77 protein-coding genes (2 of these 77 only partly in view) are annotated in these 115,343 nt (G+C 30.7%); 22 read left to right on the top strand and 55 right to left on the bottom strand.

The window, feature by feature from the left end:
* The 42 genes from JOP69_RS18065 to JOP69_RS17860 form a co-directional block, all read right to left on the bottom strand.
* On the bottom strand, positions 1-1,477 hold the beginning of the coding sequence (locus JOP69_RS18065) for a TonB-dependent receptor (protein WP_203393484.1). The gene continues 1,721 nt to the left of window position 1, outside the view; the window shows 1,477 of its 3,198 coding nt (coding positions 1-1,477); it begins with the start codon at positions 1,475-1,477; the stop codon falls past the left edge of the window.
* Between the two features lie 255 nt (positions 1,478-1,732).
* Complete coding sequence (locus JOP69_RS18060) at positions 1,733-4,681, bottom strand: sulfatase-like hydrolase/transferase (protein WP_203393485.1); 2,949 nt, start codon at positions 4,679-4,681, stop codon at positions 1,733-1,735.
* 5 nt (positions 4,682-4,686) lie between these two features.
* Positions 4,687-6,882, bottom strand: a complete 2,196-nt coding sequence (locus JOP69_RS18055) for a T9SS type A sorting domain-containing protein (RefSeq protein ID WP_203393486.1) — start codon at positions 6,880-6,882, stop codon at positions 4,687-4,689.
* A 218-nt stretch (positions 6,883-7,100) separates the two neighbouring features.
* Positions 7,101-7,967: an AraC family transcriptional regulator gene (locus JOP69_RS18050; RefSeq protein WP_203393487.1), complete on the bottom strand. Its 867-nt coding sequence runs from the start codon at positions 7,965-7,967 to the stop codon at positions 7,101-7,103.
* Between the two features lie 144 nt (positions 7,968-8,111).
* Complete coding sequence (locus JOP69_RS18045) at positions 8,112-8,615, bottom strand: AraC family transcriptional regulator (protein WP_203393488.1); 504 nt, start codon at positions 8,613-8,615, stop codon at positions 8,112-8,114.
* Positions 8,596-8,988 (bottom strand): cupin domain-containing protein, encoded by a 393-nt coding sequence (locus JOP69_RS18040; RefSeq protein WP_203393489.1) that lies wholly within the window; start codon positions 8,986-8,988, stop codon positions 8,596-8,598. Before JOP69_RS18040 ends, JOP69_RS18045 begins: the two co-directional genes overlap by 20 nt.
* Before the next feature lie 121 nt (positions 8,989-9,109).
* A complete protein-coding gene (locus tag JOP69_RS18035; RefSeq protein ID WP_203393490.1) occupies positions 9,110-9,976 on the bottom strand; it encodes an AraC family transcriptional regulator in 867 nt (288 codons plus the stop codon).
* 29 nt (positions 9,977-10,005) lie between these two features.
* Positions 10,006-11,622 carry a helix-turn-helix transcriptional regulator gene (locus JOP69_RS18030; protein ID WP_203393491.1) on the bottom strand — a complete coding sequence of 539 codons (1,617 nt, stop codon included), beginning with the start codon at positions 11,620-11,622 and terminating at the stop codon, positions 10,006-10,008.
* A 402-nt stretch (positions 11,623-12,024) separates the two neighbouring features.
* Positions 12,025-13,527, bottom strand: coding sequence for a sulfatase (locus tag JOP69_RS18025; RefSeq protein WP_203393492.1), 1,503 nt, complete (start codon positions 13,525-13,527; stop codon positions 12,025-12,027).
* A gap of 119 nt (positions 13,528-13,646) precedes the next feature.
* Entirely contained in the window at positions 13,647-14,003 is a 357-nt protein-coding gene (locus tag JOP69_RS18020) for a hypothetical protein (protein ID WP_203393493.1), read from the bottom strand.
* A gap of 44 nt (positions 14,004-14,047) precedes the next feature.
* Positions 14,048-15,064 (bottom strand): family 16 glycosylhydrolase, encoded by a 1,017-nt coding sequence (locus JOP69_RS18015; protein WP_203393494.1) that lies wholly within the window; start codon positions 15,062-15,064, stop codon positions 14,048-14,050.
* 267 nt (positions 15,065-15,331) lie between these two features.
* On the bottom strand, positions 15,332-17,671 hold the full coding sequence (locus JOP69_RS18010) for a glycoside hydrolase family 2 TIM barrel-domain containing protein (RefSeq protein WP_203393495.1): 2,340 nt from the start codon (positions 17,669-17,671) through the stop codon (positions 15,332-15,334).
* Positions 17,672-17,709: 38 nt separating this feature from the next.
* The gene (locus tag JOP69_RS18005; RefSeq protein ID WP_203393496.1) at positions 17,710-19,230 is read right to left on the bottom strand and encodes a sulfatase; all 1,521 of its coding nucleotides are present in this window, start codon (positions 19,228-19,230) and stop codon (positions 17,710-17,712) included.
* 112 nt (positions 19,231-19,342) lie between these two features.
* A complete protein-coding gene (locus tag JOP69_RS18000; RefSeq protein WP_203393497.1) occupies positions 19,343-20,764 on the bottom strand; it encodes a sulfatase-like hydrolase/transferase in 1,422 nt (473 codons plus the stop codon).
* A gap of 135 nt (positions 20,765-20,899) precedes the next feature.
* Positions 20,900-23,644: an outer membrane beta-barrel protein gene (locus tag JOP69_RS17995; RefSeq protein ID WP_203393498.1), complete on the bottom strand. Its 2,745-nt coding sequence runs from the start codon at positions 23,642-23,644 to the stop codon at positions 20,900-20,902.
* A 30-nt stretch (positions 23,645-23,674) separates the two neighbouring features.
* Complete coding sequence (locus JOP69_RS17990; protein ID WP_203393499.1) at positions 23,675-25,132, bottom strand: arylsulfatase; 1,458 nt, start codon at positions 25,130-25,132, stop codon at positions 23,675-23,677.
* Positions 25,133-25,274: 142 nt separating this feature from the next.
* Complete coding sequence (locus JOP69_RS17985) at positions 25,275-26,834, bottom strand: arylsulfatase (protein WP_203393500.1); 1,560 nt, start codon at positions 26,832-26,834, stop codon at positions 25,275-25,277.
* An 85-nt stretch (positions 26,835-26,919) separates the two neighbouring features.
* The gene (locus JOP69_RS17980) at positions 26,920-27,384 is read right to left on the bottom strand and encodes a hypothetical protein (protein WP_203393501.1); all 465 of its coding nucleotides are present in this window, start codon (positions 27,382-27,384) and stop codon (positions 26,920-26,922) included.
* A 13-nt stretch (positions 27,385-27,397) separates the two neighbouring features.
* Positions 27,398-29,116: a RagB/SusD family nutrient uptake outer membrane protein gene (locus JOP69_RS17975; protein WP_203393502.1), complete on the bottom strand. Its 1,719-nt coding sequence runs from the start codon at positions 29,114-29,116 to the stop codon at positions 27,398-27,400.
* 19 nt (positions 29,117-29,135) lie between these two features.
* On the bottom strand, positions 29,136-32,252 hold the full coding sequence (locus JOP69_RS17970; protein ID WP_252191148.1) for a TonB-dependent receptor: 3,117 nt from the start codon (positions 32,250-32,252) through the stop codon (positions 29,136-29,138).
* Between the two features lie 137 nt (positions 32,253-32,389).
* Positions 32,390-33,856 carry a RagB/SusD family nutrient uptake outer membrane protein gene (locus tag JOP69_RS17965; RefSeq protein WP_203393503.1) on the bottom strand — a complete coding sequence of 489 codons (1,467 nt, stop codon included), beginning with the start codon at positions 33,854-33,856 and terminating at the stop codon, positions 32,390-32,392.
* A 12-nt stretch (positions 33,857-33,868) separates the two neighbouring features.
* Positions 33,869-36,937: a TonB-dependent receptor gene (locus JOP69_RS17960; RefSeq protein ID WP_203393504.1), complete on the bottom strand. Its 3,069-nt coding sequence runs from the start codon at positions 36,935-36,937 to the stop codon at positions 33,869-33,871.
* A gap of 377 nt (positions 36,938-37,314) precedes the next feature.
* The gene (locus tag JOP69_RS17955) at positions 37,315-38,703 is read right to left on the bottom strand and encodes a sulfatase (protein ID WP_203393505.1); all 1,389 of its coding nucleotides are present in this window, start codon (positions 38,701-38,703) and stop codon (positions 37,315-37,317) included.
* A gap of 7 nt (positions 38,704-38,710) precedes the next feature.
* Positions 38,711-40,318 (bottom strand): T9SS type A sorting domain-containing protein, encoded by a 1,608-nt coding sequence (locus tag JOP69_RS17950; protein WP_203393506.1) that lies wholly within the window; start codon positions 40,316-40,318, stop codon positions 38,711-38,713.
* Positions 40,319-40,334: 16 nt separating this feature from the next.
* Positions 40,335-42,155, bottom strand: a complete 1,821-nt coding sequence (locus JOP69_RS17945) for a right-handed parallel beta-helix repeat-containing protein (protein ID WP_252191147.1) — start codon at positions 42,153-42,155, stop codon at positions 40,335-40,337.
* Between the two features lie 106 nt (positions 42,156-42,261).
* A complete protein-coding gene (locus JOP69_RS17940; protein WP_203393507.1) occupies positions 42,262-43,368 on the bottom strand; it encodes a TlpA disulfide reductase family protein in 1,107 nt (368 codons plus the stop codon).
* A 1-nt stretch (position 43,369) separates the two neighbouring features.
* Positions 43,370-46,612, bottom strand: a complete 3,243-nt coding sequence (locus tag JOP69_RS17935) for a glycoside hydrolase family 2 TIM barrel-domain containing protein (protein WP_252191146.1) — start codon at positions 46,610-46,612, stop codon at positions 43,370-43,372.
* A gap of 180 nt (positions 46,613-46,792) precedes the next feature.
* Positions 46,793-48,304, bottom strand: coding sequence for a sulfatase (locus JOP69_RS17930; protein ID WP_203393508.1), 1,512 nt, complete (start codon positions 48,302-48,304; stop codon positions 46,793-46,795).
* 73 nt (positions 48,305-48,377) lie between these two features.
* Positions 48,378-51,038 (bottom strand): PQQ-like beta-propeller repeat protein, encoded by a 2,661-nt coding sequence (locus JOP69_RS17925; RefSeq protein WP_203393509.1) that lies wholly within the window; start codon positions 51,036-51,038, stop codon positions 48,378-48,380.
* A gap of 151 nt (positions 51,039-51,189) precedes the next feature.
* Entirely contained in the window at positions 51,190-53,118 is a 1,929-nt protein-coding gene (locus JOP69_RS17920; protein ID WP_203393510.1) for an FAD-dependent oxidoreductase, read from the bottom strand.
* Between the two features lie 108 nt (positions 53,119-53,226).
* Positions 53,227-54,768 carry a sulfatase gene (locus tag JOP69_RS17915; RefSeq protein ID WP_203393511.1) on the bottom strand — a complete coding sequence of 514 codons (1,542 nt, stop codon included), beginning with the start codon at positions 54,766-54,768 and terminating at the stop codon, positions 53,227-53,229.
* A gap of 23 nt (positions 54,769-54,791) precedes the next feature.
* The gene (locus tag JOP69_RS17910) at positions 54,792-56,216 is read right to left on the bottom strand and encodes a sulfatase (protein WP_203393512.1); all 1,425 of its coding nucleotides are present in this window, start codon (positions 56,214-56,216) and stop codon (positions 54,792-54,794) included.
* A 209-nt stretch (positions 56,217-56,425) separates the two neighbouring features.
* Positions 56,426-57,973, bottom strand: a complete 1,548-nt coding sequence (locus JOP69_RS17905; protein WP_203393513.1) for a sulfatase — start codon at positions 57,971-57,973, stop codon at positions 56,426-56,428.
* A 4-nt stretch (positions 57,974-57,977) separates the two neighbouring features.
* On the bottom strand, positions 57,978-58,832 hold the full coding sequence (locus tag JOP69_RS17900) for a sialate O-acetylesterase (RefSeq protein ID WP_203393514.1): 855 nt from the start codon (positions 58,830-58,832) through the stop codon (positions 57,978-57,980).
* 4 nt (positions 58,833-58,836) lie between these two features.
* Positions 58,837-59,724: a sialate O-acetylesterase gene (locus JOP69_RS17895; protein ID WP_203393515.1), complete on the bottom strand. Its 888-nt coding sequence runs from the start codon at positions 59,722-59,724 to the stop codon at positions 58,837-58,839.
* Between the two features lie 200 nt (positions 59,725-59,924).
* Positions 59,925-62,207, bottom strand: a complete 2,283-nt coding sequence (locus tag JOP69_RS17890; protein ID WP_203393516.1) for an alpha-amylase family protein — start codon at positions 62,205-62,207, stop codon at positions 59,925-59,927.
* Positions 62,208-62,209: 2 nt separating this feature from the next.
* Positions 62,210-64,021, bottom strand: a complete 1,812-nt coding sequence (locus tag JOP69_RS17885) for a right-handed parallel beta-helix repeat-containing protein (RefSeq protein ID WP_203393517.1) — start codon at positions 64,019-64,021, stop codon at positions 62,210-62,212.
* 9 nt (positions 64,022-64,030) lie between these two features.
* Positions 64,031-65,497, bottom strand: a complete 1,467-nt coding sequence (locus JOP69_RS17880) for a sulfatase (protein ID WP_252191145.1) — start codon at positions 65,495-65,497, stop codon at positions 64,031-64,033.
* Between the two features lie 463 nt (positions 65,498-65,960).
* A complete protein-coding gene (locus JOP69_RS17875) occupies positions 65,961-68,792 on the bottom strand; it encodes a hypothetical protein (RefSeq protein ID WP_203393518.1) in 2,832 nt (943 codons plus the stop codon).
* Between the two features lie 164 nt (positions 68,793-68,956).
* Positions 68,957-69,133, bottom strand: coding sequence for a hypothetical protein (locus tag JOP69_RS17870; RefSeq protein WP_203393519.1), 177 nt, complete (start codon positions 69,131-69,133; stop codon positions 68,957-68,959).
* Positions 69,134-69,171: 38 nt separating this feature from the next.
* Complete coding sequence (locus JOP69_RS17865; RefSeq protein WP_203393520.1) at positions 69,172-71,412, bottom strand: T9SS type A sorting domain-containing protein; 2,241 nt, start codon at positions 71,410-71,412, stop codon at positions 69,172-69,174.
* Positions 71,413-71,762: 350 nt separating this feature from the next.
* Positions 71,763-75,920 carry a hybrid sensor histidine kinase/response regulator transcription factor gene (locus JOP69_RS17860; protein ID WP_203393521.1) on the bottom strand — a complete coding sequence of 1,386 codons (4,158 nt, stop codon included), beginning with the start codon at positions 75,918-75,920 and terminating at the stop codon, positions 71,763-71,765.
* 602 nt (positions 75,921-76,522) lie between these two features.
* Between JOP69_RS17860 and JOP69_RS17855 the strand changes: the two genes are divergently transcribed.
* The 5 genes from JOP69_RS17855 (at position 76,523) to JOP69_RS17835 (ending at position 80,032) form a co-directional block, all read left to right on the top strand.
* Positions 76,523-76,744, top strand: a complete 222-nt coding sequence (locus JOP69_RS17855) for a hypothetical protein (protein WP_203393522.1) — start codon at positions 76,523-76,525, stop codon at positions 76,742-76,744.
* Positions 76,745-76,748: 4 nt separating this feature from the next.
* Positions 76,749-77,114 carry an arsenate reductase family protein gene (locus JOP69_RS17850; protein ID WP_203393523.1) on the top strand — a complete coding sequence of 122 codons (366 nt, stop codon included), beginning with the start codon at positions 76,749-76,751 and terminating at the stop codon, positions 77,112-77,114.
* A gap of 347 nt (positions 77,115-77,461) precedes the next feature.
* On the top strand, positions 77,462-77,848 hold the full coding sequence (locus JOP69_RS17845) for a hypothetical protein (protein WP_203393524.1): 387 nt from the start codon (positions 77,462-77,464) through the stop codon (positions 77,846-77,848).
* Between the two features lie 345 nt (positions 77,849-78,193).
* Positions 78,194-78,904: a 2,3-diphosphoglycerate-dependent phosphoglycerate mutase gene (locus JOP69_RS17840; protein WP_203393525.1), complete on the top strand. Its 711-nt coding sequence runs from the start codon at positions 78,194-78,196 to the stop codon at positions 78,902-78,904.
* 231 nt (positions 78,905-79,135) lie between these two features.
* Positions 79,136-80,032: a 3-hydroxyacyl-CoA dehydrogenase gene (locus tag JOP69_RS17835; protein WP_203393526.1), complete on the top strand. Its 897-nt coding sequence runs from the start codon at positions 79,136-79,138 to the stop codon at positions 80,030-80,032.
* Positions 80,033-80,303: 271 nt separating this feature from the next.
* On the opposite strand, the gene JOP69_RS17830 is transcribed toward JOP69_RS17835, so the two are convergent.
* From JOP69_RS17830 to JOP69_RS17820, 3 genes are all read right to left on the bottom strand, one after another.
* Positions 80,304-80,585 (bottom strand): hypothetical protein, encoded by a 282-nt coding sequence (locus JOP69_RS17830; RefSeq protein ID WP_203393527.1) that lies wholly within the window; start codon positions 80,583-80,585, stop codon positions 80,304-80,306.
* Positions 80,586-80,901: 316 nt separating this feature from the next.
* Positions 80,902-81,669, bottom strand: coding sequence for a sigma-70 family RNA polymerase sigma factor (locus JOP69_RS17825; protein WP_203393528.1), 768 nt, complete (start codon positions 81,667-81,669; stop codon positions 80,902-80,904).
* A 264-nt stretch (positions 81,670-81,933) separates the two neighbouring features.
* Positions 81,934-82,410 carry a hypothetical protein gene (locus JOP69_RS17820; protein ID WP_203393529.1) on the bottom strand — a complete coding sequence of 159 codons (477 nt, stop codon included), beginning with the start codon at positions 82,408-82,410 and terminating at the stop codon, positions 81,934-81,936.
* Positions 82,411-82,713: 303 nt separating this feature from the next.
* Here JOP69_RS17820 and JOP69_RS17815 point away from each other — a divergent pair, with 303 nt between their 5' ends.
* On the top strand, positions 82,714-82,974 hold the full coding sequence (locus tag JOP69_RS17815; protein WP_252191144.1) for a YtxH domain-containing protein: 261 nt from the start codon (positions 82,714-82,716) through the stop codon (positions 82,972-82,974).
* Between the two features lie 209 nt (positions 82,975-83,183).
* Here the strand turns inward: JOP69_RS17815 and JOP69_RS17810 are convergent, their stop codons facing one another.
* The 4 genes from JOP69_RS17810 to cls form a co-directional block, all read right to left on the bottom strand.
* Entirely contained in the window at positions 83,184-84,254 is a 1,071-nt protein-coding gene (locus tag JOP69_RS17810) for a response regulator (protein WP_203393530.1), read from the bottom strand.
* A 1-nt stretch (position 84,255) separates the two neighbouring features.
* On the bottom strand, positions 84,256-86,988 hold the full coding sequence (locus JOP69_RS17805; protein WP_203393531.1) for a PAS domain-containing sensor histidine kinase: 2,733 nt from the start codon (positions 86,986-86,988) through the stop codon (positions 84,256-84,258).
* A gap of 93 nt (positions 86,989-87,081) precedes the next feature.
* Positions 87,082-87,849, bottom strand: coding sequence for a patatin-like phospholipase family protein (locus tag JOP69_RS17800; RefSeq protein WP_203393532.1), 768 nt, complete (start codon positions 87,847-87,849; stop codon positions 87,082-87,084).
* A 71-nt stretch (positions 87,850-87,920) separates the two neighbouring features.
* Positions 87,921-89,351 (bottom strand): cardiolipin synthase, encoded by a 1,431-nt coding sequence (gene cls, locus JOP69_RS17795; RefSeq protein WP_203393533.1) that lies wholly within the window; start codon positions 89,349-89,351, stop codon positions 87,921-87,923.
* A 408-nt stretch (positions 89,352-89,759) separates the two neighbouring features.
* Between cls and JOP69_RS17790 the strand changes: the two genes are divergently transcribed.
* The 4 genes from JOP69_RS17790 to JOP69_RS17775 all read left to right on the top strand — a co-directional run bounded on the left by JOP69_RS17790 (position 89,760) and on the right by JOP69_RS17775 (position 93,878).
* Positions 89,760-90,539, top strand: coding sequence for an ABC transporter permease (locus tag JOP69_RS17790; RefSeq protein ID WP_203393668.1), 780 nt, complete (start codon positions 89,760-89,762; stop codon positions 90,537-90,539).
* A complete protein-coding gene (locus JOP69_RS17785; protein WP_203393534.1) occupies positions 90,539-91,300 on the top strand; it encodes an ABC transporter ATP-binding protein in 762 nt (253 codons plus the stop codon). Before JOP69_RS17790 ends, JOP69_RS17785 begins: the two co-directional genes overlap by 1 nt.
* 5 nt (positions 91,301-91,305) lie before the next feature.
* Positions 91,306-92,301: an MlaD family protein gene (locus JOP69_RS17780; protein WP_203393535.1), complete on the top strand. Its 996-nt coding sequence runs from the start codon at positions 91,306-91,308 to the stop codon at positions 92,299-92,301.
* Between the two features lie 341 nt (positions 92,302-92,642).
* On the top strand, positions 92,643-93,878 hold the full coding sequence (locus tag JOP69_RS17775) for a DEAD/DEAH box helicase (protein ID WP_203393536.1): 1,236 nt from the start codon (positions 92,643-92,645) through the stop codon (positions 93,876-93,878).
* Between the two features lie 113 nt (positions 93,879-93,991).
* Here the strand turns inward: JOP69_RS17775 and JOP69_RS17770 are convergent, their stop codons facing one another.
* The 3 genes from JOP69_RS17770 to JOP69_RS17760 all read right to left on the bottom strand — a co-directional run bounded on the left by JOP69_RS17770 (position 93,992) and on the right by JOP69_RS17760 (position 95,993).
* Complete coding sequence (locus JOP69_RS17770) at positions 93,992-94,597, bottom strand: thioredoxin family protein (RefSeq protein ID WP_203393537.1); 606 nt, start codon at positions 94,595-94,597, stop codon at positions 93,992-93,994.
* A gap of 16 nt (positions 94,598-94,613) precedes the next feature.
* Positions 94,614-95,054, bottom strand: a complete 441-nt coding sequence (locus tag JOP69_RS17765; protein WP_249987278.1) for a TlpA disulfide reductase family protein — start codon at positions 95,052-95,054, stop codon at positions 94,614-94,616.
* Between the two features lie 177 nt (positions 95,055-95,231).
* The gene (locus JOP69_RS17760) at positions 95,232-95,993 is read right to left on the bottom strand and encodes a S1/P1 nuclease (protein ID WP_249987279.1); all 762 of its coding nucleotides are present in this window, start codon (positions 95,991-95,993) and stop codon (positions 95,232-95,234) included.
* Positions 95,994-96,137: 144 nt separating this feature from the next.
* Here JOP69_RS17760 and JOP69_RS17755 point away from each other — a divergent pair, with 144 nt between their 5' ends.
* The 5 genes from JOP69_RS17755 to JOP69_RS17735 all read left to right on the top strand — a co-directional run bounded on the left by JOP69_RS17755 (position 96,138) and on the right by JOP69_RS17735 (position 98,820).
* On the top strand, positions 96,138-96,998 hold the full coding sequence (locus JOP69_RS17755; protein WP_203393540.1) for an SPFH domain-containing protein: 861 nt from the start codon (positions 96,138-96,140) through the stop codon (positions 96,996-96,998).
* Between the two features lie 61 nt (positions 96,999-97,059).
* Positions 97,060-97,227 (top strand): DUF4177 domain-containing protein, encoded by a 168-nt coding sequence (locus JOP69_RS17750; RefSeq protein WP_203393541.1) that lies wholly within the window; start codon positions 97,060-97,062, stop codon positions 97,225-97,227.
* A gap of 1 nt (position 97,228) precedes the next feature.
* Positions 97,229-97,729 (top strand): hypothetical protein, encoded by a 501-nt coding sequence (locus tag JOP69_RS17745; protein WP_203393542.1) that lies wholly within the window; start codon positions 97,229-97,231, stop codon positions 97,727-97,729.
* Between the two features lies 1 nt (position 97,730).
* Positions 97,731-98,654, top strand: a complete 924-nt coding sequence (locus JOP69_RS17740) for an alpha/beta hydrolase (RefSeq protein ID WP_203393543.1) — start codon at positions 97,731-97,733, stop codon at positions 98,652-98,654.
* Between the two features lies 1 nt (position 98,655).
* Complete coding sequence (locus tag JOP69_RS17735; protein WP_158838091.1) at positions 98,656-98,820, top strand: Arc family DNA binding domain-containing protein; 165 nt, start codon at positions 98,656-98,658, stop codon at positions 98,818-98,820.
* A gap of 110 nt (positions 98,821-98,930) precedes the next feature.
* On the opposite strand, the gene JOP69_RS17730 is transcribed toward JOP69_RS17735, so the two are convergent.
* Entirely contained in the window at positions 98,931-99,332 is a 402-nt protein-coding gene (locus JOP69_RS17730; RefSeq protein WP_203393544.1) for a hypothetical protein, read from the bottom strand.
* Between the two features lie 17 nt (positions 99,333-99,349).
* On the bottom strand, positions 99,350-99,772 hold the full coding sequence (locus JOP69_RS17725; protein WP_203393545.1) for a hypothetical protein: 423 nt from the start codon (positions 99,770-99,772) through the stop codon (positions 99,350-99,352).
* A gap of 451 nt (positions 99,773-100,223) precedes the next feature.
* On the opposite strand from JOP69_RS17725, the gene JOP69_RS17720 reads away from it, so the two are divergent.
* Genes JOP69_RS17720 through JOP69_RS17710 form a run of 3 tightly spaced genes read left to right on the top strand, consistent with a single transcriptional unit; the run spans position 100,224 to position 102,943 of the window.
* The gene (locus JOP69_RS17720) at positions 100,224-100,898 is read left to right on the top strand and encodes a DUF2490 domain-containing protein (RefSeq protein WP_203393546.1); all 675 of its coding nucleotides are present in this window, start codon (positions 100,224-100,226) and stop codon (positions 100,896-100,898) included.
* Positions 100,899-100,900: 2 nt separating this feature from the next.
* On the top strand, positions 100,901-102,208 hold the full coding sequence (locus JOP69_RS17715; RefSeq protein WP_203393547.1) for a DUF819 domain-containing protein: 1,308 nt from the start codon (positions 100,901-100,903) through the stop codon (positions 102,206-102,208).
* Between the two features lie 39 nt (positions 102,209-102,247).
* A complete protein-coding gene (locus tag JOP69_RS17710) occupies positions 102,248-102,943 on the top strand; it encodes a DUF4369 domain-containing protein (RefSeq protein WP_203393548.1) in 696 nt (231 codons plus the stop codon).
* A 149-nt stretch (positions 102,944-103,092) separates the two neighbouring features.
* Here JOP69_RS17710 and JOP69_RS17705 read toward each other — a convergent pair whose 3' ends face one another.
* Entirely contained in the window at positions 103,093-105,627 is a 2,535-nt protein-coding gene (locus JOP69_RS17705; RefSeq protein WP_302850193.1) for a DUF559 domain-containing protein, read from the bottom strand.
* Positions 105,628-106,168: 541 nt separating this feature from the next.
* On the opposite strand from JOP69_RS17705, the gene JOP69_RS17700 reads away from it, so the two are divergent.
* The 4 genes from JOP69_RS17700 to purL all read left to right on the top strand — a co-directional run.
* Positions 106,169-107,380 carry an RsmB/NOP family class I SAM-dependent RNA methyltransferase gene (locus JOP69_RS17700; RefSeq protein ID WP_203393549.1) on the top strand — a complete coding sequence of 404 codons (1,212 nt, stop codon included), beginning with the start codon at positions 106,169-106,171 and terminating at the stop codon, positions 107,378-107,380.
* An 86-nt stretch (positions 107,381-107,466) separates the two neighbouring features.
* Positions 107,467-109,683 (top strand): endonuclease, encoded by a 2,217-nt coding sequence (locus JOP69_RS17695; RefSeq protein WP_203393550.1) that lies wholly within the window; start codon positions 107,467-107,469, stop codon positions 109,681-109,683.
* 63 nt (positions 109,684-109,746) lie between these two features.
* Positions 109,747-111,846: an endonuclease gene (locus JOP69_RS17690; RefSeq protein WP_203393551.1), complete on the top strand. Its 2,100-nt coding sequence runs from the start codon at positions 109,747-109,749 to the stop codon at positions 111,844-111,846.
* A gap of 158 nt (positions 111,847-112,004) precedes the next feature.
* Positions 112,005-115,343, top strand: partial view of a phosphoribosylformylglycinamidine synthase gene (purL, locus tag JOP69_RS17685; RefSeq protein WP_203393552.1) — the 5' portion only. It continues 354 nt past the right edge of the window; the window shows 3,339 of its 3,693 coding nt (coding positions 1-3,339); it begins with the start codon at positions 112,005-112,007; its stop codon lies off the right edge, out of view.

Raw genomic sequence — 115,343 nt, 5'->3', positions numbered from 1 at the left:
TCATTTTTCTAACCCCTACATAACTATTAAAGCTTAAGCCTTTTGTTATTTTATCTAATTTCCAATCGATAGCAAAACGACCTCTTAAATCGTTATTATTTTGTTTTGTAAAGCCAGACTGATTGCTAGACATTACTAATGGATTTGCACCATTTTCTCCTCCCCAAGCAGGTAAACCGTTTGGATAAACACCTACTTCTGTAGGTAAGTTTGCATATATGTGCTTGTAAATAAAACCTGCATTTACACCTGGTTGTTTGTTTTCTGAAAAACGACCAGATAGATCTACACTTAACTTTATATCATCTGTTAATTTAATATCTAAATTAGAACGCAATTGACTTTGGTTAAAATCTAAATCTCCAGAAGCAAACATTCCTTCTCTACTCATTAAATCTCCACTTACAAAGTATTTTACATTTTCACTTCCACCGGAAATAGAAATAGAATTTCTAGTTTCTGGAGCTGATTTTGCAAATGTTAAATCTGCCCAATTTGTGCTTGCGTAGTTAGCATCATTGCCTTCCGTATACTTATCAATATCTGTTTGCGTATAAGGAAGTGCTAGCCCTTTTCTTTCTGCAATTTCGTTTTCATAAACTGCATATTGTGCTGAAGACATTAAGTCTGGAAATGCAGAAAATGAAGAAACACTATAAGAGGTAGATAGCTTTACTTTTGGCTTACCAGACGTACCTCTTTTAGTAGTTACAATAATAACACCATTTGCTGCTCTATTACCATAGATTGCTGCGGCTCCATCTTTTAAAACACTTAAATTAGCAATATCTTGTGGCGCTAATTGATTAAATGTTCCAACACCTGTTTGCACACCATCTATTAAGATTAAAGGCGCATTATTATTAAGTGTAGATTGTCCTCTAATTAATAGAGAAACATCTCCATCAGAACCAGGATAACCTCCTCTATCTGAAACAATAATACCTGTTACCTTACCTGCTAGAGATTTAGCAACCTCTCTATTAGAAGTGTTTTCAATTTCTGCTGCTTTTAATGTACTTACAGAACCTGTTAATTCTCCTCGTTTTTTAGAAGTATAACCAACAATAACTATTTCATCTAAATTTGCTACATCAGCCACCATTGTTACATTAACCATAGCTTTACCATTTACAGGTACTTCTTGCGTTTTGTAACCTATGTAAGAAAATATTAAAATAGCATTTGCATCTTTTGCTGATAAAGAATAATTACCATCAAAATCTGTTACCGTACCTGTATTACTTCCTTTTACTTGAACACTAACCCCTGGGATTGGTCCACTTTCGTCTGAAACTGTTCCAGTAATATTTTGCTGAAACTTTACATCATTTACGTTGTTTTCAATTACCACCAAAGAGCTTGCATTAGCAAACATTGGAAAAGCAATTAAACAAATTTGTAATAGTCCAACTATCCTAAATTGTTTTATTAAGGATGCATAAGAACTATTATCAAAAAATAGTTTTTTTCTCATAATTGTTTGGGTTTTTTGAATTATTAAATAGTATGAATTTGATAATAAATTAATTCATAGTTCAAATTTCCAAAAAAAATGCACCCTATTTTTATGTTTTTTACCTCTTAATGATACTAATTTACCCTTATTGTACATTAAATTAACCTCTGCAGAAAACTTATTTTATGTTGATGAATTTAAATTAATGTAACAATTATTCATAAAAAAACTCGCAATAAAAATTGCGAGTTTTCAGATAAAAAAAGTAACTATTTATAATTTAATTATTTTTTTTATTAAAAAGTTTTCGTCCGTCTTAATCTTTAAGATATAAATTCCGGAAGCTAAATTAGAAATATCTATTCTTGGATTATTGACATTGGTTTCTGTTACTTTTTTAACTGATTTTCCTGACGCCGTATATACTTCTACTTCTAGTTTATTTAGAACTCCACTATAGTTTACGTAAAAATAATCTCCAGAAGGATTTGGAAAAACACTTAACTTCTTAAAAATTTGATCTGACGTACTTAAAGTACCTGCCGTACCAATGTTTCCTGAAATACTATTAGATGTTTTATCAAAACGCCATAAATTATATTCCGTATCTTCAGAGAAAGACCAATTACTAACATCATTAATACTTGCTCTTAATTGTGCAGCTGTACCAGATAAAGCACCTGTATAGACTCCGAAATCATGTTTTTCCCCAACATTATTTGCATTTGCACCATTAGTTAAAGCTGTTGGTAATTGACACGCAGAGTTACCACCACCAATACCCCATCCTAGAGCAGTATTTATCCCTGTTATCCACGCAGTTGAATTTGCATCCGCTGGAAGCGCAAAAGGATCTGCCTGAAAAATTAAGATTCCTTCTCCGTTTACAGAAAAATCAAAATCTCCATCACTTGCATCCGCAACTTTCCCCGTATAATCATGAGATGTTGTGCCTGCAACTTCTTCTGTATTATTTGTTACATGTTTAACTAATCCATCATCATCTAATATAAATATATCACCTATACTAAAAGCAGCTCCAGGAGACCAAGTAAAAATATCATCTACACTATAATCTCCTGTAAATCCATTGGCAGTATTGCTCCAAGTTCTATTAGAAATTGACAATTTGGTAGTTGCACTAATATCTTTTAAAAGCATAAATGCCAATTTCCCTTTTCCAGATTTCCAACCTACTATTGCAATATCTCCAGCTGTTAAAACCGTAGATTCTATGACATCAAAAATAGTTATTTCGGCTGGTGTTGTTAAAACACTACCAAAGGATGTTGAAGCTAAGGTAATCACAACAGATTCACTTACTTCATTCTCCGTATCTTGTGTAGCATCAATAATTATTTGCGTAGCGTTTGTGCCATTAGCAATGGTTGCTGTACCAGATAATGCTGTATAGTCTGTTCCTTCAGTTGCAACTCCACTTACAGTATAAGTAATATCTATATTTTCGGTAGCATTTACGCCTTCTGGTAAACTAATTGTAAATACACCATTAACACCACCTTCTATAGCGTCTGTAGTTTTAGCTATTGTAATTTCACTAAGTTCTCCTTCTAGTTTTAATAATGGAGTTTCAAATAGCCTGTCATATCCAGGCAAAGTTCCATCAGCCCAAAGAAAACTATGTATATGACCAGAACCATCACCATCATTATCATACCAAGCTGGTTTTACATCTTTAAAATCTACCACTTTTGCAATTGCATTGTCTAAAATAGTTTGCACAATTTGCTCTCCGTTTGGCTCGCTACTTCTTACGTTTGTGGTTTCACCTGGATCTGTAGAGATGTCAAATAAATTCCATTTACCACCATTTGCAGTTTTTACTATTTTCCATTTATCATAAGCAATTCCTCCATTATGAAACCCATTTTGAGGTCTCATCAACAATATACCATCGTCTGGTCTTGCATCTTGCCCTGCAATTATTTTATCCATAAAATCTACCCCATCAATTGTTTTTCCTTCAGGTATTGTTTCTCCGGCTAAACCAACTAACGTTGGATACAAATCTAAAGAACTAATTTGATGATCATACGTAGGACCTCCACCCGTAATTTTAGCTGGCCAACTTACAAACATCGGTACTTTATGCCCTCCTTCTTTTACACTTCCTTTTCCTTGGTCTAATGGCCAGTTTACAGCTCCTTTACTAAGCGTATATCCGCCATTATCACTTAAAAAGATAATAACCGTATTGTTAAATTTGTTCATGTCTTTTTTTAGCTCTGTAATAAGCCTTCCAATATTGGTATCCATATTTGTTACCATTGTTGCATACGTGATACGAGCTTGCACAAACTTTTCTATTAAAGCTGCCTTTTGACCTGCATCCGTTAATTTATTAACAGGCGTAGATTCTGTAATATATGGGCTATTTCGTATTAAGTCTTCAAAATTAGGATTGTCTAATTTAAACTGAGCAATTTCTGCTTCTGGCGCTTGTAATGGTGTATGTGGCGCATTATACGCTAAATACATAAAATACGGATCTGAAGAAGCACTCACTCTTTTTTCATAAGCAATTGCTTCATCCGTTAATAAATCTGTTAAGTAATCCTCGTTTTCAGCATTACTAAATTCGTCTCTAGCAACATATCCTCTATCTCTCCAAATTGGATCTTGATATTCATTTGTTACAGGGTTACTGCCTCCTAATCTATTGTAAAAACCATCTTCATAAACGCTTTCAAAGTAATTTTTTCCTCCACCTAAGAATCCAAAGAAAAAATCGAAACCTCTGTCTAATGGTTGGTATTTTCCATCTTGAAAACCTAAGTGCCATTTTCCAAATGCCGCTGTATTATAACTCGCTTTTTTTAACACTGTAGAAAAATAAGTTTCGTTAGTTGGCACCCCTAATGTTGATGTAATATCGTTAGGTAAATTGTATTGTGCACCAATTCTATGAGGCATCATACCTGTTAATATTGCAACTCTACTTGGCCCACAAAAAGGATGGGCTACATGCGCATTTTTTAAAACAATTCCATTATTAGCTAAAGCATCTATATTTGGTGTTGGAATAACTCCTCTATCTTCCGGAAAACTTGCATCTCTATTAAAACCAACATCTCCATAGCCTAAATCGTCTGCTAAAATTACAATGATATTAGGTTTTGTTCCTTGGGTTTGTGCATAATTACTTAAGGAAATAAGTAATACAAAAAGTAAAACACCTCTTTTAAAATAATTGTTCTTCATAATTTCTATTTAATAATGATTTTTTTAGTTTGTTTTGTTTTTTCTGATCTAATTGATAAAAAATAAATCCCTGATGCTAGCTTAGAAACATCTACGCTGGCATTACGAACATTACTTTCTTTTACCTTTTTTACAGATTTCCCTAAGGTTGTAAAAAGCTCAATTTCTAATGCATGCTGTGTTTCTCTAAAATTGATAGAGAGTTCATCATTTACCGGATTTGGAAAAACAGTGAATTTATAAGAAGATTGCTCTGCTATACTTAAAGTACCTGCGACACCAATATCTCCAGATGTACTGCTTACTGTTTGGTTAAAAGACCATAGATTGTATGTTGTATCTTCAGAAAAAATCCAATTACTAGTATTATTAATACTTGCTCTTAATTGAGATGGTGTTCCTGATAAAGCGCCTTTATAGACTCCAAAATCTTGTTTATTTCCAACACTATTTGCATTTACGCCATTTGTTAAAGCAGTTGGTAATTCGCAATAAGAATTTCCTCCACCAACTCCCCAACCTTGAGAAGTATTTATACCCGTTATCCACGCTGTAGAGTTTCCATTTGTTGGCAATACAAAAGGATCTACCTGAAATATCAAGATTCCTTCACCATTCACAGAAAAATCAAAATCCCCATCACTTGCTTGCGCTACTTTTCCGGTATAATCATGAGCCGTTGTGCCTACAACAACTTCTGCATTACCCACAACTTGTTTCATTTCTCCGTTTGAATCTAACATAAAGATGTCTCCTGTTTTATAATTAGCTCCTGCGGTCCATGTCCAAATATCATCCACAGTAAAATCTCCAGAAAATTCATTTAATGAATTACTCCAAGTTCTATTAGAAATAGATATTTTAGTGGTTGCTGTTATATCTTTTAAAAGCATAAATGCCAGTTTACCAGTTCCAGATTTCCATCCTAATATTGCAATATCTCCTGCGGTTAATACTGTAGATTCCACAAAATCTGATATTGTAATACTTGCTTCGGTTGTATTTACCGTTTTAGAACTAGAAGACTGTAAAGTAATAGTTACAGTTTCAGGAGCTTCATCAATTCCGTCATCATTAGCATCAATAACTATTTCAGATGAATTGGTTCCGCTTGCTATGGTTACTGTTCTTGGTATCGAAGTATAATCTGCACCTTCAGTAGCATTTCCACCAACTGTATACGTAATGTTAATATCTTGAGTAGCAATTTCTCCGTTAGACAATGCAACTTTAAAGGTACCATCGGTACTTCCTTCAATAGCATCAGAACTTTCAGTTACTGTAATTTCACCGGCTTGTTTTTGCCAAACTCTAATGTATTCAATTTGAAATTCTGAAGGTGTTTGTAAATCTGATGCATCTGGCAAACCTAACCAAGGAAAAGTTTCAGAATCGAACCAAACCCAGTAAGGAACATCCGTTACCCATCTATCTGGTTCTGCTCCATTATTGGTTATTACAGATTTTAAGATGGTACCATCTGGATGCAAAACCCCATCTATATATACTTTTATATAATCTGCAGTCCATTCAAAACCATACACATGAAAATCGTCTGCCGTATTATTAGCTGCTTGTATATTTCTTGTGTGTGTTGTTCCTACAGATTGTCCTGCGGCCGTTGCTGCTTGTTTAATAGCATTATTCGGGTCCCAACTGATAATATTAAACTTGAGTCTTTTTTTCCAAGCGTCATTTGTTTTGTGACCACCAAACATTTCGAACATATCTAATTCCGATGCCCCTCCGGGTTTTCCTTGTCCTGGACCTGTAGTCCAAAAAGCACTTGTTACTTCTGCAGCTGCCGCTTTAGATTTAATTTCCATATATCCATATTGAAATTGTTTTTTACTAATAACTGCAGCAGTAGTTATTGGTTTAGCAACTCCATTATATTCTCCTAATTGATTTCCATTATTATCTTTAATAAACGGATAATTAGGTTCCCATTTTGTTAGAATTTTTAACTTTCCGTCTTCTAATATTGCGTTATCTGTAGAAAACTGAGATGGCACTCTCCCTTTAAAGTTAGATTGATACTCTCCATTTCTCCCCTGAATTAACCATTGATCTTCGTTTATTGTAGCCGCTTCAAATTCATCTGAAATATCAGTATTTAAAACCCAATCACCAGCATTTTGTTGATCTGAAAAAGGAAGTGTTTGTCCATTAATAATAAAACTCCATAATGAGACCACCATGAAAGTAATGCTATATTTAAATGTCGTAGAAAAAAGTAGTTTTGTTAAATACATGTAAATTTTTAGTTAGACTTCAAAATTACATGATAATTTAGCACAGAATTAAGCTAATATTAACCACAAATAGCAACTTATTATCATAGTTACTTCTGGATTATTAAAATAATAACTTTTTTTAAAACTTAGAAAGTGAATAGGTTAAATGAAAAAAAAGATAGTTAAATAGCTTCTCTAAACTTTTTTGGAGTAGCCCCCATTATCTGTTTAAACTGCTTATTAAAATTTGTAATAGAATTAAAACCAACAATATAACAGATTTCTGAAACTGGTAAGTTTTCTTGCACCAATATTCTTGATGCATTACGAATACGAATTTCATTTAAAAATTGCGTAAATGATTTATTGGTCATCTTTTTAAAAAATCTACAAAACGAATTTGTTGTCATACAGGCAACATTAGAGATATCATCTAAAGTTATACTAGATGCGTAATTATCTGATATAAATTTTAAGACTGTATCTATACGTTCAGAACTTTCTGTAGTTGTTGTTTGCCTCATGTCTGAGGATGATAGAACTGTTTTATCTTTTTTATCAACTAAAGATAATTTATGTAAAATACTTAAAATTTTTATGTGTTTTTCTGTTGATGATAAACTTGGAAGAGACATAATATCATTATGTAAAAACTTACTTACATTTTCCCCAAAAGACAACCCGAACTTACATTCTTCTAATATTTTTTTTACATTATAAAAATCAGGCATTTGAAGAATATCATTCCCTAAAAAATCATCTGTAAATTTGCTTACAATCGTTTTTACTTGTTGCGTACTTTCTTCTTCATAATAAGAAGGGTCATTTCTCCACAAATGTGGTAAATAAGAACCAACTAAAACCAAATCTCCAGCAAAAAAAGGCGCTACACTATCACCTACAAAACGAATACCATTACTTTTAGAAATGTATAGTAATTCGAATTCTTTATGATAATGCCATGCAGCATCCAAACAAGGGACATTTCTAGTATAGATGTCCAATTTTTTATTTACAGGTGTATCAGATTTTTTTAAGACTAGCTTCATTATTAACAAATATAACATTTTTTTGATATAAGTAAAATATACATGAATTTTTTAACAATAATTATCTAATTTTAACACACAACTATCTCATAAGAGGTAAAATATGTATTTTATTAAAAATAAGAGAAATTTAAGTACTTAAATTTACAATATATCTTCTCTAAATTTTTTGGGAGTGGAGCCCACAAGAAGTTTAAATTGTTTATTAAAATTTGTAATTGAATTAAAACCAACACTATAACAAACTTCTGATATTGGTGTTTTTTGTTGAATTAAAATTCTAGAAGCATTTCTTATTCTAATTTCGTTTAAGAATTGAGTAAATGATTTATTGGTTGTTTTCTTAAAGAACCTACAAAAAGAATTTGTGGTCATACAGGCAACATCTGCAACATCACTCAAATTCATTTTAGAAAAATAATTATCTGAAATATATCTTAAAACAGTGTCTATCCTCTCTGGACTTTCCTTGGTAGATTGCCTCATATTTGAAGATGATAAAACAAGCCTATCTTTTTCTTTAACTAAAGATAACTGATAGAGCACTTCTAGCAATTTAATGTATTGTTCTGTTTTTGGCAAACTTGGTAAACTAACGATAAGATCGTGTAAGTCTGTACTTACTTCTTCACCAAAAAAACAGCCCATATTTAGATGCCTTTAAAAGTTTATTTATTTTTTGAAATTCTGGAGCTTCAAAGAAATTAATTCCTAAAAAATCTTCTGTAAATTTTGTAACGATAGTTTTTACGCGTTTAGAATTCTCCGGATTTCCCTCATTATAATAAGAGGAATTACTTCTCCATAAATGAGGTAAATTAGCTCCTACTAATACTAAATCTCCAGGATAAAAAGGAGAAACACTATCTCCAACAAAACGCATACCATTACTTTTTGTGACGTACACCAGTTCAAATTCTTCATGAAAATGCCATGCCACATTAAAAGAAGGAACAACCCTCATTTCTATATTTACTTTTTTCACAAATATGGTACTTGCTTCTTTTATCAAATTTTTCATCTCAAAACAAATATAATAATTTAATTAATTTTATATTTTTTACCAACACCTTTCTTTCGAAAGTAAACTATATAAAACTAAAAAGAATTAGAATTCACATATTATAAGAATAACTTGATTTTTAATAAATAGCAACCTTATACGTTTTGGGAGTTGTACCCATAATTTGTTTAAATTGTTTGTTAAAATAGGTCATCGAATTAAAGCCTACTAAGTAACAAACTTCTGATACCGATAAATTTTCTTGAATTAAAATTCGCGAAGCATTTCTAATTCTAATTTCATTTAAAAATTGTGTGAAAGATTTATTTGTCATTTTTTTAAAAAATCTACAGAACGAATTTGTAGTCATACAAGCTACGCCTGACACTTCCTCTAAACTTAGATTTGAGGTATAATTATCTGAAATAAACCTTAACACTAAATCTATTTTTTCTGAACTTTCTGTAATAGATTGCCTCATATCTGATGAAGACAACACCGATACACTTTCCTCTTTTACCGTTGATAATTTATGTAAAACACCCAACAAAGCAATGTGTTGTTCTGTTGATGATAAATCTGGTAAACTCATTAAATCTTTATGTAAAAGACTACTTACTACCTTATCAAAAGAGAGTCCGAATTTAGAGGCTTCTAACAATCTTTCTAACTTAAAAAACTCTTCTCTCTTAAAAAAATCCTTCCCTAAGAAATCTTTAGAAAATTTTATTACAATTGTTTTTACACTTCTATTACTTTTCATTTCATAATAAGAAGGATCACTCCTCCATAAATGAGGTAAATGAGACCCTACTAAAACTAAGTCTCCAGGAAAAAATGGAGAGACATTATCACCTACAAAACGAATTCCGTTACTTTGAGAAATATATAACAACTCTATCTCTTTATGATGATGCCAGGCAACGTCAAAAGAAGGTACAACCCTCTTAGAAACATTTAACTTTTTATTTAGAAGTGTATCTGATTGTTTTAAAACTAATCTCATAATTTGGTGTTTTAATTTACATTCTTATTTTAAATACTTGCAATAAAATTTTTTAAATTTACATCTCTAGAAATTTTTAATTTCTTTCTTAACCTACTTCTTGTAGTATGCACACTCTCTTTAGACATGTTTAATAATTTTGCTATTTCTTTACTAGAAAAATTTAATTTAATTAAAGCACATAGCCTTTGATCATTTGCTGTTAACTCTGGAAATTTTTTTGTTAATTTGGTGTAAAACTTTTTATTAATAGCAACAAACCTTGTTTCAAATTCACTCCAATTGTCTAAATTATTTACGGCAATAGAATTTATAATTTGTTTGGCTTCTTGTCTATTTATATCCCCTTTTCCATTAGAAAGCTTTTCTTTTAACTGATCAATAAAAGCATCTTTCTCAATCAATTTAATTACAGAAGTTGCTAACTCTTTATTTTTTAACTCAAGTACTTCTTTATTTTTTTCAATTTCAAACTCACGTTTCTTTCTTAGTATTTTCTTTTCTGCTTTATGTTTAGACCGTATATTGTTGATAAATAAAATTAAACCAACCACCGCAACAAAAAGTAACATCCGCTCTAAAAAAAGCACCTGTTCTTCTTGTTCTAATTGTTGAAGCCTTTGTTCTTTATTTGCTGTTATTTGTCTATTTTTCTCTTCTAAAAATTCATCTTGTATTTCTAAAAGCGGCCGATTTGTTGCACTTCTACTATCAAAATATAAATAGTCTAATTCTTTGGCTCTTTTTAAACTTGCAAATGCTTTATCCTTATTTCCTTTTAAAAGGTATAAATCAGACAACCTTTCATATATTAATGGTGTAAAATCTTTGTGAACATTATAACTTTTAGACAATTCTAAGGCTTCTAAATAAGAATTCTCACTCTTGCCATACTCTTGTTTATTTTTATAAACGTCTCCAACATACGTATTAATTAAAACCCTATAACTCGGTAAATTCTTAGAAAACCAATTTAAACAGTCTCTAAATGCTTTTAGTGCTTTTTCGTAATTGCCTTCACTATTTAAAATTACACCATACTCAAAACTATAAAAAGCTTTATCTCTAAGTTGTGTAGAATTCTTTAAAAACACAGCACTACTATCTAAATATACCTTAGCCGATTTTAAATCATTTAACTCTCTATAAGTAGCTACAAATGCCAAATACGCGTTCGCCAACTCTTCATCCTTAATTTCCTTATTTTGCACCAACTCCTTTTTTAAATCTAAAGAAGAATTTAAAAATTTAAGTGCTTTTGTTTTTCTTTTGTAATAACTATAATGGCGTCCAATATCTCTATAAATAAAAGCCTCTAACATTTTCTTTTTAGAAGCATCTGCAAGAAGTAAGGCTTGCCACAATTTGTTATATGATTTTTTATGCCTTGCTTGATGACCATATAGTAGTGCCAATTTTTGAAGCGTTAGAATTGCTGCTAAAGTATCTGCTTTTTTTAAAGAAGCAGTATATTCATTTTCTAAAACCTGTGCATCATTATCTGAATATTGTTCAAGTTTATTTACTGATTGTTCCTTGCTTTCTTGAGCAGATAAAGAACCAAACATTAACAACACAAACAAGGTAGTTATATAGAAACCCCTTGTTAAGTTATTTTTCAAAATATGTTTACCTAATGAATTCATATAAAATTATGTTATTTTAAGGCATCTCCTCTAAAACAAGCTATTACAAGATACAACTCATTGTATAAGTTTTTACACTCAATGACCTAAAATAACCACTTGTTATGTTTTTGTTTAGTTTTTTATATGAAATTTCCCCTTAATTAAAAAAAACGATTCTTCTTTTTACCTAAATTATTACCTACATTTCTTTTAGTTTAAAAAGTTTTTACTGTTTTAACACATAAAAGATCTAATATAACCAATACTGTATTTCGGCTTTAATAAGGAAAATAAAGGAGACCTCCTTTGGCTATTTAGGAACACTAAAAACACAGCATACATTTGCATAAAAAATCGCCCTAGAATAATTCTTATTCGTAGGGCGATTTTAATAATTTTTAGAAATACTAAATTTAGAATTTAATCCAATTTAAAAGTAACATCAAATTTTGGCATTCCATCTTCTTTCCAATGTTTACCCGTTTTTACATCGTGCCACCAAAATGGTTGAATGTTAGATTTACTCCAATTTCTAGCCTCATTAACCATCTGTTTTAAAACTGCAGGATTAGATTTACTGATATCATTTTCCTCAGAAATATCACGATCAATATTAAATAGCTTCCATTTCTGTTTATAGGCCTTTACAGCTTTCCATTGGTTTTTTCTAACACCTACATCACTAAAACCGTTTCGATGTCTTAACACATAGATATTTTCATCTGCATGTGTATTTTTCCCTGCTAAGAAATCATCCCAAATATTCTTTCCGTCTAATTTTTTTTCAACAGGAATTTTAGCATTTGCCAATCTTGCCAATGTTGGATAAAAGTCGATAGCTTCAATAGGATTGTCTGATTTTTTACCAGCGGGCACCACATTTGGCCAATGCATAAACATTGGCACTCTAAAACCACCTTCATAGACACTTCCTTTTCCCTCTTTTAAAGGAAAGTTATTAGCACCTGATGTCGTTTTCCCGCCATTATCACTCATAAAAATAATTAAGGTATTGTCAAATTGATTCGTAGCTTTTAACGTCTCAATAATTTTCTTTACACCTCTATCTACCGCATACACCATTGCTGCATACGTTCTTCTTTTTTTATCTTTTATATGAGCAAATAGTTTTAAATCTTCTTCTTTTGCTTCTAGTGGTGTATGAGGTGCATTATAAGCAAGGTATAAGAAAAAAGGATCTTCCTTTTTAGCTGCATCGGTAACAAAACGAATTGCTTCTCTAGAAAAAGCATCCGTTACATATTCGGTTTCATGTAATTCTTTTCCGTTATGTTCTAATGGGTGCAAGTAATCCCAAATTAGTTTTCTGCCATTTGCTTCTTGTTGTTTGTAAGCCTTTCTATATTGCTCTGGAAAATAATCATGACCACCTCCTAAAAACCCAAAAAAATCATTAAACCCTCTTACATTTGGGTGAAATTCTGGATTAGACCCTAAATGCCATTTTCCTATAGCACCTGTATTATAACCTGCATCATCTAATACTTTACTAATAAAAGTTTCTTCTAATGAAACTCCCTTTTTAATCGTTTCACCACTATTTGGTGGTAAATTAAATTGTGCTCCTATTTTATGAGGGTATCTTCCTGTCATTAACGCAGCCCTACTTGGACCGCAAAAAGGGTGCGCAACATAAGCCGATGTAAAAATGGTACCATTATCTGCCAAGGCATCTAAAGCCGGAGTAATAATATCTTTAGAGCCATTAAAACCAACATCTGAGTATCCTAAATCATCACATAGAATAAATAATATATTTGGTTTTGCTGGTGTTTTTATCGTTTTCGTTTTAGAAGTCTTATTAGCAGCAGTGGTAGACTTTGTTTTACTTTGTGTAGCCGTACAACTTATTGCTATGGCAAGAAAGCAAAGGATAAGCCCTAAGATTGAAGTTTTTTTCATTTTTTAAATTATGGATAAAAGAACGTTATTTTATTTAAATTATTTTTAAAATAAAAAAGGTGTTTTCTAAATTAATTAAATTTTAGAAGACACCTTTTTCTATGCAAATTATAAAATGTTTATTTCACTTTTTTAAGTTCATCTCGCATTCTCTTAAAAAACGGAGCCAATTCTTTATAATTTTTACCTGTTAATTTAATAACGCCTCTGTTAAAAGCTTTACTAGCTTCACCGTTTTTAGCTTGCTTTTCTTCTTTGGTAATTGTACCAGCTTTTGCAGCTTTTTGAGATTCTCCATAAGCTACAACCATAGTTGTTCTTAATTCTGTAAGCTCTTTTTGTTGTGCATCATTTAAATTATATTCTTTTGCTGCTGCTTCAACAAAGTACTTGTTTTGTCTTTCTTGAAATTTATTTTGTCCGTAAGTAGTTGTAAATGCTACTACTAATACTAATGTTAAAAGGATTTTTTTCATGATATTTGATTTAATGTTAATTGTTAATTACTGCTATTTTTATTTTATTTTTTTTGCCAAATTCTTACATACTCAATTTCATAGTCTACTACTCCATCCTCTTTTTCACCTTCAGGACTATTCAATTCTAAATCTTCTTTACTATCTGGCACACCATGCCAAGGAAAAGTTTCTTGATCTAACCAAATTGAAATAGCTCCATCCATAACCCATCCATTTGGATAGCCTTTTTCTTTAGCATATGCATCTACTTGTTCTTTAGTTGCACCAGTTTTATAAACACCATCTACATATAATTTAAGACCATCTTCGTTCCATTCAATTCCATATACATGAAAATTGTCTGCCACTCTAAAACCATAATCTAAATGCTCTGTATAAACGCTTTTTCCTTTTCCTTCTTTAGACCAATCATGTATAGACCACCAAAGCTCTCTATCTTTACCATTTGCTTCTTTATTAGGTTGTCTATGGTCTCCAAATTGTTCAAAAATATCTAATTCTGTTTTGTTTCCTATCGCCCAAAAAGCACTGGTAATTTCTGCATCGGCAGCCTTACTTTTAATTTCCATATAGCCGTATTTAAAAAACTTACGCCCAATAAAACATGCTGTTGTTAGGTTTTCGAATTGAGCAACTTCTCCTTCTTTTTTACCCCAAGGTTTTTGTTTTTCATCTGAAAATGGAAAATCTGGTTCCCAACGCGTTTCTAAAATTAGTTTACCATCTTCTAAACGATAATTTTTTCCAGAAAACTGAGATGGCGCGCGTCCTTTCCAAACTTTTTTGTTTGGGTTGTCTGGATGTTTGTAAAAAGGTTTTCCGTTTTTAAACTTTCCTACAATGTACCATTTATCTTCATCTATTTTATCTGATTCGAACTCATCGGAAGCATCCGTATTTAAAACCCAATCCCCCTTATTATCAAGATCTGAAAAAGGGAAAACTTTAGTCTCATTTTTAACATCAGCACCTTTAGTAGCATTTTTTAGATTACCACAGGATATAAGTAAAAGAAGTGTACTTAGAAAAAAGAATCTTTTGATGTTTTTATTTACCATTTTTATTTTTTTTTATAAAAACCAAGCATAGAAACTTAGTCTTTTACAAATAAAAATAAAATTAACCTAAGTCATTTATTTAAAATTACCCTCTTATAATTATAATTTATCCTTAAAAGAAATCTGGTTCTTTTATTTCATGTTGAATTACAAAAAAACATGGTATATGTATTCTTTATAACAGAAAGAACACACATACCATGTTTTAATAAATTGTATTGAAAATATTTTAGATATTATCAGTACTAAAACCTAAAAGAACATTTCTTAAAAATTATAATTAGCAGATTTTAAATTCTTAGCTTCTGCAGAAACAGTTCCGTTTAAAGATTTACCAATTCTAATTAGTGCAGTTGCAATACCTGCTTCTGCTTTAATAACATCCGGATTCATAATTTCTAAATCTCCAGTTATAGTAATATTCATTTCTTCTGAATAATCTTGGTCTATAGTTCCGTTTTCATCAACGGCAGCAATGTAACAAAACACCACATCATTTACTCCTGCTTGTGGTTTTTTTCCACTTTCATCTATCCAAATTTTTAATTTAGTTGGTTTTTTAGCTGTGGTAACAATGTCTTCAGAAACTTGTTTTCCGTTTATAAAACCTACCGCTTTTAAAGTTCCTGCTTCATAAGAAGGAATTTTAAAAGTAAATGGCGGATGACTTAACTTATTGGTATTTTTATTTTGATCTGGTTTTTGAGCAGCAATTAATTTATCATTCAAAAATAATTGAACTTCGGCTGCATTTGAAAATACTTTTACATCTAAAGGAGATTTTTCATTCCAATAAGTTGCAATTTTTAATACATTTCCAGCATCTACATCTCTTTGACTTTGGTAAAAATAATATCCAAATTTCGGCAATCTAAAAATATCCATTATTCCAGAATATTCAATGTCGTTATGATAGCCTCTGTTATAGTCATACATTACCCAATAACTATCAGAATAAGCAACTGTATTTAAATTATCATTGTGAGATTCTTGTAAATTATAGGTTTGGTTTAATAAACGTTGTTCTCCCAAAGCTCTTGGTTGTCGGCTGCTTAATTCTGCCCTTAAATCATTAGATAATTTATCTTGATTTAAACCACCATTTTTAGAATGATATTCCCAATCTCCGTATTCAGAAACCGAATAAGGTTTGTCTTTTAATACATGAGGATGTAAAATTCTATGTTGACGAGATTGTAAATAAATATCATACACATCATCCATCCATCCACAAGAATACACATTCTTTCCAGGATATTCTGCATGTACAATTCTATTTAATTCTTCCATAAAGAAAATAGGCATTTGCGTTTCGTTTAAAGAAACTTCCCAAGCCATAACTGATGGTCTGTTTCTATCTCTTCTAATTAATTCTGATGCAGAACGGTAACAATATGCTCTAAAAGCATCATTATCACCATAATATTGCCACCCCATAATAGCATCAATAACTACCAAACCTAATTCATCACAAGCATCTAAAAAAGCTGGTGATTGTGGGTAATGAGATAATCTAATATAATTAAAACCGCCTTCTTTTATTTTTTTTGCATCTCTATATTGTGCGTTATCAGATAGCGCGTATCCAACAAAAGGATATTCTTGATGACGATTTACACCACGTAAAAAAGTTTTTTCTCCGTTGATGTACAATTGATTTTCTTTATCAAAAGTAAATTCTCTAATTCCGAAACGAGTGGTTTTAGCATCCACTTCATTATCACCAATAAAAACTTTGGTTTCTAAATGATATAAATTAGGGTGTTTTGGAGACCATAATTTAGCCTCATTTAAAGAGAATAATTCCTTAATATCAACATTACTTGCTGCTGCTATTTTTTTGGTTGATGTTTGCTCTTTAACCAACTTTCCATCATAAAAAATACTTTGTACAACCTTAATTTCTTTCTCGGTTTTTTCTTCATTAATAATGTTTGTTTTTACAGCTACTTCAGAAACAGCTTTAGATACTTTTGGATACGTAATAAAAATGCCACCTCCTGCTACTTTATTTGCTAAAACGGCATCAGAAATATGTACTTTTTCTGAAATATATAACCACGCATTTCTGTACAAACCTCCATACATGTTAAAATCTAACCTCTTTAAAGGTTTTGGACCCGTAATTTTATTATCTGTATTGTCTAATCTAATAGCAACAACATTATCTCCTTTGTTTACAAATTTGGTAATATCTACTTTTACAGGTAAATACCCTCCATTATGTTCTGAAACCAATGAACCGTTTATCCAAATTTTAGAAAAATTCATGGCTGCTTCTAATTCTAAAAACACTTTCTTTTTAGATGGATTAACAGGTACATTAAAACTTTTTCTGTACCAAGCAATTCCTTGCCATTGATCATTTACCGTTTGTGGTTCTATATTTGTTGTGTGGGGTAAACTTACATCTTTCCAAGAAGTTGCATCGAAATTTGGTTGACTAAAAGCTTCGTCTGGTGTTGTTATTTCTTTTAATTTGGTGAATTTCCAACCATTATTAAAATTAATTTTTGCTTCGTAATTTTCTTCTTTACAAGAAGATAAATTAACAGAAATAAAAAGCAAAAAGAAATATTTTATTAAATTTTTAAAACTAATTTTCATGTGTTTGTTGTTAATTGGTAAATTTTACAGAAAAGTTTTTATTTACTTTTTAAGTGTTTTTTATATTCGGTACTATATTTTTTGTAACCAACTTCTACACCTTCTTTCATTTCTTGATATGCTTTAGGATGTTCTTTTTGAAACCATTTTACAAAAGGCTGCCCTGGTACAGGAACTGGGTGATAGGTATTACTTACCGGAGTCATTTCTGTATCAAACTGAACCGTTTCTGCTCGTAATTTTTCTAAAACATCTTTATATTTTACATTGGTCGCTAAATTATGAAGTTCATTAGGGTCTTCTTTTAAATTATACAATTCTTCTTTTGGTTTTGTAGGCTCAAAAAATGGTTTTTGATTTTCATTTAATTTTCCTTCTTTGTATAATCTTCTCATAACTTGCACTGCAGGTCTGTAAAACTCTAAATACGCCTGATGTGCATCATAAGGAACATTTGGCATGTCATTTCTAATATAAGCCCATTCTCCAGAAGTAACTGCTCTAGATTTTTCTTCAATCTCATCCCATAAGTCTCTTGCTCCGTAGGCAAATTTTCTATCGAAATTTTTATTAAAAATTGGCTGACCAGTCATATAACTTGGTACCTCAATACCTGCAAAATCTACTATAGAAGCTGTAATATCAGTTGCACTTACCACATCTTTTCTAACCTGACCTCCTTTAAATTGTTTTGGATAATAGATAATAAACGGAATTCTTAAACCAGTATCTTGTAAATACCCTTTTCCGCGAATGTTACAACGCCCATTATCACCTATAAAAATAACAACAGTATTGTCTGCCATTCCTTTATTTTCTAATTCTTTAAAGATCATTCCAACCTCATTATCCATGTATTCAATTTGGTCTAAATACTTAGCCCAATCTAAACGTATTGCAGGATCATCTGCCATATAAGGTGGCAAAGTAACCGTATTTGGGTCTACAGGATGTGCAGATTTTTCTCTTACGTCATTCCACCAATCTCCTCTATGTGTAACTGTTAATTGAATTTGAGCAAAAAATGGTTGATCTTCTTTTGTAAACGTGTCATATTTATCAAACAAACCAAACTTGGTTTTTCCATCCCATTCTCCAATTTTTGAACTTTTAAAGTTTACATCTGTTTTTCTCCCTTTTTTCATTACAGATTGGTTTCCTAAAATAGTAGTATAACCAGCATCTCTTAACAGTTTTGTAAAAGGTTTAAATTGAGCATCTAAAGGCACATCTCTATTACTTCTATGATTCTGAGAATTTGTTTTAACTTGATGTGTACCAATCATCATGGCAGATCTACTTGGAGAGCAAATTGGGTTGGTTACAAAAGCATTATCAAAACGGATTCCCTCTGATGCCATTTTGTTTAAATTTGGTGTTTTTACATTGGGCATTCCGTACGTTTCTAAATCGGTACTCATATCTTCTGCCATGATCCAAATTATATTTGGACGTTCTTTTTTAACAACATTTTGAGCAACTTTTTCTGTATTTTTTTTACAAGATGATATTGTAAGAATAATACAAGTAGTTAGGGTGATTAATCTAATTGGTTTCATATATTATTATTTGTATACTTGTTTTTAAGGAGTAATTGTTTAAAAGTTTAACTGTATAATTGATTAGGAGGAATTAAATAATTCAACAATTACACGTTAAAATATTTTTTAATTATTTAAAAACCCCTCCAGAATAAGGAAAATGTGGGTTTTTTACGCTTTCTCTTTTTAGAATTTTATTAGCTTTTTCTACCAATTCTGGATGTTCTTTAGAAACATCTTTTTCTTCGTATAAATCTACGGATAAATTATATAATTCAGTATGATATTTATCTCTCATTCTTACTGCTTTCCATTTACCAAAACGAGTGGCTTGTTTAAACCCTGCTACTCCTTTTCCTTCTTGAATTTCGAAATATAAAAAATCGTGTTTTTGCTGATTGTCTTTGCCTAACAACTCTGGTAAAAATGAAATTCCGTCTGTTTTGTTTGCCGATGTTGTACCAGCAACTTCGGCTAAAGTTGGCATTACATCATAAAAAGTAGCTGGATGATTTGTAGTAGTTCCTTCTGCAATTTTACCTTTCCAATAACTAATCATTGGTACTCTAACTCCACCTTCATACACATCTCTTTTAAAACCTTTTAGATCTCCAGAACTATTAAAGAATTTATAACTATGATGATTTTCATTTGTTGGTCCATTATCACTAGAAAAAACAATTAACGTATTTTCTAACTCGCCACTCGCTTTTAATTTATGAAACAACCTTTTAATTTGTGCATCTAACATAGTTATTCTTGCTGCATGACGTCTTTCAATCTCTGGCCATTCTTCTATTCTGTCTGCATATAAATCTGTTTTACTTAAGAAAAACTCATGTGCATGCGGTGTTCTATAAGACATGTATAAGAAAAAAGGTTTATCGCTAGATTTTTTATCTAAATAATCTAATGCAAAATTTGTTCTAAACTCATCTAAACATTTGTGTTTATTATAATTGTAAAAAATAGAATCTTGATTGTTATTTACCCAATGTACGCGTTCATCAATCTCTTTTCCGTTAACATCTTTTCCCCATTGTTCTTGTACTGCATAATCAAAACCACGCCCTTTTGCCCAAGTAGAAGTATCTTCTGGCACACCTAAATGCCATTTACCAATCATTGCTGTTTGGTACCCTGCACTTTGTAACATTTCTCCAATAGTTTTTTCAGACTTTTTTAAAGGAACTCTATCCCACACCCCATTAACATCTCCTTTATTTCCTCGAATATTTACGTGTCCTGTATGTAAACCTGTCATTAAAACAGCTCTAGAAGGCGAACAAACAGAAGTACCTGCATAAAAATCGGTAAAACGTTTTCCTACAGAAGCTAAAGAATCTAGAAACGGCGTTCTAATTTCTTTTTGTCCGAAAGAACCTAATTCACCATACCCCATATCATCCGCTAAAAGGAAAACAATGTTTGGTTTTTTGCCTTTATAAATTTCTTTATTTACGAGCGTTTTCTCTTTATTTTCTGAATTATTACAACTTGTAAATACAGCTAAACTTAAGAATAGAATTGAAAAAAAACTTAATATTTTCATACATATTATTTATACGTTAATTAATCCCTTTTTAGTTTCATGTAAATTTGAACAAAAAGTGAGTAATAAATGTTTTTACAGATGCAGAAAATGTATTTTAGAGTAAATTAAGTGATTGAAACTAGTTTTTTACTCTTATTTTCTATGCTTCTTAGGCTTTTTGTTACCTGTATTTAATTTATAAGTATAACTTAATACCACATAGCGACCTAAACTTTGCAAGTTTGTTTCTTCGAAATAATTTAGAGTACTTCTTCTATAAACATCTACATTTCTATCTAAAAGATCAATTAAAACTAATTTAATAATATTATTCTTTGCGCTTAAAGAATAAGATATTGCAGCATTCCAAATAGGAATTTCTTGTCTTATTAAAAATTTATTATCGGTGTATACTAAGTAATCAAATTGTGTATTAATGTTTAGTCTTTTAGAAATATCAAAATCTACCATTCCAAAATACTTTTGCGTGGTAAACTTTCTATCTAAGTCTTTCTCAATAGAAAAACTGGTGTTATTTAAAATATAGGTTGCCCCTGCTTTTAAATCTACTTTCCTTTTACTATTATTCTGAATTAATAAACTTGTTAAATAATCTTTAGAAGCTACGTTATTTAATTCGTAGTTTACTATTGAATTTGCCGCATTGTAAGAGTATTTACTTTTAAGGCTAAGTCGCAACCCTAAACTATTAACTTTCTTTGTAAGATTTGCTAACGCATTAAAACGTGTTTTTTTACCACTATTTTGATAACTTACTGTTCTAATATAATCGTCATCTATGGTTACATTTCTAATAATAGCATCTGTAGCACTTAAATATTGCAACTTACCATTAAAACTTACAGATGAGTTAAAATCGTACACATTGGCCAACAATAAAAAAGAATTTGTTTTTTCTGTTTTTAAATCAGGATTTCCTGTAGAAATTGCATACGGATTTATATCATTATAAAAAGGATTTGTTTGATTTGCTCTTGGTGCTTTTACATATTTTCTATAGGTAAATCTAAATTTCTGACCTCTATTAGGTTTGTATTGAAAAAATAAATACGGGTTTAAATAGAGTTCTTCTCTTTTAAATTGAAATTTATCAACCTCTCCAAAACTTCTATTTAAGGTCTGGAACTCTAACCCCGAAGACACATTTAAGGTAGGCTTATTATAACTGTGAGAAAACTTAGTTTTAAAACTATTTTCTGAATACTTATAATTATAGTTTATAAAATCTTCTACCGTTGTGGTTTTAATGGTTTTTCTATTTTGATTTGTATTTTCTGTACCTGTTAGTATTTCCGAAGATGCTTCTGTATTAAAATAGTGATTTCCTCCAAGAGGTTCTGTATACTTAATTCTTACAAGAATATTGGCAGAATTGATATCTTCATCTCTTAAAATTTCAAAATTTGTAGTAGAAGGGTTAGTTTTATTAAGGTTTCTTTCGATAAAAGTATTCTGATTATTGTTCTTTTGACTGTTATTAATAACGGCATTAAAATTTGTACTAAAGCTTCTTCCTTCTTTTGGTAATTTGTGATAATAGTTTAAATTTATATTTCCAAATTTCTTTAAATTCGAATTTGAGGAAATGTTAGTATTTGTCGTTACCAAAACATCACTTGTATCTAAATACAAACCCTCTCTAGTTAAATCTGATTTTCTATTGTCTGCATAAAACCGTCCCTTAATTCTTAAACTACTCGTTTTACTAGATTTATTCTCATAATTAAAATTTAAGTTATGATTATCTGAAGTGTTAAAATAATTATTATCAGATTTATAATTAAAGTTATTTTTATTAGAAAAAAACACTCTATTTGTATTAGATATACCTCTGTTTTCTGAAAGGTTATAAAAATAATCTACATTAAAAGATTCTTTTTTCTTTATTTCTTTTCCATAATTGATACCTGCAACACCTGTTTTTAAAAACCCACTTAAACTCTTTTGAGGCTTTATAAAATCATCTTCGGAGTCATCATCTGAATCATCTGCAATTCCGTCTGCATTTTGTAAAAACCCCTGAATATTAGAACCTGTAACATTAATATTATTAAACTTACCAATAACAGATAATTGAGATTTTGAATTAAATTGATTGTAATTCAGATTACTAAAATATCTATTATCTAAACCTAAACCGGCTGCAACTTTACCAAAACCTCTATTTTTTTTCGACTTTTTTAGGGTGAAATTAATAACAACTTCTTTGTTTCCATCATTAACTCCTGTAAGCTCTGCTTCATCACTATTTTTATCGATTACTTCGATTTTAGCAATTGCATCTGCAGAAATATTTTTTAAAACGATGGATGGATCTCCACCAAAAAATTCTTTTCCATCTACAAAAATTTTAGTAACAGTAGTTCCTTGCGCTACAATTTTTCCTTCTTCTAATTCAATACCAGGAAGCTTATTTAATAAACCTTCAATATTGTCATCAAAATTAACTTTAAAAGAATCTGCATTAAAACTAACCGTGTCTTTTTTAATTTGAACAGGAACAACCGCCGTAATAACAATCTCATCTAATTGACCGATGTCTTCTTTTAAAACAATGGTTTTTAAATCGATTAACTCTTTGTTGTAAATCAGTTTTTTAGAAAACGTTTTAAAACCCAATAAATCTAATTGTAAAACAATGGTGTCTTGTGGAATATCATTTAGTAAAAACATTCCTTTTTCATCTGTTGTTGTATAACTTAAAAAGGTGTTGTCTTTAGGGCTTAATAGTGCTATAGACACCATTTCTAAAGGAACATTTGTTTCATCTGTAATTACACCTTTTATACCTGATGATTGACCCTGAATACTTATTGAAAAACAAAATAGGAACATTAACAATGCTCCTATTTTAAAATTTATTTTGGTTGAAAACATATTTTTTAGACTACTTGAATACCTAAAGGTTTAATTAAAAGGAAAATATTTTGATGTAGTTCTTGAACTTAACATTAATCCTTTTAATTCTGCTACAATTTCTGGGTGTAAACTTGCAATATCTGTAGTTTCAGAAACATCTTTAGATAAATCATATAATTCAAAAGCACCTTTCTTATCGCCTTTCAAGTTCATCTTATTCCAAACGCCTTTCCAATTTCCTTTTCTCACTGCTTTTCTTCCTCCTTTAATATTAAACTCCCAATATAAATGATCATGTGTTTTCTGAACATCTTTGTTTAATAGTGTTGGTAAAAAAGAAATACCATCAATATTTTTAGGATTTTTTGTATTTGTTATTTCCGTTAAAGTTGGCAACACATCCCAAAAAGCAGAAACGTGATCGGTTACGCTTCCTTCTGCAATTTTATGTGGCCAAACAGCTATAAATGGGGCTCTAATTCCGCCTTCATACAAATCTCTTTTATAACCTCTAAACTTACTATTACTATCAAAAAAGTCCGGGCTAGTTCCTCCTTCAGGAGAAGGTCCATTATCACTCGTAAACATAATAATAGTGTTATCTGTAAGACCTAACTCTTCTACTTTTGCTATAATTTCACCAACATACGCATCTATCCTTGTTACCATAGAAGCATAGGTTGCTTTTGGTTTATCACAAGGTGAATATTCATAAGTTACTATATTTGGTCCATAATCTGAGGTATATTTATTGTCTTCTGTATAAGGTGTTTCTTTAAATTTACCATCATACATTTTAAAAATAGAATCGTTTGGAGAAATAAGTTCTACATGTGGCAATACTAAAGGAATATATGCAAAAAATGGTTTGTCTTTATTATCTTCTAAAAACTGAAGTCTGTGGTCTCTAATTTTATCTGGAGAATACGTAACTTTATGTATCCAATCGTTCCCTTCTAAAGAGTCTAATTCTTGATTATGATTTAAATATGGTGGATAATAACGATGTGCCAATTTTTGATCATTATAACCATAAAACTCATCAAAACCTTGATTGTTTGGATCTCCTTCATCAAAACCTAGCCCCCATTTACCAAACATACCTGTTGTATAACCTGCGTCTTTTAAAATTTCTGCAATAGTTACCGAATTTTTTGGTAATGGCACCTGACCATCTTTATCTTCTACCAACTGTTTATTCCCTCTAATTGGCGTATGCCCTGTATGTTGACCCGTCATTAAAGTAGAACGAGATGGAGCACAAACTGCCGCTCCACTATAATGTTGCGTAAACTTCATACCTCTTGCAGCTAATGCATCTAGGTTTGGCGTATGAATTTTTGTTTGCCCGTAAGGACCAATGTCTCCAATCCCCATATCATCTGCTAAAATATAGATGATGTTTGGTTGTTTCTGTTTGCCTATAACCTTTTTTGTTTTTTCTTGTGCACAAGAAATTACAATTGCAGAAACAAGTGCAACCCATAAAATTAATTTAATCTTCATAATTTAAAACATTTAATTGGTGTTTTTTCATTTATATATTTAAAAAAGAAAAGGCATTTAACAACTCTAAGAGATACTAAATGCCTTTTCAATTGTTATTAATAAAAACTTTTACAATAAATAGTTCTAGAAAATTATTAAATTATCTAAACTCAACTTCTTTTACTCCTTTTGTATAATCTATGCCTCTTAACTTACCAAAAATAGCTTTCATTTCTGTTAATTTTTCTGGATTAGATTTTGCTAAATTATTTTGCTCTCCTTTATCTTCTTTTACATTATATAATTGTTCATAAGGAAAATTACCTACTTCAATGCCTACTTTTTCTCTTAAATTTTTTCCTTTATACGCTGGTATATATACCCAATCTCCACTTCTTAGAGCCGTTTTACCTGTAGCTTCTAAAATCAAATCACCTCTACCTTTATCAGATTTACCTAACAACGTATTTAAAATATCTTTACTATCAGTAGTTGTATCCGTAGTACCTGTTAAGGTTGCTAAAGATGATAATAAATCCATTTGACAAACAACGGCATCTGAAACTGCTGGTTTAATGGTTCCTTTCCAATATGTAATAAAAGGGACCCTTGTTCCTGCTTCAAAAATACTGTATTTACCTCCTCTTAATCCACCTTTAGGATCGTGTTTACCTAATTTCTCTACAGCATCATCATAATAACCATCATTTAAAACCGGGCCATTATCACTAGAAAAAACGATTAATGTGTTCTCTAAAATTCCTTCTTCTTTTAAAGTTTTCATGAATTCTCCAATCATATAATCTGCTTCTAAAATAACATCACCTCTTGGTCCCATACCAGATTTGCCTACAAATCTAGGATGCGGAGTTCTTGGCACGTGTGGCTCATTCATTGCGTAATACAAAAAGAAAGGTTTTTCCTTATGTGTTTTTACATAATTTTGAGCTCTCGCTAAGAAATTATCAGCAATATCAATATCACTCCACTTAGCCTTATCTCCACCTTTCATATATCCAATTCTTGGAATTCCGTTTACAATACTGTTGTTATGACCGTGATGCCATTTCATAGTAGTCATCTCTGGGTTTGTTAATGCAGTAGGTTCTCCCTTAAAATTATTCTTATAATCTACTTCTATAGGGTCATTTTTATCTAAACCTACAACGGTACCGTTATCTATATAAACTGTTGGCACTCTATCTTGAGTTGCTGCAAAAATGTAAGATTGATCAAAACCAACTTCGTTTGGTCCGGGTGTAATTCTTTCGTTCCAGTTTACATGACCAGTTCCTAAACCTAAATGCCATTTACCTACAATTGCTGTTTGGTAACCTTGTTTTCTTAACACTTTTGGTAACGTCTGTTGTGTAGTACTAATTAACAAAGGTGCTGTTCCTGGTAAAATTTTTGCATCTTTATTACGCCAAGGATACGTACCTGTTAATAAAGCATATCTACTTGGAGTACAAGTTGCAGAAGAAGCATAACCGTTTGTAAATTTAATTCCGCCAGCAGCTAAGGCATCTATATTTGGAGTTTGTAATTCTGTTGCTCCGTATGCACTAATATCTCCATAACCTAAATCATCTAAATAAATAACCACAATATTTGGTTTCTTTTCAGATTCTTTCGCTACTTTCTTTTCCTGTTTATTTTTACAACTAATTGCAAAAACTAGCGTAAAAACTAATAAAAATTTTAATTTAACTATTTTCATTATTCTATTTTTAGATTTAATTCTATTGATATCCAAAGTTAAAAAAACCACCATAATTAAGGTGGTTTTTTTAACTATAATTAAGTTATTCTTCTACTGTAATAGTAAATACTTGCTCAGCCACCCATTCATTATCCATTTTAACAGAACCAATAACAGAGTCTTTATACGTATTTCTTAATAGAATTTCATGTATACCAACCTCTGGAAACACAACTGCAACTAATGATTCTTCTGAAATAGTACCAGCATCTGGAATTAAATTATCGGTATAAATAGTATCAGATTCTACAAAATTGGTACTTATAAATTTTCCTCCAGATTTAATTTCCCATTTATGAGAAGTATATCCTTTTGATAAATCTTTAAAAACTAGATATTTATTTAGGTCTATTGTTTTCTCAGGAATATTAAAGTCGATTGTTGGAGGTGAAACCCACCAAGTAAAGTTGGTTAGCCCTTCAAAAGAGTCTAAATCTTCATTATCATTACAACTTACAATCATTGTTAACGTTAACAATAATATTGTTCTAAAAATTATTTTTTTCATATTTTCTATGTTTTTAATTAACGTTTTGATTATTTAAAATCTCACTTTGTGGCAGTGGTAACCAACCTGCAGTTGCGCTAGACCATGTTGTGGCTGCATCTACATATTCTACAAATTCACTCTTTCCTGGTCCCGGTGTTATTAAACTTGCTTTTCTATTTGCGGTTTTACCATTTGTTTTAGTATACGTATAATCTTCTAAATGAAACATTTGAGTACTAACATCTGCAAACCTTTCTTGAGCAACTCCCCATCTTCTTAAATCTAATAACCTTGTTGAAAAGCCTTCAAGTGCTAATTCATAAGGATATTCTTTATACATAAGATGATCCATTAGAGACGTTTGTGTATAAGGTGTTCCGTCTACTAAACTTGCATTAATATCTAGTTGCACTAATCCCCAACGTTTACGTATTTGATTAATTAAATTGATTGCACCAGGTAAATCTCCAGTATTTGCCATACATTCTGCTTGCATTAAGTAAACACCAGATAAACGATTTACGATAATATTTCTACCTGATCTCCAAGAATCATTTGCTGTCTCAAATTCAGTTTGTGCAACATCATGATTTGTATATTTTTTAAAATAAGAAAATCGTGTTTTAGCAAATGCATTTACTTGTGGAGCTGTAAATCCATAATAATTTGACACTTCATCATTAACAACGGCAATACTTTGAGCCGCTCTTAAAGGAATTGTTCTACCTATATTACGAGCATCTGTCATATCCATAGGTTCATTAGACAAACCATAGGTTAACCAAGCTGATGGTAAGATGATTCCTTGCCCTCCCATAGTTGCACCCGTTTCTACATTTTTAGCTGTTGGAGCACAGAATCTAGCCAATCTGTTTTGAAAACTTTCTTCATCAAAACGATCATCTTCTATTTGTAAAACATCAGAATAATTAATTTCAAAAATAGATTCTGAATTATAATCTCCTGCTGATGTGTGAATTAAATTAACATCTTGTACTAATTCATAACCATAATCTGCATTTGTAATTACATCATTAAAATATACTTTTGCTTCTGCATATTTTCCTTGGTACAAATAACTTGTTCCTAAAATAGTTGCAGCCGTACCTGCATCTACTCTTGTCTTTTTAGAAAACTGAGCTGGTAAATTAGCATAAGCATATTCTAAATCTTCTCTAAAAAAAGTAATTACTTCTTCTGAGGTAGATAATGATTTATTAAAATCTTCGAAAGTAACAGGAACCTTATCTCTAATTACAATTTTTCCTTCGTTGAAAGTTGAGTGTAAATAAAAATGCATTAAACCTCTAAAAAAACGTGCTTGCGCCATTTGTTCTGTCCAAGCCTGTTTTGCTTTTAATTCTGCAGTCATTCCATTTAACCCTTCTATTACTTGGTTAGCACGCCATATAACACGGTATTTTGCATCCCAAGTATTACCAACTACACTATTGTCTGTAAATAACCTGTTTTGATACCAATTTAGATAAGCACCTGTTGGGTTTGTTCTTTGCCCTGGGTGCGCAATATCAGTACGAAAAAAATCGTATGTTGTATTAAGAACATAACTGTCTAACATGGCTGCATATACAGAAGTTAGGTTAGATTCTGATTCTGTTAATGTAGACCAATAAACGTCTGTTGATATTTCATTGGGGTTGTTTTCTGTAAGATATGATTCGCTATCGCATGATTGTAATGAAACAGTCATCATGAGAATCGCTATAAAATAGTTTAAATAATTTTTCATAATATAAATGTTTTTAGAATTAAAAATCAACTTTTACACCTAAAGAATATAGTGCTGCAACAGGATATCTTGATACATCAAGCCCTCTTCTTACCACATTTCCTCCATTAACTTCTGGATCAAAACCTGTATAATCTGTAATCGTTAATAAATTTTGTCCAGATAAGAATACTCTTAAACTATTTAATCCCATTTTTTCAGATAGCTCTTTTGGAAAAGTATATCCTAAAGTAACTAATTTTAGCCTTAAATAATCTCCATCTTCTAACCAAAGATCTGTATTTCCATTATAATTGGGATGTAATAAAGCTTTATCTCTATGAAAAGGAATGTTAGAAGTTGAATTATCTGGAGTCCACATATTTATTAAATCAGTATGTCTCCCTCTTCCGTAAGCATCTGCTTTATTACCATTCATTAATTCGGCACCAACAGTTCCGTACCAATTCATACCAAAATCAAAGCCTTTATATCTCCATCCAAAATTAAAACCATATTCAAAATCTGGTAATCCGCTTCCAGAATACACCCTATCTGCATCTGTTATAACACCATCTCCTTTATCTGCAACACCATCATTATTTGTATCTACAGTTAATTGATCTGTATATTTTAAATCTCCTAATTCTGCAGAAGGAACTAATAATCTATAAGCCGCTAATTCTTCATCATTTTTAATTGTACCTTGAGTTTCATGTAAATAAAAAGCACCAACTTCTCTACCAATTTCTAATACAGTTACTGGAGATTGTAAAAGATAACCAGAACCATTATTAACTCTTGTTACTCCAGGAGCCATTTTAGTAACTTCATTTCTATTTCTTGTAAAAGTTCCAGAAAAAGTCAAATTATTCTCTCCAATATTATATTTATAATTTGCAGCAATTTCCAATCCTTTATTGGTCATATTACCAATATTTAAAACTACTTCATCTGAATCGCTATAGCTTACAACACCCGCAGAACCAGGTAACGTTACACTAAAAAGCATATCTTCTTTATTAGTAACGTAGTAATCTGCGGTTACAGTTAATTTATTTTTAAAGAATCCTAAATCTACACCAATGTTTTTAGATATTGAGGTTTCCCACTGTACATCCTGATTAGCATAAGCAACAACCGCAGAACCAAAAGTGACACTGTTATCATCTTCATCAAAAATATAATCTCGTAATTGGGAAATACCTGATTGAAAAGAATATCTATCAAAATTATCATTACCTACAGTACCTCTACTTAATCTTAATTTTAGATTATTAACAGTACCCTTTATTGGTTTCCAAAAATTTTCACTAGAAACATTCCATGCTGCTGATACAGATGGGAAATTTGCCCATCTATTAGAGCTACCAAATTGACTAGAACCATCTCGTCTTACTAATGCAGATACTAAATATTTTCCTTTATAGTTGTATTGTAATCGTCCTATAAGACTCAGTGTAGTTCCTGTATAATTGTTACCTCCAGAAATAGCTTCTGGAAACAACTGAGCACCATCTAGAACTTCTACAGAGTTATCTGCTACTCCTAGTTTTTGAGCGGTAAAAACTTCGTAGGTTCTTTTTTCTGATGCCACTGAAGCTAAAGCAGATATAGTGTGGTGTCCAAATTTTTTCTTATAATTAAAACTTCCATCCCAACTTAATAGCGTTTGTCTAGAAGATTGTGCAGAAACACCACTTAAGTTAGGGTCTACGGTTACACTTCCAGTCTCAAGATCTATTAACTCAAATTTTGGACTAAATGTATTTTGCCCATAATTAGTAACATTAGCTCCTAACCTTGTAATAAAATTAAGGTCTTCAGTTAATTTTCTTGTAAGACTTAAACTACTATTAATTTTATCTGTTTTTCTTCGGTCTTTTCTTAAAGCTGCAGTTGCATAGTTGTTTATTGGTGTTGTTACACCACTAGACCCTTCTTCTGAATAGAAAGTTGTAGCACCTGTCTCTACTTCTGGAAACCAAGGTTTGTAACGCATAGTAGTGGTAATTAAATTATTACTTGTTACATTTCTGTCTTCAATTGTAAAAGCAATACTTGAATTAATTTTCCAATTATCTGAAGTATAAGCGGCTGACGCACGCCCATTGTATCTTTTAAATCCAGAATTGATTAATGCTCCGTCAATATCAAGTAATCCTCCAACAACGTTATAAGAAAACCCTTTTGAGCCTCCAGAAAGGTTTAAACTATACGATTTACTTTCTGCTGCATTATTTAAAATTAGCGAGTTAAAATCTGTATCATTATTTAACCATTCAGATTTACTAGGCCCTGGATTAAAATTAGCGGCAGGGAAATTTAATTTCTTTTGTGTCTCATAAAAGAATTGCTCTTCTGTATTCATTAATGAAATACCATCACCTAAAACCTGAACTCCAGAACTGTAATTAAATGAAACTTTAGAAACACCTGCTTTACCTTGTTTTGTAGTTATTAAAATAACACCCGCAGCTCCTCTTGTTCCATATACAGCTGTAGATGCTGCATCTTTTAAAATATCTATGGATTCAATTTCATTAGTACTTAAACCAGGATCGCCAGATTGAGGAATACCATCTACAACAAATAAAGGTGTGTTTCCTCCACTTAATGAAGTAATCCCTCTAATTTGTATACTAGATGATTCTCCAGGTGCTCCTGAGTTTGAAGTTATATTTACCCCAGCTATTTGCCCTTGAAGTGCAGAACCTAAATCTGGTGTTACAAAACTTTCTATTGCTTCTGCTTTTACTCTAGCAACAGAACCTGTTAATTCTTTCTTTTTAACAGCTCCATAACCAATAACAACAATCTCTTCTAACTCCTCTGAGTTAGAAGTCATTTTAACATTGTGTTTTGGCTTTAATACTTTAACATTTCTTTTATCCATACCTAAGTATGAAAACACTAACGTTTCTCCTATTTCTGCGCTAATACTATAATTACCATCAAAATCTGTTGTTGTTCCTCTAGAAGTTCCTTTTACCAGAACAGAAGCTCCGGGTATTGGAGAATTGTCTGCACTGTCCATTACGAGTCCTTTAACTGTTATTTTTTGTGCATTGGCATCAAAATTACAGAACAACATAGCAAATAAGCTTAGAAAACTATATGCTAGTATCTTGTTTTTTAATAAAAATTTTAAATTCATGGGTTGATTTTTATTCGTTTATATTCAAATTAAGTTTTGGGGTTTTACTATTGTTATTTCTCTTTATTATTATAAAAAAATATGGAATCTGACTAAAACCTTATTTTAAAATAACAGATAAGAAATCTATTTTTCAATTAATAATTATTTTGTACCAAAACTCCTTCGGATAAGGTTATTTGATCTAAAGGTATTGGCATTAACTCATGCTTGCCTTCTACAAATCCATAAGGGCTTAATAAAGTTCCTGCTCTTCCGCTTCTTACTAAATCGTAAAAACGAAAACCTTCTCCAGCCAACTCTACACGTCTTTCATGATAAATAGCCTCTAATAAAGGTTGTCCTGTTAGTGTAGATGCTAAATCTGGAAGTACAGAAGGTAATGCTGCTCCTCTAGCTCTAGCTCTAACTTTGTTAACATACTTAATTGCCTCTGATGGGTTTGTACTATAAATAGCTTCTGCATACATTAAATACGCATCTGCAAGTCTAACAATACGAACATTATTAGAGCTATTTTTAGCTCTAGCTGTTGTTGGTATTTTATATTTAGTATAAGGATACCAAGCGTACTTTCTTACATACCAATCGGTACCGTAACTAGCATCACTAAAATACAACGTAGCATCTAATCTAGGGTCGTTTGCCTCATACTCATTTCTTAAACCATCTCTTGCTTGCACAAAACCACCTCCTTTATTACTATTTGGACTTACACGCTGCGGTATTCCACTACCTGATGCAGTTGCATCTGAAAGAAAGCTAATTTCAAAAAGAGAACCAGAATTCCACTCTCCTTCTGGTTCAAAAATAGTAGAATAATCTGGTGTTAATTCAAAACCTAAAGCAAATAGTTGATTTCCATACGTTTCTACTTGGCTCATTTTATTTTGGTATAGAGACATTCTCATCATCATTCCTAAAGCAGCTCCTTTATCTGCACGCCCAGTATAATTAACACCTCTATCTAATCTTGAAGGTAAATCTGCAATTGCAATTTTTAAATCATCTTCTATAAAAATGTATGTATCCTCTTTTGTGGCTCTTGGCACATTGAATTCTCCTAGTTTTAGAGGTTTATCAATAATTGGTACTCCACCAAAAGAATTTACTAATTTTAAGTAATAAAAAGCACGTAAAAAATGAGCTTCTGCTAAAATTTCCTTTTTTCTTTCGGTATCATCAAAAGTAATATTTGGCACATTTTCAATCACCAAATTAGCATATAAAATACCTTTGTAACTCACTTTCCATAATTGAGCCATTATAGGGTTTGATGTAGAAATTGCCCATTTGTCTCTTTCAAATAATGGCGCATTATTTTCTGCAGTACGTCCTCCTTTAATAAAGTCATCTGTACCTATTTCTCCAAAAACCATATCGGTACCCATTACTGCCCAAAAATTAGTACCGTACAACTCTCTTAAAGAAGAATATGTCGCCACTAAAGCTTGCTCTGCTTGGACTGGATTGGTATAAAAATCTTCTAAAACGGGCTCTCCAAAAGATTTAGAATCTAAGTTCTCTGAACAAGAAACCATTGCAACTACTAAAAATAGTAAACTGTACTTTATATATGTCTTAATATTATTATATAATTTCATAATGAATGCTTTTTAAAAGTTAATATCTAGTCCTAAAGAAAATGATCTTGTAGAAGGGTATCTACCTCTGTCAATTCCTATATCTAAAGATGTTCTACTACCATCGTTTTGAGTTTCATCTACACCAAGTTCTGGATCTAATCCACTATAGTCTGTTATGGTAAATAAATTTTGACCGGCTACATAAATTCTAGCTTTTGAAATAAACGTTTTACTTAAAACGTCTTTTGAAAAATTATACCCTATTTGCACATTTTTAAGTCTTAAGTAAGATCCATCTTCAACAAATCTACTAGACTGCTTGCTATTATTAGCAAACCCATCAAATGTAGCTCTAGGTATAGAATTAGTAGTACCTTCCCCAGTCCATCGTCCTAAATATGCAGTGTTTAGATTAGAATCTAACTTTCCGTCTAATAAATATGAGGTAGCATTAAAAATTTTATTTCCTTGTACTCCTTGAAAAAACATGGTCATGTCAAATTGTTTATACGTCATATCAAGATTAATTCCGTAAGTAAAATCTGGTAATGGAGAACCTATAAAAGTTCTATCATCATCGTTAATTGAACCATCGTCATTTAAATCCTTGTACCTAACATCTCCAGGTTTATTTCCATTTAAACTAGCATTATTATCTATTTCATCTTGATTTTGAAAAATTCCAATTGCTTCTAAACCGTAAAAAGAAGCGATAGGTTTACCTGCCTCAGTTCTACTAATACCTGTATAACCGTTACCAGTAACACCTGTACTAATAACACTCCCTTTTGTAGCTAAACTAAGCACTGTATTGTCTATAAAAGCAATATTACCTCCCACACTAAAGAAAAAATCATTCATTCTTTTCTTATAATTTAATGAGAATTCTAGTCCTTTATTTTCAATCTCTCCTGCATTTATTGTTGGAGGTGATTCGTAACCAGAAGTCTGTAAAATTGGAGATTCCAATAACATATTAGAAGTTGTTTTTATAAAATAATCTGCAGTAAATGTAAGTGCATTATTTAACAAACCTAAATCTAAACCTACGTTTGAAGTAGTTGTTGTTTCCCATTTTAAATCTGGATTACCAGGGCTTAATGGCGCTAAACCAACTACCGTTAACTCATCATTACCTAATAAATAATTTTCACTAGTACTTAAAGTACTAAATATTGCAGAATTAGGTATGTTTTGGTTTCCTGTTTCTCCCCAACCAACACGGAATTTAAATTGATTAATTACATCAATATTATAAAACTTTTCTTTATGAATATTCCATGCTAAGGCTAAAGACGGAAATTGAGCAAATCTGTTATTATCTCCAAATCTAGAAGAACCATCAATCCTGTAAGTACCTGTAAATAAATATCGATCATCATAATTATAATTTAGTCTACCAAAATAAGACAATAATGATGAGCTAGAAATAGTACCAGAATTTGTAGATGAATCTATAGCTCCTGAACCCAAGGTAGGGTTCTCTACTCCCTGTGGAATAGCACTTCTACTGGCTAAAACATTATTATAATCTAGTTGTTGTGTTTCATGTCCTAACAAGGCATTAATACTATGTTTTTCTTTAATTGTAGTGCTATAACTTAAGGTATTAGACCAAACGCTAACTCTATTCTCTGATCTTAATAAACTATAAATATTTTCTGGTCTATTTTGTTCTGCCGAGATGAAGTATTCCGATTGAAAGTTATCCCTCTTTCTATTATTAACTTCTAAACCATAATTAGATTTAAATTTTAAACCTTTCATAAGATCAGCCTCAACAAAAACATTTCCTAAAAAACTTTCTTTTGTTAAAGGCGTTTGTTCATACAGTGTTAAACCCACGGGGTTTCTAATCTCTGTAGAATATAGAGGTCTTGCAGGTGAACCATCTGTATTGTATATTGGAGAAACTGGGTCTACAACAAAACCAATAAAAGCTGTTTTATTATTAGAATTACCTCCAAAAGAAGCCACAGAATTAGAGGTTGATTTTGAATACTGTATATTTTGACCCACTTTAATTTTAGGTTTTATTTGATACGTACTATTTACTCTAAAGTTTGTTCTATCAAAAGATGTATTGGTTACAATTCCTTTTTGGTTTAATTTACCAAAAGAAACATAATAAGATGTTTTTTCTCCTCCACCAGATAAAGATAATTGATGACTTACAATAGTACCTGTTCTGTAAACAGCATCTTTCCAATTATAAGATTCTAATGATGATGGATCTGAAAAAGCAGCTTCTGGAGTAGCTCCATCATTTACTTTTCCTTCGTTATAAAGAGTTGCCCATTGCTCTGCATTCATTACATCCAGATTATCAATTCTATTTTCAATACCTGAATAGGTTTTGTAAGAAATAGTAGATCTATTTTTACTCCCTACTTTTGTGGTAACTAACACCACTCCATTAGCACCTCTAGAACCATAAATTGCCGTAGCAGAAGCATCTTTTAATACTTGAATCGATTCAGCATCGTCCATATTAATATTACTAATATCATTAATTGGCACCCCATCTACTATATACAAAGGATCTGCATTATTAACCGTACCAACACCTCTAATTCTTACCGTTGGTGTAGCTCCTGGTTGACCAGAACTTTTTGTAACTGAAACTCCTGGTGCTCTACCTTGAATGGCTTGAGCAATAGAAGTTGTTTGAGTTTGAGTTAGTTCTTTAGCGCTTACAGAAGATACAGAACCTGTTACATCAGATTTTTTTACAGTACCGTACCCTACCAAAACAATCTCATCTAACTGACCAACCTCTTCTTCTAAAGCAACATTTATTTTGGTTTGGTTATTTACTACAACTTCTTTTGTAGCATATCCTATATATGAAAAAGTTAAAATAGAACTTTTATCAGATACGGAAATAGCATAAACTCCATCAAAATTTGTAGTTATACCGTTTGTTGACCCTTTTTCTAAGATACTTACACCTGGCAAAGGAGTGCCAAATTGGTCTGTAATAACTCCTTTAACTGTAATTTTTTGTGCATTTGCATCAAAACTACAGAACAATATTGCAAATAAGCTTAGTAGGCTATACGCTAATATTTTGTTTTTTAATAAATAGTTTAATTTCATGGGTTGATTTTTATTCGTTAATATTTAAATTAAGTTTGGGGTTTGGGTATTTTAAATCTATACTGTTTTCATTATTAAATCTGTTTTTTTTGAATTCGTTTGTAGCCATTTTTGGCTACCCTAAAGTTGATGTTTTTGTTATGTTTCTTTGTAGATTTTAGTAAATTAAATGTGTCTCTTAGTAAATATACCTAAAAACAGCAAATAAACAACTGATTTAAAGCAACTTAATACATTAAAATATTTCGGTATAAATTTTTGTTAATTCCGTTAAAAACCTCTTTAAATCATACGAAACAAAGAAAGTTCCAAAATAAAAAAAGGCAGTAAACTAAAATTACTACCTTTTTTATATTGTTAATAAGAGAAAATTGATCCTAGTAAGTAGGCACTGCTTCCTTCTCCCAGTTTAAAAGATTTGTTTTTAAAGTTTGCTCAATTTCTAATCCAGTTCCTATTAAATCATTTTGTTCACTAATATCTTTAGTAACATTAAATAATTGGAATTTTCCGGAGTGATATTTCACCAATTTCCAGTCGCCATCTATTACAGACGCATATTGATCTTCATAACTTCTAAAGAAATACAATTGTCTTTTTGCAATTGTTTTTCCTTTTAAAATAGGCATTAAACTTACTCCTTGAATCCAATTATCTTCACATTTTTTACCAGAAGCAATTTCAAGTATCGTTGGGTATAAATCTATAGATTGCACAGGAATCGATGTTTCCGTTCCTGGTTTTGTAACTCCTGGGTAATCTATGGTTAATAAAACCCTAGAACCACCTTCACCTAAAGTATTACCGCCTTTTTTACCACCACTTAAAGGAGCATTAGAATACGCACCACCTTGATCGGAAATTAAAATAATAATAGTATTGTCTGCAATTCCTTTCTCTTTTAATGCTTTTCTAACTTGCCCTACAGAATTGTCTAACACCTCAACCATGGCTCCATGTTGTGCATATCTACCTTCCATTCCTTTGGCTTCGTATTTTTTTATTAAATCTTTTCTACCAATAGAAGGCCCATGAACGGTGTAGTACCAAAATGACAACATAAAAGGATCTTTTTTATCGTAATTTTTAATAAATTCTGTTGCATGATTGGTTAATACCTCAGTTAAATAGTCGCCTTTTTTTACACCTGATTTTAAAAATCCTTTTGGGTCTTCTTCTGCTTTAAAAAATGGAAAATAATAATTTTTTGGATGTCCAGCATTTGTGGTTGCATACACCTCATCAAAACCTTGTTTTCCTGGATAGTTTGCAGGATGTCCTAAATGCCATTTTCCTATAAAAGCATTGTAATAACCATACTCTTTTAACCTTTCTGCATAGGTAACTTCTTCTAAAGGTAAATAATTAATAGAAGGCATTTGAACCGGATCTTTTGGCCAATAACTATATTTTTCTTTATCTGGATTTCCAGAAATATGTCTAACCATCTCCATACGAACCGCTTCTTTACCAGTTAAAATAGACGCTCTACTAGGGCTACAAGTAGGCGTAGGAATGTATGCTCTGTTAAAATTTAAACTTTCTTTTTTTAATTGATCGATGTTTGGCGTTTCGAAAAGAGAATTCCTGAAACCAACATCTGCCCATCCCCAATCATCAACAAATAATAACACGATGTTTGGCTTTTTAGACACTGTTGTTATTTTTGCAATATCTTTTTTTGTTTCTTTATTTTTACAGGAAAAAGCTGCAGTCATAACAAGAAACAATAAGAATAAACTACTTGAATTTTTGAATTTATACATTATAAAATTATTTAATTATTATTTTTTTCGTGATTCTTTTTTTGTCAGATTCTATACGAATGATGTACATATTTTCAGTCATCTCAGTTGCATCAATTGTAGTGTTGTTCTTAAATACAGGTACTTCTTTTACCAATTGTCCTAATAAATTAAAAACCTGAATACTTCCACTAAAATTACTTTTAACATTTAAAGTTCTTGAATTTTCTTGTTGATAAATAACAATATTTTCACCATCAATAAATTCATTTATATTTAAAGTTTCCGCTACAGTAGATGTTTGTAGTGGGTTTGGTGTATTTTTATCAACACCATTAATCCAAATAGGATCTCCATCAATATCACAACCTTCAAAATCATTTTCTCCTCCATCGGTAATTAAACCATCTGCTCTAACTTCTGCAGAAAAACCAGTATGAGTTACATTTTCTAAAACAATTTTATACCTTCCTGCCGGACTCCCTTTAGAAACATAATCTTCTAAAGCTAAATAGTAAACAGGTGCTAAAGCTGGCGCTTGATAAGATTCGTCGTCTAAATTTTTACCTGAACTGATGTAGTTTCTTAATGCACAAGGAATGTGCCTTAAACGTGCCGCTCTTACCTGAGCATTTACACCATAAGTTGCAGAAACATTTGCAATTACAGATGCTTCAGAAAAAGTACCTGAACTATGGTCTGGTGCAACTTGTCCTTTATCCGAAGACAAAAAACCATAATTAATAGACACTGCCGCTTCACAGCTAATTCCTGTAATATCTCTAACATCTACCATACCTTGTGTTATGGTATGTGGAGACAACATTACTGCATGTGCACCATTTGTACAGGATATATTTCTACCATACATATTATTTATAATTGGCGTTTTATCTGTAACATATCTATCTGCTAAACCACTAAAACCAGACTCAAATCTTAGGGTGACTCCTCCTTCGCCAGATAAATTTCTATACAGTATATCTTGCCCAACCTGACATTGAATTAAACCATAACCATAGTGTGCTTTCTTTATATCTAGATTTTCTATAATACCAAAAGAAGAAAATAATGCCGGCGCACTTGTAGCACCAACTGCACCCGAAGAAACAGCGTTAAATTTTGTATAATTATCTAAAACTAAAAAATCTGCTAATTTAAAATTAGCAGTATTTCCCAACTGAAATGCTCTTATATCATCATTTGGTTGCATATCAGAAAAATCAAATGTAAATTTCTCTCCATTTGTACTTTGAAAACTCCAATTTGTAACCTTCTCAAAATTGTTATCATAACCAACTCTAAATAAAGAACTCATTGGTGTTGTTTTAAAAACCACATCTGGATGAACGCGAATATGAACACCTGTTTTTATATGAATTTGATTTAAAGTATAAGTTCCCGCATTTATAGTTAAAACTCCTCCGCCAGCATTAGATAAATTATTTATCATAGTCTGTAAAGCTGCGGTTGAACTAGATCCGTTAGGAAAACTCTTCTGGTTTGCAGTATTTATTGTAGGGTTGTAAAAATAACTATCTGCAGGCAACGCTCTATCAATTGGGTTTTGTGCACATAAAAAACTTATAAAAAAAACGCAACACCAAGATAAAAAACTGTTTTTTTGGATTTTCATAAATTAAATTTTATAATTATTTTACTCCTTTATTTCGTTTTATTTTTACAGAAGTAGCATTTTCTTTCACCTCTATCTTAATAGGAAAATTAAAATTTTTAAATTCATTTTTTTCAATTAACACATCTTCACAATAATCTAAATGTATTGCAGGTAAAGTAGATACCGTAGGGTAATCAGTACTCAACTCTATAATATTTCCAGTAATTTTTAATCCTTTTACAGAAAAAGCATCCACTAAGTGACCATTAAAACTTTTAATAATATTGTTACTAAAATCTATATTTCTATGAAACTTTTTAGCCCCTATTCTTTGGTCTTTTGTAAATAAAGGGGACGCTAATAATGGATAAGACTCGCCATTTCCATAACCAATGGTATTAAATATATTGTTTCTAATAGTAATATCTTGTACACCACCAGATTCGTACCATTTATTATTATCTCCTTCAATTAAAATACCATGCATTTGAGATGAAAAATAATTATTTTCAATCACCACTTTTCCTTTTGTAGTAATAAGTGCACTTCTGGCTCTATTTTCTCTAATTACATTTTTATTCATGTATACATCCGGATACCAAGTAAGATTTTCTAAAGAAAGTTTTCCTTCTGGTAATGTTGCAGGCACTTCTGCAACAGTAATTAACATTCTTCTTTCATTTAAAACCTTTACTTTTTTAATTTCAGTTTTAAAAATTGGTAGAATCGTTTCTCTAGACATAATCATTACCTCATCTCCTTTTTCACCGAAAATAAATCCCCATTGTTGCACATGGCTCGTTTCGCATAAAAAGGTATTGTTACCCATGTATTTTTCTACTTTTACATAAGCTCCATGTACATTTATACCATCATCTAACATGTGTTCTAATAAACAGTTTTCTACTTTTATAGATCCTTTACAGCCTAAAAAATGTGTTGCATCTGCTCTTGTAGAAAATGTTCTATCTGCTCTAGAAGTCACTACAAATTTGTCTAAAGAAATATTTTCACATCTTTCTGCTATTAAAGCCATTCCTCCTGCTGCTAATACAGTTATATTATTTAAAACATTATCATTTGAGTTTGATAAATGAATTGCAGGCACAAATCTATTTTCTCCAGGACTTTGTCCGTACGTTGCAAATACAGTACCTACAGGTGGCGTTACTTTTGTGTAATTTGTAAACTTTGCAGTCTTATTATCAATTTTAACAATTTTTGCTATTTTAGAAGATATTGGTTTTAAGTAATAATCTTTAGTATGCCAAATAGGAGATTTCGTCTTAGAATCAAACGCAATATTTTGTCCTATTTCATCTTGCCAATCGTAATGATTAAATAATATTTGGTTATTCTTAACTTCGAAACCAAATTTTTCATTTGCAACATCAACAATAAAAGAATTATCTTCTTTATTATTTTCAGTTACTCTTAATTCATTTACAAAAGATTTTTCCCAGTCTATTGTAAAGTTTTTTAATGTAGTATTTCTAGAACCTTCTACAGTTATTGGAACAATTTTACCGTGAAACATAAACGTAGATTCATTTCCATCTAAAGTAAAATTATCGAAATTAAAAATTGGAAAAGCTATTTTCTTTAAACTATTATCATGGTTTGTAACTGCTCTATAAGTTTCAAAAGCATTCTCTGGATAAAACTCATATTGCCCTTTTGGAAAAAACAAAGTGATATCCTTCTTTCCTTTCAAAGAATTTATTAGTTGATAAATTTCTAGCGTAACATCTTTCCCTGGCTTAATACCATAATCTGCAACATTTATGGTTTGCTCTTGAGCATAAGAAGTACATCCTAAAATTAGCACTAACATAAAAGTAAAAAAGTTTTTCATAAATATAAAATTTTAATTCCTTACTGTAAACCTAAGCACAATGTGCATTTATACTGTATTTATGAGTATAAAGATTGTATTTATAGGTTTAAAAATATTGAAAAAATTAATCTTTTAAGTATTTTTCAATCGTATACGACATCGCTTCTGTAATGTTTGATTTATAACCTATTTTGTAAAACTGATAATTTCCTTTTTTATCAATAATTATGTTGGATGGATATGCCTTTACATCAAATTTTTCAGCAATCCAACGCCCATCTTCCACTATATCATAATTAAAAGGATTCCGTTTTAAAAACGTATCTATTTTATATTCATCGTCTAAAGCTATTGCTATAAAAACAACGTCTTTTCCCTTAAATTTCTCTTTTAATTTATTTAAATGTGGAAGTTCCTTTTTACAAGGCGGACACGTTGTAAACCAAAAATTTAACACAACTACTTTTCCTATTAAGTCTTTACTTTTAAATTTATTTCCTTGAATACTTCTCACAGAATACTTTGGTGATAACTCTCCTAAACGCTCTAACGCTTGCTCTTTTCTTTCATTACTATGTTTTTTAGCATCAATTACATATTGCTTCTGTTCTTCTGTAGTTCTAATAGTATAACCTTCTAAACTATAAGTTTTTGCGGGCAATTTAGTGTAGTATATTTTTTTAGCAGTAACCGTATAAGGTCCTAAATATTTATCATTTGTAGTGTATTTTAATAGAAAACCCTGTGCATTGAACTGTTTAATATATCTTAACCCAAACTTTTTGGTTGTGTATACTTTTCTAATCTCTCCTTTTATTTTTGTCTCATAAACTTGACAAGGAATACCTATAATATTTTCTATTTCCTCTTCTTGAAGAATTACTTCTTTTACAGGGTTTTTAAACTTATTTATAATACCTGTTTTAGTCGTATAACTACGTGCAAGTGAATAAGTAAGTTCTTTATCATAATCTAATAAAGTTGAAAAATCATAATTTTTACTATTAGAATAACGTTTTTCTAATAATTTATCTTTATTAAAAATAACAATGATTTCTTTTTTAAAATAAGAAAGTTTTTTTTGTTTTTCTGATAAAACTCGATCATAAACAACATCATAAGTAATAACAACATCATCTTTTATATTCTTTGCATTGGAATATTTCCATTGAGAAACAAGGTTTGTTGATACCAATAAGAAAAGAAACACAATAGATAATTTTTTCATCATTTTAATTTTTCGCATTCAAAATAAACTCAAACTCATATTTTCCTGATGGAATTACAAATTGCGGCAATGTTTCTGACAGCGTTCCATTTACACTCATTTGAATTAAGTGCAAATTCAAAGTATAAAACCCTTGTTTTTTTAAATCATAAGGATGTTTTGCATTTTGAATATTTTCTGGCGAATATGGCCAAATTGAAAATCCGAATGTTGATGCACCTTCAATTTTTAAACTATTCTTTCTGTTTTCTGAAAGCTGTAACCATCTTACATCAGAGCGGTTTCCGTTTTCTTGCGGAAAAACATAATTTGTAAATAAATCGTCCGTTTTAAAGATGTATTCATCTACTTCTGTACCTCGTTTTCTATCTATGTAATTTTCCCAAGGTCCTTTTCCGTAAAAAGTGGTGGTTTTGTACCTATTCGGAATGCCTAAAGTAACACCAAATTTCACCAAACCAGGTAAGTTTTTATTGGCATCTAAATCCATTTTCACAACAATTCTTCCATCACTTAAAAAGTGATAATTGATATTTAATTTTACTTCGTCTTTATATGATTTCTCCACCAAAACAGTAACTTCATTGGTCTTTTCTGCAATTACTTTTACAGATTTAATTTCTAATTTATCATTTAAAAACTCCCAATAACCTCTAGATTTTCTAAAATCTTTACTACTTGCACCTCGTAAATCGTTGTCTATTGGTGGTCTAAAAAAGTTAGGTTTTAAAGGTGAAGATATTTGCTCTTTTCCCTTTTTGATAAATGAAATTAGTGCGCCTGTTTCTTTTGATACTTTTGCAGCATATTTTTTTCCTGAAACAGTAATTTCAGCAGTATTTTCTACAACTTGTAATGCTGCTTTTGATGCTGACTGATACGTCTTAATGGCTGTTTTTTCTTTGATTAAAAGTTGTTCATTCGCTACTTCATAGCCTTTTGCAGCCCAAAAGGTAGTTCCTTTTTCTTGTACAGACATTTTTAACCAATATTCATTTTCATCTTTAAAATTCACCTTTTTAAATGGAATATTTATTTTTGATGATGAACTTGGTTTTACATCAATATCTTGTAAAATTCCAGATTGAATTTCTTTTCCGTTTTCAGACAACGTCCATTTTACATCGTAGTTATTTAAATTAGTAACATTTAAATGATTAATTGCTAAAATAGTTCCTTTTGCTACATCAATTGCAGTAAAATTAAAGGGTTGCTGAATATATTTTACTTCCCACGCATGTGGATGTGGTTTTCTATCTGAAGAGAAAACACCGTTAATACAGAAATTTTTATCATTCGGATAATCGTCAAAATCACCTCCATATGCATAAAATTTTTCACCATTATCAGCTGTTTTTTCTATTCCTTGGTCTATCATATCCCAAATAAAACCTCCAATTAAATTCTTTTTCGAGTTGATTAAATCCCAATATTCACCCAAACCACCAATGGAGTTCCCCATAGCATGCGCATATTCACACATAATAATAGGTCTGTTTATATATTTACTTTCAGACATTGCTTTTAGCTGATAAATCTCTGGATACATTCTACTTAAAACATCTACATATTTTGGGTCTGTAGGGTTTGCATGCGCAGGTCCTCTAAACACTTTTTGTCCTTCTTCTCCTTCTTTATACGCAGGGTTCGTTGGGCCTCCTTGCGCTCCTTCATAATGAATAAAACGTGAAGGATCGTAATCTTTTATCCAACCTGCAGCAGCCGCAAAAGCAGGTCCTGTTCCAGATTCATTTCCCATAGACCAAGAAATTATAGAGGCATGATTTTTATCTCTATCCACCATTCTCATAATTCTACTTAACATAGGAATTGCCAAACTTGGTTGTTGTGGTGCATAACTTCCTAAATGATGGGTTTCTATATTTGCTTCATCCATTACATAAATTCCGTATTTATCACATAAATCATAGAAATACGGATCATTAGGATAATGTGAAGTTCTTACGGCATTAAAATTGAATTTCTTCAACAGTTTTACATCGTCTTCTAAATCTTGTCTGGTTAATGCTTTTCCTCTAACAGGATGATGATCATGACGATTAACACCTTTTATTTTTACGGGTTTTCCGTTGATAAGTAACTCGTTTTCTTTACTAAAACCAACTTGTTTAAATCCAATTTTCTGACTGCGAGATTCTACAATTTTTCCTGATGCATCTTTTACATCAAAAACAACGGTGTACAAATATGGGTTTTCTACAGACCATTTTAGTGGACTTTTAATATTAGCTTCTAAAAATGCAAATTTTGTAATGTCTCTTTGTGGCCATCTTTCAAAAAAGACATCTTCAATAGCACAAGACATCGGTTTTGGTAAAACCTTTTTATTATTAGCATCGTATAAATCTGCAGAAATGGTCCAACCTTTTAAGTTGTCTTCATCTCCTTTCATCCATACATGCGGACGAACTTCTATCTTGGCATCTTCTAACGTATCATCGAACTTTGTTCGAATAAAAAAGTCATTTAAAGAAACTTTTGGTTGTGCCATTAATAAAACCTCTCTGTGAATTCCGCTTAAACGCCACATGTCTTGGTCTTCTAAATAACTACCGTCACTCCATCTAAAAACCTGAACGGCAACTTTATTTTTTCCTTCAACTAGATATTTAGTAATATCGAATTCTGCTGCCAATCTACTTCCTTGGCTGTACCCAACTTTTTTACCATTTACCCAAACATAAAATGCAGACGAAACGCCGCCAAAATGTAAAATTACAGATTGATCTTTCCAGTCTTTTGGAACTGTAAAATCTCTATAATAACTTCCAACCGGATTGTCTCTATACTTTTCTATAAATGGAAATTGTGGCGGATGAGGCCCCATATATCCGAAATTTCTTTTTCCTCCATTTTTTATATCCGGAGTAAAAGGATAAATAATATTGGTATAAATTGGTTGTCCAAATCCTTGAAGTTCCCAACTAGATGGCACAGGAATATCACTCCAATTTTCTCCATTAAAATCATTCTTGATAAAATCTGTAGGTCTGTCTTTAGATTTCCCTACATAGTTAAATTTCCAGGTTCCGTTTAATGATTGTGTTCTAGATTTGTCTCTATTTCCTTCTAAAGCATCTGCATGATTAATATAGGAATAACTTGGCACACGTGCTCTTAATTTGTTTTGCTCAAACATCAATTCGTTTTCCCAATCATTTTGAGAAAAAGATATTTGAGAAAATAATAGCAATAAGAAAACAATAGAATTCTTTAAATACATCATAAAAATTAGTATTAATACTGAATGGTAAAGTCAAATATAATAACAAAAACTTTTGTCTTTGTGCCTTTACAACCTGTAATTTAAAATAAACTGGTAATGCTATAAATATAAATAGGATTTGTCTAAATGCTAAAAAACATCTTATCCAAATCCTACTCTATTTTACCTTAAAAAAATTAATTACTCCGTAATATATTTCTGATTTAACTTTAAACCAGGTTCATCATACATCTTCATTTGCTTAAATAATTCTGTTTGCATCATTTTTGCAATGCCTGCATATGCTGCATCGTAGTAAAAGTTAATCAACTCATCTGGATCTTTTTGTAAATCGAATAAATATGGTTTTTCTTTTTTATCGATGACCAATTTATATCTATCACTTACTGCAGAAGCCCACCATCCGCCAGACTTGGCGAAATAGGTAATTCTATCACTATTTACTTCTTTTTTATTGTTTGTAAAATCGTCTGAAGTATCTAAACCTTGAAATTTTGCAGCTGTTTTAACATTCATCAAACTTAAAATAGTGGGTGTAAAATCTACATTTGTATAGGCGGTATTGATCACTTTGCCTGAAGGTATTTTCTTTGGATAACGAATTAAAAACGGAATTCTTGCTGAACCTTCATAAGGCACCCCTTTGTTACGTCTGTTGTGTTCAAAAAACATATCTCCATGATCTGAAGTAAAGATTACAATGGTATTTTCTGTAAGATTATTGTCTTCTAAAAACTGAAGAATTCTACCTACAGAATCATCAATATGACTCACCATTCCAAAATACTGTTTTAACGCATTTTTTTCATTTTTAAAAGCTTTTTTTCCAATAGCTTCATTGTTTTTTTGATCTTTTGCCCATTTAGGTTTTATAGCAGTATATTTTGCATCCATAGTTTTTGGTGCTTCAATTTTTAAATCTTCATACATAGTGTTGTATGGAGGCTTTGCGTAATCTGGCGTATGCGGATCTGGAATAGAAAGCATTAATGCAAAAGGTTTATTTTTATCACGCTCTAAAATTTCTAAGGCCTTATTTGTAAAAAAATCTGTTAAATGAATCACTTCATCTTTTGGTAATTTAGCGGCAACTTTTTCATTAATACCCGTTATTACAGCACCATCTTTTGTTAAACTAAAATAAGGCGCATGACCACCTTTCATCATATAGCGATTATCATCAAAACCTGCTTTATATTTAATGCCAAAAACATATTTTTCTTCACCTGCTAAATGCCACTTACCCACATAAGAAGTTGCATAACCTTGGTCTCTTAAAATGGTAGCAAATGTTGGTATATCTTCTCGAATATGCATTCCGTTTTTTGGGGCTCCCGTAGATCCAGGATGTAAACCTGTCATTAAAGAAGCGCGAGATGGTGTGCAAACTGGCGAAGCACAATAATAGCTCGTTGCAATAGCTCCTTCTTCTGCCAGTTTATCGATATTTGGGGTTTTAGAATTATTCCCTTTTCCCCAAACAAAAGCTTGTGCTTCTGGCAGTAATTTTTGATACGCACTTATAGTTCTAAAATTATGTTCATCGGTATGAATGATAATTAAATTTGGTTTTTGAGTTGTGTTTAAAACAACTTCTTTTTTTTCTTGATTTGTAACTGTTTTTTGACCTTTGCAGCTCATAAATGAGATTGCAAATATCAAGGATACAAGTAATAGATTTTTATGCTTCATTTTTTACTAAATTTTAAATTTACGTGTTGCTTTGGTTAAAAAAAATTTTAAAGATACTTTACTGTTTTCATCATTAATAAGTTACATCAATAAATCGTAAAGAACCTGCTGGCACTTTTAAGTTGATTTGGTTTTTGGAAATTTTTAAATTTTCTTTACTTAAAATATCTTCTACAAAATTCGGATTCCTATTTTGAAAAGTAATCGTTACTTCTCTGTCTTGTGGTTCTATATACCCTTGATCTAATAAAATAATTCTTGTATGATTTTCATCAATTTTAATTGCAGACCAAGCAGCTCCTTTTACCAAAATTGGTAAATCTTTTGCACCCGTTTCTACAATCCTTTTCAATTCTGGAGCAAATTCTTTTGCTGACACAAATTGATTCTTAAAAAACCCTTTTTTACCATTACTAATACTAAAAGGAATCTTCTTTTTCAATAACTCATTTTTAAATTCTATGGGTGCAACTGGTACCATTCCAAAAGGAGTTTCTGGCATATAATTTAACCATCTATAATCTACCCCTAAAGCTATTTTAGAAAAATCGCTTTCTGGAACACTAGTTCCTGCCCAATGCATTTGAGCTACTGAAAAAACGGCATTGTCATCGTCTTTTTTGTATTGTTTTATATCATGATGATTATCTACTGTATGCACCAACTCTGCATCTATGTCTTTTATTAAATGCCAAGAGCCAATAGACAAAATATCTTCTTTTTCTACAATTGGTAACACGCCAGATTTCATCAAAGCAAATAGGATATTAAGACCTGGATCTTCTACAAAACCAGAAGTAGAAACGATTCCGTAACGTGCGCCATAAGCAGCCATCATAACGCCTTGTCTTAAATACGGAGACACAGAATTTTGTCCTCCAGGAGAAAGTGGTCTCCAACTTGTTGGATTGTCATCAATTAAGCGCATGGCGAAATCATTTACATAACCTCCATTTCTCATACCTATTCTACCCGCTAAATTTAAATCTTGAATTCTATTACTAGTATCTTCTGAGGCCGGTGCTAAAATATCGCTATACTTTCCAGAATAAAACATCTCTTTCCAAAGCGGTAAATGTGATGTTGCTGCCCAAAACATGTTTTTATATCTAAAATATAATTTTGCTCTGTTATTTTTACGAATCGCCTTTGCCAGTCTTGGTAAATATTCTTTCACGTAAAGTTGTACTCTAGGATCCTCTACATTAGCCATTTCTGCATACACAAAACCGTAACAAGTTGTTGGGGCAACTTCTAAAACTTGCTCTAGAGTTTCTATTTGAATATAAAAAGGATCGTTTCCATGACCTGCCCAAAAAGTAAAAGGTTGCCCTTCTGCTTCGTAATCTCTCGCCATTTGAACTATTTGCTCTCTAGAGTCTTTATATTTACCTCTCTTGTCTTTTTTTAATGCCGACTTGCCTATTTTGTTAACCAAATAGGTTCTGTCTGTAGATTCTTTTGGTGATTTTTGTATGACAAATTTTATATCATTTCCATGTAATTTTTTAACCTTAGAATCTTCACCATTTTTGGTAATCATCACCCAATTTTTGTCAGATTTTTTCTGATAACTTGGCGTTTTATACTCTAAAACTTGTGCATATAATGTTTCTAAGTTTTTTTCTACTTCAAGCATTCTACCTTGCTTTTTGTAGGAAGTTTTGCTCCAACTATTTTTTGATAAATCGTAAAAATCTACATTGTTACCACCATCAACAGTTCCTGCCGCAATTAATTGATTAGATTTAGGTTCGTAAACAAAATCGCTATAAACTCCTTTACCATATCTTTCTCCTGCTATATGTATTACTTTTCCTTTAGTATCTAGCACAATTAAAATTCCTCCATGCTGAAACATAATTTCGTTTCTACTTGGTAAGAAGCTTCCTTGAGAATGCGCATAACGTTGCGCTTGTTTTTGATTTCCAACATATTGTGCTAAAACATTAAAATCTGCATCTAAAGCAGAAAAGAAAGGTTTAAAACTAGCATCTCCAAAAAATAAAATATCATCTTTTTTATCATTGTTAATATCTACTATAGAAATATCTGTAATCATTACTTTTGTAAGCGCTTTTACCTCTTTCTTTTTAGGGCTAAGTTGTTTTACAACTTCTTTTGTATCCGCATCTAAAATCCCCATAAAATCCCAACGAAATTTATCGTTACTATAGGTCATTACAAAAAGTGATTCTTTCCCTGAATTGGTAAAAACACCTGACTCAATTTTTCTAACAACTCCTTCTATTTTGGTTGATGAAACTTGTTTTCCGTCTGTATCTAACTCATACAACTGATAATCATTTCCACCTGCAAAAATTTGGATTTTATCATCATTTTTTACCACGGCAATTTCCGATAAACGTACTTTATGATCTGGAGTAAATTGCCAAAGTAAAGAACCTTTACTATCAATGCAATACACTATTCCGTTACCAGCAACTGCTAACAAATCATCATTTCCATCATTATTGATGTCTTGTGCAAGAATTTCAAAAATAACTGAAGGTTGGTCTATTTTATATTGCCACAATTCTTTTCCGTCTAAAGTATAAGCGGCGATACTTTTGCTTAATTCAGAAACAAAAAGGATTGACTCATTATTGATTTCTCCAACAACAGAATTTCTTATATTATTGGTTTTTGTTGAGAAATTATTAGACTGAAAAGCGAATAATTGAATGGAAACTAAAAAGCTTACTACTAAAGTAAGAAGTGAATTTATTTTCATTTATAAAGTATCTGTATTTGACTTAATAGTTTTTCTTTGGTTTAATGGTTTTAACCGCAAAGTTTAAAATAAGTTTTCGCAAAGTGCGCAAAGATTTAAGCCCTTATTCTTTGCGAATTTTTCGAAACCTTTGCGCCTCTGCGTTTAAAATTTAGTAACAACGTACTTCGTACATTCTAATATTTTCCTTACCGTGTGTATTTTTCAATTTTAAACGGATAGCAGTTGCTGCTATTTCATCAAAATTAATTTTTACCAAACGTGTAATATTGTATTCTTTTTTACCAACTTCTTTCCAGCTTCCTTGTATTCTTGCTTCTACTGTAAAATCTTTTACCAATTCTGGTGGAACGACCAATAATTGTTCACTATACTTATTAGGATTTTTATGGAAATTTATTTTTCGTTGCAGGTTTGTATCAAATTTCATTTCTACACTAGTAAATCTTTGAGGTTTGTTCCATTCTAATTGTAAGTCTGCGTTTAAACCATCTGATTGCCAGTGATGAATTTTATCAACTTCATCTCTACCAACGCCATCTGTTAAATTTTTTACATCACCAGAACTTGTTGAAGAAGCAAAAATTAAACTTGCCGTTCTTGCTTTATCATTTAGATCTTTTGCAGGTCTATTAGGAAAATAAGAATCATCTCTTAACAATTGCTCCTGTAAATCATTTATATAATTTTGATATAATTTTCTTGGCGACACCCCTTTTTTAACACACATTGCTGCTGCTGTTCCTGCCGCTTGTCCCATCATTGAGCAGGTACCAATAATTCTAGTTGATGAAAGTGCAATGTGCGTTACACTCACATTTCTACCAGCAAATAATAAGTTATCAATATTTCTAGAATATAAACTTCTAAAAGGAACTTGGTATACATCTTTAAATCTTGAGTGAAAATAACTTGCAGGTTCCTCTAAATTTTCAATTCCTCCAGGGCAATGTTCATCTAAAGACCAACCACCAAATGCAATGGCATCATCAAAATGACGAAGTCCTAACATATCAGGCTCAGATAGAATATAATCTCCCATAAATCTTCTAGATTCTCTCCTACCAGGAATAGAACCTACCCAATCTAAAGCAATATTGGCTGCTTCCGGGAAATCACCAGAATTTTTTATATGATCCCAAACCCCGTAAAAATGTGCCATTAATTTATGACGAATTTCATCTCTTTCGCCAATAATGTCTACATCGCTACTTAATTCTACCCACCAAAAACCTTCTTTTAATTGTTTTACTTTTCTATGCTTGTCTTTAAATGCTTTTTCTGCATCGAAAGGAATTGTATATTCTGGTGCATAAAAAGGAACTGGCCTTCCCATGTCTTTTGTAATCATCATAAAACAATCTCCCATAACCCAACCATCTGGTTCATCTGGTGCATATTGTTCATTAAATTCTGCTTTTCCTTCTCTTCCTTGTCTAAATTCTGCTCCTGCAGTTGCCGCTACAAAACCATCACCAGAACAATCACAAAAAATAGGAGCATTTATTGTAAAATCTGTTTCTGTTGTTAATTGACGACAAACTACAGATTTAATATTGTTACCATCCATCTTTACATCCAACGCAGTTGTATTTAACAATAAGGTTAGATTTTTTTCACGAACTACATAATTATATAAAACATGATCCCAAACAGGATAAGATTCTTGCGGATTATAATGCCAGTTTTCAATTAGAAGTTCTTCTACAATACCCGTTTCTCTTTCTATTTTGTGTTTATTCAATAAACTTTGAACCCCATTTACTGTAACTCTCATTTCACTAGAAGCATTTCCTCCTAAAACAGGTCTGTCTTGTACTAAAACTACTTTTGCCCCATTTCTAGCTGCTGAGACTGCCGCAGAAATACCAGACATTCCACCTCCAATTACAGCAACATCTACATTTACTATTTTTTTTCGAATTGGATCTTTTTTTAAAGTTTTCCTTAATATTTCTTCTTCCTTAAACAAACCGTTTTTACTATTAGAAGTTTGCGCAGAAATATCTCCCATTATTGGAAATAAACTCGCTGCTAAAACACCTTTTGTTCCTTTTTTAAAAAAATCTCTTCTTTTCATTATAAATAAATTTTGATAGTGAATTTATAAAAAGCAAATGCATTCTATTTTACATAAAAATAGCTGTAAGAAGAGTTTTACTATTCTTCTCGCGTTTTCCTTTTTAATTTAAAATTTAAGAATTGAATTTGGAGGTAACGGAACTTTATTCTCTTTTCTCCAAGAAACCAATTCTTTTAATAAATTCTGAGTGGTTTTTAATTCGATAGTTGATAAGTTTTTTGATTCTTTAGGATCTACTTTTAAGTTGTACAACTCCAATTTACCATCCGCCAAAAACTGAATTAACTTATAATCTCCTTTTCTAATTACAGAACAGGTTCCGTGTTTATAACGACTTGCTAAATGCCAAAACAAAGGTCTTTCCGATAATTTTTTATCATCTTTAAGAAATAAATCAGTCATAGAATTTCCATCTAAAGTCCCTTTAAAATCAGTAACATTTGCTAAGTTCATTAAAGTTGGAAAAACATCCAATCCACTTACAGCAACCTCACTTCTTCTAGGTGTAACTTTATTTGGCCAATTGATAAACATTGGTACTTTAATTCCGCCTTCATAAATATATCCTTTTGCACCACGCATTAAATCATTGGCACTTGCCATACTATGAAATCCGTTGTCTGATGTAAAAATGATAATAGTGTTTTCTCTTAAATTATTCGCATCTAAATAGTCTACAATACGTTTTATATTATCGTCTACAGACTCTACCATAGTTGCATAACTTGCAAAATATTCATGCTTTTTTTTCTTATCATGCAAACCTTGCCCTGTAATAGTATCACCTGGTTTGTTAAAGTATTTTTGATACAATTCTTTACTTCTATATTTTATAGGTCTATGAACCGCATAAAAATTTAAGTTGATTAAAAAAGGCCCTTCTTTATGTGCCCCCATAAACTCGATTGCATCATCTGTTAAACGATCTGTTAACCAATTATCTGTTGATTTTTTCTTGATAAAAGGATTGCTAAACGGAGCCCAATAACCACCAGCCTCACTTTTATAACCTCCTTTTTCATAAGCTGGATCTCCTCTAAAACTTCCTCCTACATTTTTTAAGAAACCTCTTTTTTCAGGATAATATTGTTGAACTTCTATTGTTTTATGATTCGAAACCCAAGAATAATCTCCTGCATCTGGTTGTTTTAATTTTTCTTTTAATGGATATTCCATTGCCAGTTCTTCTTGCGGATAAGGACCAACAATATGCCATTTTCCTAAATGGATAGATTTATACCCCGCTTTTGCCAAAGGTTCTGCATATATAGGATGCTCTCTACCAACTGTCCATCTCGAAAAAATATTTTCTTGATCGTCTCCTTTTTCTAAAACAGGCACCGTATAAACACCTGTTCTAAAAGATTGTTTTCCTGTAAAAATTGCGGTTCTAGACGGTGAACAAGTAGGATACATATAGGCATTATCTAATACCAAACTTTCTTTTGCCAACGCATCTATGTTTGGTGTTTCAAAATAAGTAGAACCATTAAAACCAACATCTGCGTAGCCCATATCATCCACCAAAACAAAAATAATATTTGGCTTTTTGGTTACTTTAGAAACCTCTTTTTTAGAGGTACTACAAGAAACAAAAAAGAGAGCTATTGCTACTAAAAAACTAATATTGTAAAATTGTTTTTTCATTCTTAATGGGTATTATAAATCTTTTATTTTAGGATACTTTTTAACTCTTTTCTAAACGTCTTTAAAACTTCCTTATTAGAAGGGTTTTTAGCAATATTTGTCCACTCATTCGGGTCTATTCTATGATCATACAATTCTTCAAAACCATCAGGATACACCGTATATCTGTACTCATTACTTCTTAAAGAATGTAGTCCCTTGTCTTTAGAAGTCAATACATATTCTTTCGTTTCCTTTGTTGGATTTTTTACGATATCATAAATACTTTTTCCTTCTAACTCTTTATTTTCTGGTAAGTTTGCCATTTCAACTAACGTTGGATACACATCTAAAAGAGAAACTAAAGAAGTACTTACTTTGGGTTTACCATCACCTCTTGGGTCAAAGATTAACAAAGGTGTTTTTGCAGAACGTTCCCACAAAACATTTTTAGACCAATGTTCTTTTTCTCCTAAATGCCAACCATGATCTCCCATTAAAACTATAATGGTGTTTTTTGCGTATGTACTCTCTTTTAACCCGTCTAATAAATGACCTACACAAGCATCCGCAAAAGAAATATTTGCCATATAAGCTCTTACAGCTTCTTTCCATTTACCATGTTCTACAACAGATTTATGAACGCCTCTTTTTGCCATATTTTGTCCCATCCTACCAACATCATCTAAATCATTTTTTAAGGTAACTGGTAGTTTTATGTCTTCTAATTTATACATATCAAAAAACTGTTTTGGTGCAAACCAAGGTAAGTGTGGTCTAAAAATTCCACAAGCTAAAAAGAAGGGTTTGTCATGCTTTTCTTGTAAAAATTTCGATGCATAATCTGCTGATTTATAATCGTTATTATTTTCTAAAGTTACATCTACAGGAAACCAATCAAAAGAACGTAAGAAAGAACCTTTAACTCCGTATTTTTTCAACTCTAAACCATGCGAGTGTTTGTCTTTATCTTCTGGGTACGTTCCTCCTAAACCTCCTTTTCTTTCTTGTTGAAAAGATCCTGGATCACTTCCTGGTTTTGGTTTTTTAGCATTTCCTCTTGGACTGTGAAATATTTTTCCTGCTGCTGCAGTTTTATATCCATATTTTTCAAAATACTGAGGAATTGTGACCGTATTTTCAAAACCTTTTACATCTCTAAAATGCTCTGAATTACCATACACACCTGTTGTAGAGGGTCTGTACCCAGACATGATACTTGTTCTTGATGGGTTACATAAAGGTGCAGAACAATATGCATTCTTAAAAATAGTACTCTTATTTGCTAAGGCATCTATATTTGGTGTTTTAGTTTGTGGATTTCCACCAAATGCGCCAACCCAATCATTTAAATCATCTACCATAATGAATAATACATTTGGCTTCGATTTATTTTCTTGGCTAAAAGTTGAAAATGCAATTAGCAATAAAGCCACAATACATACATTTTTTATGTTCTTAAATTTCATACGTGTATTATTTAATTTTTAACGAAGAAACCAAAAAACATTAAAAAACGTGTATGTATTAGTTCATAAAATGTATTTAATGGTCGCTAAAACTTCATTTAACAACAAAAACGCAAAGGTTTTCAAAAAAATTGTAGAATTACTCTAGAATTTCCTTGCAACCTTTGCGCTTTTAAATACTTCTTTTCGAAGCTTATTATCTCAAAAAACTATTTTTTAAATTGATCGTATTCTGGATTTATTTTTGCATTTTTAAATCTTGGTCTGTCTTTCCACATATCATACGTTGCTTTTAATTGTGCTGCAGATTCAGGAAACTGACCTTTATCTCCAGTTTCTTTTATCCAATTTTCTAAAACATCTCTATGCTCTTTTAGTACTTTAGAAAAAGTAGGGTCTAAAGCTAAATTATTCATTTGATCTGGATCTTTTTTCAAATCATATAATTCTTCTGTAGGGCGAACTCCAAACCAAAATTTATCTTGATAAGGGGTTAATTTTCCTTCTTCATGTAATTCTCTTAAATCGGTTACAATCTTTTTATTATCTCTATAACTAGCTTGTAACATTGGTCTATTCGGAAAATAATTACGAATATATCTGTAATCTTCAGAAACGACACTTCTAATTCTATCAATCGTATAATCGCATCTATCTCTTGCACCTATTACATATTCTTTTTCTTTATATTTTTTAGAAAACAAATCTTGCCCTACTAAATAAGATGGCATTTTAGCATCTCCTAAAGCTAATGTAGTTGCAGAAACATCTAATAAAGAAACCAAATCATTTCTTACCGTTCCGGCTTTTAAAGCAGGATTATTTCCTTTGATAATTAAAGGAACTAACAAACCACCCTCATAACAAAATTGCTTGTGTCTTAAAGATGCATTACTACCATGGTCTGAAAAGAAAAATATAATGGTATTTTCGTACTCACCATCTGCTTTTAATTGTTTTATAATTTTTTCTAACGTAACGTCAGATCCTCTATTGGCATTATAATGCTGCGTCCAAGCTTCTCTTTGCGATTTTATATCTGGAAAATAAGTAGGCATTGGTACGTCATAAGTTTCTAGTTTTTCACCTTCTCTTACGTATTGGTAATCTTTTTTACCACCCATAATTTCTACTTGTCCAAACCAAGGCTGATTTTTATCTTTTCTAGCGTTCCAAACATACTCTTTTACAGTTTTGTAATTAATAGCAAAATTTCCTTGCCATCCATTCATTCCTGCTTTGTAATTTTCTTTGGTACCTGTATCATACATCGCTCTTCTATCATAATCAAAATTATAATCATCTTTACCACTGTTAAAGGTAAAATATCCCGCTTCCTTCATCAATTCAGGAATGGTTTTCATGCCTTCTGGCAATTTAATTTTAAGATTATCTGGTACAATCTCATTTTCTGTAAATCTATTTGACCTATGATTATGTGTACCTGTTGTAGTTTGATAAACACCTGTTATAAAAGCAGATCTACTTGCAGAACAAACGGGTGCAGTTGCATACGCTCTTTTAAACAAAACACCTTCCGCAGCTAATTTATCAATTACTGGTGTGTGTCCTTTATTAATAGAATCTCCATAAACGCCCATAAATGGGGATAAATCTTCCGCGACCACCCACAAAATATTCGGTTTTTTTATTGTTTGTTTTGTTAGTTTCTCTTTTTGACTGCAAGCAGTGAAAGTAGCTGTTAACATAAGAATACATAAGATTCTAAATGCGAGATAAGAATACTGTTTTTTCATTTTGTTATTTATTTATTAGTTGTATTAATTCTTTAGCAAAGGCCATTCCTAATCTTTTTTGCCCTACTGTATTGTAATGTAAATTGTCTGAATGCTTCGGGTAATCTAACCAAGAAGCATCTGTTGATGTTTTAATAATAGCAATGTTATCATCAGAATTGGCAACATTTAACATTGCAGTTCTTACTTGTGCAGGACCCTCTTTATATTTTCTTGGCAATACATTTACTTGTCCTATTACAAAAGGCAAGTCATTTATTTGTACTTCTTTTCTATAACCTGCTATCAATTTTTTAAGATTGCTTTGATAATTTGTTGCTGTAATTTCTTTATTCGTATCACTTTCTCCCTGCATCCATAAAACACCTAAAATTTTATATTTTTTGCCCTGTTTCTTTACATCATTAAGGGTTCTTTTAATATTTTTTATATGTTGCTTGTATAATTGCAAACTTTGCCTGACTTTACCTCGCTCTGCAAGCATTGCTTTTTCTAATGTCCACTCGGTATTCCAAGCACCATATAAAGAGGTACCTCCAACGGCTTTTTTAATCAATAAATAATGTTGCTTTGGGTTTGCTTCTGCTAATGTTAATCCTACCATTAATTCTGGACCAAAACTTTTCTTTAAAGTAGATAATGGAATCGGTTTACTTTTTTCTACATCAGAGGTGCTTATAAAAACTCTATCAGAAACATCGTGAATTCTTTTTATAAAAGCGGCATCTAGCTCTTCAGTAATTCCTCTACCTGCCATATTAGATTGTCCTGCTAACAATACAACCTGAATTTCTTCTTGCGAAAAAACGGTGCTAGAAATCAAGAGAAAAACAATAAAACTTAAAAATATTTTTTTCATACTATTAGTTTATCATCTTTATTAATTCGTTTGCAAATTTTGTTCCTAATCTTAATTGACCTTCTGCATTATAATGCACATTATCTGAATTTTTAGGAAAATCAGACCAACTTGTATCTGTACTTGTTTTTACTAAATGCACATTTTTCACCTCTAATGAAACTTTTTCCATCTGTTCCCTTACCGTTTTTGCTCCGTTTTTAACACCATATCTAGAGTTTATTTGTCCGAAAACAAAAGGCATGTCTTTCACTTTAAAAGTAGTTCTGTACTTCGTTATTAACTTTTCTAAAGTCGCGGCATAAGTAGTTGCTGCTTTTTCTAAAGTAGCATCATTTTCTCCTTGCATCCAAGCCATCCCTATAACTTTATAAGACTTTCCTTTCTCTTTTAAAATGTTTAAATTTTGGTTAATTAAATCGATGTGTTGTTGTACTAAATTCCAACTTTGTTTTTTGGCTCCTTTTTCAATTTCTCTTGCATTTTCAATCGTCCATTCTGGGTTCCAAGCGCCATATAAAGCGGTACCTCCTTTGGCATGTTTTATCAACAAAAATTCTTTATTCGGATATTTTTCTGCCAAGGTTAATCCTATTAACAACTCCGGACCAAAACGTTTTGTAAAACCATACTTTTTACTCGGCTTATTTTTATAATACGATAAAGGTGTTTGTGCTGTATTAGACTGACTGATAAAAACTCTATCTGCTACTTTTTCTATCCTCTTTTGAATAGAAGCATCTAAATCATCATAATTTGCAGCCCCTGCCATGTTAGATTGTCCTGCTAATAGCACTACTTGTACTTCCTTTTTTTCTTGAGATATTAAGGCCGATTTGCAAGAAAAAAATACTGTTATTACTACTACTAATAAGTATTTAGATGTTTTCATAAAATTATTTATCCTTTCCTACAAGGATTTAAAAACCCTGAGGGATTGTTATTTTTTAAGTTCCTTTTATCTTTTTTCCTGCAAGGTTTCAAAAACCTTGTAGGTATTACCATATTACAATTTCTTTTTTTCGATTTTTTCGTATTCATAAACACTAACAAAGTCAAAAAAAACCTTGCAGGAGTTCACTTTTCTGATACTTATTTTTTAGCAATTATTTCTACAAAATAAACTTCATTCGGTTTTAAGGTAGGTGTTGCTGAAACTGAAATTCCTTTTATTAAATCTTTACAAATAATATTTCCACTTCCATTTAACGAGATCCTTAAAGTAGCATCCGATTTCCCAACATTTACAACGGACAACACATTATTGCCTTTCTCATTTTTAATTACTTTCCAGATACATCCTTTTTTACTTACTGAATTTGTTTCTTCTATAGCAATATCAGAAAGTAGATTTTTTTCTTTTAAGATTGATAAAACGTTGTTTTTAATTTTAGCAACAGAATTCAATTTAATAATAGTTCCTTTTCCATCCGTTAACGTGTTCAGTTCATTTCCGTATTCATTTTTCACTAAACTCTTGTCATCAAGAATTACAGTTCCTCCATTATTTAAATACGTTTGCAATGCTTTTAATTCATCATTGGTAACAAAAGGAGTATTGTAAACAGTAATAACATCCCAATTTTTATTGTTTTGTTTTTTGATGATATTTTCTGTTACAAACCCTAAAGGAATTCCTTCAAAATTTAAACCTTCATACAAACGATAAAGGTCGTCCATGTGTTCTTTTTTATTGATTGCAGATGTTTTAGAATAGAAAATACGAACCGGTTTTCTTTGTCTTTGAAAAGCTAAAATTTCTTCTGAATAAGAATTCAAATCAATTAAAGTCATAGCAACTTCATTAGTAACTCTTGGCTGCTGTGTATTTGTACCTGCATAACCTTTATTATTAATTGCTTTTTTAGAAATAGAACCATCAGCATTTCTTGGCCAATACCAAATCTGACTTGCATCTAACCCAAAAGTATGTGCCAACCAAAACGTTGCTCTGGCATAACTTGGGTCTAAATATAAATCACGAGATTTTACGGTTGATAAATAATGTAATTCTGAATTAAAATTTATTTTATTAGGACTTACAGATTTCATAAAATCATATCCCATACACAATTCTCTCCATTCAAAAGCGTAATCTTCTTCCCATTTATGAGGTTTTCCCCAAGTATATTTGTGGGCTGCACCAGAATCATTACCAATAATACCGCTTAAATCGGTCAATGCTTCTAAATCAATGCCATGTACTCTTTTGTTATCTGTCCAAAGGCTAGGCATAATTTTTAAATGCACTTTAGCGTCTGCATCATACTTAGTTACTTCTGTTTTTAAGAAAGTATACCAATCTGTAACTCGGTCCATATTAAAGGCAGTCCAATCATACCAAATTGGGGTTCCTTTTAAACTGATATCAATAGGGATTGCTATTTTAACAGCATTAAAATCTTTAAAATTAGAATTCCAAACACTGTTTAACTTTGCAATAGTTTGATGTTTTTTTGATAACCAAACTTTAAATTTCTCAATGGTAAAGTGTGAAACACCACCAGAAGCCCAAGGTAATTTTTTCTTGGTAGCATCTGTATACGTAAAAAAGTGAGGTTCATTACACAACATGTATCCTAATTGAGAATACTCTTTTCCTGCCATTTCTGGCACAACATTCCCTATTAATTTTGCTTGTAATTCTCTAGCCCCAGGATTATCTATATCATACTCTGTATAGGTATCTTCTCTCATAGAAAAATTAGGCCCATATTTTTCTTCAGCCCATTTAGGTACACTTTTATGATTCATAAAAATAAAACCTAAAGAGCCATTAGACTTCTCTTTTAAATCCGTCGAAATTCTTTTATTAATGGTTCCATCTTCTTTAGTAACATAAGTTGGCGTTAGAAAAAAGCCATCTAAATCTCCATGAAATTCGGTCAGCTCTTTCGTCTCTGGTTTCCAAGTATAATCTGCTAAAAATACAGGTCGATTCTTAAAAGACAAATGATCTTCTTCTCTTTTTACTTTTGTCCAATCTACATTTGGACTTGCTTTTCTAAAGGTTTTACCTTCAATTAAAGAGGTAATTTCTGCAATCGATTTATCTAACATTAAATTGATGTCACTTCTTTCGAATGCTGCTAAACCCGTTGCCATTTTTAATGCTTCCTTTTTAAAAGAAGGAACCAATTTAAAAAGCTTGGTGTTTTTATCTAAATTCTTTTCATCCCAATTGGCGAACTTTAAAAAGACTTCTGCGGTTCTAATGGTTGTTTTTTCCTTTAAAACATCAATATCTTTTTTAGACGCTTTTTTTACTAATGCTTCTAAAGTATTAATTTTATAAATAGCTTCTTTTTCTAAATCTTGTCCTTGTAGAGTGGCAACTGACAAAAATAATAATCCAAAAAAATGAATAATTTTCATACTTAGTTATTTAATCCTATATTATTACTAAATTTTAAATCTTTTTTAGAAACTTCATCTGCTTTTAAAATATTCTTATTGGTTCCTAAATAAGAATTGTTAGAAATTTCTACGTTCTTACAATTCATTAAATCGAACATATATGCATCCGGAAATTGTGGTTTAAAAGTTGTTGTTTGTTTAATGGTATTTCCTTTAATTGTTAACCCATCTACTCTATCTGCCCAAATGATTCTGTTGCCAAAAGTTTCAATTGTATTGTTCTCGAAAGTGATATTTCTATCATAGGTCATTGTGCGATCAAAAGTTTTTCCTAATCTTGGAGATACTTTTAAAATAGCGTGTTCAGTACCTGCATAAGCACAATCTATAAATCTATTATTTCTAATAATTACCTCTTCTACATTCCCTGATTCAAACCAATAAAAAGTTTCTCCTCTTAACATAATAGAAGACATCATTGATGATAATTCATTATCTTCAATAACAATCTTTTTAGGTGTTTTAATGATGATATTTCTTGCTCTGTGATCTCTAATTACATTGTTTCGCATGGTAAATGTAGGATTCCACGTTTTATTTTCTAAAAGATCTCCTACTTTTAAATCTGAAGGAATTTCATTTTTAAACGTTAAATCGGTATAATAATCATTAAGAACTCTTACAGAAGTTACCGTGTTTGTTTCTGCTCTTTGCGGATTTGGTTGTTTTATAAACCAAACCTCATCATTAGCTCCTGCAAACTCAAAGCCCATTTGTTGGTCATGCATTAAAGCGATTCTAATCGTTTTATTATCTAAAATTTCTTTCACAGCAACATAAGTTCCGTGTACATTTGTACCATCGTCATACATCCCTTCTAAACGGCAACCTTCTATTAAAATATCTCCTTTACAGTTTGCAAAATGTGTTGCATCTGCAACAATAGACATTACTCTATCAGAGCCTTCTCTAACATAAATTCCTGAATTTAAAATTTCAATATCTTCAGATCTTTCAAACAAAAACCCCATACCTAAAGCATGATGAATAATAACATTGTTAAACTTTATATCTTTAGAATTTTTGGTTAAAAAAGCGGGTGCATATCTATTATTTTTTTTATCTCCTTTAGATTGTAAAACGGAACCCATTCTTGGATAATGTTTTAAATTTTTGTTATAGAAACGTAAAATTCCATTCGGTCTTTTTTCTACAAAATTAGACTCTAAGCTTGCGTCCCAAGCGCCATAATCTACCGCTTTTGTTTCTTTATTATGTGGTAAAGAGCTCCCTAAAGAAGTAAAGTTAAAATGATTAATTCCTGGAAATTCAATTCTACCTTTACTAAGTTTCCAAGAGAATCCTTTAGTATATGGCTTTAACTCATACCATTGTTCTTTTTCATTTACTGCTGTAACATCACCTTGAAAAGAAAAGGGAATGTCCCAATCGATCGTTACATTTTTAACATCAACTTTATGTAATCCATCAAAAACAAATGGTAAAGTCTGACCTCTAAAAATAAATTCTGAATTATTACCTTCTATTTCTACAGAATTAAATCCTTCAAAATTGAAAATTATTTTTTTAAAACCATTTCCGTGGTTTGTAATATACATGAATTTACCAACGGCATAATCGGTTTTAAAAAAGTAATTTCCTTTTTCAAATACTAATTTTATGTCTTTAGTTTTTGCTCCTTCAATAGCTTCTCTTACTACCAAAGTCATATCTCCTTCGGCATGTTTTATGTTGATAATTTCTGTAGCGTTACAACCAATTGTAATTATAAAAATTAAAATGGTAATGCCTTTTAATACTGTATTTTTCATGTATTTATTTTATAAATTAACTCCAGACCCTTGTAAAGATGCATCATGCCCCCACATAATCATCCATGGATCTGAAGTATCTTTCTGAAATTTTTTCAACTTAATTTTCATAGATTCTAAAGTTTTTTCGAATTCCTTATTTGTTGCTAAATTATTTAACTCATCTGGGTCTTTCTCTAAATCGTACAATTCAAACTCGGGTCTAAAAAGAAAATCTTGTACTTTTCTTGGTCCAAAATTTTCAATATCATTTCTGTAAATACTTTGCCAAGTAGAAGATGCCCATAAATCAGACGCGAAAGGATATTCTAATCGCCAAGCAATATTCCAAATTAATTTGTAATTTTTATTTCTTACCACTCTCATTGGGTAATACATGGTTATTTCATGAAATGTGTGCGATGCATACACTTCATCCCAACCTTTTGGATTTGTTTTTTCTAAAATTGAATTGAATGACTTACCATGAAAATCTTCTTTCTTGTAATCAATTTTTGCCATATCTAAAATAGTCGGCGTTAAATCTACCCAAGAAATCATGGCATTGTTTGTTGCCCCTTTTATATTTTTTAATGGATCTTTAATAATACATGGTAACTTAATACCTGGCTCATAAACTGTTGTTTTTGCTCCTGGAAAAGCCATTCCATTATCAGAAATATAAATTACAATGGTATTGTCTGCTTTACCGGTAGCTTGTAACATTTTCATCAATTTTCCGAAACCTTGATCTATTCTAGAAATACTTTGGTAATACTGCGCAATTTCTTCTCTTGTTTGTTTTGTGTCTGGTAAAAAAGATGGTACTAGAACATCTTTTGGATTATAAATTACAGTTTCTACATCTTTATAGCCTTCTTTTTTATTTCCAAAACTATTAGGCGTATCCCATTGTTCTGGTTCAAAAGGATATCCTCTGTGAGGATCATCTGTACAGAAATATAAGAAAAATGGTTTGTCAGATTTTAATACATCTGCACAGGCATCTGCCATTTCAACGGTATTTCTAGGATCTGCTTCTAAAACCTGGTTAAAGTGATACACTTTTTCTGGAGCTACGTGGTATTTACCAATTCTTGCAGTTTCATAACCTGCTTTTTCCATAATGATTGGCAAAGAGGTTTCCGTATCATAGGTACTAAAATGATGGTAATCGTGCACATGCCCATAAGAACCTGTGGCGTGACCAAATTTCCCTGATAAAATTACAGATCTACTTGCGGCACAACTTGCACTAGTACAATAGGCGTTTGTAAACTTTACGCCTTCTGCTGCTAATTGATCTAAATTGGGTGTTTTAATCACTGGATTTCCATACGCACCAATGGCATCTGTTCCATGATCATCGGCAACAAATAAAATAATGTTTGGTTGGTTGCTCTTTGTAACCTGAGCTACTTCTTTTTGTTTGTCTGAACAACCAACAATGGTTATTGCAATCATTACAAATAGTAATTTTGGTAGGTATGATTTCATTTTTATATGAATATTAAATTTATTTTAGATAATTTAAAATCTTAAAGGTTTCTCTTTTTTAACCTTGTTAATTTATGTTCTTTGCATTAGCTAACAAGATTTTAGAAGCCTTGCAGAAACACAACTATTTTAGTTAATTATTATTTTTTATCAGAAATTCATCACCTGCCAAAACCTTCACAAGGTATATTTCTGAAGGTAATTTTGCTAACTCTATTTTAACACAACCAAAAGAAAAATTACCCAAAGGTATTGTTAAAGTTCCTCCTACAACGTATAAAAATTAGCATCGTTATCTGTTTATAACCACAAAGAGTATTGCACAAATTGGTATAATTATCATCATTTTAAAAAACAGACCCTCTTCTTTTGAGTACTCCATTATGCTTATGTAAAGTTCATAAGGATTACTGTTCTCTTTGTTTTTGCTGATACATTTCTTGTATCTGTCAATAATTTCTTTCTACAACGCTTCAATTAACTCTACATCTATAAATCGAAAACTCCCTAGAGGAATATTTATTTTTGTCTGTGAATTTTCTACCTTAAATTCTTCTTTACTCAAAACATCTGTCAACTTTTTTATTTTGATGTGATTAAAATTCACAATTGCTGTACTTTGTTCTGGATTGATATATCCGTTATCTAAAATTGTTAATCTTAGGTGTTTTGGAGAAACTTGTGCAACTACCCAAGCCACATCACCACCAACAGTTATTGGTAACTTTTTAGCACTTTCCTTTATATCTTTTTCTATTACTTTGTAATATTCATCTGCTTTAAAAGTTTGTTTTCCGTCTGCTGAATAATAATTACGTCCATCAGTAATATATTCTTTCATGATATTTTTATACAACGGATGTAAATGATCTACCAACTTACCTCTTGGTGCATTTTTATCTGCAAAAACACCATTTTGTGGAGGTGTAATCATTACCAATCCATTTTGGTAAGGAGCCAAGAAATTTAATCTTCTTTCTTTTACACCTGCTGCATATCTAGAAAAATCCCAATCTGTAACCGGAGCAGCTGGCCAAGAACCATTTAATCTACTCATCACAAAAGGATTGTTTTTCTCAAATTCTTCATCATAAAAAACATTCCATTTTACGTTAGATCCATCATCTAAAAAATGATGATCGGGTGCTTTCATACTTACATGAACGGGAGAAAAACTTAAAATCTCGTTTCTCTTTGGCACATACAAAGCTCCTTTTGCAATCAACTCCCAATAGACACTTAAATAATCTTGATCTACGGCAAAATTATTGATGAATTGCGCTCCGTTTGAGGTATGAAAAATTAACATTCTTAAAAAATGATTTGGCAATCTTTGGTAGCCTAATTGTCTTGCTCTATCAAAAGAAGTGTTATCTGGAACAGAGCGTGTTCCCCAAGAATTTACCGCGCCACTTGCCCACATTCCCGTTCTACCTGCCAAACTAAGTTCCATAGATTTGTCTGTAGTTTCTTCCATAGAAGGCACAAAAACATCTGCAAATTCGCCCGACATTAACCTTGCCCAAGGTTTTTGATAATTACTACCCAACCAAGAAACATGTTTAGACCTTAAAAATATGGTGGTATTTTTACCTTTTGCATATTCGGCTAAAGGATACGCTAAATCATTTACCAAAAAAGTTAAATTTTCTGAATGATCCTCCATCTCCGGATAAATTAAAACCGTCTTTTTTCCATTTGCTTTATCAATAATAGCTTCTGTAGTACTTAATTGAAACATATAAGGATCGTTACCATGACCTGCCCAATAAGCAATACCTGGTTCACCTTCATACCCTTTCGTAATTAAATCTATAGACTCCTTTTGTGTTAAAGTATATTTTTTTCTTCTATCTCTAGATTTTTTATATTTCTCGTTGGTCACTTTAGATCTATCCCATTTTTCTACATTTCTTAAATACATAGAATTCAAAAATATTGGAGAATCGTAGTTATTTGAAATCTTATTTTTTAAACCTAATAAATTATTTGGCACCTTTTCCGTCATAAAATAAACACGTTGCGATTTATTTTCAAAACTAGGTTTTGTGTAATTTTTTAAATCTTCTCTAATTGCCTTTGTGTTCTTTAAAATTGAAGCTATTTTTCCATTCGGTTCTAAATTCTCGAACTCTTTTTTCCAGCTTTTAACACTTGTATCAATAATATGAATTTCGCTACCTCCACTTTGTGCACTTGCTAAAATTATTTTATTCGTTTTAGGATCTTTCCATAAATCATTATACGCATATTTACCAACCAATCTTTCTACATCTTTTTCTAAAGAATTGGCTTTATATAAATGTATTTGATTCCCTACTCTTGTTAGATACGTGTTTTCTCCGTTTTGTTTGATAATTTCAGAATGCGCAATATCATACCCAAAGGATACTTTTTTTATCCTATTAAAACTAAATTCATCTTTTAAAATACTATAGGTAGATACTAACAAATCATTAGCATGTGCAGAGGCTCCTAAAAGAATTTCTTTGTTTCCATCATTATTGATGTCAACCACTTTAAAATCTCCAATGGGTCTAATTCTTAATTTACCTTTTATATTTTTACCTGCTTTAATAGGCATTTTCTTAAAAGGTAAATCTCCTAAAGGTTTAAAAAAGTATAAAGTTCCCACAACATTCATGTGATTATTTGTGCCTAAAACCACCAATGTTTCTGTGTTATCTTTATTCTGAATAGTTCTGATAAAATTAGCAGCACTTTCACTTTTTTCTGGAACTCTCTCTCCCTTACTTTTTCTTGATTTTTCGATGGAGTATGTTTCTGATTTAATCTCTTTTATAAGTTTCCCTTTTGTATCTAAATAATAGATACTTTTATCTAAACCACCAGCAACTACATACATGTTATTGTCTTTTTTAATGGCAGTAACGGCATACATTGGTGCACTGTTCTTTTTAAACTTCCACAATAATTGTCCTTTTGAATCTAAACAATACACAGTACCATCTGCATTTGCTGCTAATATTTCATCTGTACCATCATTATCTAAATCACGTATCCAAATATCATGATTCATATAACCAGATAACGTGTTTTTCCAAAGTGTTTTTCCGGTGTAAGACACACCAATTAAAGTACCTTCGTAACTACTTGCTACAATATAAGAACTTCCATTATCAATAGCTGTTCTTACTTTTAAAATGGTGAAATCGGTTTCTATATTTACTATTGCTTTATTATTTTTAGTTGTAGGAACTTTATTTGAGGAACAGTTAAAACTGATGAACAACACAGTAACCACCAATAAATATTTTTTTATATTTTGATTCATTTATAGTAAGTTTTAAACTTACTATAAAGTAAGTGATTTAAAATTGTATAATTGTATCTGTAGATATATTTAACGTATGCGAACGTAAAATGAAGGTTTTAAAGCATAAAAACCGCTACATAAATATGTAACGGTTTTTAAATAATAAGCAATATTTCTTTCTCTTAGAAACCACCTGCAGGATTAACATCACTTGGAGGTGACTGAGCTTGTGCTTTCTGTGGATTTAAAATCATATAGGTACCTAATGCTGTTAAAGCTGCATATTTACCGTAATTACCTATTTTACTAAGAGCTTCTTTACGAGTAATATTATCTTTATTTAGTTTTGTTTCTTTCATTTTATATATTTTAAAGGTTAATCAGTTGCTCTAAACAATTATTTAATAATTACTTTTTTAGTTTCTGTTTGTTTCCCATTATAAACCTTAACTACATATATCCCTGTATTCAAACTAGATACATTAAGGCTATTAGAAGTAATACTTACATCTAATTTTTTTGTAATAACCATTCTTCCTTGAATATCAAAAACAGATACTTTAGCATTATTTTGTAAACTACCGTTTATAGATAAAGCTTTATCAACAGTATATATTTCTAATTTATTTAAAGAAACTGTTTCTGTAGACAATACAGATGCAGAAGATCTTAAGTAAAAACGACCAACACCTTTTAAATCTGAATCTGCAGTAATTTTAAAGTCACTAGTGTTTAATAACGTTAGTGTATTGTTTACAGAATCTTCTAGATACAGATTAATATTACTTGGTAATGTTGAACTAACAGCATCTATACTTAACACCAATTTAGTACCTGCAGTTGCTTTAATTTCTAAAGGAATAGATATGTCATTCATACCTAAATAAGGTAACGCTTGTATTGCTAAAGCATCTGCATTACTTCCTTCAACAAAATGCGTAAAAAGACCTTTTGATTGCGCATAGAAGGCACCAGCATCATACCCCCTATCTAATCCTTTTGTTGTGTTATCCATAAAATATACTCTAGTTGAATACGTTTTAGTTCCATCACTTAAATTTATTTTAGTCAAAGCTTTATTTGAAGCTGTTTTTGCAGCAATAAAATCGTCTTGCGTACCAGATTCTCTCCAAGCCGGATTTAATGTTAATGTACCTCCACCTGCTTTTACCTTTACAAAGAAACCTTGTAATGGTGCAATTTTATCATCTACTGGTTTTGCTGCTAAGTTATATTCTGTAAATGTACCATCTCCATTATAACCGTAAACAGCACCTGTGCCATCAAACTGACCACTATTACTGTTAAAGAAAGATGTAAAGTTCATATAAGCTGGGTAAGAATTACCTACTAAATTCCACTCACCAGAAGTTGAATTTGTACCAGATTCATCTGTAAGAGGAATTGTTAAAGGTGAAGTATTACTAAAAGAGTTTTTCTTAAATCTAAGAGTACCTCCAGAAACGCGTGCAATTCTATATCCTTTAGCTGCCAATACTGCTGTTGTTAGGTCTCCAGGAATATCTGAATCATAATTTACGAACTTACCTCCAGAAATAGCATTATCAAAAGGCCCAAACAATCTTACTGAATCATCTCCCGGGTTCTTATATATCTTCGCATCATTTTCACTATTATCCATAAAACCATCAAACGAACCATCATTTCCAACGTTTTCTTCAGTTGGAAACGCAATTAAATCGTTATTTGGTGTTGCATTAACATATTTATAATATTGTATCTGTCCAGAAATAGTTCCATTAAAAATTAAACTCCCTGAAGTAGTAGCATTAGAAACTGCAAACACATTATTCTTAGTTATAGCAGCACCATCTACTGTTAAAGAGCTTCCTGGTTTTACATTTAAAGAAACCGGACTACCAACAAGAGCGTCAGCACCAGGAGTTCCACTATCTGAAGCCACTAAAGTAAGGTCTGCAACAGTTACATCTGAATTAACTACTACTTTACCGTTTATAATTACGTTGTTTAAAGCTGTAGGCACAACTCCATCAATCCACGTTGTGGTGTCTTCCCAATTCATTACAGAACCATCATCTACACCACTTACACCAGGATGAGATGCTATTGTTACAACAGGAGCAGCTGCAGGTAGAAATTCTATTTCATCTATATAAATAGAACCTTCTGTAGCTCCGTAATTTGCTCTAACTAAAATATCTAAGTTTTCTACTGTTCCAGACCAATTAGTTGCATCAGACATATCAATAATAGCTGTTTGCCAAGTACCATTACCAGCAGAACCAGCAGCTATAGGGAAAGAAATTTGACTCAATCTTAAAGGAACTTCATTACCAGTATCTTGACTTCCTTGAACACGAAAAGATGTTCCAAAGGTTTCATTTTTGTAAACGATTCTAATACGCTTGTTAGTATCTGCATCTATACCAGCAGGATTTAAACCAAAATTAGAATTATTATTAGCTCTTGTAAGCACAAGTGCACCGTCTCCTGTAACTCCTTCAGTTGCGTTATGACTAACTAGTGTAGCATTACCATACGCAACGCTCCAACCATTTAAACCACCGCTAAATGTTTCTTGCCCATTCATATTAAAACTAGCTAATCCTAAGATAGCAAGTAAAACGAATGACTTCTTAAGTATTCTTTTTTTCATAATTGTTAAATTTGATTTAATTGTTAATTGTTGTAAAACTAAACATGAAGTTTTGTTTTTAATTCTAAAAACTTACCTTATTATTACTCTAAATTACCTTTATTCTATCCTTAATTAACATCCATAGGTTAAAATACTTTGGCAATTAAGCACTTAGGTTATCATTTTTCGTCTTTATAAGTAAAAGAAATGTGTGTTTGCGTAAAAAGCTCTTATTAATACATAATACCCTTACTTAAAAAGTATTTGATATTAATGCTAGTTATTCATTCAATAAAATCTAAATAAAGCACAAAAAAAGTGTTACCAACTAATTGGCAACACTTTAAAATAACTAAATTTATTATTTATTAAGAAAGTTTATTTTCATTCTCCGCAGCATATTTACTTGGAGAGACGTTGTATTTTTCTTTAAAAATTTTGGTAAAATGCGTCCTACTTTTAAAACCTGTCATTAAAAACACTTCATTTACAGATAATTTTTGATGTACTAAAAATTGTGCTGCCTTTTTTAAACGATACATTTTTATGAGCTCAAATGGAGTTTGATTGGTTAATACTTTTACTTTTTGATAGAAATGTGTTCTATTCAAATACAATTCTTTAGCAAGTGTATTAATGTCAAAATCTTGGTTGTCTAGATTCTCTTCCATTATACTATACAACTTTTCTAAAAAAGCATTATCGTTTCTATTATTCTTGTTGTTTTCTTTTGTTAACGGAATACCAACTTGATATCTTTCTCTTAATTGTTTTCTATTATTAAGTAATGCTTCTATATTTGTTATTAAACGTTGTACATTAAAAGGTTTCTTTATATATGCATCTGCACCATCTCTAAGACCTCTAACATGATCTTCTATATCTGTTAAGGCTGTTAATAAAATAACTGGTATATGACTTGTTTTTAAATCAGATTTAATACTTATGCATAAATCTAAACCGTTTACATTAGGCATTTGCACATCACTAATTACAATATCTGGCCAATTATTTTCTAATGCATCTAAACATTCTTGTCCGTCTCTAAAAGCCTTAACAGTAAAATATTTAGACAAAATACCCGTAACATACGTTCTCATTTCTAAATTATCTTCTGCGTAAAAAACTAAAGATTCCGTAAAATCTGCACTTACATTTACGTTTGTTAAATTTGCTTCATCTAGAATTTGTTTGTCTATTATTATTTCTTTTTCTTTTGGTAGTGCTACCGTTTTTTTATCTAAAACTTCATCTTCTTCCACTTGTTGTTTTACAATTGGTAACTGAAAACTTATGGTAGTTCCTTCATTTACCGTGCTCGTTGCACTAATGTAGCCATAATGCATTTCTACTAATTTTTTTGAAAAAGCTAAACCAATACCAGACCCTGCAATATGTTCTTTTTGTGTAAATTCCGACTGATAAAATCTTTCGAAAACATGTTCTAAATCTACCTCATCTATTCCCATACCTGTATCTGACACAGAAACAATTAAGTCTTTCTCATTACAACTAAATTCAATCTTAATAGCATCTCCTGCCTTGGTATATTTAAAAGCATTATTAATTAAGTTATTGCAAATTTTTTCTATTTTATTTTTATCTCCCGAAACAATAATATTTTTATTTTTTGCAATTAGCTCAAAATTCTTTTGGTCTTTATTTGCTAAAAACATAAAATCATTGGCTAATTCTTGTAAAAAGATATTAAAATTAAATCTCGAATAATTCATTTTTAACAAATTAGCTTCAGCCCTTCTAAAATCATGAACTTGATCTACTAATTGTTTAATTTTTTTTGTTTGACGTTTCACCAAACCTAACTTTTCGGAAACATCAAGATTATTCTTATACCTATCTAATAAGACATCTACAGGCCCAGAAATAAGCGTGATTGGCGTTTTAATTTCATGAGAAATGTTAGAAAAAAATCGCAATTTAGATTCGTTTAATTCTTTAACATTGTCTTTTTCTAATTTTTCTATGGCAACATTATGATTTAAAGATTGAATTTTAGTTATAATAAAGATTATAAAATAGAGTATTATTATAATTAACAATACATATATAAAATAGGCTGTGTTAGTTTCCCAAAAAGGAGGAACTATTACAATTTTAAGTTTTTTAGGAGTTGTCCATTCATTTAATGAGTTAGATGCCATATAACTTAACTCATACTCTCCTGGTTGCAAACCACTATAATTTATAGTGTTATTATTTGAAGAAGTTTCTACCCAATCTTTATTAATTGGATATAATTTATACCTTAATGAATGATTTTTAGGATTAGAAAAATGTAAACTTACAATATCAAAAGAAAAAACATTTTGGTTGTGATTTAGTTCTATTGTGTTTAATTCCGACAGTTTTTTACTTAGAATTACTTGATTACTAATTGTATCTCCTGGATTAATTTTTTGGTTAAATAATTTAAAATTTTCTAGCCAAACTTTAGGAAGTTCTTCTTTAGCATTTATTTGAGTAGGATTAAAATAGCAAAAACCATCTAATCCAGAAAAAAAGAGCGTTCCGTTATCTAGTTTACCTGAAGAAAACCAAAAGTCTTCAAAGGGTAAACCATCTGCTAAATTAAATTTCCTAAAAACTTTACTTTTTAGATCGAACTTATTTAACCCAATATTTGTAGAAACCCATAAACTATTATCATTATCATATTGTATACTTTTTACTACATTATTTGAGAGTCCTTCTTTTTCTGTGAATGGAAAAAATTCTAAACCGCCTTCTTTTTCTTCAATTTTACAGATACCTCCACTTTCTGTACCAACCCACAATTCTTTATTTGGTAATCTTACTATTGAAGTAACAAAATTGCTAGATAAAGATTTTTTATTCTTTTTATCTTTTACAAACTGACTTATATTCAACTTATTTAAAGGAGTGTTTTCTTTGTTTTCTATTCTAAACAACCCATCAGAATCTGCGCCAATCCAAATATAATTTTTCAAATAATCTGAATATACATATCTTGCTAATGCAATTTTTTTAGCATTAAAAAAAGGATTGGAGTTAAGAGATTCTATACTTTTAATACTGCTAGATTTATTAAGCGCTATTTTAAAAACATCTAGAGAGGTGCCAATCCAAATATTACCAAATTTATCTTCTGAATAAGATCTAAAAGAATCATTTAGAGTATTACTTAAAACGTCATTCTCTATTTTTTCTAGTTTTTTTTCTCCTTTTTTCACTCTAAAAAAACCAATCCCAGTAATTTTTAACCATGTATCTTTTCTTGAATCAACAAAAACAGATGAAACATTTAAAAATTGTTTTTCAGGTATATGAAAAGGCAAAGATTCAAATTTCCCAGTAACGGAATTAAACAACCCTATACCACCAAAAGTAGCAGAAACATAAGCTCTTATACTATCTAAACTAGAAATATTTGTAACAAAATTAGAAGTAATACCATACTTATAATTCATCCCTTTATTATACTTCTTAAAAGGGTTTTCTTTAATATCGAATTCATACAAACCTTTATTAAAAGTACCAACCCAAATATTATTTGAAGAAGAAATAATACTACTTATTCTAAGTCTATCTGTATTATCATTAAAATAATGTTTTTTAAGATGATTGATATCTTTACTGCCAATTACCGCTTTTACATCATTAATTTTTATGATTCCTTTATTTAGAGTCCCTAACCATAAATCTCCATTATCATCTATTCTTAAACTATTAAACTGATTCTCTTTAAGTATGGTATTTTCTAAATTAAATTGATTACTTTTTTGATTATAATTTACTACAGCTATTCCGTTTTCAAGACTTACTAATAATTGAGAATCGGTGATTCTAATAATTGCATTAGCACTGTTTATTGTTGATGATAATAATTTTTGAAAACTATTATTTTCTACGTTAAATAAGTACAATCCACTTGAAGTAGCAAAAACTAAATTTCCATTATTTAATTCTAAAACATCATAAAATTTTAAATGGTTAGATTCCTTCATTAATGGAACAAACTGATTTATAAACTTATAATTTTCATCGAATAGAAAAACCCCATTACCCTCGGTTAAACAGTATACCTTATCGTTCTTTTTATTTATAAAAACCTTTCTTATAATTGGCCCGTTGTTATCTTTACCTGCAAGTTTATTAGAATATAGTTTTTTAAATTTCTCTTGAGAATATTTATAGATTGTAATTCCTTGGTCTGTACCAATCCATAAGTTTTTTTTACTATCTTCTGCAATAGCTCGTATTCTGTTACTTGTAAGAATATCTTTATCTATAGTATTTTTAAAAGTTACTAATTTATAACCATCATATTTATTGATGCCTCCGTAGGTACCAATCCATAAAAAACCATTACTATCTTTTAAAACAGAGGTTACTCCATTATGTGCCAAACCATCAGAAATAGTAATTTTATTTGCATACTCAATTTCATTTTCCTGAGAAAAAAAGTTAATTGTACTAAAAAATGTTAGCAAAAATGCGAAACAATATTTTTTTAACATTGGCATATAGAAGTTTAATAAAGCCATAAAAATACTAAAGTTTTTTTATTTTAATTGAATAATGAATTTATAATGAGTTAGAAATAAAATGCTTCTTTTTTTTAAGCATCTTTCTATATTAAGATACCACTAGATAAGTCTCCTAACTTCACCCTTTTAAATTAGATTCTTTATAGTTATACTTCTTTATAAAGGTTGATAAAAACACCTTTTTTAATGATGCCGTTTTATTATGAATTTTAAAATTATTTCCATTTAAAAATTTACACAATGACCTGCATCATTTTACAAAAAAGAGAGTAACCCTAAATTTGTATAAAATCTAAGTAGCATTATATTGATATTTTATTAGCACAACTTGATGGTTAGATCCTCTGTATCTTTTTTTATTATTTTAAGATTTAATCCAATATGTGTAGCATATTTTTTTAGTGATTTAAAAGATAGATTACCGAACGGACGCGATAAATTGGCATAAAAACAGTTATATATTCTATCCTTATTGGCTTTGACTTATCTACATTATCTGTGTTAGTTTTGGCTATTTACTTAATCGAAAAGTTGCTAAATTACATTCTATTGGTGTTTTGAAAGATGAGTAAAACGTTCACATAAAATACATATTTATTATGAAAAATTCACAGAACATATTACAGGAAATTACAGAACTAACTACTAATATTGAAACGAATTACCCAGAATTATATCGTTCTTTAGATGAAAACCCTATCACTTTACCTGTAAGCAAACATCCTTACATGGATAAAACAGTGATGCAAGATTATTTAGAAAGTTTGAAACAAATATTAAAACATTATTTAGAAGAAGAGAAAATAAAAAATAATATTTAATATCATGGGAGAAATAGCTACATCAAACAGACAAATTACCATATTCTATAGTTCAAAATCTGTTAGAGCAAAACAAACATTAGTTTATGCTAAAGCAGAAGGATTAGAGATTCTAGAGATAGATATTTTAAAAACCAAACTTACTGGTACTCAAATTGTAGAACTTGCAGATAGATTGCATTTAGAAGTAGCGGACTTGGTTAATCAAGAACACCCTGCTTACACCTCACGTTTTAAGCATCATAATTTAACTACAGACGACTGGATTAAAATGATACAACACAATCCTGAAATTATGAAACAGCCTATAGCAATACGTGGCGATATTACTATTTTGGTTGAAACACCTACGGATATTATTAAGATTTAAATTATAATGAACAGCTAGCTCTATAGTATAATTCGTGCCCAAATTCTATTCTTTAAATAGAAACAATTGCTAAACAATAAATCGTAATAAATAGCATTATATGGAATATATACATAACGAATAATTATGCTACGCTATTCGGATAAAACCTAGATGGTGAAAGCCTTCTTGGTCTAGCAAATACACTAAACGGGCTTAACTAATAAGCTCTAAATCTACTAGTTTTTCATTATTTTAGACTGTAACACTAGAAAATAATTAAATAAACCTTTAAAATGACCTGTATCATTTTGAATTTCTGACTAAAATGCAACCTTTGAAATCTAGAATTTTAAAACAACAACATTATGAAAACTAAAATTTTATATAACGAAAACATGCATTTTGAGCATATAAATTGGAAACGAGAACTTGCTTTTTGGGAAGATGAATTAAAATCTTTTAACAGAAGATTAAGTGAACTCGTATCTCGTTGGACAGATAAAGATGTACTTGCAAAACTAGAACATTTTCAAAATGAATTTGTTCTTCACGAAGCTGTCATAGAAGATTTACAAGAAATTATTGAAGAACATGAAACACGTATTGCTGCACAAAGCAAGACAAATAAAGATGCCTTAGATACTCAATTAGCTAAAAAACATGTTGAGTTTAGAAATAAAATGGAAAATCAAAGAAATATTTACACCCAACTTAAAAAAGATTTTTTTAGATTTCTTGAAGAATATATGTAAAAACCTAAAAGGAATTATTGGGTTGTCCTTTTTTAAAATAGATACTAATAAAAGTGTTGTTGATCAAAAAAGAACCTATGATTCTTCTTTCTATTTTTAACTATTTTCTAATCTCTTATTTATTAAAATAAATGCAACATTTTTTCATCATACTGACTTAGGTCATTAGGTACACAAATTTTACAAACTAATTTTGAGGATGTAAATCATTACACATTTTCTAATCAAAGAATAATAAAAAAGTAAAAAAGATAAGAAGAAAAATTATATCAATTACAGAATACTCTAAGCAAAGGTATTGTGAATTGATAATAAAGATTTAAACAATCTATAAATGAAGTAATAATGGGAAAATTAATTCTAGTAAGACACGGAAAAAGCATCTGGAATATAGAAAACATATTTACAGGGTGGACAGATATAGACCTTGCAGATCAAGGTATTGAAGAAGCAAAAATAGCAGGCGAACTTATTAGAGACAAAAACATCGCTATAGACATTTGCTTTTCATCTTATTTAAAAAGAGCTATTAAAACTGCTTCAATTATTCTGGAAACAGCCAATTTAACGCAAATAGATTTCATTAAAAGTTGGAAACTAAATGAACGAAATTATGGTGCTTGGCAAGGAAGAAATAAGGACGAAGTAAGAAAAGAAGTTGGCGAAGACCTATTCTGGAAAGTAAGACGAGGCTATAGTGCTTCCGCACCTGCATTATCATTAGATGACGATAGATATCCAAAATTAGACCCGAAATACAAAAAAGTCAATACTTCTAATTTACCACTAACGGAATCTTTAAAAGATACCAAACAAAGAGCCGTTGAATATTATTTTGAAGCTATTGTACCAGAATTAGTAAAGGGGAATACCGTACTTGTTTCTGCTCACGGAAACTCTATTAGAGCATTAATGACTCAAATTTTAAATATTCCTGCTTCAGAAATTTCAAAAGTAGAAGTACAAACAGGAGTTCTAAATATCTATGATTTTGATAGTACAATGACTTTAAAAGATAACTACGCATTAAAACAAAAAAACGAATTGGTTCTTTAAAAGATTAGAAAAAAGGATGTTTTTTTTTAATTGGAAATTTGAAAAAAACAGAGATTAAGTAATTTTAGGAATCTCTTAATCTCTGTTTTTTATAGTTACTGATAATGGTTAAAATTAAAGACAACTTTAGTGATACATACCTTGCTAAAAAATCCGTTTTAAATTTAGAATGGAATACTTCTGTTCATCTGGAAGAAGTTTGTGTGAAAAATCAACAAAAAAAATATAAAAATGAACTATAAAAATATAACTGTAGCAGGAAGCGGTGTTTTGGGTTATCAAATTGCATTTCAAACTGCATTTCACGGATTTTGTGTAACTGTTTATGACATCACAGATGAAAATTTGGAGAAAGCAAAAAACAAATTCAACAATTTGGGTGAAGCCTATAAAAAAGACTTAAAAGCAACGCAGCGACAAATTGATAAAACACATCGAAACTTAAAATACACTTCAAATTTAGCAGAAGCTGTAAAAGATGCAGATTTACTCATTGAAGCGGTTCCAGAAAATCCTGCAATAAAAATAGATTTCTATAAAACTCTAGCAAAAGTAGCCCCAGAAAAAACAGTTTTTGTAACAAATTCTTCAACACTATTACCTAGTCAATTTGCAGAATCTACCGGAAGACCTTCTAAGTTTTTAGCTTTACATTTTGCCAATACGGTATGGATTCATAATACAGCAGAAATTATGGGGCATGCAACTACCAACCCCCAAATTTTTAATGATATTATTGACTTTGCCAAAGCAATTGGTATGTTGCCTTTGCCTTTATATAAAGAGCAACCTGGTTATATTTTAAATTCACTATTAGTACCATTAATAAATGCAGCAACTGCTTTATTAGTAAATGAAGTTGCTAAGCCAGAAACAATAGATAAAACTTGGATGAAAGCAACTGGTGCTCCATTAGGTCCTTTTGCTATTCTAGACATTGTTGGCATTACAACAGCCTATAATATTGATAAAATAGCAGCCAACAAAACTAAAGATCCTTTAAAAATAAAAACCGTAGCCTACTTAAAAGAGCACTATATCGATAAAAATAAATTGGGTGTTTCTACTGGTGAAGGGTTTTATAAATATCCTAACCCAGCTTTTAAAAATCCAAATTTTTTAAAATAGTTTTTAATATTCATGTTGCACTTATAACATGAATTTAGAAAACAATTAAATCTTTAAAAAATAAAATAATTTGTAAGTTCAAGGAGTCAGTGTAACAGATATTAAAGCTAACGCAATTATAATTGATACAACAAAAAGTTTAGTGAAACTAAATGGCATAATACAATTCTATTGCCTAGAAAAAAGCTGCAGAAAACGCATCATATTTAGCATCTGGTCTGCAGATAGTAATAAATGAATTAGATATCATAAACTATTAAACTTCGTCTTTTCACATCGTCCTGTTATTTAGATAAGTATTTAAAATAGCTACTTGAAATTCACCAACAATAGGCAGGTTTGCATTTGCATTCATAAGTACCAAACCGTAGCCTAGGTGAGAGAGTTTACAATCTTGTACAATGCTTTGGTTTATTCCACTAAAAATGGGCATAAAATGAGCATTTGTTTCAATACCTGATGCATTTGCAATTTTTATAGCCAGAACCACTGCTTCTAAAATTTGTTTTGGAGACAGCCCTTTATCCAGTAAATCACTTGCCAAATGCGTCATCTGTAAACTGTTATAAAAATCCTTAAAATTATGAATAGCATCAGCCTCATTGTATTTCCTAGAATATAATAATAATAAATTATTATGTAACTTTAATTTTATATCTGCTGTGTTATAACTCTAACCAATTCCTTTTTACAAGAACCATATCATTCTGCAAATAAATCTACATGAATAGATTTTTACTTTTTTAAACTTTTTATATAATTAAACACAATTTTTTTTAAGAATTTAAAATCGTTTAAAAAAGTGTGTATTCTTAGTACAGCCTAATATTTTATAATAATCCTTGTCGTTCATCGTACAAAACTATTTTTTATTTTAAAGGATATCTATTGATAAAACTAAGTTTAAGTGCTTTTTTTGCAGTAGTTAAATGTAATTTCACATCTTCTGTAGTTATGTTTCTTATTTGAGCTATTTCAAACAACTCTAAGTGTTTAAAAGTAGACAATTGAAAAACGGTTCGTATTTCTAAAGGTAAATGATGTAGTACTAATGCAATTTGATTTTCAATGTCTTTAGCACTTAAATCTCTGTCAATCTTTTCAATCCAATCTTTTTCGTCATCTTCTATAAATACATGGTTTAATGTATAGTCATTATGGTTGTAAGACATATCATCTAATTCTTCAATCATCAATAAATCTCCACCACCATCTGTACTAAATTTTTCTTCCATTTCATCCCACTCAGATTGCGTGTAAGTATCAATATTTTTAAGAAAGAAATCATCAAACTCTTCTTCGTCAATTTTATCATCTAATAAGTCATTGGCTTTTTTAAATAACCAAGGATATAATTGTTTCTCACTTTCAACCTCATCAATATGGTCATAAACTTCTATAAATAATCGATTAATAAAATCATCCGCTTTATATTTTCCTTGAGGTAAATTTCCTTTGGTTAAGGCGGTACTTAATCTTTTAATAATGTAGTGCTTTACTTCATATAAATCTGTTAATAATAAGCTATTAAAATCTGCTTGTTTGTTTTCTTGTTTGTACTTCTTTAAATCGGAAAAAGTACTTGCCACAAATACATCAAATTCCTTTTTACTTTCATAATATTTTAAATTGTCCATTTCGAAAAATTTTATTGCCCAAATTTACAAATGCTTTATATTAAAGTGACTGACCTAGATCAGTCTCAAAAGAATATAGTTGTTGATGATTTACTTGGAGTATATGGTCTCATCAACAAAACCAACTTAAAACCTAATGCAAACACTTTAAATATTAATAATATAATTAAACAAACCTTTGAGTGTGCAGCAAATATAAATGCGAAAAAAATTTTATATAGATATTAAAGATTACACCGTAAAATTGCCTGGTAAAGCAGATTGCTATAAATTAGCTTCCACGACAGGTAATTCATTTTTATTTCCTCTAATTATAAGTAAGTAATTACCTTTTTTTATTGATTTCTTGTACTCTATAACACTTTCTTCAGCGACTCCTATACCTCTTAAAATGCCATAAAGACCTGTAGTCATTGCTCCTATTTTTTTTCCATTAATTTCTTGTAAAAACATAGGAGCCAAAAATCCTGCAATAAAAACAGCCCCTATTTTAGGGGTTGATACTACACCAAAGTTTGAAGTTAGTCGTAATTCATCATTACAATATGTTTTTAATTCAGTCCAATAATTTGCAAAATTGGTCTCTAAATTAACGTCTTCTAGTTTGCCTAATACAGAAATTTGAATACCATCAATCTTTAGTTGGCAAATATGCTTTATAGCATTATCAATTTGTTTAATTGTAGGAAAAGCTTTTAATAAAACGCGCTTTTCTTTTAATTCTTCTACTTTAGAGTTCATGTATATTATAATCTTGGCAATTATATAGCCTATTCTATTGCTAAAATAATAGTACAAATACCTATACGAAATGACCTATATCAATCTGATTATTTGGAATCCTTTTTTATTTTTTTACATACTGATGCAGGTCATTCTAATCATAGATTATTAGTCATAATTTTGAGGCATAGAAATAAATTATAAACCTACCTGAGCATACAATTTGCAGGTATTAAAAACATAGAATCATGACAAGGAATAGTGAAAACACCTTATTGGCTTTATTAACAGGGGTAACCAATAGGTGCAGGAATTGGAATTTTGTACGCACCAGATAAAGGTGCAAAAACTAGAAAAAAGATTAAACAAAAAGCAGAGAATCTTGAGCACGACATTGCAGAACGTGTTTCTCATGCTAAAGAAGAACTTACAAAAACCGTAAATCATAAAAAAGAAGAATTTGATCAAAAATTAGATGATGCAATTTCTGATATGAGCGGTAAGGCAGATGATATTATTACGGCTTTAGAAAATAAGTTAGAAGAACTTAAACGTAAAAATGCGCACCTTCAAAAAAACTAATTTTGATTTTTTGAAGCATTAAAATCAAACATCTTAAGAATCGATGTTAATACTCATAACTATGTAAAAAGTAATGAAGAATATATTAACCAAAAAAGTTTTAAAGCATTTATAATTAGTATTATTTTAATCACTAAAATACTAATTATAGGTGCTTTATTTTATACATATTTACAGATAGTACAACTTGTTATTACTTTTAACGATTATTACCCAAACTCTGCAATTTTCTTTAAACCTTCTTTATTTATCAAAATGAGTTTTCTATTGGTTTCTATAGCAATTAAACCTTCGTTTTTAAACTCGGTTAACATTCTAATTGCTGTTTCTGTGGCTGCACCTATTAAGCCTGCAAAATCATCTCTCGGAATACTTATTCCGGCATGTTGCTTATCTTTCATTAAACCTTTAGTATCTAGTTCTAATAATGCTTTGGCCGTTTTTTGACGTACAGTAGCAAATGCCATATCCACTAACTGCTCTTGTAGGTGAATTAAATTATTAGAGATCATTCCAATAAATTTATTAGAAACGTCTCTATTACCATGTATTAGATTTACAAAATCTGCTTTTGGGATGCCGCAAACCTCAGCATCTTCTAAAACACTGGCTGTTTCTATATAAGTTCCGGTATCTCCTAGTAAAGATAATTGGCCAATAAAATTGCCAGCACCATACACTCCTATTACAAACTCCTTACCAGATTCTGTAGTTCTGTATGTTTTTACAGTACCACTTTCTATATAAAACAACTGATGCGCAGCATTGCCTTCATCATAAATTCGCTCTTTGATTTTATAACTTTGTAGGCTACGATCTTTAGATAAAGCTTCTAGATTTAAATAATCTGAAGCTTCATTTAAAAATTGATTCATACCTTGCATATTTTTAGAATACTCTTTCTTTAAAAAATCATTTTTGTTGATTCTACAGGCTATGGCGTCAAGTAATTCTGCTTCTTCAAATGGTTTAATTAAATAATCATCTGCACCAAGATTCATTCCTTTTCTTAAATCTGATTTTTCTGATTTTGCTGTTAAAAATATAAATGGAATACTAGCTGTTTTTAGGTTACTTTGTAATTGCTTAAAAACACCATAACCATCTAATTCTGGCATCATAATATCGCAAATAATTAAATCTGGATGTATTTTAAGTGCTTTTTCAACACCTATTTTACCATTTTCGGCAGTGGATACCTCATAGTTTTCTAATTCAAGAATTTCGGCTGTATTTTCTCTAACATCTTTACTGTCTTCAATTAATAGTATTTTTTTCATATCATTCTATATTTAAAGGAAACTCAAGGTAAAAAGTGGTACCCACATTTAATTCACTTTTAAAGGCAATTTTTCCCCCCATAAGTTCGGTATATTGTTTGGTTATATTTAATCCTAAACCAGTGCCTTGTATATTTGTTGTGTTATTGGCTCGATAAAAACGTCTAAACATATTGTCTAAATCTTCTTTAGGTATGCCAATACCTTTATCTGCAACCGTTATAAATAATTGTTTATTGTTCGATGCTATTTTATAGGTAATCTCTTTATTTTCTTCGGAATATTTAATAGCATTTGATATTAAATTGAAAATAATATGGCGCATTAGTTTAAAATCTAAAAACACTTCTAAATTTTCTTGTTGATGCTTAAATAAAATAATTTGCCCCCTTTTTTTAACCCCTTCCATTTCTTCTATGACAGATTTAGAAAAATCAATAATATTAAAGGTTGAAGGTTGCGCTATAACTTTGCCTTCGTTTAATTTACTTAATGATAAAAAATCATTAAGTATAATAACTAAGTTTTTTATATTAGACCTAATTTTTGATACATGATTTAACCTTTTATCTTCTTTTCCTGGTGCATTTAGTTTCTCTATTAAAATAGCGGAGGATAAAATAGCACTTAAAGGTGTTCTAAACTCATGTGATGCCATTGAGATAAACCGAGATTTTAATTCACTTAACTCTTTTTCTTGTTTTAAACTATTTTGAATATTTAATTCTATCTGTTTCTGTTTGGTAATATTATGATGTACCAATAAAACTTGTGTAATGTTATTGTTTTGATCTCTTAAAGGCGAGGAATTAATTAAAAAGACCCGATTTTGATATCCTACCTCAAAAGAACAATGCTTACCTTTAAATGTTTTTAGAACATTTTCCTTTACTTTGATTTTTACGCTTTGCGGAACCCCTATAACATTATCTATTAAAGTTTTTTCATTTGCCAAACCTCTAAAACCAAGTTCATCTACTTCTTCTCCTTCAACCAAAAGAATATTAAAATTAGAATCGCAAACAACTACAAATCCTTTCGGGAAATTTTTAGAAATATTATCTAGTAAAAATTTACTTTGTATTATTTTATTCTCTGCGGCTTTTGTAACTAAAATTTGGTCTTCTAAACTTAAATTAGATTCTATTAATTTTTGAACCGTTGTAGTGAGTTCTTTGGTCCGTTCCGTTATTTCTCGTTCTAATTCTTCTGTATAATTACGTAACTTATCTTCACTTTCTTTAAATTTTTGTTCGGCTCTTTTTTGTGCTGTAATATCATGAGTTATACCTAGCATCCTAATAGGTTTTCCGTTGATACTTTTATAAACCTTTCCCTTTGCTTTTAACCAACGAATGGATTTATCTGGTAATACAATTCTATATTCATTTGTATACGTACTATCAATTTTTAAAACTTTAGAGATTGCTAATTTTATCCGCACTTTATCATCTGCATGAACCATAGCCATAAATGATTCAAATGTAGGTGCTTGATTTTTGAAATTTGCACCAAATAATAAGTGTTCGTTTTCATCTCTTATAATTCTATTGGTAAGCAAATTCCAATCCCAAGAGCCAAATTCACCCGCTTCTAAGGCAAGCCGAAGCCTTTCTTCGTTTTCTTTGAGTTCTATTTCTGTACTTTTACGTTGGGTAACATCTCGTATAATGGTTAAAAAATTTCCTTCGGATGTTTTAATAATTCGAGATTCAACATGTGTTAATTTATTATTAATGATAAGGGAATACTCTACAGTTTTAGGTTTCTTTGTTTTTTCGCAATCTGAAAAACCATGTCTAATTATTTCACAAATATCTTTTGGAAGAATGGCATCTATGTTTTTTCCAATATGCTCATTATAAGGGACTGAAAACTGATAATTATCGGGGGCATGAAGTTCTATAAGATTACCATATTTATCATAAACAATAATTACATCTGGTAAGGTTTCTAACAAAGCAGAAATTCTGGCTTCGTTTTTTATAATCTTTAATTCGGCTGCCTTTTTCTCTGTAATATCCCTAACGATTGTTAAAATACCATGGTGATTTAAATGAATTACGCGCGCTTCAAAAAAATCTTCTTTATTTTTATTCTTTACGTGATACTCCACTACCTGCAGCGCTCCACTTTTAATAGCAAGTTTGTGGGCTTTTTTTATTACTTTATATACATGCGGTGGTAATATATTATTCATATTCTCACCTATTAAAGTTTTAACAGGCATAGAGAACTTTTCTAATTTTGGAGCAAAACAATCTGTATAATTTCCTTCGAGATCTTGAATAAACATCATATCTGGAATTGCTTCTAACAATGCCCTATTTTTTGCTTTTTCTTCTTGCAGTTGCAGTTCGGTTTCCTTTTGTTTTGTAATGTCTTGTACAAAACCTTCCAAAGCAATTAGATTTCCATTAACATCGAAAATTCCTTGACCTTTTTCTCTACAATATTTAATTGTTCCGTTTTTATGAGTTATACGATATTCTACAAAAAATGCTATTTTGTTAGCAATTGCCTTTTGTACATCTTCTGCTATCGCTTTATTATCTTCTTTAAAAATTAAATGAGGAAATAATACATTTCCATTTACAAACTCCTCGCTTTTGTATCCTGTTAATGCAAAGCAACCTTCACTCATAAACTCTACAGTAAAATTTTCATCGTTCTTTGAACGATACACAATACCTGGTAAGTTATGAATGAGCGTATCAAGTTTTATGTGCTTCATTTGGTAATTCGTTCCGTTTTTAAGAGATGTTAACTGTCTTCTAAAGAAAATAACCTACGTGATATTTTAATATCCTTATTTAATTTTTTGATATTATGAAACAAATAAATCCGTATTTTTTTCTAATATTTTTTTAGTGTTTGTATAGCCCAAATTAAAAATAGTATCAATATTATTCATATCAAAAGTTGCATAATCGACTAATTCTTGGGGTGTTATAACTAAATCGCATTCCGGAAATTTGTTCATAGATTCTGCTGCTACTTTAATTTTATAAGCGCGCTCAATTACAGAATAAGAATGTTTTAAATCGTTGATACTAACTTCTTTTAAGGGATTAACGTAAACACCTATAATTTTAGTACAAATTGTTTTTAAGGGTTCTACAGGGAAATTGTTTAACGTACCGCCATCAACATAATAATTACCATTGATTTCCGTAGGCGTAAAAACACCCGGAAAAGAAGCAGAGGCAATAATAGGTTTTATAACTTGCCCTTGGCTAAATATCTTAGATGACCCATCAATTATATTTGCAGCAGTAACAAATAATGTTTTTTTTAAAGCATCAAAATTGTCGATTGGAAAAAAGGTTTTGAGGTCATCATAAAAATTAGCCGAATTTAAAAAACCAGGTTTATTTCGCGCATATCTATATGTACTAAAAATAGTGATGGTTTTAAAGAAATTTAATATCTCTGGCCAAGAAACACCTGCTGCATATAAGCCACCAACAATAGCTCCAGAACTTGTACCTGCAATATGTGTAGGAAAAATACCATGCTCTTCTAATGCTTTAATTACTCCTATATGAGCAGCTCCACGAGCGCCACCACCAGAAAGGACTAAGCCTATATTCATTTTTATGATTTGTATTTAATATATAAAGATACAAGGTTGATTTTGAACGGATACTGATTTAGGTCAGTTTCTTATAAAACCGGACTAAACACTTTGGCTAGACCTTCTTTTAAACGTTCTATTTTTGGTCTTTTAAGAAATTGATTATAATTTAATTGATTACTTTTTTTACAATCTATTATAAAATCTAGTTTTAATTTTGTTGTTATTTCCTTGTCATACATTAAAACATTGACTTCATAATTTTGCTCAAAACTTCTAATATCTAGATTTGCAGTTCCAATAGTCGTAAGCTCATCATCTGAAATAATAACTTTACTATGTAAAAATCCATCTGGAAATAAAAAAATTTTAACTCCAGATTCTAGTAAATCTTCAAAAATTGAACGAACCGTCCATTTTACCAAAAAACTATCAGATTTTGTAGAGAGAAGTAATCTAATATCGATGCCACTTAGTGCAGCAACTTGCATAGCTTCCTTTAAAGCCTCTCCCGGAATAATATACGGATTGGTAATGTATACATACTTTTTTGCACTATTAATTATAGAAAAATAAAGTTGCTGAATAGCAGAAAATTCTGAATCTGGTCCACCTGCAACAACCTGAGCAACTGTTTTTCCAGAGGTTGAATGTTTCAAGAAATATTGTGTGTTTAATAAATTATCCGAATTACTCGCAAAGCTCCAATCCATAGCAAAAACAGATTGTAAACTATTTACAATCGTTCCTTTTAACTGCAAATGCATATCGTACCAATTACCTAAATCAGGATCTCCAGAGAGGTATTTATCTGCAACATTAATGCCTCCAGTAAAACCATACACGCTATCTACTACCACAATTTTTCTATGATTTCGGTAATTTATTGATGATAAAAACCTACCTAATTTCATAGGTAAAAAACCAAATACTTCTATGCCTTCTGCTTTTAGACTGTTTATATATGTATGACTTAATGTTCTGCTTCCCAAAGCGTCATAAAGCAAACGCACTTCAACACCTTCTTTGGCTTTTTTAATTAATATGGTTTTAAATTTTTCAGCCAAATCGCCTTCTTCAAAAATATAATACTGAATGTGAACGAACTTTTTTGCAGTTTCTAAAGCCTTAAAAATAGCTTCGAAAGTAGCTGCTCCATTTTTAAGTGGAATTATTTCATTGCCAACAGTAGGAACAAAATTTGCTCCTTTAATAATGAGTTTTACTAGTTTTATATGCTTTTTTATGGATGCAGGAATGTCTGAGTCTGAATCTATGGTTTTATAATATTCGTGAACCTTATTTAAGTATTTAGAAATTGATTTTGTTTTTTTTAAGGTATAGAATTTATTTTTTCTTCGATTACGACCAAGTATAAAATATAACAGCATTCCACCAACCGGAATCGTAAAAATTGCCAACAACCAAGCTAAGGTTTTGGTTGGTCGTATTCCGTAAAGCAAGAGTCTACCCATTAGAGCTAATGCTAAAAGAAAATATAGAACGAGCGCTATCGTCATTAGTTAACTAATATTAGTTTCTATGAATAAAATGTAATAAGGTTACTTTTTTAAAACAAACGTTTAAACAAGTAATTATTTTTTATAATGTTGATACGATTAAAAGTATGCCCACTCATAATAATTCATTTTTATGCTAAATTATTATAAATAAAGTATTCTATGAATGACTTAGGTCAGTTCACAAAACGACTTCACACAATAAACTAAATAACTCACAAACAAGCAATTACAATAAAACTAAAAGCATAAAAATAATCTAGACCTGATGGGATTTTTTTACATAACACCAAATACATATAGAAACTAATATCCATAAAAAAATAGCTATAAACTTTATTAAACTGACCTGCATCATTTTATAAATTGCATTATTTAAATACTTTTAATTAAATTTTTAAATAAATTATTTTGGGTATTGCTAAACTTAAAACACAATTAAATCTACTCTTAATTGAACTAGGCGATTTAACCTATTTTACAAGTCACTTTTTCAAAGAAACATTTAAGCGCCCGTTTGAAACCAAAGAATTGTTGCGCCAATGTTACAATATGGGAAACCGTTCTTTATTACTAGTGGGTATAACCAGCTTTATTATTGGCTTAGTATTAGACTTACAAACACGACCAACCTTAATGGAATTTGGTGCTGTATCTTGGATGCCTTCTATGGTTAGCATATCTATTGTAAGAGAAATTGGTCCTATAATAATCGCGCTGGTTTGTGCTGGTAGAATTGGTTCTGGTATTGGTGCAGAATTAGGTTCTATGCGCGTTACCGAACAAATTGATGCTATGGAAGTTTCTGGCACTAATCCTTTTAAATATTTAGTAGTTACTCGTGTGCTAGCAATTACCCTTATGTTACCATTATTAATTGTAATTGGTGATGCATTTGCGCTATTGGGATCTTATATAATTGAAAATATTAAAGGAAATGTATCATTTACATTGTATTTTAATGAAGTTTTTAATTCGTTAGAATTTGGAGATATACTTCCCGCTACCATAAAATCATTCTTTTTTGGTGCAGCCATTGGTATTGTGGGTTGCTATAAAGGCTATTACTGCGAAAAAGGTACAGAAGGAGTTGGAAAAGCTGCTAATTCTGCGGTAGTTATCAGTTCTTTATTATTATTTATTATCGATTTTATTGCCGTTTTTGTAACTAATATTTTCTATGACTAATGAAAAAAGAAAAAATAATATCACCCAATAACATCGTTCTAGAAGTTAAAAACCTGCATAAAAGCTTTGGCAAAAACCATGTCCTAAACGGTTTTAATATGAAACTTTATAAAGGTGAAAATTTAGTGATCATGGGAAAATCGGGATCCGGAAAATCAGTTATGATAAAATGTCTTGTTGGTTTAATTGAAGCTGATAGTGGTATAATATCCGTTATGGGACAAGATCTTACTAAATTAACCCAAGAAGCTTTAGATGTTTTAAGGGCAGATATTGGTTTTCTGTTTCAAGGTAGTGCTTTATATGATTCAATGACAGTGAGAGAAAATTTAGAATTCCCATTAAGACACCATTCTAAAAAAACGGAAACAGATTCAAATACAGAAAGACTTGTAATGGAAGCATTGACCAATGTAGATTTAGCCAATACGGTAGATTTAATGCCTTCTGAATTATCAGGTGGTATGAAACGTCGTGTGGCTTTAGCGAGAACACTAATACTGCAACCAAAAATAATTCTTTATGATGAGCCTACTACAGGATTAGACCCTATTACATCCAAAGAAATTACAATATTGATGCAAGACATACAGAAAAAATACAATACGTCTTCACTTATTATAACTCATGATGTGGATTGCGCTCGTGCAATTTCTGACAGAATGATATTGCTTATCGATGGTATCGATTATGCCGTTGGAACCTTTCAGGAATTATCAAGTTCTAAAGATCCAAAGATTAAAGCCTTTTTTAAAAATTAATGATCATGAAAAAAACAAACACACAAAAAATACGATTAGGTTCTTTTGTTCTTATAGGCACCATTCTATTTATAGTTGGTCTTTATCTTATTGGGCAACGTAAAGATTTGTTTATAAAAACATTTACGTTAAGTTCTAATTTTAAGAATGTAAATGGGCTACAAACAGGAAATAATGTAAGATATTCTGGTATTGATATTGGTACTGTTAAAGATATTACTATGGTTAATGATTCCATTATAAAAGTAGAAATGGCCATTCAACAAAAAATTATTTCACGTATCAAAAAAAATGCCATTGCAACTATTGGTTCAGATGGTTTGGTTGGTAACATGATTGTTAATATTGTTCCGGGTAAGGGAGTTTCTAAAATGATAGAAGATGAAGACATTATAGAATCTTACAGTAAAATAGGAACTGATGACATTTTGAATACGCTTAATACTAGTTCTGAAAATGCAGCGATACTAACATCAGACTTATTAAAAATAACCAAACGTATAACCCAAGGACAAGGTACAATTGGTGTTTTACTTAATGATACCATTATGGCTAACAATTTAAAACAATCCATAGCCAATCTTAAAATAGCAAGTCTAGGTGCAACAAATACCATTTTTGAATTAAAAGCAATCGTTTCTTCTATAAAAACAAATGATAATACCGTTTTGGGTATGCTTTTAAATGATACTATTTCTGGTAAAAAACTAAAACACACCGTAAACTATCTAGAAGCATCTAGTTTAGAAATGGAAGGCCTTTTGAAAAATGTGAATGCTTTAGTAGATAATTTTAATACTAGTAATGGTGCTTATAACTATGTTGTAAAAGATACCATGCTGGTAAATAATTTAAAATCTACACTTAAAAATATTAATGAAGGTTCAGATAAATTCAACCAAAATATGGAAGCTTTAAAACATAATTTTCTAACTCGAGGTTATTTTAGAAAACTAGAACGAAAAGCACAAAAAGAAGCTGCAAAAAAGCTAAAAGATTGATTTATTTTTTATACCAAACAAGCAATTGATCTCAAAATTTATCAAATGCGATGCTGTTCTAAACAGCATTTTATAATGTAGTAAGTAAAGTATTTCACTTTTCTACAATGTAATACTTAAATTTTTTTTGTGTTTTTTACTATAAATAATAATAATAATAATGACATTTCACACTCTATGTCTATCTCAAACTGAAAACTAAGTGTTTTTTGACTTTTACAAAGTTGATGTATTAAAGAATCCTACCTATAAAATCCACCAAAAAAAACAGCTTTTTAAAACACAAAAATCATCAAAAACTATAGATACAATTAAACTATCTTTGCATTAAAAATATTTAAATGCAGTTTTCTGAATTACCCTTACATAAATCTATCTTAAAAGCAGTTGCTGAAGAGCGATTTCATACACCAACACAAGTACAAGAAAAAGCAATTCCTTTAGTGTTAGCTAAAAAAAATGTAATTGTTTCAGCACAAACGGGTACAGGAAAAACTGCCGCTTTTGCATTGCCAATTATTCAACTTTTACTAGACAATGAAGCTGTAGAACAAAAAGTAAAGAAGATAAAATCTTTAATTATTACACCAACTAGAGAATTAGCAATTCAAATTCTAGAAAACTTTGTTAGCTATAGCAAATACACAGATTTAACAACTACAGCTGTTTTTGGAGGTGTTTCTTTAGAACCTCAAAAAGAAATATTAGCAAAAGGTGTAGATGTTTTAGTAGCAACACCTGGTAGGTTAATTGACTTACAATTACAAGGTAACATCGATTTAAGTGCTATTGAAATTTTTGTATTAGATGAAGCAGATTTAATGTTAGACATGGGCTTTATTGCCGATGTAAAAAAGATAGAAGCATTATGTCCTAAGAAAAAGCAAACCTTACTTTTTTCTGCTACTATACCAGAAAAAATAGATGAATTGGCTAAAAGGATTTTAAAAAGCCCAATTAAAATTGAAATAAACCCAGAAGAAACCACAGCAAAAAATATTGGTCAATTATTATATTATCTTCCTAAAAAGAACAAGACAGATTTATGTTTGCACTTGCTAAGAAATACCATAAATGGGAAAATAATTATTTTTAGACGCACAAAATTTGGTGTTGACAAACTGGAGGAATCTTTAAATAAAAATGGATATAAAGTTACCAGTATTCATGGTGATAAAACACAGGCAATAAGAAATAAAGCAATAGAAGATTTTAAAAATAAGAAAGCTAATATCTTAATTGCTACAGATGTTGCCGCACGTGGTATTGATATTACAAATGTAGATGCTATTATTAATTTTGATATTCCTAATATACCAGAAACCTATATTCATAGAATTGGTAGAACCGGTAGAGCAGGAAAATCTGGGATTGCTTTTTCTTTCTGTTCTCCAGACGAAAATGCCTACATTAAATTAATTGAAACTTTAATTGAAAAGCCAATTAAAGTGATTGCAGAACATCCGTATCCTATTGCACCACCAAAACACAGAAAAAAACAACCAAACACTGTTAGTAAACACACTAAAGGAAGAAAATCTGAAGCATCTAAAAAGAATAAAAAACGTTGGTATTAAAAAAACCAATTTGTTTTTTAATTTAAAATAAGCCATAAAAAAACCCCAAGTTAAAACTTGGGGTTTTTAATTATTAGAGGAAAAAGTTCAATTAATCATCCAAATCATTTTTCTTATAAAGTTTTTATAGAGCAACCTATTGCTCTTGTTGTTGTTTTTGTTGGTTTTTTCCCTGCTAATAAAGCATCAATTACATTTTCTACATATTTTTCTGTCACTGCATCTGCGTCTCTAGAACTATTATCTATAGCCCCAATATATTCTACCTTCATTGTTGGCTTGCTTACAATAAAGACATGCGGAGTTTTTGTTGCTCCAAATTTTGGATATATAGTCTGACCTTCATCATATAAATAAGGAAACGTAAATCCTTTCTCTTTTGCCTTAACCTTCATATCCTCAAAACTATCTCCTTTCGAGGCTTTTGGGTCATTTGGGTTTATAGCAATTACAGGATATCCTAATTTCTTATATTTTTTATCTAAAGCAATTATTCTATCTTCATTTGCCATAGAATACGGACAATGGTTACATGTAAAAATAATAACAAACCCTTTTGCTTCCTTATAATCCGATAAGGAAACCATTTTATTATCAATATTTTTTAATTTAAAATCAGCTACAGTATCACCTACTTTATAACCACCTACAGTGTTAATAGTAAATGCACTTGCAACAATAATTACCAATAGCAATAAAATGGATTTTGTAAATTTCATATGGGTTCATTTAAGTTTATAAAATGGATTGTAATTCAGTTTCTAATTTCTCATAATCGAAAGATTGCTCATAAAATTTTCTACCTTTTGCATTGTAAATTAACGTTGCTGGCAATGCTCCAGACCATGTAGAATCAATTGCTTTTATCCAAACATCTTCATTTACATCATTTAATAAAACAACTTTAGATTGCAAATTATTTTTATTGATAAAAGGAATTAATCTTTTATCTACTTGTTTCGGAAAATCTAAACTTACTAAAATAACTTCTACGTTTTTAGCGGCATATTCTTGGTTCAATTTTTCAAACGCTGGTAATTCTTTTACGCAAGGTGCACACCATGTTGCCCAAAAATTTATTACATACGTTTTGCCATCATCTTTTTCTAACAAAGGTTTTAATTCATTGTAAGTATAAGACGTAACCGAAGAAACCTTTTCCGATTCCTTTTTCATCGCTTCCTTTTTACAAGAAAATAAAAGCGCGAAAAAAAATAAAAAATAAAAACATTTTTTTAGCATTTTATAAAATTACAAAGAAGATTTCTTAATAAAAAACTATTAACTAATCCTTAACTAAAAAGCCTCATAAAAATAAATTTATGAGGCTTTTGTATAAAGTATTGACGGTTTTTAACCAAATATTTCGTTTAAAATTTTAGCCAATCTAATTCCTCCTTTTTGTAATTGCGTTCTCACAGTACCTAAATAATCATAAGAATATCTATATTTTAGATTTTCTCCTACTTTTGCAGAACTATATACATCTTTTGTAATTTCATGTACTTCATCTACCCACTCTACAACCGTTCCGTTTTCTATGGCTTTAATTTCTGATTTAGATAAATCTTTTGCGTTATCAGCCAATTCTCCATAACTCATATTCCATTCTTCAATCATTTTAGAATCCCAAACGGTATGTAAATTTGTACCAGTACCAAACCACTGAACCTGTATTCCATTTCCTCCTTTATCTTCTCTTTGTCCGATGTGTAATGGTTGATGTAAATCTCCCACTAAATGAACCAATATTTTTAAATAGAAAACTTTATCCTCTTCAGAACTATTTTTATCTTTTAAAACTTGCACACATTTATGAATTCCTGTAACCAAATCTCCTTTAGGATTTTTTTCTGCATCTGCATACTTTTCATCCAAATCCATATTTACATAATGCCAAGAGTAAAATTTATTGTATTTCTTATCAGATTTTATTTGATCTCCATATGTCGATACAAAAGCTAAACTTTGCCCTTTTAACAATTTATCAATTTTTCTTTTCGTCTTGTTTGTTAAATGTTTTTCAGCAATTTTAGCCGTAGTTCTATGTCCTGTAGGCCCCCAAAACACCGTTTCTACTGTTGTAGGTTTTGAGAAAAAAAATAACGATATCATTAAAAATAATTTAATATGCATCTTGATCTTGTATTATTAAGTTTCTACAAATTTATAAAAAATAATCTTCACCAATTTTGTAAATAAGAAAAAATAAACTATATCTTTGTGATATCATTTTAATATCATTTTAAATAAAACATTATGAAAGAAGAGAAAATTATTAAACCTGCCAACGGTTATCTAATGTTGTTAATTGTATTAGTACTATTTTTTGGAGGAATTGCATTATGCGTTTTAAATGAAACTATTCTTTACATCATTGTTTCTTTAATAGGTTTTATTGGCTTTTTCGGTTTTATCTTGGTAAACCCAAACACTTCTAAAGTTATTTTGTTATTTGGTAAATATGTAGGTACTATAAAAGAAAATGGTTTGTTTTGGGCGAATCCACTATTCAGAAAAAAGTCTATTTCATTAAGAGCTAGTAATTTTGATAGTGAACGTTTAAAAGTAAATGATAAATTAGGAAACCCAATAATGATTTCTACTATTTTGGTTTGGAGAGTAACAGACACTTACAAGGCTGCTTTTGATGTTGATAATTACGAAAACTTTGTACGCGTACAAACAGATGCTGCCGTTAGAAAGTTAGCAAGTATGTATCCATATGATAATTTTGCTGATGAAGGCCATGATGAAGATATTACTTTACGCTCTAGTGTTAATGAAGTTTCTGAAGCTTTAGAAAAAGAAATTGACGAGCGTTTATCTATTGCAGGGATAGAGGTTTTAGAAGCAAGAATAGGGTATTTAGCGTATGCTCAAGAAATTGCTTCTGCCATGTTAAAAAGACAACAGGCAACTGCAATTGTTGCTGCTAGACATAAAATTGTACAAGGTGCTGTGGAAATGGTAGAAATGGCTTTGAATGAATTAAACAGAAAGCAAATTGTTGAGCTAGATGATGAACGCAAAGCAGCAATGGTAAGCAATTTGTTGGTTATTTTATGTGGAGATAAAGAAGCATCTCCTGTTGTAAACGCAGGAACCTTAAGTCATTAAATACAGTTATCAAGACTAAAAATTTTAAATTAAAATCTATTTTTTTAACAAAATTAAAAACATGAAAGAATATAAATTTTTAAAACAAAAAATGTTTTGGTCTAATAGCCAAAATAAGTTTGAAGAGGAGATTAATTCATATGCAAAACAAGGTTGGCGTGTAATTAATGTATATGCCAATACTAATGGTGGTGTATATGCTGTTTTAGAAAAAGACAAAAACAGATAATATGAAAGTTTTTAAAGAAAAACAGCGCTTTAGACAAACTTGGTTGATTTTAGTTTTGATTTTTAGTACAATTGTGCCAATAGCAATAATTATAAAAAAACATATAGAAGAAAACACACCTGTAACTATCAAAGATTTTCTAACAACTATTATTACCATTGTAGTTTCTATTGCCGTAATTTTTTTCTTTAAATTAACCACTAGAATTGATGAAAAAGGAATTCATTACCAATTTTTTCCTTTACATTTTTCAGTAAAAACAATTCCTTGGAATGAAATTTCTAAGGCTTATGTAAGAAAATATCAACCTATTACAGAATTTGGTGGTTGGGGTATAAAAGGTGGTTTTTTCTTTAACAAAGGAAGAGAAAAAGCTGTAAATGTTTCTGGAAATATTGGCATTCAATTACTCCTAAAAGATGGCGAAAAATTATTAATAGGAACACAATTAAAGGAAGAAGCAAAAAGAGTTTTAGAAACTTATAGTTTAAAAATAAATTAATATGATTCGTATAATTACCTATTTAGTAGTCACCCTTTTTGGAATATCGGTTTCTTTTGCACAAGTAAAATCCGAAGAAATTTTAATAAAAAATGGAACCATAGAACTTCCTGGAACGTTAACTTTTATGGAAGAAAATACGCCCTTAATTATTTGGGTTCATGGCTCTGGACCTGTAGATAGAAATGGAAATCAACCTGCACAAAACGTAAAAGCTAATTATATTAAACAATTTAGAGACTCCATCAATAAAGAAAACATTGCTTTTTTTAGTTATGATAAAAGAACGGCCAACAAGAATAATAGGGCTTTATTAAAAGATACAAAGATTACAGATTTTACCGTTGATGTAGAAAAAGTAATTTCTCATTTTAAAAACGACAATCGTTTTTCTGAAATTATATTAGTTGGTCATAGTCAAGGTTCTTTAATTGCTATGATGGCAGCAAAAAACGTTGACAAATATATTTCTATTGCTGGAGCAGGAGAACAGATTGATGAAACCATTATAAAACAAATTTCAAAAAATAATCCTAATTTAGGTATTGCTGCAAGAAAGCAATTTGACACTTTAAGAGTAAAAGGTAAAATTAAAACGGTACATCCGTTTTTAATGAGCATATTTGGTGAAAGAAATCAACCTTTTTTATACGATTGGATGCAGTTAAATCCTAAAACAGAAATTAAAAAGCTACACATCCCTATTTTAATTATTAATGGTGATAAAGATATTCAGGTTCAAATTGAAGATGCAAAGGCATTACATAACGCTAATCCAACATCTGAATTGGTGATTATAAAAAATATGAATCATGTTTTAAAAGACATTCAAAAAGAGGAAGACAATATTAAGTCTTATTATTCTTCGGAATTCCAAATTTCAGAACAATTAATTAAAACCATCGTTTTATTTATAAAAAGCTAACATGGCAAAGAAAAAAGCATTCGCGTTGCGAGTTAATGAAGACATGATAAAAGCCATTGAAAAATGGGCTGCAGATGAATTTCGTTCTACAAACGGACAAATAGAATGGATGCTAATGCAAGCACTTAAAAATGCAAAAAGAGAACCTAAGAAAAAAGAGGACTAAATTAATGTCATTTAAATACTGTAGATCCACCTGGTGTCAAATAATACCAACTACTCTATTTAATCGTACTTATTTTTGAAAAAACATCAAATCCGTAGTAATCATAAATTTCAATTTTCATACTCACCACATAATTTGTGATAAGGTATCTCTTTTAGTTTCTCAATTATTTCTTTATCGATTGGAAATACATAATCATCTTGAAACCAAACAATTCTTAAAGAAGAAAAATCTTTACCAACATCTTTTAAGTTTTTATTTGACCGAACTGTAATTCTGCAGGTAACTTTAGGTATTACATAATTATCTTCTGAAAGATATGATATTTGAGTCTGTTTAGGATCAATAACATAAATTTCATTGAAGTATTTATCTTTGCCTTCTCTATAAATAATCTCCGCATTATAACTTTGATTCGGAAAGCCTTCCAACAAATTACTATACGTTAAATTTTGCTCAATACTACTGATATAAACTTCTAAATTACCATCAACTATTATTTTATGACGCATCTTTTTACCTTCAATTTTTAATAAGAATATTTATTACACACTAAACTATAAGGTATCTCTTTGATTTTCTTAAGAATCTTATTTTCTATAGGAAATGCAAAATCATCTTGAAACCATACAATAGTAAGACTAGAAAAATCACAATTATCTATTACCCCATCAAACTTTACATCAGCTCTACAAATAACAGAAGGTAAAGTACGTTTGTATATTTTAAAAAACGGTATCTTTATTCTAGGAGGATCAATTAAATAAGTACCTCTACCAGATCTATTTTTTTCTGAATTTAAAATATTCGCATTTATTAGCTTATTTGGTTTTTCTGTCTTTAACCCACGATATGTTTTTTCTTGATCTAAACTATAAATAAGTACCTCTTTATCTCCTTCAACTATTAGTCTTTTATTTTTGCCTTTAAATATTTCTGTATAAAAATCCATTTTTTAAGTTATTATTTAGCTTTTTGACACCTATATTATTAATTGTTAATTACTTTAAATTTAAAACTAATAATCTCCCTTAGTTACAATACAATCTCAGAAACTACCGTTTAGACAAAACATATCAACACTATTTCTTACTTTATTATAACGATGAAAATAAAAAAAAATGAAATAGATATATTTTTACCTATAGCGAATTACATCGTTACCCAAATATAAGAAATTGAAGGTAATGCATTAAAAAAACATCTCTTAAATTAGAGTACAACCAAAGTATCTTAAAAATTAATTATCTACTATCACAAAACCTCATAAATTCATTTCATTAAAAATAAAAACAACATAACCATTAAAAATAAACCCTCATTTTATATTGAGCGTTTGCAATTTTGTATATTGGCTCCTTGATCAAAATCTATGAAACTAATTTTTTTCAACTTACCCTTTTATGAATAAAAAAATAGGATTTCTATGTTTATTGTTTTGTTGCTTTAAACTACAAGCACAATCTACAGCAGAAGACAAATTAGGAACTTGGTATATGTATAATGGTACTCATAAATTATCTAAAAATGTAAAACTTAAAACAAGCGCGCATTTTAGATATTATGAACTAGCTACAGAATACCAACAAGAAATTTATAGGGTTGGTATCAACTATACTTTTAATCCTAAAATTAATGTTACAGCTGGTGGTGTATATTCAATAACAGATACATCTTACAAAAGTGATGCTCCTATTTTATATGAATATCGGTTTTATCAAGATCTAAATATCAAAGATAATTGGGGAAAAATTAAAGTAAAACATCGTGTGCGATTAGCACAAAGGTTTAAAAGAAAAAACTTAATAAATACGGTAGCTCATAGAATAAGATATGGGTTGTTTTTAAACTACCCAATTTCTAAAAACTTAGAAACCTATGCTTTTAGTGAGCTCTTTATAAAATTTGCATCAAAAGCATACAGTCAAAACAGAACTGGAGTAGGCCTGCTTAAAAAAATTAGCAGCAACCTAAAACTAAAATTAGGTTATTTTTACACAAAATTTTCTAACAGTGATCTTCACAGACTTCAATTAGGAGTTCTTATAAATACAGACTTTACTAAAAAAACAATATAAGTATGACCACACCCACTTTTACTAATGATGCAATCGTTTTTGGAATCTTAATGTTATCACTCGGCTTTGTTTTCTATACAGAAAGTAAAACCAGTGGTTTTTGGCATAAATTTTACAAAATTGTACCAGGTTTATTTATGGCATATTTTATCCCTGCCATCTTTACAACTGCCGGAATAATATCCCCAGAATGGGAAACCTTAAATTCTGCAGGAGAAATAATAAAAGGAAAAACTCAATTGTATTATATTTCTAGTCGATTTTTATTACCGGCTGCCTTAGTTCTAATGACACTAAGCATCGATTTAAAAGCAATTTTTAACTTAGGTTCTAAAGCATTAATTATGTTTTTTACCGGAACTGTAGGTATTATTATTGGAGGACCAATAGCCATTTTACTAATTTCAATTTTCTCTCCAGAAACTGTTGGTGGATCTGATTTTGATGCCGTTTGGCGTGGTTTATCTACCCTTGCTGGTAGTTGGATTGGTGGTGGAGCAAACCAAACTGCTATGTTAGAAATTTACAAATACAATCCGGCAAAATATGGAGGAATGGTGTTTGTAGATATCGTTGTTGCTAATATTTGGATGGCTATTTTATTAATAGGAATTGGTAAAAAGGATAAAATAGACAAATGGTTGGGGGCAGATACCTCTGCTATTGAAGATTTAAAAGAAAAAGTATCTACTTTTGCTAAAAAAGTAAAAAGAACTCCAACGGTAACAGACTTTATGATTATTCTTGCAATTGCTTTTGGTACTGTAGGTTTTGGTCATTTTGCTTCTGCTTATTTAAGTTCTTTTTTCAGCAATCTAGTAGCAAGTATTGAATCTGAAACCTGGAGAAATATCTTTACTTTTTTAGACTCAGGATTCTTTTGGCTAATTAGTATTTCTACAATAATTGCTGTTATTTTATCTTTTACAAAAGCCAAAAATTACGAAGGTGCAGGTGCTAGTAAAATTGGAAGTGTTTTTATTTACGTTTTAGTTGCCACTATTGGTATGAAAATGGATTTAGCAATGATTTTTGACAATGTAGGCTTAATTGCAATTGGACTTGTTTGGATGTCTATACACGCGGGATTATTAATTTTAGTTGCCAAATTAATTAAAGCGCCTTATTTCTTTTTAGCTGTTGGTAGCCAAGCAAATGTTGGTGGCGCTGCTTCTGCCCCAATTGTAGCACAAGCTTTTCATCCTTCTTTGGCAACGGTTGGTGTTTTATTGGCAGTTTTTGGTTATGCTATAGGAACAATCGGTGCTATTTTATGTACCATTTTAATGGAATTATCTGCAACACTTTAAATAATAATGAAGATATTTGCAGACGAAAAATATAGATTTATGAAGAAAATTATTACACTTTTAGTCCTATCCATTTTAATTACAGCATGTTCTTCTAAAAAAGAAGGAAATATGACTGTACAAGGACAAATTAAAGGTCTTAAAAAGGGGACTTTATACCTTCAAAAAATGAAAGATACGCTTTTAGTATCTGTAGATTCTGTAAACTTATTAGGAAATGATAAATTCATTTTAACAGATAATGTAGAATCTCCTGTCTTATATTATTTAACTTTTAATGGAAATACAACCAATAAAAGAATTTTATTTTTTGGAGAAAAAGGAACAATCACCATTAATGATAATGTTGAACAATTTGGATATACCCCAGAAATTACAGGTTCTAGAAACCAAGAAATTTTAGATAAGTATAATAAAGTAAAAAATAAATTTCAAGATGAACGCTTAAACTTCATCAAAAAAGATTTTGAAGCAAAAAAAGCAAACGACCAAGAATTAATTGCTCAATTAGAAAAAGATTATCAAAAACTAACAAGAAAAAGGGTATTATACACTACTAATTTCGCTATTACAAATGCAGACAAAGAAGTAGCTCCTTATATTGCTTTAACAGAAATGTATGATGCTAGTTTAAAAATGTTAGATACTGTTAATAATTCGTTATCAGACAACGTAAAAAGTTCTGAATACGGGAAACGTTTTCAAGATTACCTAAATACAATTAAGAAAAAATAGTAACTTATTTATTTTTATAATATTGAATAAAAAACTGAGCAGATTGCTCGGTTTTTTTTATGGCAAAATGTGTAACACAAATAAATTTTAAAATGATTAAAAAAAATTTGTGGTATATTTTTTTAGAACTTAAAACACACTAAAAAAATCTAACTAATCTCACTCCAAATTTTAGAGTTTTTAGACAACTCTACATATGCTTTTTTTATGTTGATATTTGCTGGTTGCGATAAATTAGAATCCTCTTGCAAAACAGCAATTGCTGTATTTCTTGCGGCTACTAAAATTTTAGAATCTTTTACAACATCTGCAATTTTAAGGTTTAAAACACCACTTTGTTGCGTACCCATTAAATTTCCTGGTCCACGTAACTTTAAATCAACCTCAGCTATTTTAAAACCGTCTGTAGTATCTACCATGGTTTTTAAACGTGTTTTTCCTTCTTCAGAAAGCTTATAACTAGACAATAAAATACAATAACTTTGGTCTGCTCCCCGCCCAACTCTTCCTCTTAATTGATGCAATTGTGAAAGCCCAAAACGTTCTGAACTTTCAATAATCATTACACTGGCATTCGGTACATTTACACCAACTTCTATTACCGTTGTGGCAACCATAATTTGAGTTTCTCCTTTTACAAAACGCTGCATTTCGTGTTCTTTATCTGCAGGTTTCATTTTTCCGTGTACAATACTTATTTGATATTTTGGTGTAGGAAAATCTCTAGAAATACTTTCATAACCATCCATTAAATCTTTATAATCCATGGCTTCAGATTCTTGAATTAAAGGATATACAATATATACTTGCCTTCCTTTTTCAATTTCATCTCGCATAAACTTAAAAACAGATAATCTATTTTTATCAAATCGATGTACCGTTTTTACTTCCTTTCTTCCGGGAGGTAATTCATCTATTACAGAAATATCTAAATCTCCATAGACAGACATTGCCAAAGTTCTTGGTATTGGTGTTGCCGTCATCACTAGAATGTGTGGAGGAAGAGAAGAAACCCCTTCAGCCTCCCTTTTCTCACTGTTGTGTAATTCTTGTGCTATCTTTTGGGTAATTCCTTCTATGTTTCCAATAACTTCTTCGTTGGTAAATCTTATTACTTTAAAACCTAATTCTTGTAAAATTTCGGTTCTTAAATGATCTGCTTCTTGCTGTTCTTTGGTGTTGTGGTATTTCCTATCAACCTCTATAATTAAGTTTTTTTCAATACAAATAAAATCGACAATAAACTCATCAACAATGTGTTGCCTTCTAAATTTAGAATCTAGTTTTTTGGTTTTTAATTGTTGCCAAAGAACTTGTTCTGCAGGTGTAGTTTGTTTTTTACGCTCTACTTGCAATTCCTTCATCAAAGCGTAAACAGAAGGACGAGCAGTTTTATAACGATTCCGCAATTCAGCTCCTTCCCTTTGGGAAGGTTGGGATGGGCCGCCTTTTCCCCACAATTTTGCCCTCTGTGCAACCCCAAATCTATGCTGTTCATCAATAATTGCAATACCAAGGTTCTTAAATTTTACTTTATCTTCTAACAGCGCGTGTGTCCCAATTAAAATATGTAAAGTACCGTCCTCTAGATTTGCATGAATTTCTCTTCGTTTTTTTATTCTAACAGATCCCGTAAGTAAATCGACATTAATATCCATGTCTTTCAACATTTCTGAAATTGCATGATAATGTTGCGTTGCCAAAATTTCTGTTGGCGCCATAATAGTTGCTTGGAAACCGTTGTCTATAGCTAAAAGCATGGTTAATAAAGCAACAATGGTTTTACCAGAACCAACATCTCCTTGTAAAAGACGGTTCATGTGTGCACCAGAAGCCACATCTTTCCGAATTTCTTTCAATACTCTTTTTTGAGCATTGGTTAAATTAAAAGGTAAATGGTCTTTATAAAAAGTATTAAAGTAATCGCTTACGTTTTCAAAAACAAATCCTTTTATTTTAGTTTTGTTGATGAGTTTCTTTCGCAATAATTGCAACTGAATAAAAAATAATTCTTCGAACTTTAAACGATTTTGCGCTTGGGCTAAATTTTCTTGACTTTTAGGAAAATGAGCATTTAATAAAGCATCACGCTTAGACATCAATTTAAAATCGTCTATTATTTCTTGTGATAATGTTTCTGTAATTACTTCAAAAAACTGCTGTAATAAAAGCTGAACATAATTCCGCATTAGTTTATTAGAAACACCAGAATTTACTAATCTTTCTGTAGACGGATATACCGGTTGCATTTTGGATTGTAACTTTTTCTTGTATTCCGCAACCAACTCTAATTCTGGATGTGGAATGCTAAAATTACCATTATAATGATTTAGTTTGCCATAAACCACATAAGGCTCATTAATTTTCAGAGAATCTTTAATCCATTTTTGACCTTTAAACCAAACCAATTCCATAGACCCTGTGGCATCTTGTAAAGTTGCAACTAACCTACTTCCTCTTTTTTGTGCTACTGATTTTACACGCGTAATTTTACCTACAATTTGCACCTCAGAAGAGTTAGGCTGTAAGTCCTTTATTGCATAAAATGTAGTTTTATCAATATATCTAAACGGAAAGAAGTTTAGTAAATCATTACATGTTTTTATACCCAATTCCGCATACATAAGCGTTGCTCTTTGTACACTAATTCCTTTAATATATGTTATTGGGTAGCTTAAATTCAATTTAAAAAAATATAAAGAACGAAAATACAGAAATCAATAAGAATAAATGATAAAAATTTAACTTTTGAAGACGTTCGTATTTTAATACAGTATTTGTAGCTATAAATGTAAAAAACACAATTGATTTTATAACAGAGACATTTAAATACTAACATTCTAAAATACAAATAAATGAAGTTAATTGGCATTTGTAAGACAATTTAGGTTTACATAATTATGCGATAAATGAATTTTTAGACGAACACCAATTAATCACGTTATTTACTTGATAGTTATTTAGAACCTAAATAAAATAACATTTTTATTACCCTTATAAAACAAGCCTTTAGAACATTAAAACACAAAAATCTATGGATCTATCAGATATCAATATTTCAAAAATAAACGCTACTATCCAATAAAAAAGTAGTTATTCTATAAAAACGAAACAGATACCAATAAAACAACTTTTTCATAAAAATTCCACACATTTAAAAACAACTTAAAATCAAGGATTCATAAAGCAGATTTCGTACATTTGCGTCCATATTCAAAAGAAATAATGAGATTACACAGAAACTTAACTTTTTCAGTTATAGATAGTATTAGAGATATATTTAATGAAGGTGTTTATGCTGATAAAGCTGTAGAAAAAGCTTTAAAACGAGACAAACGTTGGGGAGCTAGAGACCGAAAATTTGTAGCTGAAACCATTTACGACATAGTTCGTTGGAATCGTTTATATGCAGAAATTGCAGAAGTAAAAGTACCTTATGACAGAGATAACATTTGGAGATTATTCTCTGTATGGTGTATTTTAAGAGGAATTGCTTTACCAGATTGGAATCAAATTGGTGATGTACCAGAAAGAAAAATTAAAGGTCGTTTTGCAGAACTTTCTAGAACAAGAAAATATAGAGAATCTATACCAGATTGGATGGATGAAATGTGTGCTACAGAATTAGGAGAAGAAATTTGGACTAAAGAAATTGCTGCTTTAAATGTACAAGCAAGTGTAATTTTAAGAACCAATACCTTAAATATTACTAGAGGAGCTCTTCAGAAAAAATTAAAAGCGGAAGGTGTAAATACAGAATTTGTACCCAATCATCCGGATGCTTTAATCTTACCAGAAAGAGCCAATGTTTTTAAAACAGAAGCTTTTCATGCGGGTTATTTTGAAGTTCAAGATGCTTCATCGCAACTAGTTGCTGCATATTTAGATGTAAAACCAGGAATGAAAGTTATAGATACTTGTGCAGGTGCAGGTGGTAAAACTTTGCATTTATCTGCTTTAATGGAAAATAAGGGTCAAATTATTGCCATGGATATTTATGAAAGTAAATTGCGTAAATTAAAAGTGAGAGCAAAGAGAAACAAAGCACACAATATAGATCTGCGTGTAATTGATTCTACAAAACCAATTAAAAAATTACATGGTAAAGCAGACAGAGTTTTAATTGATGCTCCTTGTTCTGGTTTAGGTGTTATCCGTAGAAACCCAGATTCTAAATGGAAATTACAACCAGAATTTATAGAAAATATAAAAAAAATACAACAAGACGTTTTACAACAATATTCTACCATGGTAAAACCAGGGGGAAAAATGGTGTACGCTACATGTTCTGTATTACCATCGGAAAACCAAGAACAAGTTAATCATTTCTTAACATCGGATGCGGGAAAAGATTTTACATTTGTATCCGATAAAAAAGTGTTAGCGCATATTTCTGGCTTCGACGGATTTTACATGGCACTTTTAGAAAGAAAATAATACAAAAAAGGGCTATATTTATTGCTGATATATCCCTTTAATTGCTGAAAAAGAAAGTATTTATTTTTAATTTAATCTAAACATAAATGGTAAAAAAACTACTTTTTTTAATTTTTATTACATCAGTTTCAATTTCTTTTTCACAAGAACAATATTATAATGATGTAAACCTACAATTAACAGGTGTCGATTTAAAAGATGCTTTAGCTACAAAAATTAGTAGCACACATTCTAATATACTAACCTATACTCCTGGAGTATGGGAAGCATCTAAAATAACAGATGCAAATCCGGATAATACTTCTGAAGTTATTTTAATATATGGTTGGGAAAATGGCACTGACTCTAACATTACAAACGATAAAACCAGAAGTAATAACTTACAAGATAATGGTAGTGGAGCTACTTTTGTTTGGAACAGAGAACATGTTTTTTCTAAGTCTTTAGCAAACCCTGCATTAATAGGTGTAGGTAATAGTCAAGGTCCTGGGTCAGATGCTCATAATCTAAGACCTGCTGATAAAAGTAGAAATTCTGAAAGAAATAATTATAAATTTGCATTAGGTTCTGGAAACTCAACTCGATCAAACATCACTTATAACGGTCCTGATGGTCCTGAAACAAGAGGTTGGTATCCTGGAGACGAATGGAAAGGAGATGTATCAAGAATGATAATGTATATGTATCTTCGTTATGGAAACCAATGTTTACCAACCGCTGTTGGTATTGGCGATACCCAATTTACACCAGATGATATGATTGATTTATTCTTACAATGGAATAGAGAAGATCCTGTTTCTGATTTTGAAAAAGCAAGAAATACATATCATGAAAACACCTCAAACACCTACGCCCAAGGTAACAGAAACCCGTTTATAGACAATCCGTTTTTGGCTACAAGAATTTGGGGAGGAGAAAACGCAGAAGATACTTGGGGGATTTATACAAGCAGTGACACAGAAGCACCTAGCAAACCAACAAATGTTGTTTTAAGTAATACAACCTTAACTTCTATAGATGTTTCTTGGTCCGCTTCTACAGACAATATTGGTGTTACGCAATACCAGGTTTATGTTAATGATGTTTTAACTAAACAAACAGCTACAGCTACAACTGTTTCTATAACAGGTTTAGAAACAAATACTTCGTACAATTTTAAAGTAATTGCTAAAGATTTAATTAATAAGTCTGAAGCAAGTGATACTATTACAGGAAAAACGTTAGTAGATTCTATGCCTCCATCAGTGCCTACAAACGTTACAATTACAGATATTACTGATAGTTCTTTTAACGTAAACTGGTCTGCATCTTCAGATAATAATGAAGTAGCAGGTTATGATATTTTTGTAAATGATAATTTTACAGCTACTACAACTGCTACAACGTATTCTATTATTGACTTAGCAACAACAACTACTTACCAAGTAACTGTCTTAGCAAAAGATAAAGACAATAATAAATCTGCACAAAGTACTACAGTAAGCGCAACTACAACAGACGGGGTTTCAGGAGGTGCTGCTTCAGAATTATTCTTTTCTGAATATGTAGAAGGAGATGGCGGTACAAACAAAGCCTTAGAAATTGTTAACTTAACAGGTAGTACAGTAAGTTTATCTGGTTATGTTATAAAATTAGAAAGAAATGGTGCTGGTGTTTGGACAACTCCACTAGCATTAGACAGAGGAACTGTTAAAAACATTGTTCCGGGAGATGTTTTTGTGATAGGTAATGGAGATAACTCTGCACCAGAATTACAACCAAATTCTGCTGCCAACCCAAGTGGTCAAGTAGATTTAGTGCAACCTAATAACGATTCTACCAGCTACGGACAACCCGTAAACTTTAATGGAGATGACGCGGTTGCTCTATTTAAAAACGATGTATTAATTGATATTATAGGTGTATTTGGAAACGATGATAGTTTTGCAACTAATACAACTTTAAGAAGAAATGGAGATATCAGTGCACCAAATACCACTTTTGATAAAGCAGGAGAATGGACTCCTTTTCCTGAAAATACTTTTGATGGTATTGGTAGTTTTACTTCTACTTTAAGCACAGAAACAAACATTTTTGAAGCTTTTAAAATGTTTCCTAATCCAACAAACGGAAATAGAGTTTATTTTAGTGTTACAGAAGATGCAACTATAAATGTATACAATGTTATTGGTAAATTAATACAAACATCAGAAGTTACAAAAAGTAAAAACAATATTGATATTTCTGAATTCTCAAAAGGAATCTATCTAATCAAAATAAATTCTGGTAAACAATTTATTACTAAGAAATTAATAAAAAATTAATACTTTTACATTATAACAAAAACGATTCATTTTTAATGGATCGTTTTTTTAATTATTACAATCATGAGAAAAAATCTACTTTTATTATTCCTTTTTTTAACAACAATAATTTCTGCCCAAGAACAATATTATAACGATGTTAATCTAAAAGAAGAAGGCTTAGCTTTAAAAGAAGCATTAGCGATCAAAACCATAAGTGCACATACTAATTATTTAAGTTATACACCTGGTATTTGGGAAGCGAGTAAAATAACTGATGAAGATCCTGAAAACTCTAATAATGTTTTACTTATTTATGGTTATGATGACAATGATGGAAGTTATATAACTGATAAAACGAGAAATAAAAATTTAAACGGAGGAGATACAGGTACTGATTGGAATAGAGAGCATACTTATGCGAACTCATTAGCAAACCCAAAACTTGAAAGTAGTGGAAAAACAGGACCTCCTTATGCAGAAGCACATAATTTACGCCCATCAGATGTAAAAATGAACTCAAACAGAGGGAATTTAAAATTTGCAGACGGTTCTGGTAATGCCGGTACAGTTTCTGGTGGTTGGTACCCTGGTGATGAATGGAAAGGTGATGTTGCAAGAATGATGATGTACATGTACATTCGTTATGGAGACCAATGCAAACCAACAGGAGTTGGAATTGGTAGTGCTACTGCTACTCCAGATGATATGATCGATTTATTTTTAGAATGGAATATAGAAGATCCTGTTTCAGATTTCGAAAGACAAAGAAATGCATATCACGATTCTAATGCAACCTATGCACAAGGAAATAGAAATCCTTTTATAGACAATGCGTATTTAGCAACAAGAATTTGGGGTGGAGAAAATGCAATTGACTCTTGGGGAATTTATATTACTTCTGATAATGAAGCTCCAACAGTACCAACTAATGTTTCATTAAATAATATTACAACTTCTACAATAAATGTTTCTTGGACTGCTTCTACAGATAACGTAGACGTAACAAAATACGAAGTATATGTAAATGGTTCTTTAAACGGAGAAACGTCTAACATAAATTACACAATTACAAGTTTAACACCAAATACAACTTATGCCATTTCTGTTTTAGCTAAAGATATTGCAAGTAACAAATCGGCACAAACTACTGCTGTTAATGCAACTACATTAACAGATACAACTGCTCCATCAATTCCTACAAATCTTACTATTAGTAATATTACAGGCAGTACTTTTAAACTAAATTGGTCAGCTTCTACAGATGATACTACTGTTGCAGGTTATGATATTTATGTTGATGGAACTTATAATGGCACAACCACAAACATAAGCTACACAGTAACAGGTTTAACTACCTCTACAAGCTATAATGCAACTGTTTTAGCTAGAGATGTAGCAGATAATAAATCTACTCAATCTACAAGTGTTAGTGCAACAACTACAGATGGAGCTGCTATTGCAAAGGAGTTATTTTTCTCTGAATATGTAGAAGGTGGTAATTATAGAAAAGCAATAGAAATAGCTAACCTTACAGGTAGTGATGTAGATCTATCCATCTATTCAGTAGCCAGACAATCTAAAGGTTCTTGGGAAACTCCTCTAGTTTTGGGTGGCTTTTCTTTAATTAAAGATGATGTTTTTGTAATTACAAATAGTTCTACAGAAAATGAAAAATTAAAAAAAGAAAGCGACTTAGGAATACCAAACCAAACTCCAATGACTTTTAATGGTGATGATAGAATTGGTTTATTTAAAAATGGTAATCTTATAGATATAATTGGTGATCTAGATGGAACATCTAATTTCGCAAAAGATGTTACACTGAGAAGGTTATTAACTGTAACTAGTCCAAATAGTACGTATACAACTGCTGAATGGGAAGAACTGCCTAAAGATACTGTTGACGGAATTGGTATTTATAATTCGGCAACAGCAAACGTAGATTCTTCTGTATTTGATACTTTTAAAATGTACCCAAATCCAGTTGAAAACAACATCTACTTTAATACTACAAAACATATAAAAATCAACATCTACAATGCTTTAGGTAAATTAGTAAAATCATCAGACATTACAAATACTAAAAATGATCTTGATGTTTCTAATCTTTCTTCAGGAATATATCTTGTAAAGATTAATAACGGAGACCAATCAATTACTAAAAAAATGATAAAGAATTAATTTCAACATTACTTCAAATAAAAAGACTGCTTCGGCGGTCTTTTTTTGGTTTATAACCTCGTGAATAACTCTTAAATTTCAGTAAATTAAATCATTAGTTTTAATTTGAAAAAAAGTAAATTTGCATTTTTACAACAACACCCAAATAAAACACAATAATGATTCATTTCTTTGGAAATATAGATAGCAAAATATTCGCTGTTCAAACAACAAAAAAATTAACTACAGAAACGACTGCTAAATTGACTTGGTTATTCGCCGATCAACCAAAAATAGAAGAAACTGCAATCGATGCTTATTTTGTAGGACCAAGAGCTGCAATGATTACGCCTTGGAGTACAAATGCTGTAGAAATCACTCAAAATATGGGGATTTCAGACATCATAAGAATTGAAGAATTTACTGTATCTACAGAAGAATTTACCGATTTTGACCCAATGATTTCTGAAAAGTTCAATGGTTTACATCAAGATTCATTTACCATTGAAATTCAGCCAGAAGCAATTTTAGATATTGAAGATATTGCTGCATACAATGCACAAGAAGGATTGTCTTTAAGTGATGAGGAAGTTGAATACTTAGAAGGTGTTGCTACTAAAATAGGAAGAAAATTAACAGATTCTGAAGTTTTTGGTTTTAGCCAAGTAAACTCAGAACACTGTCGTCATAAAATATTTGGCGGAACATTTGTTATTGATGGAGAAGAACAACCTACTTCCCTATTCAATATGATAAAAGAAACGTCTAAACAATTTCCTAACGATATTGTTTCTGCATATAAAGATAATGTTGCCTTTGTAAAAGGTCCTAAAGTGGAACAATTTGCGCCTAAAACGGCGGATAAACCAGATTTTTATCAAACTAAAGATTTTGAATCTGTAATTTCATTAAAAGCAGAAACGCACAATTTCCCAACAACTGTAGAGCCTTTTAACGGAGCAGCAACAGGTTCTGGAGGAGAAATTAGAGATAGATTGGCTGGTGGAAAAGGTTCTTTACCTTTAGCAGGAACAGCAGTGTATATGACTTCGTATTCTCGTTTAGAAGCGTCTATAGATTCAGTTAAGAATACAAGATATTGGGAAAATAAATTTGAAGCTAGAGATTGGTTATACCAAACTCCGATGGATATTTTGATAAAAGCATCAAACGGAGCGTCAGATTTTGGTAACAAATTCGGACAACCTTTAATTACGGGTTCTGTTTTAACTTTTGAACACGAAGAAAATTCTTCTGTAAGTGATTCGCCTGCAAGAAAATTAGGTTTCGATAAAGTAATAATGCAAGCTGGTGGAATTGGATACGGAAAAGCAGACCAAGCTTTAAAGGACACACCAAAAGAAGGTGATAAAATTGTAATTCTTGGTGGTGAAAACTACAGAATTGGAATGGGTGGAGCTGCCGTTTCTTCTGCAGATACTGGAGCATTAGATTCAGGAATTGAATTAAACGCTGTACAACGTTCGAATCCAGAAATGCAAAAACGTGCTGCAAATGCAGTTCGTGGAATGGTAGAAAGTGAAGAAAACTTTATTGTTTCTATTCACGATCATGGAGCTGGTGGACATTTAAATTGTTTATCAGAATTGGTAGAAGATACAGGTGGTAAAATCGATTTAGATGCTTTACCTGTTGGAGACCCTACTTTATCAGCAAAAGAAATTATTGGTAACGAATCTCAAGAAAGAATGGGATTAGTAATTGCTGATGAACATTTAGAAACTTTACACAAAATTGCAGATAGAGAACGTTCTCCTATTTACGATGTTGGTGTAGTTACAGGTGATGATCGTTTTACTTTCGAATCTAAATCAACAGGTGTAAAACCAATGGATTTAGCTTTAGAAGACATGTTTGGTTCTTCTCCAAAAACTGTTTTAACAGATAAAACGGTTATCAGAAAATATAAAAATCCACGTTATAAAACCAAGAATTTAGAAATCTATTTAAAACAAGTTTTACAGTTAGAAGCTGTGGCTTGTAAAGATTGGTTAACAAATAAAGTAGACCGTTGTGTTGGTGGTAAAGTTGCCAAACAACAATGTGTTGGTCCGTTACAAATTCCGTTAAACAACGTTGGCGTAATGGCCTTAGATTATAAAGGAAAAGAAGGTGTTGCTACTTCAATTGGGCACTCTCCTATTTCTGCATTAATTAGTCCGGAAGCTGGATCTAGAAATGCCATCACAGAATCTTTAACCAATTTAATTTGGGCACCTTTAAAAGACAATTTAAAAAGCGTTTCACTTTCTGCAAACTGGATGTGGCCTTGTAAAAACGAAGGAGAAGATGCTCGTTTATACAAAGCTGTAAAAGCGGTTTCAGAATTTTCTATTGGTTTAGGAATCAATGTTCCTACCGGAAAAGATTCTTTATCAATGAAACAAAAATATACAGATGGAGAAGTAATTGCGCCAGGAACTGTAATTATTTCTGCTGCAGGTAACTGTAATGCAATTACTAAAGTTGTAGAGCCTCTTTTACAAGTTGATGGTGGAAATATCTATTATATCAATATTTCTCAAGACAAATTTAAATTAGGTGGAAGTTCTTTCAACCAAACTTTAAATGCGATTGGAAATGAAGCACCAGATGTTACCAATGTTGCGTATGTAAAAACTGTTTTTAACACGATTCAAGATTTAATTAAAGCGGATAAAATTACTGCAGGACACGATGTTGCTTCTGGTGGATTAATTACTACTTTATTAGAAATGTGTTTTGCTGATGTAAATTTAGGAGCAGATTTTAACATCTCTTCTTTAAATGAAGAAGATGCTATAAAAGTATTGTTCTCAGAAAACTCAGGTATTGTTTTTCAAGCAGATGCTTCTGTAGAAACAATTTTATCAGAAAATAATATTGAATTTTTTAATATAGGTTCTGCAAATAACTCAGGAGCAGTTACTATTAAAAACAACGAAGATAATTTCTCTTTTGATGTTACAGAAATGAGAGATGTTTGGTATAGAACTTCTTTCTTATTAGATCAAAAACAAACGGCTAATAATTTAGCACAAGATCGTTTTGATAATTATAAAAATCAGCCTTTAACGTATAAATTCCCAGAGAGTTTTACGGGTAAACTTCCTAAAATTGGAAAAGACAAACCTAAAGCTGCAATTATCCGTGAAAAAGGTTCTAACTCAGAACGTGAAATGGCAAATGCTATGTATTTAGCTGGTTTTGATGTAAAAGATGTACACATGACAGATTTAATTTCTGGTCGTGAAACGTTAGAAGATATTCAGTTTATTGGTGCCGTTGGTGGTTTCTCTAATTCTGATGTTTTAGGTTCTGCTAAAGGTTGGGCAGGAGCATTTAAATACAATGAAAAAGCAAATACAGCTTTAAAGAATTTCTTTGAAAGAGAAGATACATTGTCTGTTGGTATTTGTAATGGTGCTCAATTATGGATGGAATTAGAATTAATTAATCCTGAACATAAAGTTCATGGAAAATTAGGTCATAATGATTCTATGAAGCACGAAAGTTCT

Source organism: Polaribacter sp. Q13, from assembly GCF_016858305.2.
Classification (GTDB): domain Bacteria; phylum Bacteroidota; class Bacteroidia; order Flavobacteriales; family Flavobacteriaceae; genus Polaribacter.
The sequence above is the reverse complement of the archived record's forward strand: the minus strand, read 5'-3'. Positions and strand labels throughout refer to the sequence as shown.

Bases quoted from the DNA above. Each gene is read 5' to 3' on its own strand.
- JOP69_RS18060 (WP_203393485.1), bottom strand. From the start codon at position 4,681: ATGAAGAACAATTATTTTAAAAGAGGTGTTTTACTTTTTGTATTACTT.
- JOP69_RS18055 (WP_203393486.1), bottom strand. From the start codon at position 6,882: ATGGTGGTCTCATTATGGAGTTTTATTATTAATGGACAAACACTTCCT.
- JOP69_RS18050 (WP_203393487.1), bottom strand. From the start codon at position 7,967: ATGAAGCTAGTCTTAAAAAAATCTGATACACCTGTAAATAAAAAATTG.
- JOP69_RS18045 (WP_203393488.1), bottom strand. From the start codon at position 8,615: ATGGGCTGTTTTTTTGGTGAAGAAGTAAGTACAGACTTACACGATCTT.
- JOP69_RS18040 (WP_203393489.1), bottom strand. From the start codon at position 8,988: ATGAAAAATTTGATAAAAGAAGCAAGTACCATATTTGTGAAAAAAGTA.
- JOP69_RS18035 (WP_203393490.1), bottom strand. From the start codon at position 9,976: ATGAGATTAGTTTTAAAACAATCAGATACACTTCTAAATAAAAAGTTA.
- JOP69_RS18030 (WP_203393491.1), bottom strand. From the start codon at position 11,622: ATGAATTCATTAGGTAAACATATTTTGAAAAATAACTTAACAAGGGGT.
- JOP69_RS18025 (WP_203393492.1), bottom strand. From the start codon at position 13,527: ATGAAAAAAACTTCAATCTTAGGGCTTATCCTTTGCTTTCTTGCCATA.
- JOP69_RS18020 (WP_203393493.1), bottom strand. From the start codon at position 14,003: ATGAAAAAAATCCTTTTAACATTAGTATTAGTAGTAGCATTTACAACT.
- JOP69_RS18015 (WP_203393494.1), bottom strand. From the start codon at position 15,064: ATGGTAAATAAAAACATCAAAAGATTCTTTTTTCTAAGTACACTTCTT.
- JOP69_RS18010 (WP_203393495.1), bottom strand. From the start codon at position 17,671: ATGAAAATTAGTTTTAAAAATTTAATAAAATATTTCTTTTTGCTTTTT.
- JOP69_RS18005 (WP_203393496.1), bottom strand. From the start codon at position 19,230: ATGAAACCAATTAGATTAATCACCCTAACTACTTGTATTATTCTTACA.
- JOP69_RS18000 (WP_203393497.1), bottom strand. From the start codon at position 20,764: ATGAAAATATTAAGTTTTTTTTCAATTCTATTCTTAAGTTTAGCTGTA.
- JOP69_RS17995 (WP_203393498.1), bottom strand. From the start codon at position 23,644: ATGTTTTCAACCAAAATAAATTTTAAAATAGGAGCATTGTTAATGTTC.
- JOP69_RS17990 (WP_203393499.1), bottom strand. From the start codon at position 25,132: ATGAAGATTAAATTAATTTTATGGGTTGCACTTGTTTCTGCAATTGTA.
- JOP69_RS17985 (WP_203393500.1), bottom strand. From the start codon at position 26,834: ATGAAAATAGTTAAATTAAAATTTTTATTAGTTTTTACGCTAGTTTTT.
- JOP69_RS17980 (WP_203393501.1), bottom strand. From the start codon at position 27,384: ATGAAAAAAATAATTTTTAGAACAATATTATTGTTAACGTTAACAATG.
- JOP69_RS17975 (WP_203393502.1), bottom strand. From the start codon at position 29,116: ATGAAAAATTATTTAAACTATTTTATAGCGATTCTCATGATGACTGTT.
- JOP69_RS17970 (WP_252191148.1), bottom strand. From the start codon at position 32,252: ATGAATTTAAAATTTTTATTAAAAAACAAGATACTAGCATATAGTTTT.
- JOP69_RS17965 (WP_203393503.1), bottom strand. From the start codon at position 33,856: ATGAAATTATATAATAATATTAAGACATATATAAAGTACAGTTTACTA.
- JOP69_RS17960 (WP_203393504.1), bottom strand. From the start codon at position 36,937: ATGAAATTAAACTATTTATTAAAAAACAAAATATTAGCGTATAGCCTA.
- JOP69_RS17955 (WP_203393505.1), bottom strand. From the start codon at position 38,703: ATGTATAAATTCAAAAATTCAAGTAGTTTATTCTTATTGTTTCTTGTT.
- JOP69_RS17950 (WP_203393506.1), bottom strand. From the start codon at position 40,318: ATGAAAATCCAAAAAAACAGTTTTTTATCTTGGTGTTGCGTTTTTTTT.
- JOP69_RS17945 (WP_252191147.1), bottom strand. From the start codon at position 42,155: ATGAAAAACTTTTTTACTTTTATGTTAGTGCTAATTTTAGGATGTACT.
- JOP69_RS17940 (WP_203393507.1), bottom strand. From the start codon at position 43,368: ATGATGAAAAAATTATCTATTGTGTTTCTTTTCTTATTGGTATCAACA.
- JOP69_RS17935 (WP_252191146.1), bottom strand. From the start codon at position 46,612: ATGATGTATTTAAAGAATTCTATTGTTTTCTTATTGCTATTATTTTCT.
- JOP69_RS17930 (WP_203393508.1), bottom strand. From the start codon at position 48,304: ATGAAGCATAAAAATCTATTACTTGTATCCTTGATATTTGCAATCTCA.
- JOP69_RS17925 (WP_203393509.1), bottom strand. From the start codon at position 51,038: ATGAAAATAAATTCACTTCTTACTTTAGTAGTAAGCTTTTTAGTTTCC.
- JOP69_RS17920 (WP_203393510.1), bottom strand. From the start codon at position 53,118: ATGAAAAGAAGAGATTTTTTTAAAAAAGGAACAAAAGGTGTTTTAGCA.
- JOP69_RS17915 (WP_203393511.1), bottom strand. From the start codon at position 54,768: ATGAAAAAACAATTTTACAATATTAGTTTTTTAGTAGCAATAGCTCTC.
- JOP69_RS17910 (WP_203393512.1), bottom strand. From the start codon at position 56,216: ATGAAATTTAAGAACATAAAAAATGTATGTATTGTGGCTTTATTGCTA.
- JOP69_RS17905 (WP_203393513.1), bottom strand. From the start codon at position 57,973: ATGAAAAAACAGTATTCTTATCTCGCATTTAGAATCTTATGTATTCTT.
- JOP69_RS17900 (WP_203393514.1), bottom strand. From the start codon at position 58,832: ATGAAAAAAATATTTTTAAGTTTTATTGTTTTTCTCTTGATTTCTAGC.
- JOP69_RS17895 (WP_203393515.1), bottom strand. From the start codon at position 59,724: ATGAAAACATCTAAATACTTATTAGTAGTAGTAATAACAGTATTTTTT.
- JOP69_RS17890 (WP_203393516.1), bottom strand. From the start codon at position 62,207: ATGAAAATTATTCATTTTTTTGGATTATTATTTTTGTCAGTTGCCACT.
- JOP69_RS17885 (WP_203393517.1), bottom strand. From the start codon at position 64,021: ATGAAAAATACAGTATTAAAAGGCATTACCATTTTAATTTTTATAATT.
- JOP69_RS17880 (WP_252191145.1), bottom strand. From the start codon at position 65,497: ATGAAATCATACCTACCAAAATTACTATTTGTAATGATTGCAATAACC.
- JOP69_RS17875 (WP_203393518.1), bottom strand. From the start codon at position 68,792: ATGAATCAAAATATAAAAAAATATTTATTGGTGGTTACTGTGTTGTTC.
- JOP69_RS17870 (WP_203393519.1), bottom strand. From the start codon at position 69,133: ATGAAAGAAACAAAACTAAATAAAGATAATATTACTCGTAAAGAAGCT.
- JOP69_RS17865 (WP_203393520.1), bottom strand. From the start codon at position 71,412: ATGAAAAAAAGAATACTTAAGAAGTCATTCGTTTTACTTGCTATCTTA.
- JOP69_RS17860 (WP_203393521.1), bottom strand. From the start codon at position 75,920: ATGGCTTTATTAAACTTCTATATGCCAATGTTAAAAAAATATTGTTTC.
- JOP69_RS17855 (WP_203393522.1), top strand. From the start codon at position 76,523: ATGAAAAATTCACAGAACATATTACAGGAAATTACAGAACTAACTACT.
- JOP69_RS17850 (WP_203393523.1), top strand. From the start codon at position 76,749: ATGGGAGAAATAGCTACATCAAACAGACAAATTACCATATTCTATAGT.
- JOP69_RS17845 (WP_203393524.1), top strand. From the start codon at position 77,462: ATGAAAACTAAAATTTTATATAACGAAAACATGCATTTTGAGCATATA.
- JOP69_RS17840 (WP_203393525.1), top strand. From the start codon at position 78,194: ATGGGAAAATTAATTCTAGTAAGACACGGAAAAAGCATCTGGAATATA.
- JOP69_RS17835 (WP_203393526.1), top strand. From the start codon at position 79,136: ATGAACTATAAAAATATAACTGTAGCAGGAAGCGGTGTTTTGGGTTAT.
- JOP69_RS17830 (WP_203393527.1), bottom strand. From the start codon at position 80,585: ATGACGCATTTGGCAAGTGATTTACTGGATAAAGGGCTGTCTCCAAAA.
- JOP69_RS17825 (WP_203393528.1), bottom strand. From the start codon at position 81,669: ATGGACAATTTAAAATATTATGAAAGTAAAAAGGAATTTGATGTATTT.
- JOP69_RS17820 (WP_203393529.1), bottom strand. From the start codon at position 82,410: ATGAACTCTAAAGTAGAAGAATTAAAAGAAAAGCGCGTTTTATTAAAA.
- JOP69_RS17810 (WP_203393530.1), bottom strand. From the start codon at position 84,254: ATGAAAAAAATACTATTAATTGAAGACAGTAAAGATGTTAGAGAAAAT.
- JOP69_RS17805 (WP_203393531.1), bottom strand. From the start codon at position 86,988: ATGAAGCACATAAAACTTGATACGCTCATTCATAACTTACCAGGTATT.
- JOP69_RS17800 (WP_203393532.1), bottom strand. From the start codon at position 87,849: ATGAATATAGGCTTAGTCCTTTCTGGTGGTGGCGCTCGTGGAGCTGCT.
- cls (WP_203393533.1), bottom strand. From the start codon at position 89,351: ATGACGATAGCGCTCGTTCTATATTTTCTTTTAGCATTAGCTCTAATG.
- JOP69_RS17785 (WP_203393534.1), top strand. From the start codon at position 90,539: ATGAAAAAAGAAAAAATAATATCACCCAATAACATCGTTCTAGAAGTT.
- JOP69_RS17780 (WP_203393535.1), top strand. From the start codon at position 91,306: ATGAAAAAAACAAACACACAAAAAATACGATTAGGTTCTTTTGTTCTT.
- JOP69_RS17775 (WP_203393536.1), top strand. From the start codon at position 92,643: ATGCAGTTTTCTGAATTACCCTTACATAAATCTATCTTAAAAGCAGTT.
- JOP69_RS17770 (WP_203393537.1), bottom strand. From the start codon at position 94,597: ATGAAATTTACAAAATCCATTTTATTGCTATTGGTAATTATTGTTGCA.
- JOP69_RS17765 (WP_249987278.1), bottom strand. From the start codon at position 95,054: ATGAAAAAGGAATCGGAAAAGGTTTCTTCGGTTACGTCTTATACTTAC.
- JOP69_RS17760 (WP_249987279.1), bottom strand. From the start codon at position 95,993: ATGATATCGTTATTTTTTTTCTCAAAACCTACAACAGTAGAAACGGTG.
- JOP69_RS17755 (WP_203393540.1), top strand. From the start codon at position 96,138: ATGAAAGAAGAGAAAATTATTAAACCTGCCAACGGTTATCTAATGTTG.
- JOP69_RS17750 (WP_203393541.1), top strand. From the start codon at position 97,060: ATGAAAGAATATAAATTTTTAAAACAAAAAATGTTTTGGTCTAATAGC.
- JOP69_RS17745 (WP_203393542.1), top strand. From the start codon at position 97,229: ATGAAAGTTTTTAAAGAAAAACAGCGCTTTAGACAAACTTGGTTGATT.
- JOP69_RS17740 (WP_203393543.1), top strand. From the start codon at position 97,731: ATGATTCGTATAATTACCTATTTAGTAGTCACCCTTTTTGGAATATCG.
- JOP69_RS17735 (WP_158838091.1), top strand. From the start codon at position 98,656: ATGGCAAAGAAAAAAGCATTCGCGTTGCGAGTTAATGAAGACATGATA.
- JOP69_RS17730 (WP_203393544.1), bottom strand. From the start codon at position 99,332: ATGCGTCATAAAATAATAGTTGATGGTAATTTAGAAGTTTATATCAGT.
- JOP69_RS17725 (WP_203393545.1), bottom strand. From the start codon at position 99,772: ATGGATTTTTATACAGAAATATTTAAAGGCAAAAATAAAAGACTAATA.
- JOP69_RS17720 (WP_203393546.1), top strand. From the start codon at position 100,224: ATGAATAAAAAAATAGGATTTCTATGTTTATTGTTTTGTTGCTTTAAA.
- JOP69_RS17715 (WP_203393547.1), top strand. From the start codon at position 100,901: ATGACCACACCCACTTTTACTAATGATGCAATCGTTTTTGGAATCTTA.
- JOP69_RS17710 (WP_203393548.1), top strand. From the start codon at position 102,248: ATGAAGAAAATTATTACACTTTTAGTCCTATCCATTTTAATTACAGCA.
- JOP69_RS17700 (WP_203393549.1), top strand. From the start codon at position 106,169: ATGAGATTACACAGAAACTTAACTTTTTCAGTTATAGATAGTATTAGA.
- JOP69_RS17695 (WP_203393550.1), top strand. From the start codon at position 107,467: ATGGTAAAAAAACTACTTTTTTTAATTTTTATTACATCAGTTTCAATT.
- JOP69_RS17690 (WP_203393551.1), top strand. From the start codon at position 109,747: ATGAGAAAAAATCTACTTTTATTATTCCTTTTTTTAACAACAATAATT.